The 115,343-nt window shown below is 39.2% G+C and carries 84 protein-coding genes and 1 tRNA gene (2 of these 85 running past the window's edge); 41 read left to right on the top strand and 44 right to left on the bottom strand.

Annotated features, from left to right (window positions below):
- From R3E32_11135 to R3E32_11125, 3 genes are all read left to right on the top strand, one after another.
- Positions 1-217 carry the 3' portion of a DUF4832 domain-containing protein gene (locus R3E32_11135; protein ID MEZ4885271.1) on the top strand. Its footprint begins 1,955 nt before the window's first position, so 217 of the gene's 2,172 nt are visible here — the last part of the coding sequence; its start codon lies off the left edge, out of view; the stop codon is at positions 215-217.
- A gap of 64 nt (positions 218-281) precedes the next feature.
- Positions 282-2,126, top strand: a complete 1,845-nt coding sequence (locus R3E32_11130) for an acyl-CoA dehydrogenase family protein (GenBank protein ID MEZ4885270.1) — start codon at positions 282-284, stop codon at positions 2,124-2,126.
- A gap of 274 nt (positions 2,127-2,400) precedes the next feature.
- Positions 2,401-2,934, top strand: a complete 534-nt coding sequence (locus R3E32_11125; GenBank protein MEZ4885269.1) for a hypothetical protein — start codon at positions 2,401-2,403, stop codon at positions 2,932-2,934.
- Positions 2,935-2,960: 26 nt separating this feature from the next.
- On the opposite strand, the gene R3E32_11120 is transcribed toward R3E32_11125, so the two are convergent.
- On the bottom strand, positions 2,961-3,602 hold the full coding sequence (locus R3E32_11120) for a YiiX family permuted papain-like enzyme (GenBank protein ID MEZ4885268.1): 642 nt from the start codon (positions 3,600-3,602) through the stop codon (positions 2,961-2,963).
- A gap of 119 nt (positions 3,603-3,721) precedes the next feature.
- Positions 3,722-3,961, bottom strand: coding sequence for a nitroreductase family protein (locus tag R3E32_11115; GenBank protein MEZ4885267.1), 240 nt, complete (start codon positions 3,959-3,961; stop codon positions 3,722-3,724).
- Between the two features lie 62 nt (positions 3,962-4,023).
- Between R3E32_11115 and R3E32_11110 the strand changes: the two genes are divergently transcribed.
- Together R3E32_11110 and R3E32_11105 are read left to right on the top strand one after the other, a co-directional pair.
- On the top strand, positions 4,024-4,152 hold the full coding sequence (locus R3E32_11110) for a hypothetical protein (protein ID MEZ4885266.1): 129 nt from the start codon (positions 4,024-4,026) through the stop codon (positions 4,150-4,152).
- Between the two features lie 191 nt (positions 4,153-4,343).
- Positions 4,344-7,244, top strand: a complete 2,901-nt coding sequence (locus tag R3E32_11105; GenBank protein ID MEZ4885265.1) for a TonB-dependent receptor — start codon at positions 4,344-4,346, stop codon at positions 7,242-7,244.
- Positions 7,245-7,311: 67 nt separating this feature from the next.
- On the opposite strand, the gene R3E32_11100 is transcribed toward R3E32_11105, so the two are convergent.
- Both R3E32_11100 and R3E32_11095 read right to left on the bottom strand, forming a co-directional pair.
- On the bottom strand, positions 7,312-7,929 hold the full coding sequence (locus R3E32_11100; GenBank protein MEZ4885264.1) for a nitroreductase: 618 nt from the start codon (positions 7,927-7,929) through the stop codon (positions 7,312-7,314).
- A gap of 126 nt (positions 7,930-8,055) precedes the next feature.
- Positions 8,056-8,907, bottom strand: coding sequence for a 3-hydroxybutyryl-CoA dehydrogenase (locus R3E32_11095; protein MEZ4885263.1), 852 nt, complete (start codon positions 8,905-8,907; stop codon positions 8,056-8,058).
- A gap of 295 nt (positions 8,908-9,202) precedes the next feature.
- Between R3E32_11095 and R3E32_11090 the strand changes: the two genes are divergently transcribed.
- From R3E32_11090 to R3E32_11065, 6 genes are all read left to right on the top strand, one after another.
- On the top strand, positions 9,203-10,123 hold the full coding sequence (locus tag R3E32_11090; GenBank protein ID MEZ4885262.1) for a DUF368 domain-containing protein: 921 nt from the start codon (positions 9,203-9,205) through the stop codon (positions 10,121-10,123).
- A gap of 149 nt (positions 10,124-10,272) precedes the next feature.
- The gene (locus R3E32_11085) at positions 10,273-11,658 is read left to right on the top strand and encodes a dihydrolipoamide acetyltransferase family protein (protein ID MEZ4885261.1); all 1,386 of its coding nucleotides are present in this window, start codon (positions 10,273-10,275) and stop codon (positions 11,656-11,658) included.
- Between the two features lie 94 nt (positions 11,659-11,752).
- Positions 11,753-12,715, top strand: coding sequence for a MoxR family ATPase (locus tag R3E32_11080; GenBank protein MEZ4885260.1), 963 nt, complete (start codon positions 11,753-11,755; stop codon positions 12,713-12,715).
- Positions 12,716-13,364: 649 nt separating this feature from the next.
- Positions 13,365-14,096, top strand: coding sequence for a hypothetical protein (locus tag R3E32_11075; GenBank protein MEZ4885259.1), 732 nt, complete (start codon positions 13,365-13,367; stop codon positions 14,094-14,096).
- 112 nt (positions 14,097-14,208) lie between these two features.
- Complete coding sequence (locus tag R3E32_11070; GenBank protein ID MEZ4885258.1) at positions 14,209-14,937, top strand: hypothetical protein; 729 nt, start codon at positions 14,209-14,211, stop codon at positions 14,935-14,937.
- A complete protein-coding gene (locus R3E32_11065; GenBank protein MEZ4885257.1) occupies positions 14,891-15,178 on the top strand; it encodes a hypothetical protein in 288 nt (95 codons plus the stop codon). The genes R3E32_11070 and R3E32_11065 overlap by 47 nt, the downstream gene beginning before the upstream one ends.
- A 583-nt stretch (positions 15,179-15,761) precedes the next feature.
- Here R3E32_11065 and R3E32_11060 read toward each other — a convergent pair.
- The gene (locus R3E32_11060) at positions 15,762-18,656 is read right to left on the bottom strand and encodes an amino acid adenylation domain-containing protein (protein ID MEZ4885256.1); all 2,895 of its coding nucleotides are present in this window, start codon (positions 18,654-18,656) and stop codon (positions 15,762-15,764) included.
- Between the two features lie 477 nt (positions 18,657-19,133).
- Here R3E32_11060 and R3E32_11055 point away from each other — a divergent pair, with 477 nt between their 5' ends.
- The 3 genes from R3E32_11055 (at position 19,134) to R3E32_11045 (ending at position 22,811) form a co-directional block, all read left to right on the top strand.
- On the top strand, positions 19,134-19,742 hold the full coding sequence (locus R3E32_11055) for a pseudouridine synthase (protein MEZ4885255.1): 609 nt from the start codon (positions 19,134-19,136) through the stop codon (positions 19,740-19,742).
- A 108-nt stretch (positions 19,743-19,850) separates the two neighbouring features.
- Positions 19,851-22,220, top strand: coding sequence for a hypothetical protein (locus R3E32_11050; protein ID MEZ4885254.1), 2,370 nt, complete (start codon positions 19,851-19,853; stop codon positions 22,218-22,220).
- Positions 22,221-22,337: 117 nt separating this feature from the next.
- Positions 22,338-22,811: a hypothetical protein gene (locus tag R3E32_11045; protein ID MEZ4885253.1), complete on the top strand. Its 474-nt coding sequence runs from the start codon at positions 22,338-22,340 to the stop codon at positions 22,809-22,811.
- Between the two features lie 60 nt (positions 22,812-22,871).
- On the opposite strand, the gene R3E32_11040 is transcribed toward R3E32_11045, so the two are convergent.
- Positions 22,872-23,411, bottom strand: coding sequence for a GNAT family N-acetyltransferase (locus tag R3E32_11040; GenBank protein MEZ4885252.1), 540 nt, complete (start codon positions 23,409-23,411; stop codon positions 22,872-22,874).
- Positions 23,412-23,557: 146 nt separating this feature from the next.
- On the opposite strand from R3E32_11040, the gene R3E32_11035 reads away from it, so the two are divergent.
- Positions 23,558-24,208, top strand: a complete 651-nt coding sequence (locus tag R3E32_11035; protein MEZ4885251.1) for a DUF2238 domain-containing protein — start codon at positions 23,558-23,560, stop codon at positions 24,206-24,208.
- A gap of 640 nt (positions 24,209-24,848) precedes the next feature.
- Here R3E32_11035 and R3E32_11030 read toward each other — a convergent pair.
- From R3E32_11030 to R3E32_11020, 3 genes are all read right to left on the bottom strand, one after another.
- The gene (locus R3E32_11030; GenBank protein ID MEZ4885250.1) at positions 24,849-25,019 is read right to left on the bottom strand and encodes a hypothetical protein; all 171 of its coding nucleotides are present in this window, start codon (positions 25,017-25,019) and stop codon (positions 24,849-24,851) included.
- 76 nt (positions 25,020-25,095) lie between these two features.
- Entirely contained in the window at positions 25,096-25,614 is a 519-nt protein-coding gene (locus R3E32_11025; GenBank protein MEZ4885249.1) for a class IV adenylate cyclase, read from the bottom strand.
- Positions 25,615-25,626: 12 nt separating this feature from the next.
- Complete coding sequence (locus R3E32_11020; protein MEZ4885248.1) at positions 25,627-27,606, bottom strand: glycoside hydrolase family 97 protein; 1,980 nt, start codon at positions 27,604-27,606, stop codon at positions 25,627-25,629.
- Positions 27,607-28,181: 575 nt separating this feature from the next.
- On the opposite strand from R3E32_11020, the gene R3E32_11015 reads away from it, so the two are divergent.
- A complete protein-coding gene (locus R3E32_11015) occupies positions 28,182-33,533 on the top strand; it encodes an Ig-like domain-containing protein (protein ID MEZ4885247.1) in 5,352 nt (1,783 codons plus the stop codon).
- 195 nt (positions 33,534-33,728) lie between these two features.
- Here R3E32_11015 and R3E32_11010 read toward each other — a convergent pair whose 3' ends face one another.
- The 3 genes from R3E32_11010 to menC all read right to left on the bottom strand — a co-directional run bounded on the left by R3E32_11010 (position 33,729) and on the right by menC (position 37,395).
- Positions 33,729-34,469: a cysteine dioxygenase family protein gene (locus tag R3E32_11010; protein ID MEZ4885246.1), complete on the bottom strand. Its 741-nt coding sequence runs from the start codon at positions 34,467-34,469 to the stop codon at positions 33,729-33,731.
- A gap of 126 nt (positions 34,470-34,595) precedes the next feature.
- A complete protein-coding gene (locus R3E32_11005) occupies positions 34,596-36,170 on the bottom strand; it encodes an amidohydrolase family protein (GenBank protein MEZ4885245.1) in 1,575 nt (524 codons plus the stop codon).
- An 85-nt stretch (positions 36,171-36,255) separates the two neighbouring features.
- Entirely contained in the window at positions 36,256-37,395 is a 1,140-nt protein-coding gene (gene menC, locus R3E32_11000; protein ID MEZ4885244.1) for an o-succinylbenzoate synthase, read from the bottom strand.
- Between the two features lie 263 nt (positions 37,396-37,658).
- Between menC and R3E32_10995 the strand changes: the two genes are divergently transcribed.
- The 4 genes from R3E32_10995 to R3E32_10980 all read left to right on the top strand — a co-directional run bounded on the left by R3E32_10995 (position 37,659) and on the right by R3E32_10980 (position 43,113).
- A complete protein-coding gene (locus tag R3E32_10995) occupies positions 37,659-39,335 on the top strand; it encodes a DUF4139 domain-containing protein (GenBank protein ID MEZ4885243.1) in 1,677 nt (558 codons plus the stop codon).
- 122 nt (positions 39,336-39,457) lie between these two features.
- Entirely contained in the window at positions 39,458-40,024 is a 567-nt protein-coding gene (locus tag R3E32_10990; protein ID MEZ4885242.1) for a hypothetical protein, read from the top strand.
- Between the two features lie 364 nt (positions 40,025-40,388).
- The gene (locus R3E32_10985; GenBank protein ID MEZ4885241.1) at positions 40,389-41,513 is read left to right on the top strand and encodes an alpha/beta hydrolase-fold protein; all 1,125 of its coding nucleotides are present in this window, start codon (positions 40,389-40,391) and stop codon (positions 41,511-41,513) included.
- 145 nt (positions 41,514-41,658) lie between these two features.
- Complete coding sequence (locus R3E32_10980) at positions 41,659-43,113, top strand: leucyl aminopeptidase (GenBank protein MEZ4885240.1); 1,455 nt, start codon at positions 41,659-41,661, stop codon at positions 43,111-43,113.
- Here R3E32_10980 and R3E32_10975 read toward each other — a convergent pair.
- From R3E32_10975 to R3E32_10950, 6 genes are all read right to left on the bottom strand, one after another.
- Complete coding sequence (locus R3E32_10975) at positions 43,108-44,187, bottom strand: acyltransferase (GenBank protein MEZ4885239.1); 1,080 nt, start codon at positions 44,185-44,187, stop codon at positions 43,108-43,110. The two genes, R3E32_10980 and R3E32_10975, sit on opposite strands and share 6 nt — an antisense overlap.
- Before the next feature lie 101 nt (positions 44,188-44,288).
- Positions 44,289-47,498 carry a T9SS type A sorting domain-containing protein gene (locus R3E32_10970; GenBank protein MEZ4885238.1) on the bottom strand — a complete coding sequence of 1,070 codons (3,210 nt, stop codon included), beginning with the start codon at positions 47,496-47,498 and terminating at the stop codon, positions 44,289-44,291.
- Between the two features lie 121 nt (positions 47,499-47,619).
- Positions 47,620-51,681, bottom strand: a complete 4,062-nt coding sequence (locus R3E32_10965; protein MEZ4885237.1) for a T9SS type A sorting domain-containing protein — start codon at positions 51,679-51,681, stop codon at positions 47,620-47,622.
- A gap of 126 nt (positions 51,682-51,807) precedes the next feature.
- Positions 51,808-57,855, bottom strand: coding sequence for a tandem-95 repeat protein (locus tag R3E32_10960; protein MEZ4885236.1), 6,048 nt, complete (start codon positions 57,853-57,855; stop codon positions 51,808-51,810).
- 473 nt (positions 57,856-58,328) lie between these two features.
- Complete coding sequence (locus R3E32_10955) at positions 58,329-58,847, bottom strand: SPOR domain-containing protein (protein ID MEZ4885235.1); 519 nt, start codon at positions 58,845-58,847, stop codon at positions 58,329-58,331.
- A gap of 259 nt (positions 58,848-59,106) precedes the next feature.
- Positions 59,107-59,385 carry a GIY-YIG nuclease family protein gene (locus R3E32_10950; GenBank protein MEZ4885234.1) on the bottom strand — a complete coding sequence of 93 codons (279 nt, stop codon included), beginning with the start codon at positions 59,383-59,385 and terminating at the stop codon, positions 59,107-59,109.
- A 285-nt stretch (positions 59,386-59,670) separates the two neighbouring features.
- Between R3E32_10950 and R3E32_10945 the strand changes: the two genes are divergently transcribed.
- The 7 genes from R3E32_10945 (at position 59,671) to R3E32_10915 (ending at position 65,934) form a co-directional block, all read left to right on the top strand.
- Positions 59,671-60,900, top strand: coding sequence for a site-specific integrase (locus R3E32_10945; protein ID MEZ4885233.1), 1,230 nt, complete (start codon positions 59,671-59,673; stop codon positions 60,898-60,900).
- A gap of 73 nt (positions 60,901-60,973) precedes the next feature.
- The gene (locus R3E32_10940; GenBank protein MEZ4885232.1) at positions 60,974-62,134 is read left to right on the top strand and encodes a hypothetical protein; all 1,161 of its coding nucleotides are present in this window, start codon (positions 60,974-60,976) and stop codon (positions 62,132-62,134) included.
- 162 nt (positions 62,135-62,296) lie between these two features.
- Entirely contained in the window at positions 62,297-62,638 is a 342-nt protein-coding gene (locus tag R3E32_10935; protein ID MEZ4885231.1) for a helix-turn-helix domain-containing protein, read from the top strand.
- Complete coding sequence (locus R3E32_10930; GenBank protein MEZ4885230.1) at positions 62,635-63,000, top strand: hypothetical protein; 366 nt, start codon at positions 62,635-62,637, stop codon at positions 62,998-63,000. Before R3E32_10935 ends, R3E32_10930 begins: the two co-directional genes overlap by 4 nt.
- Positions 63,001-63,131: 131 nt before the next feature.
- Positions 63,132-64,205 carry a hypothetical protein gene (locus R3E32_10925; GenBank protein ID MEZ4885229.1) on the top strand — a complete coding sequence of 358 codons (1,074 nt, stop codon included), beginning with the start codon at positions 63,132-63,134 and terminating at the stop codon, positions 64,203-64,205.
- Positions 64,206-64,282: 77 nt separating this feature from the next.
- Positions 64,283-65,764: a RimK family alpha-L-glutamate ligase gene (locus R3E32_10920; protein ID MEZ4885228.1), complete on the top strand. Its 1,482-nt coding sequence runs from the start codon at positions 64,283-64,285 to the stop codon at positions 65,762-65,764.
- Entirely contained in the window at positions 65,761-65,934 is a 174-nt protein-coding gene (locus tag R3E32_10915) for a hypothetical protein (protein ID MEZ4885227.1), read from the top strand. Before R3E32_10920 ends, R3E32_10915 begins: the two co-directional genes overlap by 4 nt.
- Positions 65,935-66,163: 229 nt before the next feature.
- Here R3E32_10915 and R3E32_10910 read toward each other — a convergent pair whose 3' ends face one another.
- The 15 genes from R3E32_10910 to R3E32_10840 all read right to left on the bottom strand — a co-directional run bounded on the left by R3E32_10910 (position 66,164) and on the right by R3E32_10840 (position 82,733).
- On the bottom strand, positions 66,164-68,209 hold the full coding sequence (locus R3E32_10910; GenBank protein MEZ4885226.1) for a heavy metal translocating P-type ATPase: 2,046 nt from the start codon (positions 68,207-68,209) through the stop codon (positions 66,164-66,166).
- An 11-nt stretch (positions 68,210-68,220) separates the two neighbouring features.
- The gene (locus R3E32_10905; GenBank protein ID MEZ4885225.1) at positions 68,221-68,856 is read right to left on the bottom strand and encodes a methyltransferase domain-containing protein; all 636 of its coding nucleotides are present in this window, start codon (positions 68,854-68,856) and stop codon (positions 68,221-68,223) included.
- 14 nt (positions 68,857-68,870) lie between these two features.
- Entirely contained in the window at positions 68,871-69,086 is a 216-nt protein-coding gene (locus tag R3E32_10900; protein MEZ4885224.1) for a GDCCVxC domain-containing (seleno)protein, read from the bottom strand.
- A 333-nt stretch (positions 69,087-69,419) separates the two neighbouring features.
- The gene (locus R3E32_10895) at positions 69,420-70,127 is read right to left on the bottom strand and encodes a T9SS type A sorting domain-containing protein (protein MEZ4885223.1); all 708 of its coding nucleotides are present in this window, start codon (positions 70,125-70,127) and stop codon (positions 69,420-69,422) included.
- A gap of 67 nt (positions 70,128-70,194) precedes the next feature.
- Entirely contained in the window at positions 70,195-70,791 is a 597-nt protein-coding gene (locus R3E32_10890; protein MEZ4885222.1) for an isoprenylcysteine carboxylmethyltransferase family protein, read from the bottom strand.
- A gap of 51 nt (positions 70,792-70,842) precedes the next feature.
- The gene (locus R3E32_10885) at positions 70,843-71,256 is read right to left on the bottom strand and encodes a transcriptional repressor (GenBank protein ID MEZ4885221.1); all 414 of its coding nucleotides are present in this window, start codon (positions 71,254-71,256) and stop codon (positions 70,843-70,845) included.
- Complete coding sequence (locus tag R3E32_10880; GenBank protein MEZ4885220.1) at positions 71,253-72,044, bottom strand: cation transporter; 792 nt, start codon at positions 72,042-72,044, stop codon at positions 71,253-71,255. The genes R3E32_10885 and R3E32_10880 overlap by 4 nt, the downstream gene beginning before the upstream one ends.
- A 71-nt stretch (positions 72,045-72,115) precedes the next feature.
- A complete protein-coding gene (locus R3E32_10875; GenBank protein ID MEZ4885219.1) occupies positions 72,116-74,299 on the bottom strand; it encodes a TonB-dependent receptor in 2,184 nt (727 codons plus the stop codon).
- A gap of 64 nt (positions 74,300-74,363) precedes the next feature.
- Positions 74,364-74,708 carry a hypothetical protein gene (locus tag R3E32_10870; protein ID MEZ4885218.1) on the bottom strand — a complete coding sequence of 115 codons (345 nt, stop codon included), beginning with the start codon at positions 74,706-74,708 and terminating at the stop codon, positions 74,364-74,366.
- A 72-nt stretch (positions 74,709-74,780) separates the two neighbouring features.
- Positions 74,781-76,103, bottom strand: coding sequence for an efflux RND transporter periplasmic adaptor subunit (locus R3E32_10865; protein MEZ4885217.1), 1,323 nt, complete (start codon positions 76,101-76,103; stop codon positions 74,781-74,783).
- A gap of 12 nt (positions 76,104-76,115) precedes the next feature.
- Positions 76,116-80,426: a CusA/CzcA family heavy metal efflux RND transporter gene (locus R3E32_10860; protein ID MEZ4885216.1), complete on the bottom strand. Its 4,311-nt coding sequence runs from the start codon at positions 80,424-80,426 to the stop codon at positions 76,116-76,118.
- A 69-nt stretch (positions 80,427-80,495) separates the two neighbouring features.
- Positions 80,496-80,939, bottom strand: a complete 444-nt coding sequence (locus R3E32_10855; protein ID MEZ4885215.1) for a DUF6660 family protein — start codon at positions 80,937-80,939, stop codon at positions 80,496-80,498.
- On the bottom strand, positions 80,932-81,564 hold the full coding sequence (locus R3E32_10850; protein ID MEZ4885214.1) for a hypothetical protein: 633 nt from the start codon (positions 81,562-81,564) through the stop codon (positions 80,932-80,934). The genes R3E32_10855 and R3E32_10850 overlap by 8 nt, the downstream gene beginning before the upstream one ends.
- 72 nt (positions 81,565-81,636) lie before the next feature.
- Complete coding sequence (locus R3E32_10845; GenBank protein ID MEZ4885213.1) at positions 81,637-82,233, bottom strand: hypothetical protein; 597 nt, start codon at positions 82,231-82,233, stop codon at positions 81,637-81,639.
- Positions 82,234-82,658: 425 nt separating this feature from the next.
- Positions 82,659-82,733, bottom strand: a tRNA-Val gene (locus R3E32_10840).
- A 172-nt stretch (positions 82,734-82,905) separates the two neighbouring features.
- On the opposite strand from R3E32_10840, the gene R3E32_10835 reads away from it, so the two are divergent.
- Positions 82,906-84,714: an acyl-CoA dehydrogenase gene (locus R3E32_10835; GenBank protein MEZ4885212.1), complete on the top strand. Its 1,809-nt coding sequence runs from the start codon at positions 82,906-82,908 to the stop codon at positions 84,712-84,714.
- Between the two features lie 76 nt (positions 84,715-84,790).
- Here R3E32_10835 and R3E32_10830 read toward each other — a convergent pair whose 3' ends face one another.
- Complete coding sequence (locus R3E32_10830; protein ID MEZ4885211.1) at positions 84,791-86,041, bottom strand: VWA domain-containing protein; 1,251 nt, start codon at positions 86,039-86,041, stop codon at positions 84,791-84,793.
- Between the two features lie 555 nt (positions 86,042-86,596).
- On the opposite strand from R3E32_10830, the gene R3E32_10825 reads away from it, so the two are divergent.
- The 5 genes from R3E32_10825 (at position 86,597) to R3E32_10805 (ending at position 92,417) form a co-directional block, all read left to right on the top strand.
- Positions 86,597-87,955, top strand: coding sequence for a protein phosphatase 2C domain-containing protein (locus tag R3E32_10825; protein ID MEZ4885210.1), 1,359 nt, complete (start codon positions 86,597-86,599; stop codon positions 87,953-87,955).
- Positions 87,956-88,028: 73 nt separating this feature from the next.
- Positions 88,029-89,264 carry a diaminopimelate decarboxylase gene (lysA, locus tag R3E32_10820; protein ID MEZ4885209.1) on the top strand — a complete coding sequence of 412 codons (1,236 nt, stop codon included), beginning with the start codon at positions 88,029-88,031 and terminating at the stop codon, positions 89,262-89,264.
- Positions 89,265-89,322: 58 nt separating this feature from the next.
- Complete coding sequence (locus R3E32_10815; GenBank protein ID MEZ4885208.1) at positions 89,323-90,600, top strand: hypothetical protein; 1,278 nt, start codon at positions 89,323-89,325, stop codon at positions 90,598-90,600.
- Positions 90,601-90,785: 185 nt separating this feature from the next.
- A complete protein-coding gene (locus tag R3E32_10810; protein ID MEZ4885207.1) occupies positions 90,786-91,820 on the top strand; it encodes an aminotransferase class V-fold PLP-dependent enzyme in 1,035 nt (344 codons plus the stop codon).
- Positions 91,821-91,829: 9 nt separating this feature from the next.
- Positions 91,830-92,417 (top strand): WG repeat-containing protein, encoded by a 588-nt coding sequence (locus R3E32_10805; protein MEZ4885206.1) that lies wholly within the window; start codon positions 91,830-91,832, stop codon positions 92,415-92,417.
- A 3-nt stretch (positions 92,418-92,420) separates the two neighbouring features.
- Here the strand turns inward: R3E32_10805 and R3E32_10800 are convergent, their stop codons facing one another.
- Positions 92,421-93,599 (bottom strand): glycosyltransferase family 2 protein, encoded by a 1,179-nt coding sequence (locus R3E32_10800; protein ID MEZ4885205.1) that lies wholly within the window; start codon positions 93,597-93,599, stop codon positions 92,421-92,423.
- Positions 93,600-93,731: 132 nt separating this feature from the next.
- On the bottom strand, positions 93,732-95,063 hold the full coding sequence (locus tag R3E32_10795) for a flippase (protein ID MEZ4885204.1): 1,332 nt from the start codon (positions 95,061-95,063) through the stop codon (positions 93,732-93,734).
- A gap of 238 nt (positions 95,064-95,301) precedes the next feature.
- On the opposite strand from R3E32_10795, the gene R3E32_10790 reads away from it, so the two are divergent.
- Entirely contained in the window at positions 95,302-95,619 is a 318-nt protein-coding gene (locus R3E32_10790) for a hypothetical protein (GenBank protein MEZ4885203.1), read from the top strand.
- A gap of 94 nt (positions 95,620-95,713) precedes the next feature.
- Here the strand turns inward: R3E32_10790 and gpmI are convergent, their stop codons facing one another.
- Complete coding sequence (gene gpmI / locus R3E32_10785; protein MEZ4885202.1) at positions 95,714-97,246, bottom strand: 2,3-bisphosphoglycerate-independent phosphoglycerate mutase; 1,533 nt, start codon at positions 97,244-97,246, stop codon at positions 95,714-95,716.
- Positions 97,247-97,539: 293 nt separating this feature from the next.
- Between gpmI and R3E32_10780 the strand changes: the two genes are divergently transcribed.
- Together R3E32_10780 and hemH are read left to right on the top strand one after the other, a co-directional pair.
- Positions 97,540-97,923: a DUF4783 domain-containing protein gene (locus R3E32_10780; GenBank protein ID MEZ4885201.1), complete on the top strand. Its 384-nt coding sequence runs from the start codon at positions 97,540-97,542 to the stop codon at positions 97,921-97,923.
- A 321-nt stretch (positions 97,924-98,244) separates the two neighbouring features.
- Complete coding sequence (gene hemH / locus R3E32_10775) at positions 98,245-99,291, top strand: ferrochelatase (protein ID MEZ4885200.1); 1,047 nt, start codon at positions 98,245-98,247, stop codon at positions 99,289-99,291.
- Positions 99,292-99,305: 14 nt separating this feature from the next.
- Here hemH and R3E32_10770 read toward each other — a convergent pair whose 3' ends face one another.
- The 7 genes from R3E32_10770 to R3E32_10740 all read right to left on the bottom strand — a co-directional run bounded on the left by R3E32_10770 (position 99,306) and on the right by R3E32_10740 (position 107,726).
- The gene (locus tag R3E32_10770; protein MEZ4885199.1) at positions 99,306-100,085 is read right to left on the bottom strand and encodes an HNH endonuclease; all 780 of its coding nucleotides are present in this window, start codon (positions 100,083-100,085) and stop codon (positions 99,306-99,308) included.
- 23 nt (positions 100,086-100,108) lie between these two features.
- The gene (locus R3E32_10765; protein ID MEZ4885198.1) at positions 100,109-101,920 is read right to left on the bottom strand and encodes an AAA family ATPase; all 1,812 of its coding nucleotides are present in this window, start codon (positions 101,918-101,920) and stop codon (positions 100,109-100,111) included.
- Positions 101,921-102,049: 129 nt separating this feature from the next.
- On the bottom strand, positions 102,050-103,855 hold the full coding sequence (locus R3E32_10760) for a PDZ domain-containing protein (protein ID MEZ4885197.1): 1,806 nt from the start codon (positions 103,853-103,855) through the stop codon (positions 102,050-102,052).
- A gap of 169 nt (positions 103,856-104,024) precedes the next feature.
- The gene (locus R3E32_10755; GenBank protein MEZ4885196.1) at positions 104,025-105,515 is read right to left on the bottom strand and encodes a carboxypeptidase M32; all 1,491 of its coding nucleotides are present in this window, start codon (positions 105,513-105,515) and stop codon (positions 104,025-104,027) included.
- Positions 105,516-105,533: 18 nt separating this feature from the next.
- Entirely contained in the window at positions 105,534-106,634 is a 1,101-nt protein-coding gene (locus tag R3E32_10750) for a hypothetical protein (GenBank protein ID MEZ4885195.1), read from the bottom strand.
- Between the two features lie 77 nt (positions 106,635-106,711).
- Positions 106,712-107,287 carry a hypothetical protein gene (locus tag R3E32_10745; protein MEZ4885194.1) on the bottom strand — a complete coding sequence of 192 codons (576 nt, stop codon included), beginning with the start codon at positions 107,285-107,287 and terminating at the stop codon, positions 106,712-106,714.
- Positions 107,288-107,339: 52 nt separating this feature from the next.
- Positions 107,340-107,726 carry a DUF423 domain-containing protein gene (locus tag R3E32_10740; GenBank protein MEZ4885193.1) on the bottom strand — a complete coding sequence of 129 codons (387 nt, stop codon included), beginning with the start codon at positions 107,724-107,726 and terminating at the stop codon, positions 107,340-107,342.
- 54 nt (positions 107,727-107,780) lie between these two features.
- Here R3E32_10740 and R3E32_10735 point away from each other — a divergent pair, with 54 nt between their 5' ends.
- From R3E32_10735 to R3E32_10715, 5 genes are all read left to right on the top strand, one after another.
- Positions 107,781-110,411: a hypothetical protein gene (locus tag R3E32_10735; protein MEZ4885192.1), complete on the top strand. Its 2,631-nt coding sequence runs from the start codon at positions 107,781-107,783 to the stop codon at positions 110,409-110,411.
- Between the two features lie 2 nt (positions 110,412-110,413).
- The gene (locus R3E32_10730; GenBank protein MEZ4885191.1) at positions 110,414-111,346 is read left to right on the top strand and encodes an Rpn family recombination-promoting nuclease/putative transposase; all 933 of its coding nucleotides are present in this window, start codon (positions 110,414-110,416) and stop codon (positions 111,344-111,346) included.
- 7 nt (positions 111,347-111,353) lie between these two features.
- The gene (locus R3E32_10725; protein MEZ4885190.1) at positions 111,354-111,575 is read left to right on the top strand and encodes a hypothetical protein; all 222 of its coding nucleotides are present in this window, start codon (positions 111,354-111,356) and stop codon (positions 111,573-111,575) included.
- A gap of 108 nt (positions 111,576-111,683) precedes the next feature.
- Entirely contained in the window at positions 111,684-114,593 is a 2,910-nt protein-coding gene (gene gcvP, locus R3E32_10720; GenBank protein ID MEZ4885189.1) for an aminomethyl-transferring glycine dehydrogenase, read from the top strand.
- Positions 114,594-114,805: 212 nt separating this feature from the next.
- Positions 114,806-115,343 carry the start of a T9SS type A sorting domain-containing protein gene (locus tag R3E32_10715; protein ID MEZ4885188.1) on the top strand. 2,804 nt of this gene lie beyond the right edge of the window, so 538 of the gene's 3,342 nt are visible here — the first part of the coding sequence; its start codon is at positions 114,806-114,808; its stop codon lies off the right edge, out of view.

Here is a 115,343-nt window from a genome sequence, read left to right as displayed (position 1 = left end):
GGATTTGGGTAATGGAGAGTACGGCATGTCGGCGGGTGATGTGGACGGAAATGGTGTAATCACGGTAGCAGATTACAATCTTTATGTGAGCCAAATCAGTTTCATCAATCAATACCTTCAAGGGGATTTGAATTTGGACGGCAGCGTGACGGTAATGGATTTTAACTTGTTGAAGGACAATGTGAGTAAAATTGGGGTTCTGTGGGTGCGGTATTGAAGCTAAAATAATAAGCTATCTTTACAAAAATAAATTTGACAAATAATTTTTATTATATAAAACCATGATATCAAAGACAAATTCTTCAAAAACATTCCTATCTTCTACTTCAAAACTCAAAGGTGGGCATTTTCTCATAGAAGAAACGAGTCCAGAAGATATATTCATTGCAGAAGAATGGAGTGAAGAGCAGCGAATGATTGCAGAAATGGTTACTGATTTTTGTATCAAAGAAGTACAAGAACCTTTTTTTAAACGAGGTAGAGAGTTGGAAATCAGTCGTGAGGAAGACAGAAGCGAAATTTTGGAAGTACTCAGAAAAGCGGGAGAATTGGGTTTGTGTGGTATCAGTATTCCCGAAGAATACGGCGGAATGGGTTTGGATTTTACCTCCAATACCATTTTCTCCGAAAGAATATCGGCAGGTTTTTCATTTGCTACTACCATTGGCGCACAGACTTCTATCGGTTCCTTACCCATTGTGTACTACGGCAATGAAACCCAAAAGAACAAATATTTGCCCAAGATAGCAACGGGTGAGTGGGTAGCAGCTTATGCTTTAACCGAACCTGAAGCAGGGTCAGATGCCAATTCGGGAAAAAGTAAGGCGGTGCTTTCGGAAGACAAGAAAACGTATCTTTTGAATGGGCAGAAAGTATGGATTACCAACGGAGGCATTGCAGATGTATTTATTGTTTTTGCCAAAATTGACCAAGATAAAACTTTGTCTGCCTTTATTGTAGAACGAAATTTTGAAGGTTTGACGATTGGCCCAGAAGAAAAGAAAATGGGCATCAAAGGTTCTTCAACCGTTCAACTGTACTTCGATAACTGCAAAATTCCTGTCGAAAATCTCTTGGGAGAAAGAGAAGGAGGCTTCAAAATGGCATTGAATATTTTGAACTCGGGGCGTATGAAAGCAGGTTCGGGAGGTGTTGGAGGCTGCAAATTTTCGTTGACCAAAGCTGTAGAATATGCGATAAACCGCAAACAGTTTGGTAAATCCATCACCGAATTTGGAGCGATTCAATACAAAATCGGTGACATCGCTATGCAAACTTTTGCGATGGATGCGGCAATGTATCGCAACTCACACAACATTGATCTCAAAACTCAAGAGTTTGAAACAGCAGGGATGCCTTCTTCTGAAGCTAAAATTCAAGCAGTTAGAGAATTTGCCATTGAATGTTCGATTATCAAGGTGAAAGGCTCGGTATTGGCTTGTTATACAACGGATGAGGTGCTGCAAATTCACGGTGGAATGGGTTATGCTGTGGAAACGGGTATCGAAATGGCTTATAGGGATGCTCGTATTACCAAAATTTATGAAGGCACGAATGAGGTAAACCGTTTGCTGACGATTGCAGAACTTTCCAAAAGAAGCTTACAAACCAAGGAAATAGACCTAATGGTGGCGGGTAAAAAGATTCCTAAATACTTGTTGAAGCAATTAATTCCGATGAAATCCAAATCTGATTTTGCAGTAGAAGAGCGTACTGTGAAAGGAATAAAAAATGCTTTTTTGTTGGTTTTGGGTGCGGCGGGTAAAAAATTGCGGAAGAAAATGGTGGATGAACAGGAAATCATTTTGAACCTGTCCGATATGTTGGCAGAAGCTTATATTTGTGAGTCTGTGTTGTTGAAGGTCAAGAAATTGCAGCAAAAAACCAGTACTGACAAAACCAAATTGCTTATCCAAGAACAAATGATGCAATTGTACCTTTACGAAGCTTTGGCACATGTTCAAAAGGCTGCAAAAGAGGCTGTAGCAAGTTTTACGACTGGCTTGGAAAAGGGAAATTTGAACCGAATGTTGCGCTTGTTGCTACCTGATTATGATATGAATCCCAAAGAATTACGCCGAAATATTGCAGCTTTTGTGGTCGAGAAAGGAGGATATTGTTTTTAGTTTTACGAAAAATGTAAGTGCAGTAAATCAAATTGACTAATTTTGCGATTAACTAAATGGCAGTAAATCCGTAAGCTATTAGAACAATAGTTCCTATTCTCGGTTCTTTGATAATTTCTGTGGAGTCGATAAAGACTTCGGTAGTTTCGTCTTGTAAAAAATAATCTTCCATAAAATGCCTAAACAGTCTTTTTGAAAGATGAACTACCGACGTCTCATTTCACAAATCTTGTCAAATAACCTTATTTTCTAAAATAAATCCTTTTGTGTTCTCATGCAGAAAGTGAAATATGATCTGAATCAGCCGAATATAGACATCCTCATTATTGAAAATGCGCTGCGAAAAAACCGAAATTTGAAGGTAATGGTAGGAGCTATTTTAATTTGTACGGCAATAAGTATCATATTGAGTGTATTGGATACCCTTCACCCCAAATTTGCCTTTACCTTAGCTTTGGTATGTATGTTTTTCGGTTTTACAGGTGTATATTTTTTGCTGAGTGCCTTGCTGCGATACGATACTCAAAAAAACTATGTGCTTAAAATAATGTCTCAACGCCCTGATATGGTGGCTTGGATTTATTACTACAAAGTAGAATCTCTACCTTTCGGCATCAAAGTATTTGAGTACTCCACTTTCTTTATTCACCTCCTTAATAGAGAAAAAATCAACATCCTAATGCCTGAATGGGAAATCAAGTTTTTGATGAACTTGCTTCAAGAACGCTTGGAACACACCACTTTTGGATACAGCAAATACAAACAACAACTTTTCGATATTGCTCCTGATTTGCTTAAAAAAGGTTGAAGAAAACTAAACAAAAAGCTTTTGCTTCAATTTTCAACAGTTATCAATAGCGGCGATTGAAAAATGGCATCTGGCGAAATCACCAATTCCTCCATCGGTATGTAGTTTCCATACCGTTCTCTCATTTTGGTTTGTACAATCGGAGAACTGAGGTCAAAACTTTCCAAAGTTGCTAAATGTCCCAACTCAATGCCTAATGCTTCTTTGTAAATTTTCCAGACCAATTCGGAACAATAGATGCGTTTATCTGACCATTCAAAATACAAATCGTAGTCTTTACCGAGAAAACGCTCACCGATTTTTTGCATCTGCTGCAATGTTTTTGATGTAAGTACCTCCTCCGCATTTTTCAAACGTTTGACCACATATTGCCCGTTTTCACCCCGCTTGATCCATTTTTTCAAAGGCGTAAGTTTGACAGGTTGTATGGCTTCAAAGACCCAATACTTGTCATTTTCTTGGTAAATGATACCTATATGACTGTATCTGGAATGTGTTGCCAATTGAATTGCCTTGCTTTGCGAAGAAGTTGATGTTTGAAAAATGATGTCACCGTTTTGGAAAGCCCCATTTTGAAGGGCTGTTTGGTAGTCCACTCCTTTGTCTGCAAAATCACATTGCAGCAAGAAAATTGGCAACAGAAACAACATCATTGTTTTACAACTCATTGATCAAAGTTTTCTAAAGAACGCCCAAAGGTAAACGGATATTTTATTGCTCCGATTTTGTGTTTAAATCCATTCAACCTTACTTTGGTAATCGGTTCGCTTCAAAAGGATTGCCTTGCTTACTTTTTCATACGCTCCTTCTTTGGAGCGATGATGTGAGATGCTTGGGATGGACGGGTGAGCAATTGTTGGTGTTTGGCGGGATTGAAGTTGTCACCAATTATGTTCTCCTTGTACCAATTGGATTGAAATTCACCCAGTTTTTGGCGGGCTTCTCCTGCAAAAATTTTGAAACGCCACGGTTCATTCATACTATGTGTTGGTGCCCAATTCGCATTTTCGAGAAGGTTTTCTATGATGGCAGCATCTATAACCCGAACAGGTTGTTCACCTCCTTAATAGAGAAAAAATCAACATCCTAATGCCTGAATGGGAAATCAAGTTTTTGATGAACTTGCTTCAAGAACGCTTGGAACACACCACTTTTGGATACAGCAAATACAAACAACAACTTTTTGATATTGCTCCTGATTTGCTTAAAAAAGATTAAGTGTAATGAATACACTTCATTTGAATTGTGTGTAGATGAAATGAGATTAAAGTAATTTATACAAAAAAATGATAGTCAAGATTTTAAGTAGTAGTAAAACCGATACCCTGTTTAGGTTCGTATATACTTAGAAGATTGTAAGAAAACACTCTCCACCCTATTGTTATTTTCCCAGATTAGAAACCTTAGACATGAAAAAGACTTTATACTATTCCCTTCTATGGGCGTTTTTTGTAGTATATTCATCCACTGTTTTTGCTCAAAATACCTACATTCGAGGTACAATTACAGATAATGAAACCAATGAACCTCTACCTCGAGTACAAGTGTTTATCAAAACTTGGCCGTCCATCAATACGATGAGTGATGCAAAAGGGCAGTATAAAATTGCGATGCCTCCTGAACACCGAACACTTGAATTTAAACGAGATGGATATGAAAACCATGAAGTAACCATAGGTGTATTTGGTGAAATTGATGTTCAATTAACTTCTACCGAAAATCCAATGGATTTGTTGAGTATCACATCTGGTAGAAGTTTGGAGCGAACTTTAGATGTACCTGCTGATATTAGTGTTGTCAAATCAAATGTACTCAAAGATATTGTCGCTGCCAGTCCAACTGATTACCTTACAGGCATTTCAGGTGTTGATGTCATGCGTACCAATCTCACTACTTCTAATGTGGTGGTACGAGGTTTCAACAATGTTTTTTCTGGAACAACCCTCACGATGGTTGATAATAGAATAGCTCGAATACCCTCTCTTTATTTGAATGCCAACCAATTACTTACCTTCAATTTGTTTGACTTAGATCACATTGAAGTGCTCAAAGGACCTGCTTCCGCACTATATGGCCCCAATAGTTCAAATGGAGTGATTCACTTTATTACAAGTTCGCCATTGGATAACAAGTCAAAAAGCAGCACAATGGTCAGTGTAGGTTTGGGCACTCGATCCCAAACAGCGAATCCTATACAAGAAGTAAGTCCTCAGAATCAATTAATTGACAATGAAAGCAGGGTTGTTTCTATTGCTGGATTTCGACATTCGGGCAAGATTGAAATGAACCCATCTAGCTCTTTAGAAATTGGCTACAAGATTTCGGGGCAGTATTTTGGCGGCAATGGATGGTTGTATTATGACCCCACGGAACCCAAGACAATAACCAAAAACCGCTACAATCTTAACGGAAAACAGATTGAAGGTGAGGTAATTGACAATACTCGAAACAATGAAGAAGAAAATATGTTTTTGGACGGGCGTTTAGATTTTCGATTCAATAGAGATGCCCAACTTACCTTAGCAGGTGGATTGAGCCGTTTTTCGGGTGTCGAAATGACTACCGTAGGAGCAACTCAAGTAAAGGACTGGACTGCTGGTTATGCTCAAGCAAAACTAAACTGGAAAGATTTATTTGCCCAAATATATCTCAATACCAGCAATGCAGGTGATACCTACCTTTTCAGAAATGGGAGTATCATTTCCAGTCAATCTACCCAATATGCGCTGCAACTTCAACACAGTAGCACCCTTTCACAAAACCTACAATTGCTCTATGGTATGGATGCCTTGTTGACACGCTCCAATACCGACTATACCATTCATGGTCAAAACGAAGACAGCGATGCCATCAATGAGTTTGGAGGTTTTCTACAAGCCGACCTTCAATTGAGTCAGCAGTTGAAATTCATTGGAACACTTCGAACAGACAAACACAACTTCATTGACAATTGGTTTTTATCGCCTCGTGCTGCTTTGCTTTTCAAACCGATTGAAAATCACACATTTAGAGCCACCTACAACAAGGCATTTGATTCTCCTTCTCCACTTACCCTCTCTTTGGACATCACCGAGTTTGATGATGTTTACAATTTTACCAGTTCACTCGGATTGCCTTCTGGAACTCCTCTAAAAGCATTGGGTAACAGGGGATTGAATTTTTCTTATGGCAACAATGGCTTGCCGCAATTTAGAACCCCTTTTGCGAGCATTTTGGGGCAGGATGTGGCCACCTATTTCGATTTGAATGACCCAACTATTTCCAATGTCATATACGGCATTGCCTTAGAAGGGTTGTTACAAGGATTTCAACAGGGAGGTTTAGACCCCTCTTTGATTGCTCTTTTGCGAAATCAAATCATTCCAAGTCAAGTTGCAAACATTGACCACCAAATACAAACACTTACTTTTGAAGAAAATTTTCCATTTCAGCCAGTAGAAACTAGCCAAATAACAGACATACAATCGTTGAAAAATTCAGTTTACCAAACGTTTGAAGTAGGATACAAAGGCATTGTTTCCGATAAACTGAGCGTTTTTGGCAATGTGTATTTGACGCACATCACCGACATCATTAGCCCATTGGAGTTATTGACTCCTAATGTGTTCTTAGAACCCAATTCCTTGAGCGAATATTTAGGTTCTCAAATATTTCAAAAGTTGCAATCTCCTCAATATGTGTCCGTTGCAACACTTTTGACTCAATTGTTGGACCAAACCGATGGAAGCACATTTCCCATTGTAGGCAATCAGGATGGGAGTGGTATTGACGAATTGGTAACACTTTTGACCAGTTCAGCAGCCAGTATTCCGTTTGGCACCATTAGCCCAATTTTTGAAAACACACCTTCCATGTTGTTTTCATATACCAACTTTGGCGATGTGCAGTTGTGGGGAACAGAACTGGGTTTTTTGTATAAACTCAATGACCAATGGACAGCGGAAGGCAACTATGCGTATGTGAGCAAAGGAGAATTTGACGCAGACAGAGGAATTCCTTTGGCTTTGAATGCACCTCAACACAAGGCAAATTTTGGCCTACAATATGCGTCAAATTTTGGATTAGATGTAGCAATGAAATACCGATGGCAAAATGCCTTTTCAGTCAATTCAGGGATTTACATTGGTGAAGTGCCTTCTTTTGGTGCGGTTGATATACATTTGGGCTATGCTTTCGCACCCAGTCGTGTTACCCGTTTGTCTTTGAGTATTCAAAACTTGTTGGACAACAGCCATCAAGAAGTAGTAGGTGCACCTACCATAGGGCGTTTCGTAGCCTTGCGGTTGTCCCATGCTTTTGAGGAGAAATGAAAATAAAAATGAAAATAGCCTGCACCGAGGACTCAGAGCAGGCTATTTTATTTCTTACTAAGTGAATTCAAATCCATTCAACCTTACTTTGGTAATCGGTTCGCTTCAAAAGGATTGCCTTGCTTACTTTTTCATATTCGCCTTCTTTGGGATAACCCAAATAAAAGAATCCCAAACACTTATCTTCTACACCAAGCCCTAAGGCCTCCTTCAATTCATCGGTATAAGTAGGCCCTCCCGAACTCCAATAAGCACCCAATCCATAAGCCGTTGCAGTCAAATGTAGGTTTTGAACCGCACAGGCTACAGCTTCAATATCTTCTATTTCAGGAATTTTGGTGTTCGTTTTTCGTTCCACACAGATAGCGATGATGTGAGATGCTTGGGATGGACGGGTGAGCAATTGTTGGTGTTTGGCGGGATTGAAGTTGTCACCAATTATGTTCTCTTTGTACCAATTGGATTGAAATTCACCCAATTTTTGGCGGGCTTCTCCTGCAAAAATTTTGAAACGCCACGGCTCGTTCATACCATGCGTTGGTGCCCAATTTGCATTTTCGAGCATGTTTTCGATAATGGCAGCGTCAATCACCCGAACAGGCTGCACAAAATTTTCAGGTTTGATGGTTCTCCGACTGCGAATGAGGTGATTGATATCGTTTATATTGAAGAAGTTGTCGTTCATTGTATTTTTAGAATTTAAGGCTATAAGGCGACTTTTGAAGTTTATATTCTAAAAAGTGATTGAAATCAGAAAATCACTGTATTGTCCAAACGAAACTTCAAAAGTCTTGGTTTGTATTGTTATTGCTTAGTCATATTTATAAAACCCTTCACCAGATTTTCTTCCCAATTTTCCAGCCATTACCATATTCACCAACAGCGGGCAGGGAGCATATTTTGAATTGCCAAAACCTTCGTACAGCACATTCAAAATAGACAAGCAAATGTCCAATCCAATGAAATCAGCCAACTGTAAAGGTCCCATTGGGTGCGCCATGCCCAGTTTCATCACCGCATCAATCGCATCCACTTCTGCGACCCCTTCGTAGAGGGTATAAATGGCTTCGTTGATCATGGGCATCAAAACCCTATTCGACACAAAACCAGGATAATCGTGTACTTCAACGGGTGTTTTGCCCAGTGCTTCTGCCAAACCTACAATTCTCAGCATGGTGGCCTTTGAAGTGCCGTAACCTCGCACGATTTCAACTAGTTGCATCACAGGAACAGGGTTGAAGAAGTGCATCCCAATGACCTTATCTTGGCGTTTGGTAGCCGCCCCAATTTTGGTGATAGAAATGGAGGAAGTATTGCTAGCTAAAATGGCTTCCTCTTTGCACAATTCATCCAACTGTTTGAAAATCTTCAATTTGATGTCCGCATTTTCGGTGGCTGCTTCAATAATCAAATCGGCATGTTCGATTCCCGAAGTCTCCAAAGAGGTAAATGTTTGAATATTGTCTAAAGTATTTTCTTTGTCTTGTTCACTGATGGTTTCCTTGCGAATCATTCGGTCGAGGTTTTTGCTGATGGTCTCCATACCTTTCTGCAATCCTTCCTCATTGATGTCCACCAATTTGACCTTAAAACCATTCATGGCAAACACGTGTGCGATGCCATTGCCCATTGTGCCTGCTCCAATAACTGTGATGTTTTGCATATTCTTTTTTTAATGTTTTGTTAATTGTACAATTAGGTGCGTAGCTTTGACGCAGTTAAATGACTGGGTGCTTTTGGTGTCGAGGCTATGCCCCTCAAAGTAAGGGATTTATATTTTCTCTACAAATAGAGTCGCAGCGATGCTGCTGAAATATCAAATGATTTCTAATTACACTGTAATATAGGAAGACCTGAAGGGATATTCCTTGTTTAGGACACAAAGTTAAGGATATATTCTCCTTTTCACTTTCATTTTAATTTCCATTTTCATTTTTTTAGTCCTTACCTTTGCAGATATGAAACAACACATTCTACTTTTTCTGAAAGGCATGGCTATGGGAGCCGCTGACATCGTACCAGGCGTTTCTGGCGGTACGATTGCTTTTATTACAGGCATTTACGAAAAATTACTCAATTCGCTAAAGTCTATCAACCCAACACTCCTCAAGGTTTTGCAGCAAAAAGGGGTGAAAGGAGCGTGGGAACACATCAACGGCACTTTTTTGGTAGTGCTATTTGCAGGTATTGGAGTGAGTATCATTACCCTTGCCCGCATCATCAGTCATTTGTTGGCGACCTATCCGATGCTGTTGTGGGCTTTCTTTTTTGGCTTGATCGTCGCTTCCGCCATTTTTGTCGGTAAACAAATCAAACAGTGGCGCATCCAAGAAATCGTTGCATTATTGATTGGGGCGGTCATTGCGTTTACGATTACGGTACTTGCCCCCGTTGAAGCTCCAACCGATTTGTGGTTCATCTTTTTGGCAGGAACGATTGCGATATGTGCCATGATTTTGCCGGGCATATCGGGTAGCTTCATTTTATTGTTGATGGGCTTGTATCCCTACATTACAGGGGCGGTCAAGGATTTTAATCTGCCTGTTCTCGTTGTTTTTGCAGCAGGATGTTTGGCAGGTTTGCTGAGTTTTTCACATGTATTGTCGTGGATGTTTGAGAAGTTTAGAAGCATTACCTTGGCTTTGCTCACTGGGTTTATGGTCGGTTCTTTGAACAAGGTTTGGCCGTGGAAACAAACGCTTCAATACCGTACGAATAGTCATGGTGAGGAAATTCCTTTTCTACAAAAAAATGTGTTGCCTGCAAACTATACGGACGGTGACGCATTTATAGTAGGGGTAATTGCATTGGTGATTTTGGGATTTGCGGTTGTGTTTTTGTTGGAGCGCATTGCAGATAGTGATGAAGAAACTATTTAGTTTTTGGGGACTTTGGACAAAAGAAAAATAGGCTTCAAAACAATCTTAAATTTACACCAAGCTGCAATAGATTCCTTTTTTAGTGCAAACGATATGGTTAATTTTGTGACTTCAAAAAAAGATAAAACTTCCCTAAAAACAAAGAAATTATGGCACAGGTTGAATTGATAATGCCCAAAATGGGCGAGAGTATAATGGAAGCTACAATTTTGAAGTGGCTCAAACAAGAGGGCGACCCAATTGAAGCTGAAGAATCGGTATTGGAGATTGCAACGGATAAAGTGGACTCAGAAGTTCCTTCACCTGTTGATGGCATCTTGTCCAAAATTTTGTTTGAAGAGGGTGATACCGTTGAAGTAGGGAAAGTGATTGCGATGATAGAAACGGCTGCAAGCGCAGAAGCGGGAACCAATAGCCCCTCTAATTCGCAAGAAACAAGCCCTGCAACGGACTTGCCACAAGCCAGCGTTTCACAAATTGTTGAAGAAGAACCACAAGTGCAAGAAAGTGTTGCCAAAACACGTTTTTACTCTCCTTTGGTGATGAATATGGCACGCCAAGAAAACATTGGCATGGACGAATTGGAGAAAATTGAAGGAACAGGCAAAGATGAGCGGGTGACCAAACGGGATATGCTTCAATACATTGAAAGCCGCAAAACTGCAAAAACTTCAAAACCAATTGAACAGCAGCCCCAAACAATCGCTACTCCTCAAACTCCGCAGCCACCACATACCAAACCCATTGAAGTACCGCAAGTGCAACCTCCAACACCCAAAACTCCCGTTCCTCCACGCATTACCCCGCCAAAAGTGGACACAGGCGGCAATGTCGAAATCGTGGAAATGGATCGTATGCGCCGTTTGATTGCCGACCACATGGTGATGTCGAAGCAGGTTTCGCCACATGTTACTTCTTTTTCGGAGATAGACATGACTGATATTGTGAATTGGCGCAACAAAACAAAAGATGCTTTCCAAAAAAGAGAAGGCGAAAAACTCACCTTCACGCCCATTTTTATTGAAGCGGTTACAATGGCCCTCAAAGATTATCCATTGGTAAATGCTTCTGTGGATGGCTACAAGATGATTGTCCGCAAAGACCTCAATATCGGAATGGCAACGGCTACTCCAAGCGGTAATTTGATTGTGCCTGTGATTCACAATGCCGACCACAAAAGTCTCGTAGGACTTGCCAAATCGGTCAATGACCTAGCCAATCGTGCGAGAACTAATCAACTGAAACCCCAAGAGGTTCAAGGCGGTACGTTCACACTCACCAATGTGGGAACGTTTGGCAGTATCATGGGAACACCGATCATCAATCAACCTCAAGTAGCGATTTTGGCAGTAGGGGCTATCCGCAAAAAACCTGCGGTGATGGAAACCAAATATGGAGACGTGATTGCGATTCGACATTTGATGATTGCCTCGCTCTCTTACGATCACCGAATTGTTGACGGCGCATTGGGTAGCACTTTCTTGAATCGTGTGAAATACTATTTGGAGCATTTTGATGTGAATAGAGTTATTTGATAAAATCTTATGTGAAGAAGGAATTTTATTGAATCTTAAATCGTTATAAAGGTATAATGTGTTATAGCTTCAATGAAAACAATAAATTCCTTCTATGTACAATTTCGATATCTATCAAGGAAATGGGCGACAAAGCCGTTTTGAACTTCCTACCTACCAACATCTCGGTAAACTCGACGAACCCAGTGGCTACATTGCTAGTGATTATTTGCGAGATGCGGTCAATGTCGCTTTGGCATTGGGGCAACCTCTGTTGTTGACAGGTGAACCAGGAACAGGCAAAACGCACTTGGCGAAAAGTATTGCATGGGAATTGGGATTGGGTGAACCCTTGGTTTTCAATGCTAAAACCGATTCTGCTGCAAAAGACCTTTTTTACCGCTACGATTCACTCGGTCATTTTCACCATACCCAAATCAAAAAAACGGATATTGAGGTAAACGACTACATTCATTTTGAAGCACTTGGAAAAGCGATTTTGTCGTCTTATGATGATGCGAATGTACGTGCTTTACTGCCCCAAGAATTGCAGCACATTGGAGCGCAAAAATCAGTGGTGCTGATTGACGAAATTGACAAAGCAACCCGTGATTTCCCGAACAACATCTTGCACGAGATTGAGAACATGAGTTTTATGGTGTCGGAAACGGGTAAAAAATACAGCATACAAGACCAACGTTTTCGCCCGATTGTGATTTTGACGAGCAATTCAGAGAAAAACTTACCCGATGCTTTTTTGCGGCGATGTGTGTATTACCACATTCCTTTTCCTGAAAAAGATATGCTGCGAGAGATTGTAAACAAACGGCTGCAATTGAGTGAAGGATTTCGGCAGCGTATGTTGGAGGCTGCAATTGACCATTTCACCGAAATCAGAGCCAAAAAACTACGCAAACGACCTGCAACAGCGGAACTTTTGGCGTGGATCCACATTCTCGACAAACTAGAGGTGAACCTCGAAGTGCCTACTCCCGAACAGTTGCAAAAATTGGCGAGTACCTACAGTATTTTGGCGAAAAACCCAGAAGATTTGAAGCGGTTGCGGGAGGACCTTTGATAATAATCATACAATCACATCAAACTTCAAAAGTGTACTTGTTGGGTAAAACCTTATAGGTTTAAAACTTGAAACGCTATACGAAAATATTAATCAAGTGAATTCTTATAAAGAAAAACCTATAAGGTAAGGTTTAGATTCCCAGTCAATAAAGCGTTTTGTCCAGTATTTAGCAATAGTTCGTGCAGAAATCACAACAATTTAATTATCAACAGTTTAGAAGATAATTTTTATTTTGCTAATTATTTGATAATCAAAACTCTGTGCCTCCGTGCTTCTGTGTTCATTAAAAATTGCACGAACTATTGTTTAGGCAATAAAACCACATCAAACTTCAAAACGGGCTTGCATGTCTCAAAAAAATAGTGTATATTAGCAGTACCACAAATTTATAGTAAAAAAGACTTGAAAATAAGCAAACTATAAACTTTATTGATTCACCTATAACCTTCAATTTATGCCTAAATAATACACCAAAACAATTCCCGACCGACCCCCGTATTAACTTACTTTATCGCACAAACGTTCACTGATTGATGTAACATGAAGCTTATCAGCGAGTTTTTGAACAATGGTCGAGCAGTGGAGTTTTTGCAGTTTGAGAACAATACCCAAACTTTCCGTTTTACTAAATTATAAATACAATAAAATGAAACCTCAATACACAATTTCACTTTTTTTCATATTCTTCTACTTACAAACATCCGCTCAATCGCCTTCACCCTTATACTTATCCATGGGAGCAGGTTTGGGAGGTACTTATACGCAGGTATTAGAAGATATTGAAAATGTACAGCAGGTTGGTTTGGCGATTCCTATACAGATGGCACTGGGCTTCCGATTTAGTGACAGGATAGGTATAGAGTTGAGTTTTGCCCATCATTTAAAGCAGTATCAAGTCAATCTTGACAGATTTTCACGAGTCGGAAACCCAATAAGAGTAACAAGAGGTCTGACTACAATGAGTGGCAACTTTACGGTCGGTCTTAATGCGTATCTCAAATTACCTATTCAACAAGGCAGACGGTCTATTGGTGCATTGGTGGGCTATAACCAAGCCTTTTATCCTGCAACAGGTGTTGGAACTGCTACCTGTGGTGGTGAACGTAATTTTGATTGTGATTTAGGAATGCTGTATGCTGGATACGATATATCTGGTATTAGCTACCGTTTTCTAAACTTTGGACTATTTTCCGAGCAAAAAATCGGATTAAAAAATCATATTCGCTATGGTATTCACTATAGGACAGGTGGTGGTGAGCCACGCCCAATGACAGGCGAGATGATTGTATATTTGGGAGAAGATGAAGTGGAGAATATCCCCTTCTACAACAATGGCTCTTTTTGGTCACTTGATTTTGCTTATATTATTAACTTGTGAACTATCCACAAGCACTGACCGATCACGGAGTCGTTGTATTGACCATTTCACCGAAATCAGAGCCAAAAAACTACGCAAACGACCTGTTTTACTAAACTATAAATACAATAAAATGAAACTTCAATACACAATTTTACTTTCATTCATCTTTTTCTGCTTACAAGTATCTGCTCAATCTCCTTCACCCTTATACCTATCTATAGGAGCAGGTTTGGGAGGTACTTATACGCAGGTATTAGAAGATATTGAAAATGTACAGCAGGTTGGTTTGGCGATTCCTGTGCAGGTGGCACTAGGTCTTCAATTTAGCGATAGAATAGGTATAGAGTTGAGTCTTGCCCATCATTTAAAGCAGTATGTAGTTAATCCTGAAAGATTTTCACGAGTCGGAAACCTAAAAGATATTCCTCCAATATCTTCAATGAATGGCAACTTTACAGTCGGTCTCAATACGTATTTTAAAGTACCTATTCAACAAGGCAGACGATCTATTGGTGCATTGATAGGCTACAATCAAACTTGGTATCCAACGACAGGACTTATAGCAGCTAATTGTGGTGGCGTGTTTAATTTTCCTTGTGATGTGGGGAGTCTGTATGCTGAATACTATATAACTGGTATTAGCTACCGTTTTCTAAACTTTGGACTATTTTCCGAGCAAAAGATTGGTTCTAAAAACCATATTCGCTATGGTATTCACTATAGGACAGGTGGTGGTGAGCCACGCCCAATGACGGGTGAGATGATTGTATATTTGGGAGAAGACGATGTGGAGACTACGGCATTCTATAATAATGGCTCTTTTTGGTCACTTGATTTTTCTTACATTATTAACTTGTGAACTATCCACAAGCACTGACCGATCACGGAGTCGTTGTATTGACCATTTCACCGAAATCAGAGCCAAAAAACTACGCAAACGACCTGCAACGGCAGAACTGTTGACGTGGATCCACATTTTCGACAAACTAGAGGTGAACCTCGAAGTGCCTACTCCCGAACAGTTGCAGAAATTGGCGAGTACCTACAGTATTTTGGCGAAAAACCCAGAAGATTTGAAGCGGTTGAGAGAGAATTTATAGTGCGTTGTTTTTTATTGAACGCAGAGGTACAGAGGTACAGAGGTATGTGGATTTTTTCTTTTGTCATTCAGAAGGAATCTTGTTGGCCGAATGTTCGAAACTTGGAAAATTGACGAACTTGTATTAGATTGATTTTGAACGAAGAGGCGCAGAGATATGGAGATTTTGTTATAAAATGCGCTCTTGTTTTTGTCATTTTGCAAGAATCTTGTTGAAATTTACTGCTAAAATCATTGACAACTGTATGTAGAAGCATTGGACAGCATCTTTGTCATCTTCAACCGATACATCTGGATGGTCAAAATCGGTATATAGATCAAATAATCTGTTTTGGTGAGTTGAATTTCTCACTTAAAGTGTTCAGTCAAATTTAAATTGATGGGTAAATTTTGCACGTTTAAGTCTTCAGGCTCCATGCAAGAATAACTCAAAAAAAAATCTCCAATAGTCAAACTATTGGAGATGATTAAACCAATTACTAAAAAAAATGCCGCTTTTAATCTTAATTTCCTTTTTATTATTGTTACTTAATATATCAATAGACGTTTTGGGAACTCCGAATTGAAAGTTTTTTTTCATTTTTTTACAAAAAATCTTCAAACTGCCGATATACTTCCCATGTGGTCGCACTCAAAAAATCATTTTTCAAGACTCCTCGCCAACTATCCGCCAATTTTGGATTGATGGATTTTTGCTGTAATAACTTTGGGTCGCCCATTGCCTTGCTATCCGAATAAATACCATCCACCATTTTGGATTCAATATTTTGATAAGGGTTCGCCATATTTTTGTGGAATTGCAGTCCAATTTGTTCACACATTGCCTGAAGGTGTTGCTCAGGATTTTGTGCGAGTTGTTCAAAATGAAGGCGGTATTGGCGGTTTGCAGGAATGTTTTTGAGGAAACGATAGATATTTTGGTGGCTGTGGGTCCATGTCAATTCACCAATTTCACGGGCATTGTAGGAATGGGGTAGGAGATAGGCTACTTGGTTCATTCGCATTTTGGCAAAAGACTGAATCATGGCATAAGGATGTCGAACCAAGTGTATGAAAATCGCTTTTTCACCAAATTGTTGCGCCGCTTGCTGCAAGATGTTGGAGTCCATCGAATAGGAAGGGGATTTATCTACAAGGATTTTATCACCCAACCAATGCTGTAATAAACGGTACATTTCAAAGGTTTTACGTCCTTGTTGCTCGCACTGAAAAATCGAAAATTTAGCATGGTCGGCATCACATCCCTGCAATTCCATCACCGTCCGAATCAATCCCTCTTTCCACAAACCAAACTTGCCACTGTAGGCTGTATTTCGTTCTCGCATGGTGTCAAACCCCAACAATTGCAGTTCATTGGCTGCAAAAAGTTGTGGATGCCCTGCCAGCATGACCCTCAAAAGTGTTGTACCAGAACGAGGAGGTGCAAGGATGAAGATAATCGGTTTGGTAGCGGTTGTTTCTTCGAAATTTCGATTTTGTAGGATGGCAGTAGTCGGAATGTATTGATGGAAATTATTGAAGTCAGCTTCCTTTAAGGTGGGTAGAGAAGTTTTACTAAAATGTCTGTATGTGTTTGTGTCTTTAGGTGTTTGTGTAGATAAGGGTGTTTCGGTATTCAATGTCCCTATATGGTTAAAAACAGGATGTCTGTCCAAAGCCTCCTTATAATCCCGCCGAAGCATAGCCGCATATTCTGCAATGGTTGGATTGTCGAAAATGGTGACAATAAAAATGGATTCTTGCAACTCTTTTTGCACTTGATTGATAAACTGTGCCGCTTGTAGAGAATTGCCGCCCAATTCAAAAAACTTGTCCTTCAATCCCACACTTTCTACCTCCAATATTTCACACCACAATTGCAGCATAAAATTTTCTAAAGCATCGTTTTGCCTTTGCAGCAAATGATTGGACTTCAATGTGCGATTGGTATTTTCAAAAGGCAGTTGCAGTTCCGACAAAGATTTTCGGTTGATTTTACCATTTGGAGTGCGGGGTATCTCCTTCAAAAAAACAATATTTGTAGGAATCATGTATTCAGGCAAATGCTGTTTCAAATTTGCCTTGATTTCTACTTCCTTCAATGGGTAGCCAGGCTGCAAGGTGGCATAAGCAACCAGTTTTCTGGAATTTGCAGCATTGCCTTTCACCACCACAACAGCTTCTTGAACACCTGCTTGTTGACAAATGACCTCTTCAATTTCCCCCAACTCAATACGGTAGCCTCGCAACTTGATTTGGTGGTCGGTGCGTCCCAAAAACTCAATGTTGCCATCTGATAGCCAAGAACCCAAATCACCTGTGCGGTAAACTTTTGCAGGTTTTTCATTGGAAATCTGAAGCTCCAAAAACTTCTCATCAGTCAGCTTAGTTTGATGCAAATAACCTTTCGCAACACCTTTACCGCCAATGTAGATTTCACCTTGTTCACCAAGTTTGACAGGTTGTTGGTTTTCATCTAAAATATAGATTTTGGCATGGGCTATTCCTTTGCCGATTGGTACACTTTGGGCTTCAATCATTTGTTTGGGGCAGTAGTAAACGGTTGACCATACACTGCCTTCAGTTGGACCATATTCATTGTATAAGTTGATGCTCGGGAGTACTTGGTAGTGTTTGTTAACCAAAGATTTAGGGCAGGCTTCACCTGCGACAATGACTGTTTGGAGGGAAACCAATTTTGAAGTAGGGTAATCCAATAATAAGTTATGCAAAGAAGGCAAACAAAGCAGGTGAGATATGTGGTGTTCTTCAATGAGATTCACCAAACACAGCGGGTCTTTTTCGGTATTTTGAGGCGGCAAAACCAAAGTACCCCCATCTGCCAATGTCCAAAATATACCTGCCACCGAACTGTCAAAAGCAAAAGAAGATAGCAACAAAAAACTGCGAACTTTGTCGGGATAATATTGCAGTCGAGCTGTGGTCGAATACCACAAGTTTTCGTGCGTCACCATCACACCTTTGGGTTTTCCAGTCGAGCCAGAGGTGTAAATAATGTAGGCCAAATCGTGGTTTTGGAGTTCCACAAAGGGGGCTTCGGTTGGATAGTTGAGGATATTGAGCCAATCGGTTTCAAAGCTTATGACTTGCTCAACTTCGCCAAATTTGGTTATTAAGTGCTGTTGTGTCAGAAGGATTTTGGTAGATGTATCTTCCAAAATATACTGTATTCTTTCATCAGGGTAAGAAGGGTCAATTGGTACATATATGCCTCCTGCTTTCATTATTCCCAAAATACCCACCACCATCTCCAATGAACGTTCTACACTGATGGCTACCATTGTGCCTTTTTGAACACCCTTATCTTGGAGGTAGTGGGCCAATTGATTGGTACTGTTGTTCAAGGCTTGATAGGTAAGATATTGTTGGTTGAATCTAATAGCAGTCGTTTTAGGATTTTGTTTGGTTTGTTGGTCTATAAAATCGGCGAATAGGTGTTTGTCGGACACTACCACAGAAGTTACGCTATTGGTTTTCATGGAGAATAATTTAGTCAGTTTGTGTATTGATTTGAGTCTTTTGTGTACTGGTATAAGTGGGTTTGTTGGTAAGGAATTATGGGAATGTAACTTTGTGGTAATTGATAAATAGCGAATTTAATGCCAAAACTATGACAATTCGTTTTGAAGCAAAGGATTATTGAAATTGGATATTTAACGGAAGATATGAGTGGTAACTATGCTCATAATGCGCTGTAATGGAAATTTCCATATGGGGCGTAGTGTCGATACCACAGATAATTAATAATTTAGTTGTGCAGAAGATTTTTTTGAGGGTCAAATAACTTTCGTTGTGCGGTAATAACTGCCCTTTTCACGTCATTTTGTAAAAATCTTGCGAATTCGTACGGTTAAATTTATTGGTATCCAGTAGTTTTGAAGAAAATATTCGCTATTTTGAAATATTATATACTTAAATAGCATAACGAAAGAAAACGAAGATATTTCCCTTGATTTATGAGCAAAAATAAACCCCAACTCCAATACTTCCTACTCTACAAACCCTTCAATGTCCTTTGCCAATTCACTGATTCCTCCAATACCAAACGCACATTGGCAGAAGTATATCCTTTCCCCAAAAACGTCTATCCCGTAGGGCGATTGGATACCGACAGTGAAGGTTTGCTGATTTTGACCAACGATAAAACGCTCAATCACCGCCTCTTGAATCCACAGTTTGCCCACAAACGCACGTATTGGGTACAAGTAGAAGGCATCCCAACAGCAGAAGCATTGAAGCAGTTGAAGCAAGGCGTAGAAATAAAAGTGGGTACAAAGATGTACCGCACAAAAACTGCTCAGGTGACGCTACTAAAAAAAGAACCCAATGTGCCTGACCGTGACCCGCCCATCCGTTTTCGGCAAAACCAACCTACTTCTTGGCTTGAACTGACCCTGACCGAAGGCAAAAACCGTCAAGTCCGCAAAATGACCGCCAAAGTAGGTTTTCCTACCTTGCGCTTGATTCGGGCATCCATTGAAGGTTTGACCATTGAAGGAATGGAAGCTGGGCAAGTATTGAAGGTGTCGAAGAATACATTGGAGCGAAAGGTTTTTCTTTTATAAGCCAATTACACGACAATAGCGTTTTTGTTGGTTCTAAATCATCTTTTTATCAGAAGGACGTGTTATTTTTGAGGCAAACACATTTGAACAAAAACAAACGTCCTATATATGAACCGTTCATTCTACCATCTTATTCTTTCCATTTTCCTTGCTATCATCACAGTTGATTTGCCAGCACAAACTCAAGTTTCGACCATTCCTGAGCCTTGTGGTACAGAACTTTCTGCCAAACAATTGCAGTGGCTCAAAGCGTTTCGGCAACAGCCAACGAGTTACCACAAATCGGCAGATGCCCCATTGTATGTGCCGATGCAGATCCATATTTTGGGTTCGGGTGATGCCGACAAACCATACGGCTTTTATCCTGCACAAGAAGCTTATCGGGTTTTGTGTGAATTGAACGATGATTTTACGGATACAGGCATACAGTTTTACAGCGCAAGTGATTTTCATTACATTGTCAAGCCTGGCTATTATTCGCAGTTTGAAGTATCGCAGGGTTTAGAAATGATGAGTATTCACAATTTCCCCGATGTCATCAATGTCTATATCGTTGGCAAAGCAGCTGGGTTGTGTGGGTATTATGCCCCTGGATATGATGGTATTGTGGTCATCAAAAGCTGCATTGAATCGGGCGATAATACTTTGGCGCATGAAGTAGGACACTATTTTTCGCTGCCACATCCTTTCCTCGGTTGGGAAAATGGCAAAACGCCTCCTCCTCACCAACAAGAATTGGTAGATGGCTCTAACTGCGCTACAACAGGAGATTATTTCTGTGATACAAGAGCCGACTATGCCTCGAATCGCTGGAACTGCCCCTACAGCGGCAAGCCAAAATATGACCCAAATGGTGAATTGATGGATCCTGACGAAACCCTCTTTATGTCATACAGTTACGACCATTGTTCGACTCGGTTCAGTGCCGAACAAGCAGAAGCAATGGTTGGAAACATCTTTCAAAATCGGTCTTATTTGCTGCAAAATTCACCTCCAGAAATCGTGCGAATGGATCAAAATTTGCTACTCTATCCCGTAAGTCCTGCAACACCTGTGCCTTTTGAACATGTATTGTTGAGCTGGTCGGCAGTTGAAGGGGCGAGCGAATACTACGTCGAAGTTCGCAATGAAAATTTGATTGTAAACATTGCTCCTGCCGATGCGTCTTTTTACACCACTGAAACAAGTGCAATGTTGGAATTGGATCCTTACATCACCTACAATTGGAGTGTGCAACCGTTGGCGGACAATATCGCTTGTACGAAAGCTTCAAAAGGGCAGTTTTCAACGATTCGGGCAAGAACGATTTACGCCGAAAGTTTCACGATGGATGTGCCGCAATGTCATGGTGAATCGGGGGGCAAATTGCAGATTGAAGTGGCAGGCGGAACTGAGCCTTTTATCTATTTGTGGAATACAGGTAGCACCGAATCTTTTATCGAAGACATTACGAGCGGTACATATAGCGTGGTGGTAAAGGATGCAAAAGACAAAAAAAATACCCTGCAATTTGATGTGCCTCAGCCCAATCCCATTGCGATTCGTCTCACACAAACTGCAAATGGTGAAGCCGTTGCAAGAGTATCGGGCGGTGTTGCACCTTATGAAATGCAATGGTCGAATGGCATGACAACGGACATCATTGAAGGTCTGGAAGCAGGTGTTTATGTATTGACGGTGACGGATGCCAATGGATGTGAGCAAACCAATCGTATTCAAATAGTTGATTTTGAAGTAATCAAACGAAACTTGTCCTGCTACGGAACGAAAGATGGTTCGATAACTTATTCCTTCAATGATAATTCACTTGATTTGCAATTTGACTGGAACATTGGCGAAACGACTGCTTCTATTGAAGGTTTGAAACCTGCACTTTACAGCGTTGAAATCACGGATGGCAACTTGATACACATCGAACAAAATTTCACCATTTCTAACCCTGAACCACTTCATGCCGTAATCAGTATTGATGCAGAGGGAACAGTTTGTGCGGAAGTGACAGGGGGAACGCCTCCTTATACCTACATGTGGCCCATCGGTATCACCGATCAACCTTGTCAAGCTGGACTGCCTGATGCTTCTTTGATTCCCGATCCGTGGAAACTGAATGTGGTGATAACAGATGCTTCCGACTGCTTTTTAGAATTTTATCCTTTTGAAATTCCGCCTCCTATCAATAGCGATAAACGTGCTTCTACCAATGTATTGGCAGATTTGTCATTGGGCGATTTTCAGTTGTTTCCTAATCCTGTTATGCGTGACCAAAAGCCCCAATTGAAGTTTGAGCTAAATCGTGCTTCCATGGTATCTGTGCGTATTTTTAGCAGCGTTGGGCAATTGATGTATCAAGCAAATAGTCCGTATGAGGCAGGAGCTTATGAGCAATATTTGGATATTCATAGTTGGCAAAGTGGCTTGTATTTGGTGAGGATGGAAGTGAATGGAGTGAGCTTGGTAGAACGTTTGTTGGTGTATTAAAATATGTGTTGAATTGCTACAATTTTCATTTTTTTTGTTTGCAGTGCAAGGTTTATGTGATTTATCTTTGGAGTACAATCCTCACTTTATTTTAAACTATTAAACATTTTATCTTAGATGAAACCATTAAAATTATTGTTCCTCAACCTTTTGATTGTGTCGTTTGCCTTCAATGGGAGTTACGCCCAAAATGAGTCGCATGCTCAAGAAATGTTGTCGGATTTTAGCAAAAGCAAAACTGCCTTGGAAACACTGGAAAAAGGCTTAGTAGATGCAGCTCAGTCACGAATGAACGGATTCACTGTGACCGAAGTACAAATAGACCCCAAAACAGGCATGATTACGGTCATGGGCAAAAATGAAAAGGGAGGTATAGAAACCCTTGCAGATGTGAAATCTACCTCTTATTACGACAATAGCTACCGTGACAATGGCAACGATAATGCTAAAGCAAGTAGAGGGTACTTTCGGAGTTGGTGGGATTGGTTGATTGGAACAGAACCCGTAGCAGCACCTGAACATGAAGGAGATCCACTCCCTCCTAATTATGGCAAGAAGCCAGACCCAGGGGTGATTATGGGGAATGAATAATATAAATATTTGTTTTTGAGTTCTATATTAAAAAAACCTCCTAACCAATGAAATTATTGGTTAGGAGGTTTTCTTTTTTAGACTTTCTTCCACATTCAGCCAATATCTATTTTCCTTTACAATTGTATCAGGTCTTTCTATGGCATCTATGAGGTTTCCGCCCCAATGTTCAATGATTTTTTGAGAACCCAAATTATCTGCTTTGCAGGTGATAAGCAGTTGATGCAAGCCCATTTCTTTGGCTTTGACGAGGGCCAAACCCAGTTGTTTTTTGCCGTAACCCATTTTCCGTTTTGTGGGACGAATTTGGTAGCTGATGTGTCCGCCAATTCGCTCCAAATAGACATTGAGTTGTGAGCGAATGTCTATCCTTCCGATATATTCTTTTTTGTCGATGAGCCAATATTGAGTAGTGGCAACATAACCAAAAGGTAGGTTGATTCCCTTCGCAAAGTTTTCATAATAAGTGATTAAACCGTTGAAATTCTTCACTGTTGCTTGGTAATCTATATCGAGATTTAGCCTTTCTTTGTGGAATTCTGCAAGGGCTTTGAGGTAAGATTTGCGGTATTTGAGATGGGGTAAAACGAGTTCACACATGATTTTCTTGATTTTTAGGCCTTTCAAAAATAGAAAATTATTTGAACTTGCTACGATTTATTGACTTCAATAGTGTTTTAATCTTTATATTTGAAAGTACTCTCCCTTCAAAAAGCTTCCTCACTTCAAACCTAAAACGCACCAATATGGATTTTACTGTTGCCATTTCCAAACACAGAACCCCTTTTTTGAAGAATAATTGGTTGAAGTTGTATGCACTACTTTTCTTGGGGTTTTGGATTTATACCTTTATAAGTACACCTAACTTCAACAATTGGCTTTTAGAAAATGGATTGACTTTCAACTTTTTAGGTGTGTTGATTTATGCCTATCGCCGTTATCAGTTCAGCGATTTGAGTTATACCTTGATGTTCGTTTATCTCAGTTTGCATGTTTATGGAGCGATGTACACCTACGCTGAAAATCCATTTGGTTATTGGCTGCAAGAAGTCACTGGTACAGAGCGCAATAACTACGACCGCATTGTGCATTTTAGTTTCGGTTTAATGTTGGCTTACCCTTTGCGAGAACTGTTTTTGAAGTGGATACAATTCCCGAAATGGGTGTCGTGGGCTTTGCCGATTGAATTAACTCTCTCTATGAGTGCTGCTTATGAATTGATTGAATGGGCAGTAGCAGACATCTTCTTTAAGGAACAAGGTGCTGCTTATTTGGGTACGCAAGGAGATATTTGGGATGCCCAAAAGGACATATTTATGGCGGTTTTGGGCGCAGTTATAGCTACTGCAATTGTGTCGTCGGTGAAGCGGATTTTTGATATTTATGAGGAGGATTGATTGATTGATTAAATTTCCAAGGTCAGTTATGGCGTGTTCGAATAACCGAACTTCGTTTTGTTGCTATCACTATCTTCTAATACATTCCACATTCATGTATTCACGTTGAAGATGGTTGAAATCAGCATCTGTCGTCAATAGAGTAGCGTTCAATACAGAAGTTGTGGCTGCAATTCATAAATCATTTTTCCCCATATTTCGAGAAGATAATCCGAGAGGCCTGTCTATTAATTTCCCTTGACTAAAGGCATCTATTTCAGCATATCGTTCAATTAAATCCTCGGAATTTATGTCGGTAATGAGCAATTCCTCACACAACAATTCTATTTTATCAAGTCACCTTTGCCCCCAATAGTTGATTTTTGCAAGTGATTTATTTCTCCAATACTTACTACACATAAAATGGCCTCATTGATAGTCGAATCCAAAGGATTGAACTGATTGTCAACCCAAACTGATAAGTCAGTTTCCCGTAGATAATGAAGCAATATATTGATATCTAAACCGTATCTCATCGGCTTAATTGTGATAGTAATACGTCAATCGGCTCAACAATATTGATGTCTTTTACCAGTTTATTAAAACGTCCTCTATTGACTCCTTTGTAGTTTTTCTCTTTTTTCAAATCCTCAATATCTAACTATTTTTTTAGTGGCCGATTAATTGTAGTCAATAAATCTGTTATTGCATCTGTTTTTCTATTAACATTTCTATCTACAACAACATGGATACTTTCTAAATTTAAGGTTTTGAAAACCCGAAGCAACTGTTCTACTTCTGCTGGATTAGCTATTTCAATTGTTAATTTCATTGTTCCTTTTTTTATCTAATCTACAATCAAAAAGCAATTTTAGTTCTCCGAATGATTTCTTTAGCTGCAAATTACCTTACATCAAATCACTATAACTCACACTTACCAAATCCCCCTCTTCAATTCCAAACAATTCCATGTAAAAAGCACATTGTTGCTGCAATTGAGTCTCACCAATCGTTCCGTTCACATCAATTGCTTCAATCTCCACAAAACTCCCCAAACCCACTACTTCATCCACATGAAACTTCACATTGTCAATAAAGTAAATTGCTCGGTGTTTGTCGACCACGATTTTGATACCCAAAGCATTGGTTAAAACAGCTTTGATATTGGTGTCTTTGGTCAGTTGCTCCAAGGTCACCATTGAAGCTTTCGGCAATTTACCATCTAAGCGGTTGTAGTGAATCAAACTGTGTTCGATGTTTCCTTCCCGCAATTTGAGCCGTCCGTTCGTGCAATTGAAGTAGGTATCAATTTGGTGGTCAATGCCTTTGAAATCAGCTTGATATTGTTGAAGTATAGATTTGACTTTTTTAGGGTTGTGACAACGAGCTTTGATTTCGATATTGAGGTGTGTTGTATTATTTTCCATATCATTCATTACTTACTTCACCTCCTTCAAAATCCCAACCCATCCTCCGCCAGATGCCAGTTGAACCTTCAAAGAAGTATTTGTTTGTCTATCAATTGTTAGAGAAGTGCGTTTATAATCCTCAGCAAAACGTTCTGCATTGATGCCATCTTGCATCACCTCCAATTGATATGTATCAGCAGGCAAAAAAGACCAATCAATCTCCAATTCACGAGCCGTCCAATCTGTCATTGCAGCCACATACCAATTCGTTCCCTTTCGTCGAGCCAACAGCACATAGTCACCTACCTCAGCCTCCAAAACCTTCGTTTCGTCCCAAGTCGTTGGGATTTGTGTGATGAAATCCACCGTTTCTTGCTCCTTTCGGTAAGCAGACGGCACTTCACACATCATCTGTAGCGGACTTTCAAAAACCACATACATAGCCACTTGATGGCAGCGAGTACCTTGACTCATAGGACGTTCAAAACTGATGTGGAAATTTTTTGCTTGAGCATTTCGCATTGCACCGGGCGTATAATCCATCGGTCCCGCCGCCATCCGAATAAACGGAATCGTCACATTGTGTTCAGGGGTGATATCCGCACTCCATTTGTTCCATTCCGAACCCTTCACCCCTTCATAACTCAGCAGATTTGGATATACTCGCCGCAAACCCGCAGGTTTAAACGCTCCATGAAAATCCACAAGTAGCTTGTATTTTGCAGTCATCCGAGCGATTTCCTCATACGAACTGACCATATATTGATCCGCTCGCTGCATAAAATCTACCTTCACACCCACTGCTCCCCAATCACTATAGGTTTTTAGAATCTCCTCCATGTTGTCATTCAAAGGCTTCCACAAGACCCACAAAATAATTCCTACATTCTTAGCTTTTCCATATCGAATCAATTCCGCCACATCCATATCTGGATTGAATCCCAAAATTTCGGTCGTTGACTTCGTCCATCCTTCATCCAAAATCACATATTCGATGCCATTTTCCGATGCAAAATCAATATAGTATTTGTAGGTCGCAGTATTCAAGCCCGACTTGAAATCTACGCCATAAATGTTGTTGGCGTTGTACCAATCCCAAGCTACTTTACCAGGGCGAATCCAGTCTGTTTCCTTCAATGCAAGTGGTCTTGATAACTGAAAAACCAAATTGTTTTCAATCAAAGTACGGTCATCCTCACTGATCACAAACACCCTCCACGGAAAGGCTCTTTTGCCGCTTGTTTTTGCGATATAATCGGCTTCTTTGGTGATGATTACATTTCTATCAGGGTCACTTTTTTCGTTGGGAATGGTTTCCAAAACATATTTCGGAAAAATCGCCTTCAATGAATTACTTCCCTCTTTTCCCTCCAAAAACAATGCAGGATAATCGTGCAAAGCCGCTTCAGTAATCAATATTCTCGCCTTATTTTCAGTACTTACCAAAACGGGAAGCGAACAAAAGTCGCTGTCTTTTAATGTGTCCAAACGACTGTGAATATATGTTCGCTCATAATGCGAATACATGGTTTCCTCCTTCGGGAAAAAGGAAACCGTATTTTTGGGAAAAATTATCTCCAACTGTTCGTCATATACTTCAATCTCTCCACGCATTTCTCCTTCAAAGTGATAGGCCACACCTTCGTTGTACACCCGAAATACTATTTGATAATCTCCCTGAAATTGGAGCCGCAACTCTTGATACGCTTCTTCAATCACCGCATCTTTATTCGGAACAACAGGCTTTATCACCCCTTCCTTTTTAGAAACCGTTTTTCCCTTCAATGAAGGATTTATTCCCCACGACCGATTTTTTTGAAGGGTCATAGATATTTTTGCAGCTTCAATAACCGTTTTGTCTTTGTGGACAACTGACCATGAAAGTTGGCCTTCCGTTTCTACCTTCAAGACCGTATTGCTATCCAAAGAGGTTACTTCAATGGGTTCTGCTGCTGAGAGGCACACATAGCAGAACAGTAAAAAACAGGTGAAGGGTAATTTTCTTTGCATTTTGTTGTTGGTTTGCGTTGAACAATATTTAAGGTAAAGATGCCAAAAAATTGTCAGATTGCAGCCTTGAAGTGATTAAGTTCCACATCATTTCGTCAACGGTCTTGAAAGCAAGCCTTCAAATTTTTAGAAGATGATTATTTTTTATTTGTCACAACAGTGTAATTTTATACTGCTACGTACCTACTGTCTTTCCCCTTACACTACTCCATATATTGATATATTCAATAAAAAAACAAATTGTTTTTCAGAAGCTGTATTTACAATTAGATTTTCATTAAGTTGCTCTGTTTTATATGTAAATGAGAAAAAAATAAAATTAATGTAATTAAAAAATAATTGGTAAATATAGCTTTTGGATCATTTTGAATTCTTTCCAACATGCCATGGGTATATTTTTTGTGGCAAGATTTTTGGATAATCACAGATTGAAAGACTATGCAAGTTTTATCCACAGAATATAATTGGCACAGCGATTCCCCACGAACCACTTCACCAGCAGACCAATACCTTATTAATAACCTAATTCCAATGAATTTGCCGCTTTGTAGCGACCCTCAAAAATTCCACCAAACATGAAAACAAAATACCCACTAAGGTATATAATCGAAAGTTTTAGAGTCGTTTATTCTCTATTTTTATATGTGAGCCTATTTGTTTTGGCAAGTGCATGGACCAACAATCTATCAGCGCAATCTCCCCCACTTATTGAAGAAATTTCTACTTGTACACAGCCCATTACACCTGTCATTATTTGCTTAGACGGTGTAGATCCCGATGGCGATAATGTAGTGATTAGCGAGGAAGGAACGCATACCTTGTTCCATTGCAGTTTGACTTTTTTGAGTGATTCTTGTTTTCAATACATTCCATTGCCAGGTTTGACAGGTACAGATACGGTATATGTGGAGCAATGCGATGACAGTATGCCTTCTCTTTGCAGTATTTCAGAGGTGTATGTGACGATTGGCTGCGAAGCACCTATTCCTGAAAATGACAACGTACAAATCACTTCTACTTCCATCACCGTCAATGGTGTGACGACCCCAACCAATACGGCTTTGGAAGGTGTAATTATTGGAGTGACTGCCAATGATAGTGACCCCTGCAATGATGATTTGTTGGTAACTGAAATCAGCAGTCCGCCCAGCAATGGCACATCGACTGTGGTGTTGGGGCAGGTAAGTTATGTGCCTAATGAAGGATTCACTGGACAAGATGTATTGGAATATACGGTCTGCAACGACTGCCCAAAATGTGCAACGGCAACGGTTGTCATCAACGTAACCGCCGCTACTTCCTGCAATGAAGATTTTTCGGTTTGTTTGCCGATGTCCGATACCGTAGAGTTATGCCCTGAATATTGTGAGATTCCTTTGGCAGAAGTCGTAAGTATTGATGCAAGTGTACCAATGGGTATTTTGAATGACAACAATTCTAACTGTTTCGTTTATACACCTGATGCCACTTCTACTTATTCTACAGTAGCTACTTTTATTGCTTGCAATGGTGTAGGATTGTGTGATACCACTTTTGTGAATATTAAAGTTGAACCCGATTGCGGCACAAAACCACCTACTGCAATGGACGATTTTGCGACAGTTACAGCAGGTGAAACAGTGACGGTCAATGTACTGAACAATGATAACGAACCTGATGGCCAAACTTTGACTGTTACCAACATTATTACCCCTCCCAACTGCGGAACAGCTACTATCAATAACAACAACATCGTTTATACAGCAGGAAACAACTGCGGCACAAACCAAACCATTGTCTATGAAGTATGCGACCCTACGGGTTTGTGTGCAACGGCTACTGTATTTGTCACCGTTGACGAAATAGTTGATTGCAGTTTTCAAGACGAATATTGTGTGAAGCCTTTGCAGAAAATCGAAATCTGTGTGACGTTTTGCGACTTAGAAGGAGCAGGTATTGTATCAGTTAAGCCTATTTTTCAGTGTAGCATAGACATTCTCAGCGACTCCTGTTTTACCTACATCCCACTTCCTGGCTTTTTTGGGTCAGATAACCTCGAAATCATTGGTTGCAATTCAGAAGGAGTTTGTGACACGATTTACGTCAAAGCAAACATTGGCTGTGTGCAGCCTATTGCAGAAGACGATGCAGGTCAAGTGTTGAGTGGAGAAATGGTGAACATTGATATTTTAGACAATGATTACGATCCTTGTGGAAGTGAACTGAACCCAGCCATCATTACACAAGCTGCAAATGGTACTGCAACAATCAACCAGAATGGAACACTAAACTACAACTCCAACTCAGGCTTTGAAGGCACAGAAACGATTACCTACATCGCTTGTAATCAATGTGACGATGGCCCGCTTTGCGATACCGCAAAGGTGGTCATTACCGTCACACCCAACGGCAATGAGACTTTTCCGCCCATTGCAGTAGATGACAATGTGACGACCAATATTGGTGAATCAGTGTTGGTTTCTGTGTTGGATAACGACAGTGATGCAGACAACGATATTGTAGAATTAACCTTGACCTTGACGAACCAACCTTCTAATGGTACGGTGACGATGACAGATCAAAATGCGTTTACCTATACTCCAAATGAAGGGTTTACGGGAACGGATACATTTACCTATCAAATCTGTGATCCTGATGGACAGTGTGACGAAGCTACTGTAATAATTGCAGTGACCGATGGTACAACGCTTTTCCCGCCCGTTGCAGTAGATGACAATGTAACGACCAATGAAGGTGAAACGGTATTGGTTTTTGTGTTGGACAACGACAGCGATGCGGACAATGACTTGACAGAATTGACCCTGACATTGACAGGAAATCCCTCCAATGGCACAATCTTAATGGCGGGTAGCAATGCTTTTACTTATACTCCCAATGCAGGATTTACGGGTACAGATACTTTTACTTATCAAATCTGTGATCCTGATGGTCAATGTGATGAGGCTACGGTGACTGTTACCGTCAATGGTGATATCAACCCAAATGATATAGTAGATGCTGAGCCCGATTTGGCTTATACGATGGTCAATGAAAATGTGGTTATTCCTGTTTTGGCAAATGATTTGGGCAGCAATATCGAAATTACCCAATTGGTTACTTCTCCTACTTCGGGTATGATTGTCAATATCAATCCTGCAAATGGTACGGTGACATATATGCCGAACCCCAATTTTGTCGGTACAGATTATTTCACCTATCAAATCTGCAACAATGTAGGTGTGTGTGATATCACGCTCGTAACCATTGTGGTACAAGGAAACAGTACACCCAATTTGCCGCCCAATGCCAACAACGATGTGGCGACAACGGACTTGAATACGCCTATCAACATAGATGCAGTTAGCAATGATACCGACCCCAACAACGATCCTTTGACAATTACCGACATCATCCAAGATCCGAGCAACGGAACAGTCACCATTGAAGAAAATGGAACATTGACTTATACGCCCAATACGGATTTTGTAGGCTGTGATGCTTTTGCCTACAATGTTTGCGATGGTAATGGATTGTGTGATATCGGTTTGGTATCGGTGACAGTGGGAACAGAAGCCTGTGTGCATTCACCTATTGCAGCAGACGACGAAGCAGTCACTTTTGAAAGTACGCCGATTGAAATTAGTGTTTTGGGCAATGATACCGATCCCGAAAACGAAGACGCTGACCCCAACAACAACCAAATTTTGACGGCAAGTTTGTTGTCCAATCCTGCAAATGGAATCATTGTGCCGATTGGTTCAACAGGTTTTACCTACATTCCCGACAATGGTTTTGTGGGCTTGGACTACTTTATGTATGCGGTGTGTGACGATGGTATTCCGATGCTTTGTGATACGGCTTATGTCACCATTACCGTTCTGCCTTCGGGCTTGAATGCTGAACCCGACATCGTTTATACTGCCCTCAATACGCCCATCAACATTTCTGTTTTGGACAACGACAGTGGCACTGAAATCCACGTCACCGACATCGTTACGAATCCTTCAAATGGTACAATCACAGTGACTCCTGGAACAGACATCATTACCTATACACCTGCAAATGGTTTTGTAGGTACAGATTATTTTGAATACCAAATTTGTGACGATAAGGGCGATTGTGATGTGACCATTGTAACCATTATTGTATTGGAGGATGGTATAACCAATTTGCCTCCCAATGCGGTAAACGACATTGCAAACACGACCTTGAACACGCCCATAGTGATAGATGTATTGGAGAATGATAACGACCCTTTTGGTGGAAATACCATTTCTTTGGTAAGCACTCATTCATTTACAGGGGGAATGTTGGAAGCTAATTTTTTAAATGGTACAGTGATTTATACCCCTTTTGAAACCAATGAAGCCTACATTGATAGTTTTATCTACGTAATTTGTGACAACGGTGTGCCTGTTTTGTGTGATACAGGTTTGGTTATTGTGACTGTAAGCGATATTTCGGTGATCCCTATCAACCAAACTCCTATTGCAGTAGATGACGAAGCGACAACTGATTTGGGCAAACCGATTGAGATTCCTGTTTTGAACAATGATTTTGACCCCGATGGAGAAAACGGTGACTTGGTGATTGTCTTAATCACCGAACCAATAGGAGGCACTGCAGATGACAGCAACAATGATGGAATTGTAACATATAGACCCGACCCAGGTTTTACAGAAACAGATTTCTTCACTTACATTATTTGTGACCAAGGCACACCGCCGCTTTGTGATACGGCTTATGTGACCATCACAGTGACAGGTGATGTGGCTGAGATTGATACAATTACGCAAGAAGAAACGCCTGTTGAAATTTGTTTGGAGGACTATATTGATGCTTTCGAGATTGGAACGGTTCTCATCGTATCACAGCCCGATAATGGTACGGCAGGAATGTCTGAAAATGCCAATTGTGTGGTCTATGACCCTGATGTAGATTTTACGGGCAATGATTCTTTCACCGTAGATGTTTGTGACCCGAATAGCACTTGTATTCCTGTAAACATCAACATTGCAGTAACGCCTGTTCCCGATCCGCCGATTGCAGTGAATGATACGGTCAGTACCTTGATTAACACACCGATTGTCATTGAAGTATTGGAAAACGACAGCGATCCTGATGGCGATGTCATTACGGGAGTGGTGATTATAGACGGACCTTTTGTGAATGGGGCGACTGCAACGGTTGATTTTGGTTTGTTGAATGTAAACTATACTCCTTCAACGGATTTTGTCGGAACGGATTCTTTCCAATACTTGATTACCGATCCAACAGGACGCACCGATACAGCATGGGTATTCATCACCATTGATTCTACAAGTACAAACCCACCGATTGAAGGGGAAGTGGTGGCAATGGACGATGCTACAACGACTACGGAAAGTGTGGATGTGGTTATCCCTGTTTTGGAGAATGACTTTTTGCCTGCCGATTCTTTGGTAACGAGCATTGACATTCGCATTGTTCAGCCTGCTTTGTCGGGTACGGCATTGGAGGGAGATACAAGTGTTCTCTACATGCCAGACCTTGATTTTGTGGGTATTGACAGTTTCCGCTACGAATTGTGCGTTACTTTTATCAATGATTCGGTAGCTTGTGATACGGCTTTGGTGGTTGTAAATGTGGAGAGCAACAATTGTTTGCCCAAATTCGCCAATGCGTTTTCACCCAACAATGACGGTATAAACGACCTCTTTTTGATTGAAGGGTCAGAGGCTTGCTTCAATGAAGAATTTCCATCGAGTTTGATGATTTTCAACCGTTGGGGAGATGTGGTCTATCAAGTGGACAACTACGACAATACGGCGGCATGGGATGGTACTTGGCAAGAAAGCAGCAAAGATGTTCCTGATGGGACTTACTTCTATGTGTTTAGCTATCAATTATTTGAAACAGAAACGGTTGTTCCTCGTAATAAGACGGGTTTTGTGGAGGTTTGTAGGTAGCGAAGAATTCTGTGGCATATTTAGGGTTCGCCGACATTTGAAGCGGGGGTGTCGAAGGGTTTTGAATAAGGACTGTGCGGATGAAGGGAGCTGGGGGATTGATTAGAAAATTAATAAAACAGAGAAGCATGACTTGTTACTTATAAAACGAGTCATGCTTTTTTGTTTTAAAAATCAATCGTAAGCGTCTGATTATTAATTGCTAATCACTACTGTTTCCATCTTCTTCAATAAATCCCGCTTCAATCCTGCAATTTCGTCTGTCAATTCTTGGCGATTGTAGTAATCCATCAACAAGTAGGCATATTGCATAAACACCTCACGAGTTGGTTCAACTCCTTCTTCGATATCATATATTTTTTCATCGGGCAAATTGAAGAATGCACCACCTGAAGTATGGGCAATTCTATCCAATTCCAAATCAAAATTTTTGGCATCCGCCGTAATCGCTTTTTGTGCGTGATTAGAACCATACACATGTAGCGTTAAGTAGGGTTCAGTCGTAGCATTGCCCATTTGATGGATAAAAGCATTGTTCACCTTTATCGCTGCTCCTTTCGGTAAAATCTCCTTTTTCGCAAATGATAACTCATTGCCTTTTAATTGATATACCAAATGGTGGGTATTTCCAAATACTTGAACTACACCCCATTCGGTGTGACCGTGATTGTGGATAGAAGAATAATCACGAGGATTCCAAGACATTACCATCACTTCAAAATGGTCGTCCTCATAGACCAACTTTCGTCCATAACAATCAACTGTTGGGTGGTCAAAAGCCGCATAACGCATCATGTCTTTGACTTGCACATTGGCTTTGACAACCAATTTTTTAGCGAGTTTTGGGGTGATTTTTCCGTACAGATTGAGTGCATCTGTAAGGATGTTTACTAAGTTTTCTAAAGATTTTGGTAGTACATTTTTTTCTAAAAGCATTTTGATTTGTGTTTAAATTTTGATGTGTTAATGTGTTGAGCGATAGCGAAATCCCGATTTTTCATCGGGGATGTATGAGAGTTTATAAAAACCTGTGTAATCTGCGCTATCCAAAAAATCTGCGATTCAAACCCGATGCTTCAACACCTCTCCCGCATAAGTGTCCAAAATTTTCCCTTGGTGAATCGTCAATTGACCATTCACCCAAAGATGCTCTACCCCCGAAGACAACTGACGAGGATTCAAATAAGTCGCATTGGCTTTCAAGGTTTTGGGATTCAATAGCACCAAATCTGCATGAAAACCCTCCTTGACTTGCCCCCGTTTTTCGAGTTTGAAAAACTGAGCAGGCAAATAGGTAATCTTGTGAATCGCCTCCTCCCACGAAAGCGTTTTTTGCTGCAAAACATACCGTTCGAGATAGGTCGTGAAAGCTCCATAAGAACGGGGGTGAGGCTGCCCGATAGACTTGGGAGCATTGATAGGATAACTCCATGAGTCGGTGCAAATCATGGCTTTGTGCCAGTTGATAGCCGTGTCAATGTCCTCTTGATGGATGCAATGATAGACAATCCAAGTTTCGGTACTTTTGGTCAAAATCTGTGCAATCGTTTCGGCAAGACTGAGATTTTGTTCGGCTGCAATTTGAGCAACCGTTTTGCCGTAGTATTGTTCAAACTCATCTGAAATAATCAGCATTTGGGTCAAATCGTAATCCTTCAATCGAATCCAAGCCGCAATGTCCGCTACTACGCTTGGCTGTTGCACTTTTTGGGCAACGGCTGCAATGCCATCCTGCAAAATATACTTAGGTACAAAAGCTCTAAGTTTGGTCGAAACAGCTGTGTAGGGATATACATCTACTGTTGCTTGTAAAATATTTTCAGCATTGTAGGCTTCAATTTGCTGCAAAACCTTCGGTATTTTACCCCAATTTTCTCGTTCCGCTGCCTTCAAATGGCTAATCAATACAGGAATATTAGCCTGTTTACCAATTGTCAAAGCCTCCGTTATTGCATCCTCCAATTTGTCCCGTTCATTGCGGATGTGTGAAGCATATACACCACCTTTCTCTGCCACGATTCGCACCAATTCTATGATTTCATCCATTGCAGCAAAACAGCCAGGTGCATAAATCAGTCCCGTAGAAAGCCCCAAAGCTCCTTCATCCATTGCAGTCGTCAAAGCTGTTTTCATTGCAGTCAATTGATGCGGTTTCAATTCGTTCCAGTCATCCATATTGCCCGCCCGCAAAGTGCTATGTCCAACCAAAGTGCCGATATTGAATTGCAGTTTGTTTTGAATCCTATTGAAGTATTCAGTGGTAGATTGCCAGTCAAAAGGAAAACCAATGTCCTCTGACAAACTGTTCATGGTGGACATTAGATGTTTGCCGATAGGTGCAGGAGAAGTGCCGCAATTGCCGAATATTTCGGTGGTGATGCCTTGAAAAAGTTTGTGGTCGGCAGCATTGGGAAAAAAATATCCAAAACCCGTTGAAGCATGTGGGTCTATGAAACCTGGAGTCAATATCAAATCCTTTCCGTCAATGACTTGTTTTGCAGTTAATTTTCCAAAACCTTCACTGCTTTCTTCAAGGATTACTTCAATTTTTCCGTTTTGGATACCAACATCCGCTTTTTTTGCTTTGTTTAATAAACCTGTGCAAACGGTAGTGTTGGTGATTAAAAAGTCGAACATTTTTATATGTATTATTATTTAATTGATTAAGAAAGCTTTGTAAAAAGAAGAATCAGGGAAAATAAAGTGTGATCAGTTTACTCTCCTACCATTTATATTCTTGCTGATATATAGTAAATTTTTGTAACAATTCGGGTATGATTTCACATTTTTTTGCTTCAACTATATCAATATAACCCTTTTGCATCACAACAGGAGGGTCAATGATGTCTTCAATAAAATAGCGAGCCGAAGGACTCAAATCGTGGGCAACAGCATCGGGCAGATAAGAGGCAAATTGAAGGTTGAGCAAACGACCGATACCCGTTTCAAACATTCCGCCAATCCAACAGGGAATCTGATGTTGGTGGCAATATTGCAGTATTTCGATGCTGTTGGTGATGCCTCCGACTCTTCCTACCTTCAAATTGAGTTCGGCCAATACGCCCAGTTGATGCAGTTTTATCACATCACCCATGCTTTTCACTTCTTCATCAAAACACACCTGTAAGTTTGGAAATCTCTCTTTTGCAGCTAAATAGATATCAAAGCGACTGGGTGAAAAAGGTTGTTCAATAACTGTATTATAAGTGTCGGCGAAGTATGCAAATTTGTCCAAATCCTTGTGAGAAAAGCTACCATTGGCATCAAAACTAATGACCGACCCAGAGTCAAACAGCAAAGGATTGACAAAATCAAAAAGATCTGTGTCGGTATTCGGTGAAATTTTGAATTTGAGGCGGCGATAGCCTGCTGCAATGTTTTTTTCGACCGCTTCTTTCATTTCGTGCTTATCGGTGTAAATGCCCATAGAAATACCCGAAGGAATTTTGGAGATGGGTTTTGTGTGCAATGTATCAAACAAAGAATGGTTTGTTTGTTGCTGCAATACCTGATAGGCAGCCGCTTCAATGGCTGATTTGGCAAAGTTCCAGCCTCTGATTTTTTGAAGTAGGGTCAAGACATTGTTGTAGGTTTGCGTGGATTGAAGTTGAGGGATGATAAACTTTTGAATCATCAAAACCACTCCATCCAAAAATTCGGAAGAGTAGTAGGGGTCGGGGCGGCAAGAACATTCTCCATATCCAATTCGCCCTTCTTTGTCTTGCCATTTGACGATGAGTGTTTTTCGAGAAGTGCGCTTGCCTATCCCTGATACGAATTGTTCTTTTTGTGGCAAATCCAGCAGTATAAGTTCAAGACATTGAAGTGTAAATGAAGTATTGTAAGGGAAAGCACAGGTCATTTTTTAATTTATATATTTAGTTATTAAATTTAAACATATCTTATAATATATTTATTAGAAATTATTTTTAATTAAAAATTCTTCAATGGGATTAAATTTTTTGTATAAAAAAATTATGAAAATCGAAGGCAGTGCTAATTTTACTTAGTCATGTTTGTCACAAAATTGTCAATTTATTTATGATTCGGCTTTATTTTTGCTTAATTTAGCAGCAACCACCAGTTTTTTTAAAAAAATTCCACGAAATAATAAAACCTAAAGTCATGAACAAAGTACTACTTCTTGTAAGTTTAGTATGGCTATGTGGGGAAGTATATGCCAAAAATCCCCAAAAGAATCTTTTCCCGCCTATCGACTCCGTTGTCGTACACCTAAATTCTGCCGAAATTTTTCGGTCTATCAATGTCCAGCTTAAGGAAGGCACTAACCGCATTGTGGTTCAGGATTTGTCTGCAAAAATGGATCAAGAAAGCTTGCAGTTGAAAATAGAAGGTGAAGGTATCAAAATTATTGGTACGAATGCTGAGGTAAACAATGCTATCAGAAGTTATGATCGAAAACAAATTGAAGCCTTGGAGGATTCTCTAGCGGTTTTCAAAGATCAGCAGATAGAATTAGAGAATGACCATGATGCCTATGTTCAAGAAAAAGAACTGCTCAAAAAAGCGAGCAATGCGACAGGTAGTATCAAAGAACTGCTACAAACAGCAAGCATTTACCGTCACCGCATCCACATGACCAACCGCAAGCTTTCGCAAACCGAAAAGTTGGTGGATGAACAAAAAAACCTCATCTATACTTTGCAAGCACGCTTGCAGGCAATGAAGGAACAATCGACTGCTCCTCAAACTGAATTGATTGTCACTATTCAATCACCAAAAGCCGTTCAACAAACCTTGAGTATTTCTTATTTGGTGGCAGATGCTGGATGGCTTCCTGTCTATACGCTTCATGCCGCAGACATATTGAAGCCCATTGACATGAAATTTCAAGCACAACTCATCAACGATACAGGCATTGCTTGGGAAGATGTCAATTTGATTTTTTCAACAGCCCGCCCCAAAGTGAAAAGGTGGGTTCCAGATGAGGAAGAAATGATTCAGGCGAGTATTAGTAATGAGCCGTATAGCGAAGCGAAAGGAAAAGTAGTGTCTGTTGAAGATACAATGGAAGATGATTATGACAACTATGATATGGAAGAATTGTATGTGCAACTTTCTGACAATCTTCCTATTGACGGACAACCTACCATCAATATGCGAAAATTTTACACTTCTGTTGAGTATTATATTCCTGCTGACGGCGAAACTTATCTGATAGATGTATCTGATTTTGAATTAAAAACGAATTATGAATACTACGGAATGCCGATTTTGGAAGAAGAGGCTTTTTTGATGGCAAAAGTAGAGGATCTTTCAGAATTGGGAATCATTGAAGGAGTCGGAAAGTTGTACTTCAAAGATACTTACCTCGGACAGATAGAGATTGACCGAACAGGTATCAATGGTACGTTGAATCTTAACCTCGGCAAAGATAGTCGTGTGTTGGTTAGCCGCAATTTGGTGAAAAGTGACAAGGAAAGTAAATTTATGGGTAATGGAATAAAGGAAACACAGATGTATGAAATTGTGGTAAACAATACAATGAGTGTGCCTATCAAAATTAAGATACAAGATCAATTGCCCAATATATTGAATCCCGATGCTAAGATTGATATGATTGACCTGTCGCTTGCCCAAATGGACTATGTAGAAGGCACAATGAGTTGGAGGTGTGATTTGGATAGGGGCGAAAACCGCATCATTCCTTTTAGCTACGCCTTGGAGTATTCAAAAAGGAAAGAGTCAAAGGATAAATCGAAAGACAAAGATGACAAAAACGACAAGACTGCTCCTGCTGGTTCACCTTTGGTTTGGCGGTATTGGAACAATGTAAATTAAAGATGTCTATTGACATTCTGCTCAAAATATACTATCTTTAGGTGCTTAATTTTGGAATTTCTTGAAGGCTATCCTACAATGGGCATAGCCTTTTTTTACTTTAAACAAAACCTTCAATCACTATGAATCCAATCTTCAGAAATACTCTTTTTAGCGGAACCTTGATGGTAGTCGCATTTCTCCTTCTGCTGTTATTAAGACCCGAAGAAGGGAGTCGAAATATCAACAATATCAGCAGCCCCGGCACGACTATGCTTTTTATCTTGGGAATGATCGTACCTGGTTTCTTATTTGGTTTGGCTCTAAGTTTGGCATTGCCCTCGGTTGTAGTGGTTAAAAAAACTATCTTCATCCTCCTCAGTGGATTTCTCTACATGGGATTGGTATTTGGAGCCATCTCAAGAGGCTCAACTTTTACGCTTCCGATAGTGATAGCAAGTGGTATCGGAGGTTTTGTGATGATGTTGTTGGTTCACTTCCTCTTACATCCCATCCCTTTGACTCAAAGCCTTGTAGCAGGTGCAATCATTGGATTGATTGCAGCCATTCCTTTTTTCATGCTATTTCAATCTCCCGAAGAAGCCAAATCCATTGGCAAAATTGCAGGCATCGTAGGACTGGGAATCTACCTCTATTGGCAAGCAGGCATAGGGTTTTATCTATCAAAAGTTATGGATAATGTAAGCTAGTACAGTGATTTGTGAATTAGTGACTGGTTATTAGTTTCTAAAAACATTAGTTATCAGTTCTTTGTGCAAAAAACAAGTTGTCTCTTATTTGGCTTATGCTGTACTATAACCCAACTTTACCCCATCTTTGAAGCAATCAAAAGATAGGAAGTTTATGTAATTTTCATGGTTTATAAAAGTTGTTTTTTGTTAAGTAAAAAATTGATAATCAGAATTTTATTATGTTTTCATTGTCGTTCTAATTTTTATTTAACAAGGGCTTTCTTCAAAACTATGTTATCTTTGCACCCTTTATCAAAAAAAAAGTGCTGTTATTCACCAGAATTGATAGTATATTTCTTTGATTCACCAATTGCAGCAGATAATGAATTGGAAAGAAGAATACGATTCTCTCAAATTTCAGGAAGCCAATATGAATACTTTAACTTTTGAACTGACAACTGCACAAGACGATGACCGTGCAGTATATCTCACTGGAAACTTCAATGATTGGAGGGTAGGGGAGGCCACTTATCAAATGACAAAAATAGGGTATGGAGCGTATCACTATGTTTTTGAAGAAAATACCACATTGCCCAAACCTTTGCAGTATAAGTATGTGAAAGGTACATGGAAAGATGTGGAAGCAGATGAATTTGGATGCGATACGCATCATCGAACGGTGGAGGCAAACAAAGGAGTAGTGAAAGACAAGGTGCCACGCTGGAAAAAAGAAGGCATCGCTTACAATCCTCAATACCTCCCTCAAATAGAGTTGGTGACAGAAGGAGAGGACATTCCTCAATTGCGAAGAAAACGCAAAATATGGATTGTTTTACCGCACAACTACCACCAAACCAAACAATATTACCCCGTTATTTATCTTCACGATGCTCAAAATTTGTTTGACGAACATGCCCCTTTTGGAAACTGGGCAATTGACAAAACTCTCTCCGTATTGTCCGAAAAAGGTAAGGGAGGAGTCATTGTTGTAGCTATTGAACATGCGGGGCAGCACCGATTGATAGACTTCAATCCTATTGTGAATAAAGAAAAACAACAAGAAGGAATCAAGTACATCAAGTTCGTAGCTAATTACCTAAAACCCTACATTGATGAGCGTTACCGCACCTTGCCTTCGAGAGAAAATACAGGTATAGGAGGGAGTTCTCTGGGTGGTTTGGTAAGTTTGTATGGCATACTGAATCGTCCAGAAGTATTCGGAAAAGCACTGGTTTTTTCGCCTTCACTTTGGATTGCTCCTGCTGCCTACCTTGATGCAACTACTTTTTTGCCACAAACTGACTCCAAAATTTACCTGTACGGCGGAGGCAAGGAAAGTGATTACATGCTCAACAATATTCACCGATTGAAGGAATCTTTTGACTGGAACCGTGAAAATGTGAAAAACCTGCAAGTTCTGCTCGCAACAGATATGGAGGGCCATCACAACGAAGAACGCTGGGGCAAAGAGTTCCCAAAAGCAATTGAATGGTTGTTTGGAAATTAAAATAGTATAGTGATTAGTAAATTAGTGACTGGCGATTAATTTTTCAAATCATTGATTATCATTTATTCGTGCGAAAAAAATAAATTGCCACTTATCTGGTTTATGCTGTAATAGCTAAAAATATCAACACCCTAATACAAAAAAAATGCAAGATCAAACTCAAGCAGTTATTGTACCGATAAGCAAAGAAAATAGAGAGATCTGTTTAGCAGAAATAGCCCGCATCACACATATTGAAGTAGAGATGCTGCAAAACGATTTTACTGCCAATGCAAAAGAAACATTGCCTTTGTACATTGCAGGACAAGCAGATGTTAAAAGACTGTATTTGTTAGGTTTGGGTGAAAAACCTACTTTTTCGACTATTGTAAATGCCTTTCAAAGTTTTACCCATCGCTTCAAAAGCAAACTCCCCAAAGACATTGGAATCAGCTTCAAATACGGCAATGAAAGCGCAGAACCTGCAATGGCAATCGAAGCAGGTCTCAATGGAATTAAACTGGGAACGTATGATATTGGCTTGTACCGAACGGATGAACAGAAGGACTATCCGATAGTGGCAGAAGATGCAAGTATCACCATTTATACCGATTATGAGTACAGCCCAAGTATAGGTAATCGAGCGGAAGCCATTGCAGATACACAGTTGGAAATCATGGATTTGGTGAATGGTGTGGCGAGCAGAATCACCCCCGAATATTTGGCAAATTGGGCTATTGCATCGGGTAGAAAATACGGTTTTGAAGTGACGGTATTCGACAAAGAACAATGTCAGATGGTTGGTTTACATGCTTTGATGGCCGTCAATAGAGGGAGTGAATTGCCGCCTCGATTCATCATCATGGAATACAAACCGAAACACAGTGAAGGTGAATTGAAGAAAATTGGTCTGGTCGGAAAAGGTGTGACCTATGATACGGGAGGTCTTTCTATCAAAAATTCACAATCCATGCCTTATATGAAAAGCGACATGGGCGGGTCTTCGGTTGTATTCGGTGTCATGGAGGTGGCTGCAAAACTGCAATTACCCATTCACCTGATTGGTATTGTGCCGAGTACGGACAACTGTGTGGATGCATTATCTATTCAACCTGGCGATGTTATTGGTTCTTATAGTGGCAAAACGATTGAGGTCATGGATACCGATGCAGAAGGGCGTTTGATACTGGCGGATGGTTTGGCATATATGCAAAAAAACTACGCACCTGAAATCATGATTGACCTTGCTACTTTGACGGGTAATAGCATCTTGGCTTTGGGTTTTGAAACGGGCGCAATGTTTACCAACAACGATGAATTGGCTGCCAATCTGTCTAAAGCAGGTGAAAAAGTAGGAGAACGTGTTTGGAGAATGCCGCTTTGGGATGGCTATAAAAAAGATCTCAAATCGGATGTGGCTGACACTAAAAACTTTTCAGAAAAACCCACTGCTGGTGCCATTACTGCCGCCAAATTTCTCGAAATATTTACAGACAATCACCCTGCTTGGGCGCATTTGGATATTGCAGGGATGATCATCCAACATTCCGAATTTTCGAGCCAACGGAGCGCAACAGCTTATGGAATCAGACTGTTATTGGAGTATTTGGAGTCTTTATGAAAACTTACTGGAGACCCGCTTTGAGTAAGCAATACAGGGTTTTTCAACGAAGTAATACATGAAAGTTGCAGAAGCTATGGTTGCTATAATGGTAAAAGGTAGCATGGTAGCAAAAGCCAACTCTGTAGAACCCCAAAAGGCTACGACTCTTTCCCATCTTTCCATAATAATGACGACTATTAGCCAGTGCATCAGGTAGATAGAGTAGGAAACCTTGCCGATAAAGTGCAGTATTTTTCCATTCAAAAAATCTTGTACTTTTTGATTGTTGATGACAAACAATAGGATTACAAAAGAGGCGAATCCTGTAAAGTGAAAAAGGTCTAATTTCAAAAACTCTGCAATTTTTTGGTAAACTTTTCCGAAGCTGCCCAACATTCGCTCTATGTGTCTAATGGAGAACAATAGGAATACGACAAGGGCTATCAACCACCGATAAGAATAATATTTGCTTTCTTTGAAGGTGTAGTCTTTTATTTGTGGATAATAGTAAGCCAAGATGATTCCAAAGCAAAAGTGCATGGTGAAAGGGCTGATATATTGAGGACCCATGAACATCGAAACGGGAATAAACCACCATATCAATCGGATATTTTTAACAGCGGCAATGATAAGAAAGGGCATCAGTAAAGACAAAGCCATTTCAATTCCCAAAGTCCATCCAGGAATATAATACATGTGCTGTCCTCTGACCATCATGAGTTCTGTCCACAGAGGGCGGTGCAGGTTCAAAAATACTTCCTTCAAAATGTCGATTCCCGAATTGAAGCGGCTCCAATAGAGGTAGTTCAGTAGGATAGTAACAATAAAGGCTGGGTAAAGTCGCCATACCCTATTGTAGGTGTATTTCTTGATGTTTAGCTCTTCATCAAAATGTAAGTATTTGTAAGACAGGACAAAACCACTCAATACAAAAAAGAAGGAAACGGCATCTGCACCATTGAATACAAGGGATGCAAGATGGAAAGTTTGAGTTTCTCCCCAATGCCAACCAATAAAATGGTAAAATACAACCATCATTGCTGCAATTCCTCTAATGGAATCAAGGTATTCTATTCTATTAGATTTTACCATATTTTGTGAGGGGTTTGTGGTCATTGAATAAATTGGTCAAAAGTGGAAACGTAGTCTGCCTTTAATTGGATGTGTAAATATAGCAGAACATCCTAAAATTTTCAATTTACCACCACCTTCTCCGTCCAAATCCAATCCTTGCCGCTTAGTCGGATGAAGTAGAGTCCGCTTGGTAAGCCCTGTTGCTCAAATGTATGCCGTTCAACTGTTGGCAAAGTTTGCAACTGTTGCCAAAGTTTCACTCGTCCTGTAATATCCAATATCTCAATATCCACTTCCTCCGCTTGCTTCAATTCGAGGGAAAGGGTGAAATTGCCGTTGTTGGGGTTGGGGTAGAGGTGGATTTTGGGTATTGAAGAATGGGGGTTTGGGTTTTCTATTGAAGTGAAATTACAGGCGATGGTGTCGGAAACCATTGCAGTGCAGCCATTTCCGTCGGTGACTTCAATTTGGTAAATGTCGCCATTTTGAAGAAAATTGGATGGATTGTGACCATTGAAGGTATAATTGCCGTGACCACCTATGGCTTCATACGTAAGGAAAGCAATTGTATCGTGGTTTTGGGCTATGAAACAATCGTAAGAGGGGGTAATTTGGAGGGTTGCACAGATTTCGTCATAGAAACAGGGGTTTTCGTTGGAGGCCACAAAAGCATTGCCAATGGCATCGGTTATTGCGATTGAATAGGGAGTGCCTGCCGAAATAGTTGTGTTAATGAGTCCTTTGCTATCTACGGTAATATTCATGCTTCCCTGAAAAACAAAGGGAGCAATGCCATTTTGGATGTTGATATTGAGTATGTAATAACCCAATTCTATAACTTGAGTACAATCTTCTTCTACTTCAACAGACAAATGTGTAGTGTTTGAACTTGAGAAAATATAAACGTTGGCAACAGCCGAATTTCCACAGTTGTCTTCTACTTCGTATTTAAAAATATCTTCCGAGCATAATGAATTGGGCTGGTAGCTGATGATTCCTTCTGGATTGAAGATGGTAACTTCGCCGCAAGTGGGCTGCTCAATGATTTGGGTGATGCGTAAATTTGCACCTGTATCATTTTGGAGTACGGGAATCAAAATGGGACTTGGGTCGCCTAAAAATCTGGTTGCAACATCGTTTGCAGCTTCAATATTAGGAACAAAAGTGCAAACCTCATTTACCCAACCAAATAGGTTTGAGCCATCTGTTTTTTTGAAATCGTAACATTCATTTGCAGTAAAAAAGCCGTTTATTTCATAATAAGCATCGCTTGGAATGGTATCCCCCAAAGCAATTTCACCATTTTGACTTTCATTGTACCAAGTTCCTTCAATGCCCAAAACTTCTTCTTCTGTGATTAAATAGGGAAGTGTGAAAGCCATTTCTTGATTACAGATACACTGAGCTACTTCGGCGATTCCTTGGACGTAGAAGGATTGACAAGTGGAGTTACAAGATGCTCCTTGTTCATGAAATATTCTTCCCAATGCATCCTCGACACGAACTTCGTAAGGGGTATTGACATCGAGTGAGGTGGAAATACTGTCGAATTCATTCAGTGTTTCGTTGATGCTTCCTGTGATGGTGAAAGGTGGATATCCATCTAAAATCGTTGCAGATAGGGTGTAAAAATCGTTATTGTCATCAGAGCAATCTTTTTCGATTTGTACGGTGAGTTCTCCTGGACTTTCAATGTTTATATAGACCCTACCATATTCTGTATCACCGCAAATATCTTCTACTTTGTACTGAAAAGAGTCTGAATTACAAGAATTGTCGTCTGGTAAGTATGTGATGATTCCTGTTTCTTCGTTGAATTCAATAAGTTCACCACAGTCAAGAGTTCCATAAAGTCCCTCTACTTTCAAATCTTTTCCTCCATCGTTTGCCAATACATCTATCAAAACTGGAAAGCCTTTTATTGCCGAGATATAATCATCGTTTGCCTCAAAACCATACGCAGAGTAAGGACAAAAATTCTTTGCTAAACCTGATAAAAGTCCATGATAATCATCAAAGGTATAACAATTCAGATTGGTAGATACTCGAAAAATCATGATATGGGCATTGGCGGGAATTGTATCTCCAATAGAAAGATATCCATATTCATTTTGGTAATTCCAAATCCCGTCAATGTGGGTTACTTCTTCTCCTTCTTCAAATAAATCGTTGAAATGTAGGATGAGGTCTTTCTCACAAGTACAGTCTGCCCAATTGTTGTATTCATAGGAATAAACGATAGGACATTCACTGTGACAATTAAGATATTCGGAAACGAAAAAAATGTTCTCCAAAGCATCTGTCACGGTTATTTCATAAGGATGGCCATTTTCAATCTCGATACTCACACTTCCCAACTCCTCCAATGTGGTATAGATGCTTCCCGAAATATAGAAGGGAGGAATGCCACTAAAGATTTCAACGGTCACAATATAATTGAGATACTCACTTGCTGACCAACAATCTCTGCTTACTTCAACAACCAAATCTTGCTGAGGTAAAGAAATGACTACTTTTGCCTGTGCTGTATTACCATGAGCATCTATCACTTCATACACAAAGCCATCCTCCGTACAGTGACTACCTATGTCGACTTGATAAGAAACAATCCCTGTTATTTGGTCGAAGGCTACAATTGTTCCGCAAGTAGGAGAAACGAGAATATCTGATAAGGTCAGACAATCTCCTTTGTCGTTTGACAATACATCAATGTGTATTGCTTCAAAATTAGTCGTTCCTACCCAATCATTTTTTGGTTGCAATATGGCAGAATATGCTCCATTTTCGGTTTTCGTGCAGCCCTGTTCGTCCACAACTTCAACCCAATAAGTTTCCCCAATCTGCAAAGTGTCACCATCTTGATTCCCATAAACCGAATACCCACCATTTGCTCCTTCTACTTCAAAATGCAAAATCTTTGTGCCATCGTCTTGACATTCTATATCCACCTCAAAAGACAAATCTTCACACAAACTACCACAGGAAGGGATGTCTATTTTGGGGATGAACAACTCATTGGGAATCGTGTCGCTATCTTTGACAAACAGGCTGAATTCTTCTCCAACTGTTGCTAGAAAACTATAAGGTTCATTGCTTACAGCAACTTCAAAAAAAGTTTGTGGATTGATGTAAACATAATAGGGCGGAACGCCTCCCGAAACAGTTAGAATGAATTCATAAAAAGTGCTGTCATTAGCGTTTGCTTCAAAGCAGTTATGATCGTAGGTAATGCTAAGTTCTTCTGCTATGTTGGTTGCAGCCAATAAGTTTCCCTGCAAATGTAGAATACAGAGAAAAATGAAAATCAGGGATAGTTGTAGGTTTTTCATTTTGTTTTTTAGTTGTTTGCATATAGTTGAACAAAAATTTATGGATTCGGAGGAATTTGCTTTTAGAGCATGAACCCACATCGAGTGTGTATTCCTCCGAAACCCCAAATTCTTGTTGCCATTACTCCACCACCACCTTCTCCGTCCAAGTCCAATCCTTGCCGCTGACTCGGATGAAGTAGAGTCCGCTTGGTAAGTCGTGTCGCTCAAACGTCGCCGTGTTTTTCAAACGACGGCGAGTTTTCACTTGTACTCGACCCATGATATCCAGTATCTCAATATCTACTTCCTCCGCTTGCTTCAATTCGAGGGAAAGGGTGAAATTGCCGTTGTTGGGGTTGGGGAATAGGCTGATGTTGGGAATTGAAGAATGGGGGTTTGGGTTTTCTATTGAAGTGAAATTACAGGCGATGGTGTCGGAAACCATTGCAGTGCAGCCGTTTCCATCGGTGACTTCAATTTGGTAAATGTCGCCATTTTGAAGGGTGTCGTTTTGGGGGGTGCCATTGAAGGTGTAGTTTCCGTCGCCTCCTGTGGTTTGATAAGTTAGGAGAGCGATGGAGTCTTGGGTTTGGGTGATGAGGCAGTCGTAAGTTGGGGTGATTTGGAGATTGGCGCAGATTTGGGCGCAAGAGGTGTAATCGTTGAAAGTGATGGTAGTATTCAAAAGAATGGAACTTAGTTCGAGTTCTAAAGATGAATTATCGGCTAAGGTAAAACTGAATGAACCTGCTTCTTCAAAGACCTCATTGAAAACGCCTGTTACCTGATAAGGCGCTGCCCCGCCATTGAAGGTGACTTGAATATTCACCAAGCCCGTGCTGTCTGCTTGACTGCAATCTATTTCGTAGCTTGCCATAAATTGAGGCAATATTTGGACAAAAATTTGGGCGGTGTCTTGTTGGCTGAATAGGTCGGTGGTGACGTATTGAAGTAAGGTAGTAGAGGTGTCGTTTTGGGCTTCAAATTGAATGGTTCCGTCTGGTTGCCAAGTGAAAGAAAGGTTTTCGTTTGCTGCAAAAATGGTATCTAATTGCAGTCCTTCTCCGATATCGTTTGCTAAGATATTGAAGGAGGAAGATGTGTTGGTTTGGAGGTAGAGCGTATCGTTTTGGAGAGTGGGAAGGCAGCCTTCAAAAGGATTTACAAATACTTCGGCTGAACAATTGTTTCCATCTAAAACGACTATGTTGTAATCAATTTCTATGATGTCATTTATATCCAATATTGCACCTGACTCATAACCACATTCTATTTTGTAATTACCGTCTCCACCTGTAATATCATATTCTAAATCAACTGTTCCATCTCCATTGCAAACATATCGGACATTTTCAATGGCTAAATTTGTGTCGAAACAGTCTTCATTGCAGGTGTAATAGGCACATCCAAAAGAAGAGCAAATAGAGGGTATATGTTCTAAAATTTCAGTTCCCAATGCATCTGTTGCAGTTAAATAAATATCAATGCTTCTATAAAGTATGTAATCTGTATAAAAACTAAATGGGTCTTCAAAAATTCCTGTGAATAAAACACTGTCATTGGCTGCATCAAACACTTTTAACTCATAAGGAGGAACACCATTGAACATAATAGCATTTAGCGTATAACGACAAAACTCATTGGGAATAATACTGCTGCAATCTTTTTCTGCCTCAAGCCTAAATAGCTTATAAGTCCTCACCCAAACCTCTGCAGTATCTTTCTGCCCATATTTATCACTGACGACATATTGCAGCACCGTAGTATCGGCTTCACTGCCTGCTTCAAAATATATGCTTCCATTGGCGACCCAAGTAAAGTTAGCGGTTTCGTTTGTGGAGAAAACGTCAATCATTTTCAAATCATTGCCGATGTCGTTTCCAAATACATTGAAGATTTTGAAGGTGTCGGCTTTGGCGAAAATGGTGTCATTCATCGCAGTGAGTTCGGGCAGTATTTGACAGTCATTGATGCCGTGCAAATGCCATATCGTATCTAATTCGTAGGCTTCAACTGCATAGACATCAAACGTTTCCCAAACATCCAATGTGTCGCCATTTTGATTGCCCAACAAATAGTAATCGTAGTAATATTTGAGTTCCTCCACACATTCTGTTTGGTATTCCAAAATAGCTCGGTTATCGTCTTGACAAATCAAATGGTAAGTTTCGGTGAAATAGCCATCGTTTGCACAGTTGGCTTGACAGAGTTTTTCGTCGATTTCGGTGAAATAGTGCATGGCATCTCTCACCAAAAAATAGTAGCCTTCTGTGTCGGAATAATCAAAAGGTCCAAATATTCCTGCTGTGTCTATTACCAAACTGGTGTCGCCTGTGAGTGTGTAAGGAGGATAACCGCCTTCAATGTGCAGATAGACTTGGTACAATCCTGTAGCTTCAAAATCGCTGCAATCTCGCTGGTCATTGACCTTCAATAGTGGAGGTTTGGTTGAAATACCATCTACTGCGGTGACTTCAATGGTCAAAATAGAGGTGTCGGTTGTGCCTTCTGCATTTTGAAGGGTATAAATCAATCGCTCCAAACCCAAAAAACCTTCATTGGGTGTATAAAACACATTTCCGTTTGTTTCCCATTGCAATGTGCCGTTTTGCGGTTCGTCTATGTCTGCCAATTGTGGCGTGAGTGAAATATCGTTGCAGAGGACATTGATGGCAGCGGTTTTGGTGTGGAAACGGGTTTTGAGGTAATCGGGGTGGGCCTTGAAACAGGAGATGGTGCCATAAGAACCTGAACCATAATAGACTCCCCAATAGTCTTGAAAATAACTGAAATAATAATCACCATTGTATAAGATGCTGTTGTTGGGCATACCAAAAATGTCTTCTTCATCAAAGCCATGATACTGGAGCGTATAATCACTAAAACCATAGCTGGCAGAATTGTCTGTGATGCACTCAATGTCGGGTGTGATAGGAGTATAGTAATGGTGGCAATATACACCATATTCTTCAAAATAAGTTTCGTGTCCTAATGTGTCCACGATAGAAAGAGAAATAGGAAATCCATAGCCATCTGGAACAAGTAGTTCGAGTGTATCGGGTTGGTAAAGTATTAGGTTTGTTGTGCCTGAAATGTATTTTGGAAACAAACCGCCTGATATAAAAACATACACACTAATAGGGTCTTCTTGGACATAAGTGCAATCCCAATCATAGTCTATTTCTATTTTGTCTTCCCGAAAAACATAAACCGTGACAATAGCTTCACTTTCGTTCCCATGATTGTCTTTGATGCGGTAGGTGATTTCTTCTGCATAGTTTTCGGGACAGAAGTTAGTGGTAGCGGTGAGCGAAATATCTCCATTTAGTTTCCAACTCACCTTTAAGTCGTTGGGTACATTGGAAAGACCACTTAGGTAAAAGTCATCTCCAATGTCGTTGTCCAAGACATTGAAGGTGAAGGTGTCTTGGTAATTGGAGTAGATGACCGTTTGGTCGGGAATGGCTTTTAGAAAAATCTCGCAGGTGTCGGTTTCTTCAATTATTACCGTTTTTTCTACAAAACAGTCATAAAATCCATCACCGTCTTTTGCCGAAAGGTTTACTGTACTATTGATGTCAAAAGGAGTGGCTTCTTCGTTCATTATCCTAACGGTAGCGGCATGTAGTTCTTCGTCCCATTTAGCTCGATAATTCAGCGTTCGGCTATTTTGAAAATTGAGTGTGTAACTGGTATTGATACCCGATGCTCCTCTATAAGCTGTTTGTCCTCCTGTAATTGTGAGGTCTATCATGTAGCCAAATCCTTCTATACAAACAGGTACGGCTGTTATTTCAATGGAAGGGCTGACTTCAAATAGTCCATTTTTTCGGAGACGGTAACAGCCATCTAATAGGCTCAAATGTTCGCCAACTGTGGGAATCGTGGCATCTTCTAAGGAGTAGTTGAGCGAATAGGAAGTATATTTGGTAAGCTCCAAATCCGAGAAAAGTCCTTCTGCGTTCATGGCTATCACCGTTGAATCATTTTCTAAGGTGAGGAGGTAGGTTTGGGCATAGAGGCTGTCTTTGTTGTAGGAATTGGTGTGAAGGTCGATTTCATGGTCTTGACAGTAGGAATTACGTGGCGTTTTGTTTGAAGTATAGGCATTACATTCTTGTGTGCAGTTTTGGTTTTCTGCCATGAGAAGGATTGAAGAATGGGTAAGCAGGATTATAATATAAAGTAGTAATTTTTTCATTGTTTGTTGTTTTTTAGTTGTTTGCATATAGTTGAACAGGGATTTATGGTTTCGGAGGAATTTGCTTTTAGAGCATGAATCAACATCGAGTGTGTATTCCTCCGAAACCCCAAATTCTTGTTGCCATTAATCCACCACCACTTTCTCCGTCCAAGTCCAATCCTTGCCGCTTAGTCGGATAAAGTAGAGTCCGCTATTAAGGTTTGGGTTTATGCTGAATTCCTGTCGTTCAACTGTTGGCAAAGTTTGCAACTGTTGCCAAAGTTTCACTTTTCCGATGACATCCAATATCTCAATATCCACTTCCTCCGCTTGCTTCAATTCGAGGGAAAGGGTGAAATTGCCGTTGTTGGGGTTGGGGAATAGGCTGATGTTGGGAATTGAAGAATGGGGGTTTGGGTTTTCTATTGAAGTGAAATTACAGGCGATGGTGTCGGAAACCATTGCAGTGCAGCCGTTTCCATCGGTGACTTCAATTTGGTAAATGTCGCCATTTTGAAGGGTGTCGTTTTGGGGGTTGCCATTGAAGGAGTAGTTTCCGTCGCCTCCTGTGGTTTGGTAAGTTAGGAGGGCGATTGAGTCTTGGGTTTGGGTGATGAGGCAGTCGTAGGATGGGGTGATTTGGAGATTGGCGCAGAGTTCTTCATTGAAGCAAGGCGTATCATTGGATGCTGTGAATTCTTGTCCGTCACTATCTATTACCTGAATTTCGTAAGAAGTTGCTGCTGATAATAAAATAAATGTTTGCCCGTAATTCTCTAAAACTTTGTTGATACTGCCTGAAATAGCAAAAGGAGGGACGCCGCTTGAAATAGTAGCATACAGAACTAAAAAGCCTGTTTCTTCAACAGCAGAACAATCTTCTGTTATTTCTACAACCAATTCACCATTTTCTTTGGGAATGAAGATGGTCACACTGGCTTGTGTGACATTTCCCCAAAAATCGGTGATTTCATACATAAAATAGTCGGTATTACATTCTGTGTCACTGTCTGCTTGATAGGTGATGATGCCCGTTTCTGTGTCAATATTGATAATCGTTCCGCAAGTGGGTTCTTGAAGAATGGCGGATACCGTTAATTCATATCCATCGTCGTTTTGCAAAACATCTATTTCCACCGTTTCACCTGCCATTGCAGTAACAAAGTCTCCTGTTGCGGACAAAAAACAATCTCCATCTGGTGCGTCACCTTCAATCAGAATGGAAGGGCAAGAAAAGATTTGATTGTTGTCGTCTATTTCAAAACTGTAATCCTCCGAACTTGTCGCCAGCCAATCGCTACTAAATTCTGCTGGTACTGGAATTCCATTGGAGGTATATTCCCCATTACCGCCCGAAATGTCAAAAACTATTTGGTATTCTAAGCAACTTTCAGATAAAATCGTTTCTATATTCTCCACTCTCAATTCCTCATACCTCGTTGTCTCAATCCCCAAAGCCTCAGATTGACAACCATTTGCATCTTCTGCAATGACATAAACCGTTCCTGTTCCCACCAATTCATCGTTTGTCCAAACTTGCCCTGTTGAAGGGTTTGCGGGAACTGTACCGTCTGAGTCTAAATACCAATTATAAGTTGTTCCTTCTCCGCCTCCTTCAAGGCTTAGGATGATGTCACCTTCTCCACAAAGGATGGTTTGGGATTGGGATTCGTTGAGGGTGGGAATTGAAGGAGGAGTTTGGGGAGCGCAGAAGTCGGAGGTGAAGCCACCTAAAAAATTGTTTTCTTGCGTGTAAACTATGTAATTGGTAAAATCGGTTTGTACTTCAAATATCTCGAAATAGGTATTTGCAGGAATTGTATCTCCCAACTCTATTGGAATTGCTTGATTGTTTTCATACCAAAATCCCTCAATGCTTTGAATTTCTTCCACTTCGGCTAATGGTGTAAAACTTATTATCAGTGAACCGTCACATATACATTCTAAAAAACTCTCTTGAACAGCATCATTAGTATCAATAGGGAATTCTGAGCATATTGGGGGGCAAGTTCCTAAACTTGATACCTTCTCTTGATTGCCTAGCGAATCTATCACTGTAATCTCACAAGGAATACATACATTGACGTTTAATTGAATTATCCCCTCTTCTTCTAACGTTTCATTGATACAGCCTGAAATGTTGTAAGGAGGTAGTCCACCAGACACGCTGATGTTGAAAACGTAATATCCAAGTTCAACTGCATTGGAACAGTCTTTTTCCGATTGAACATCTAAATCTTCTATCGGTTGTAAAATATTAATATACACCGTAGCCTGCGCCAAGTTCCCACATTCATCCACTGCTTGATACACAAAAGTATCTTCCGTACAAGTCGTATTGGCATCAGCAACATACACGATATCACCAGTCGTCACATTCGCATCCACAATTTCACCACAACTTGGAGAAACAAGAATTTGATTGATTTGAAGGTTAGTACCTGTATCGTTTTGAAGGACATTGACGGTGACAGGTTCGCCTGGGCTTGTTACTGCAAAATCGTCTATGGCTTCAATGGTGTAGGTTTCGGGAGTGCAGAAGTCGGAAACATTGCCAAAGATGTAAGGGCTACCATTTAAATAAATTCCATAACAATGATTTTCAGTAAAAGCAATGTACATATCGAAATAAGCATCATTGGGAATTGTATCTCCTATCCCAAAAGTTCCTTCTATTGAGATAACCTCATCTGAAATTGGAGTATTTTCAAAATGCACAACCATATTCCCCTCACAAGTACAGTCGGCTATTTGTTCTATACTTTCCAATGCTAAAGGGTTTGAAAGGCAATGACCACATGAAGTTTCCCCTCCTGCTTCAAATAATTCTGCTCCAGTATTATCTGTAACAGTGATTTCATAAGGATTTCCGTCTGTTATAGTAGTAGATATTTCACCCTCTTCCTCTAATGTCGCATTTATGCTTCCAGAGATAGTATAGGGAGGAATACCCGAAGAAATGGTAACAGTAAGTTCATAAGTTCCTGTTTCAGCAACATTAAAGCAATTTCTCTCCACCTGAACAATCAAATCACTTCCTTGCTCAATAAAAACCGTCACCGTAGCCTCCACCAAATTCTCACATTCATCCTCCGCTTCGTACACAAAAGTATCTTCTGTACAAGTCGTATTGGCATCAACAACATAGACAATAGCACCAGTCGTTACATTCGCATCCAAAATTTCACCACAACTTGGAGCAACAAGAATTTGACTGATTTGAAGACCTGTACCTGTATCGTTTTGAAGGACATTGACGGTGACAGGTTCGCCTGGGCTTGTTACTGCAAAATCGTCTATGGCTTCAAGGGTGTAGGTTTCGGGGGAGCAGAAGTCGGATGTATATCCTAAAATACCATATTCTCCTTCGAAAAATAAATCATAGCATTTATTTTCCGTTTCTATTACAGCACTTATATCTATGAAAGAGTTAGCAGGAATTGTATCTCCTAATTCAGGTTCTTTTGCAAAGTTATCATCACCCCAAACTCCAAAAATAGAAAGAGCTGTTTCTGGATTGATTATATTTTCAAAGGTAAGAACCATATCACCGTTACATAAGCACTCTGCAATATCTCCTATGTTTTCAATATATAGGTTATAGCACCCTACTATGCAGAGAATTTCACCTCCCGATTCGTAAAATTCACTTCCTGCTGCATCAACTACTGTTATTTCATATAACTCTCCGTCTTCAATCTCAGTACTTACAATTCCATAGTCATCTAAGGTTTCATTGATACTACCTGAAATAGTAAAAGGGGGAATTCCTCCAATAATAGCAACCTCAAGCTTATAAATACCAGTCTCTTCTGCATTCGAGCAATCTCGATTAATCATTACAATTAAATCCTCAGTTGAGCATTGCCCTGTTTCTGATGTGTGACACCCTTGTTCATCAACTATTTCTATAAAATAGTGTTCTCCTATTTCCAAAATATCTCCATCTTCATTTCCTTCCAACACAAATCCTCCATTTGCTCCTATCACTTCATAATTCAAACGTCCTTTTCCTGACCCAAAAAAGCACTCCAAATCCACTTCTATAGCCAAATCCTCACACAAACTACTACAAGCCTCCATCTCCAATTCCTCCACCGTTGCCGTATGAGTCACCGCCCCATTGTCCTCCGCATATATCTGAAAGCCTTCTCCATTCGCTACTTCAAAGCTAAAATCTCCACCGTTTTCGGTCACTTCAAAAAACGCTTCTTCATTGACTTGTACCTGATACGGAGGTTTGCCTCCCGATACAAAAGCGTTAATCGTATAATTTTCAGCCCCATTGTTGTTCACCTCATAGCAATCACGCTTGTAGGTAATGTGGAGTTCGGTGGGATGAGCCATCACGATTTTGATGGTAGCCGAAGTGCGGTTGCCGCCAATGTCTTCGAGCGTATAGTCAAAAGTTTCGACCCCTTGAAAATCGGCATTTGGGTGGTAGTTCACCGTACCATCTGCTTTCCACCATTCGAGAGTGCCATAGTTGGGGGTTTCGATGCCCACCAACTTCAAACCATGCCCATTGTCGTTGAGTAGCGGATTGAAGGTAAGCGGAAATTGAAGGAAATTGGGGTGATTGAAGTAGAGGTCGTCTTCTGCTATTGGAGGACAAAAAACGGTTCCTTCAAAGGTATTTCCATATTCAAATTCAACCAAATAATTTGTTCCATGCAGAAGAGTATCTCCATTTTGTGTTTCACTTACAATAAGTTCGGTTGGCTCATCATTGGAGGGAAGTGCGGTTAAAATTCCAAAACTTTCTCCTGCTACACACGAAATGTAAACTGTGTAATCGCTTGAAGGATAGCCCAAAAAAGTACAAGCTGATAAAGATGGCTGTACTATTGCTGCTGTATTGTCTTTGTCTATTGCAGTAATCGTAAAATCATCTCCATCTGCTTTGACAAAACTCAAGATTTCATCTCCTCGATAATCATTCGCAAGAAAGTCACCATCAATGACATAAGGAGGTTTTCCACCTGCAACGGTGAAATTAATTTCATAAACTCCCTCTTCTTCGGCTCTCGAACAATCCCTTTCCCAAAAAATCGCTACTGCATCATTTTCAGGCACAACCGCCAAAATTTTCGCCCTTGAAGTATTGCCTGCAATGTCGGTGATTTCGTACTCCAAAGTATCTATCCCTGCAAAACCTTCGTTGGGGTAATAAGCCAAAAAGTAATCGTCTTTCCATTGAATCGTACCGTGTTTCAAGCCGCTGATATCCGAAATATACAAGCTATCACCTGTATCGTTCAGCAAAGGTTTGAGGTGAAAAGGCGCATTGTAAGCACCGTTGACCACATCATCTACCGCTATTGGGCAAGTGTAGGCAGGGACTTCGTCGTAAAACAAAATATTTTGGCAGCCCTCGCTGTCCTCCACAGTAACAGCATCACCACTGTATTCCAAAAAATGTCCCGAATAGGAATATTCACCGCTTCCTCCCGATGCCACTACTTCAATGGTTTTTTCGCCCTCATTGCAGCTTATGATAGGAGTCAATTCTAAGTGCGTTTCTGCTACACAGGCATTGACCACATCTTCGTGACATAAGATTTCAAGTAAGTGGTTTTCTAAAACGGTATTGTTCTCCGCATCCCTCACAAAAACCATGAAACCCATAGAGCTAGGTATCTCAGATAAATATAAGTCGCTGAAATAGAGGCGATTTTGGTAAGCAGGATGCACCAAGTCATCGCCATACTGAACCAAAGTTTCATAAGGCGGAGTTCCTCCTACAATGTATATCCACAAATCATAGGTGCTATCGTGCATACATTCATATTCGATATTGACTTGAAGCGGCAAGACTTCCATTCCTTCAACGGTGATAAACACATTGGCACTTGCTGTATTGCCCTCCGCATCTCGGATTTGATAGACCAATATATCGGGGCCCGTATAGTTGTTATTGGGCGTATAAGTAAAATCACCATTCAACTTCCAAACGAGTGAACCATTAGAGGGTTGAAGCGAAAAATTGACATAAATGCCTTCTCCTGAATCGTTTGTCAATACATTGAAGCTGATAGGTTCATTTATCAAAGTTTCTACGGTATCGGATAGGGCTTCAAGTTCAAGAATGGAATTAGAAGGATTCGAAACATTGCCTGTATAGGCTAAAGCGCAAGTATGGATGGTAATGAATCCAATTGCAGTAAATAATAGTTTGGTAAAGGTTTGCATAGTGCGGTATTTTTTGCTGTTTTTTGATAAAAAAGGCATGAACCGCAAGCAAAAAAGAATTGGTCAATTCTCGACTGTAACCCAATTTTTCCATTCTTTTCCACAAAAGTTTTTTTGTACAAATCTTATCAATAGACTTTTAGCCCATGCCTCTATACTATAAACGGAAAGGCAAAAAAAGGTAAATCGAAAAAGGCAATTACGTGAGGAATAAAAACTAAAATAGCTTGCTTTGAGAACTCGGAGAGAATAAAAATGAAAAAGGCACTTCAATATTATAGATTTTCTGCAAGGGGCGTAGACTCGACACCATAGATAATCAGTCATTTAGTTGTGCCGAAGCTACGCTCCTAATCGCTTCAATGCTATCTTTTTTTTCTACAAGTAGGGTCAGGGCTAACGCCCTTTTTATTTAAACACTCCAAAACTCCAAAATTTCAACACTTCAAAACATCAATACCCCCAACACGCTTTTAAATAGGCACTTGCACATAGGCTTCAATGTGATGGGTTTGTAGCAGTGACATCACCAAATCATTGGCCTGAGCAGGTTCTTGAAATTTTCCTGCACATACGATATGAAGGCGAGAATTTTTAAAGCGTACAATTTCGGCATCATAACCCAATTGCTTCAATTGCAGTCGGTGGCTTTGTGCATTGATTTCATCCTGAAAGCCACCTGCAATGACCAAATACAGTTTTTGTTGGTCTATTCTCGCTTGTGGGTCAATAGAAGGTTTGGGTTTGGACTTCAATGTTTTTGAAGAATCGGAAGGAAGATTTTGAGTGTCTGTATTCAAATGAGTTTCGGGTGGAGATTCAACGGGTTGGTGCACAACGACTTTGTTGGTGTTTGGTTCGATTGTGTCAATAGAAAGTGTGTCTTTATCCGTGATTTTTAGATCATTGTAGGCTTTGAAGCCAATCAATGCGGAAACGCTTAAAATGACACAACTCATTAACAAAACGAACAGATTGATTCCTCTGTTCATGGTTTTTTGATGGTTTGGTGAATAGTGGGTAAATCTCGGCTACAATATTGCTGAAATAGGGCTTGTCTTTTAGACGGTGGTATGTGTGAAAAGTGACAGATTTAGAGGAGAATGTAGGTGAAATAGGGCATTTGTTTTAACTAAGTTTAAACCAATAAAAAAAGCAGCTACGATTTTTATTCGTAACTGCTTGATTATTAGTGGTGGGAAATGTTCCGATTTGAATCGGAACGACCCTGCCGATAGTAAATAGGGATGTTCAGAACCAGATGAACCAATCTTGTAAATTGTTTTGTTTATCAATCCATTGAAGGATATAATCTTTATTTTTGTAAGACTTCAATTTTCTTTCTAACCGCATAGCCTCTGAGCGAGTTTCAAATTCTTTGGAGAAGATTACATTACAAGGTCCTTTTCCTTTAGTGGCTTTGTTTCGATTGCCATTGTGCCTTTTGAGTCTGTCTTCTAAATTATTGGTCTGACCTATATAAAGTTGTGATGTGGTTTGAGATTGGAGGATATAGGTGTAGAAAGTCATTTTTTCGATTTTTTAAAATAAAAAAAGCAGCTACAAATTTTGATTGTAACTGCTTGATTATTAGTGGTGGGAAATGTTGGATTCGAACCAACGACCCTCTGCTTGTAAGGCGCAAGCATTTACTTTTGAGTATCTTATTTTTGTTTGCAAGTTATTGTTTATCAGTATTATTTTGAATTTTGTCCTTAGATTTATTTGTATATTATTGTATCTTTTTGCTAAATTTGTTTAAACTATGTTTAAACCAGTTTAATCATTATTTTACTAAAATATCATTGATACAATATGAGCAATGCCCACGTAAAAATTGTCCATTATACTTCAAAGACAAACAAAGATGGAACAAATCCAGTTCTTTTAAGAATTTCATTTCAAAGAAAGCTAAAATACAAATCTTTAGGCTACAATTGTATGAAAAATGAATGGGATAAGAATAAAAACAGATTCAAGAGTAAATATCCCAACTACAAGGCAAAAAACGAGGTGCTAAAGATAAAACTTCGTCAAGCAGAAGAAGTTATTGAAGATTTGAGTACAAAAAGCGAATCATTTACGTTTGAAAAATTTTTCAATCAATTTCTCAATAAAAGCAATATTGGACTTTTTGACTTCTTCAAAACCCGAATACAAGAATTTGAAAAATCGGGAAATTATGGGAATAGAGAGGTTTACAAAAATACTTACTCTGCTCTATCAAAATTTGCAAATAACGATAATTTGCAGTTTTCAGACATCAGCTATGACTTTCTACACAAATGGGAAATAGACCTTCGTGTAAATGGATGTACGGACGGAGGTGTATCTAATCACATGAGAACTTTCCGAGCATTAATCAACTTGGCTATCAAAAGAGAGATAGCCCGACCAGACCACTATCCTTTTTCCTCGATGTATAATAAGAAAGGTTATTCCTTAGCTCACCTCAATAAAAAGAAACCTTCTACTGCTCTTTCAATTAAAGATATGACCAAAATCAAAAACTTCGATATGGAGGCATACCCCGATTTAGCAAATACTGTTCGCTACTTTCTCTTTTCCTATTATGCAAGAGGAATAAACTTTTCTGATATGGCAGATTTAAAATGGACGCAATTCTATGACAACCGATTTCAATACAGAAGGAATAAGGTGGGTAAATTATTGAGTATTCCAGTGAGCGAACCCATTGAAGAAATTTTGTCCTATTTCAGAGTAGAGAGAGAAGAAAATGAAAGCCAGTATGTTTTTCCTATACTATCTGATTTCCACAAAACAGATACTCAAAAAAGAGATAGAAGAAAAAAGTGTTTGAAGAACTATAACAAAAAGTTGAAAAAGGTCGCTGAAATATTAGAGATACAGGCAAACCTAACATCGAATGTAGCAAGACATACCTATGCAACTACATTATTGAGAAAAGGTATTTCAATTGCACAAATTAGTCAAGGATTGGCTCATGCCGATAAGAAAACAACAGAAACCTACCTTGCTCAATTTGATACTGCGGTGATTGATGCTACTGACGAATTACTTTAGTTGTATTTGTTTGTTAATTTTTGGATATTTACCAATATTTGACATTATATTGGTTATAAAATAAGATTACAACATGGATAATAATATTAATATCAAAGATATTTGGGAATCTGATATTTGGGAAACTTTTGTTATTAATACTGGTGAAATTTGGTTGGAAGAAAAAAGAGATTGGAAATTTAATAAGAATGAACAACTTAGAGAAATGATTGACGATTTAGAAGGGTCAATAGCTTTTTTATTAAAATCCAATGATAAGTATTCATCAGTATATGATGAGTTCAGCGAAGAAGTAGAGAAAATACTTGATGATATTGATAAGTTAAGATTAGATTCAATAGATGGAGGTTCTCCATTTACAAAAGGAAGCTATATAAGCGAAAATCCTAATAATCCAAGACCTTTCTTTAATGTTATTACTGAAGAAAATCAAGAAGAAATGAGTGAGAAACTTATTGACAGTTTAATCAATAAATCTTACGTACCAAGATATAAAATCTTTCTATTTGACGAAGATTTTATTGTTGAAAGAACGAATATTCCTAATACATTTTTTCTAATACTATTTGCTTTTAAAGTAAGACAAACAGATATTGAATATTTATATGATTTTTTAGTTTTCCACTTACTTACTAACTTCAATGGAAATCTACCTCAATACATAAGTTTTCTTAAAACATTGGTTCACAAGTATAAAAAACCGCTTTTTGATAGTGGAAAAGTAGCAATTATTTATGATTGGATAGCCAACCCCCAAAAAGTTATATATCCTGTAATGGACTTTCCAAATTCAGAAGAAAACTCCAAAGTTGAAATTCCCGATAATTATACAAAAATAGAGGGAGAGTTATCTGATGAAGAAATAGCTAATTTTTTCTCATTTTTATATGATGAAAACATTGATTCGGGTAATATTTTTCTATCAAAAGAAGATACTTTGGAATTATTAAAGTATGGATTTTGTATTCCAGATATTCCAAGTGGTAAGTATTTCAATTTAATGTTAAAAAGCAAAGGTAGGTCTAAAAATGTAATTCTTTATTGTATGTTTGAATTGTTTACTGCTCATTGCATCAACCCAACTGGTAAACATGATTATGCCAAGTTCTTAAAATATAACTTTGAAAATTTTAAAGAACAGACAGAGTTTAATATTAGAAGTAACATGAAAGCTAAAAAACCTGCTTCAATGAAATTCGATATTAAAGACTATTTACCCAAAAGAATGAACTAAATCTTCAATTTTATCGTGCTATCCTACTAAATTTCTTGCTCTACCTTACTAAATTTCTTGATTTGCCTTACTAAATTTTTCCTTAGCTTACTAACATTTTTGCCAAAAAGCAAGACTAAGCCATATTTGTACCATTATTAACAATCAAAAACAAGTTTAATAATGGTACAAAATTTCATAATGACTACCCCCGAACAACTAGAGGAGCTTATCCTCAAAAGTATTAAAACAGCCTTACTACAACACAAGCCTTTAGAAACTGCTATCTCTATCAAGCATATTCTTAATGCTAATGAAGCAGCTCGATTCCTCCAAATTTCTAAGCATACGCTTTATCGTATGACAAGTAACAATGAAGTTCCATTCTTCAAAAGAGGTAAAAAACTCTACTTCAAACGTTCCGAACTCCTAAAGTGGATAGAAGCAGGGAAGCAAAAAACAGTTGAAGAAGTATTAGCTGATACAGATGATTATTTAATGAACCGAAAAAAGAAAAAGCAATGATACGCCAATCACTTGACTTGTATCACCTTCCATTTTCTGAAATCTTATCTGATGTAGAAACGCTCTTAAAAACCGATTTAGATATTCTACAAAAACAGAGTTATGCCTATCAGAAAATGCTCAAAGAAGGTAAAAAGAACGAACAGTATCTACTAAACTATGCAAATAGGTTACATCATGCTCAAACAAGATTTGAGTTCTTCAATGAATTGATGTGTCGTTTACAGACCTACGATTATCGCTTTGTGATAGAATCCGTTACAGAAGCCAAATATCGAGCGAGTAAACGAGAGCGAAAAGATAGATATGGTTTTAGTATAGACTTTGCTGGAACACTCAAACCATTAGTATTCATTTGGTAAACAACAAAATTATGTTATCAGAAAATTATAATGCAACAACAATATTAAAACAGAACAAGGCAAAAGAATCTGATAAACTCAAAAAGGTATTTCAGAAAGTTTTACAAAGTAGAAATCAAATAGAAGAAAAAGTGAAGACAAGAGTAGATTTTTCACCACCTATTTTTTTAAGGAATGGGATGGAAATTATTCACCCATTTACGATAAATGTGGTTCAAGGGAAAACAGGCTCTCACAAAAGTCGCTTAGTGTCTCATTTTTGCAGCCTATTGATAGGGCAATCTATACATGAAATAGCAGGGGTAGAAAAATCTCCAAAATTTATTAAAAAAGTAAAGCTACTCTATGTAGATACAGAGCGAAATCAAAAAGACCAATTTCCCCATGCACTGCAAGAAATCAAGAAAAAAGCAGGGTACAAAATAAACGATGATGTAGAGACTTTGGATTTTATCTCACTTATTGAAGTGTCCAGAACAAATCGGTTAAGCATACTGAAACAATACTTGGAAAAGGTGAGAAAGGAAAGTGAGGGTATGCACATTTTCGTAATACTTGATGTGGTATCAGATTGTATATCCAACTTCAACAATGTAGGTGAAAGTTTAGAACTCATTGATATGCTCAATATTATGATAAATCAATTTGACATTACTTTTGTCTGCATCATACATGAAAACCCAGGCTTTAACAGTGAAAAAGCACGAGGACATCTTGGAACAGAATTGATGAATAAAGCAAGCTGTCAGCTTCAAATTGGATATGAACTAAATGGACAAAATAAGCCTACTGATTTAATCAAGGTACGACCATTGAAAGTGAGAGTTGGCAAAGCCCCCGAACCCTTCTATTTGACTTATTGCGATGATTTTAATGGATTGATTGAAGCCAATGAAGATATGATTGACAATGTAAAACAATCCAAAAAACAAAAGGCAGATATTGAAGCAGTCAAAGACTTTGTTTACAAGCATCTTCCTCCAAAAAAGAAAATGCCTTTATCCGAATTGAGCAACTTATTAAAAGACCATTTTAAGTGTTCGCACAATACCATTCGAGAGCGTATAAAACGCTTGATAGAAACCAAAGAAATTGTAGGCTACCAAGATGGATTACCTTACTTCTTATCGGAAAGTAAGGAAGGTAGAGAGAAATATTATAGCCTAAAAATATTAATAGAAGATAATCAAAAATCAATGTTTTAAAATACCAACAACACCAAACCCCTATATAGGACTTTGGTGTTGTTGGTATTTTTTTTCACAAAAAAACAATAAACAATATGAACATTTTAATCTTAGCTTCAACCACGAAGCGAGGCACATCTACCAAAAAAATGGAAGAAGAAGCCAAACAAAGAGGACATACCGTAACCGTTTTAAGTTACTTGGATATGTACCTTTGGTTCAACAACAAAGGTGGACATCATCGAGTGTACCACAACGGAAAACGAATACATCGAGGCGACTTTGATGTAATCATTCCACGAATCGGAAAGGATTTGAGGAAAGGAGTAGAAATACTCATTATGTTGGTGTACTATCTCGGAATGAAAAGCATCATTACTCCCGAAGCACTAAGCCTTGTCACAAACAAATGGCATACCTTTTCGAGATTGGCACAGTATGGTATAATGATGCCTAAAACCATCAAGATAGACAAAGCACCTTATGACCTATCCGAAATGGTCAAATGGTTGGGAGGTTATCCGATTATCCTCAAAGGTGAAACAGGCTCACAGGGTAAAGGAGTGGTGATAATGGAAACCGAAACAACGGCTAAAATGGTCGTTGAAGATAAAGTAAACAGTGGCATATCGTTCACTTTGCAGCAATTTGTAAACACTTCCAAAACGAACCGTAAACGTGATATTCGAGTATGGGTAATTGATGGAAAAGTAATTGGAGCATACACCCGATTCAGTGGAGAGGATGGCGACCCACGTACCAACTATTCCATCAACAAATTGGGCGAACCCACAGAACTGACCGAAGAAGAAAAAAACATTGCTATCAAAACTGCCCAAGCAGTCGGTTTACAAGTAGCTGCAATAGATTTGGCAAGGTGTGTAGATACCGCTAAAACTTATGTTTTTGAAGTAAACGGCAATGGCTCACTCAAAGGCTTCTCGAAAGTGACTGAAATTCCCCTTGCAGAACACATCATTGACTATACGGAGAAAGTAGCACAAGGTATCGTAACCCAACCGCTTGAACTACCTACCTTCACTGAAAGTATGGAGGCATATTTTGAAGATTTGGGAGAAGGAAATACCGAAACCGTAGCTTGTAGGATAACACCCACTGCAAAGGAGTATCTACACGCCTTTGCAGAACAACATGGCTACGAAAACATATCTGCTTGTATGAAATCGCTGCTCTACAATGGTAGTCGCTATTTTGCACAAAATCAACTCCTACAAAAGCAGAGAGAGGACTTGACTTCAACCATCGAAAAACAGGCTGTCACAATTCAAGAACAAAAGGCAGAAATTCAACGATTGAAGGATAGCCTTAACTCCTACAAAACGGCTCACAGTAAGCAGAAAAGAGAGGTACAGCGATTGACCACACGCCAAGAACAAAGTTTTTACATGGGCGACCATTATTCACAGTTTGAGGAATTGATTGCAGAACTTCAATGGGAGTATAGAGAAACCTTGCCTTTGGTCTTAGCTGCCTATGTTTTGGAAGTGGAGTCGGACTATCTATGGCAGCCAAATATCAACAAAATTGTTAAACGCTTAAAATTAATAGAAGCATGAAAAAGAGTATTTTTATTGCAGTAGTCATAGGCTTTGCCTTATTAGGTGGAAGTATCGGTTTTCTGATACATTCCAACAACCAACTAAAGGCAGAAAATGACGACCTAAAAGCCAATGCAGCGAATAAAGATGGATTGCAGCGAACTGATAGAGTGAATAGCTATTATTAGCCGTATCACTTCTAAACTCACAAAGTATTGTTATTGCAGCGTTTACACGTCCGAATATAGACTGTAAACGCTGCATTTTTTTTGTCCGAACCGTAAGACGGAGAGCAGACCACTTTTTGCACACTTTTTCATGTGCAATTTCGGACTGTTTACATCTGGAAATTGCACTGTAAACAGATTGTAAACCAATGTTTACAGCATTTTTTCTTCCCATTCAAAACCCTTCCCTTCAATCCCACTCCTTCCGCTGCAATCGCACTGCATTCAAAATAGCCAATAATGCCACGCCCACATCTGCAAAAACTGCTTCCCACATCGTAGCCAATCCACCTGCTCCAAGTATCAAAACAATAATTTTCACTCCAAAAGCCAATGCTATATTTTGCCAAATTATTCGTTGAGTCGCATTGCCAATTTTGATGCCTGTTACGATTTTTGAAGGTTGGTCGGTTTGAATGATGATGTCTGCGGTTTCAATCGCAACATCACTTCCCATTGCACCCATCGCAATGCCAATATCACTTGCCGCCAATACAGGCGCATCATTAATACCATCACCCACAAAGGCAACTATTTTGGTTGGGTCTTTTTTAATCGTTTCTACTTCATTCAGTTTATCTTCGGGCAGCAATCCACCTTTTGCATTGGTGATGCCCAATTCCTTCGCTACTTTTTGAGTAATAGAATCCTTATCTCCCGACAACATAACCAATCGCTCTATCCCATTCGCTTTCAATTGCTGAATGGTGTCTTTTGCATCTTCCTTCAATTCGTCTGCAATGGTCACATATCCAGCAAACTGCCCCTCAATACCGACCATTACAATACTTTCCACAATACCATCGGTAGAAGAAGGAACACCAATCCCAAATTGCTCCATCAACTTTTTATTTCCCACAAAAATAGATTGTCCATTGACCTTGCCCTTCAATCCTTTCCCTGCAATTTCTTGAATTTCGGTTGCTTCGGGAAGGGTAGTATCTGTTGAATATTCCATAATGGCTTTGGCAATCGGGTGAGTAGATTTTGCTTCAATTGCCATCAGCAATTTCATAAACTCACCTTCGCTGAAATTGCCTCTTATCTCAATGTCTTTGATTTTGAAAACGCCTTTGGTGACTGTTCCCGTTTTGTCCATCACCAAAGTATTCACCTTCGTCAATTGGTCAAGAAAAGTTGCTCCTTTAAATAGCAAACCTTTTCGGGAAGCTGCTCCCAATCCTCCAAAATAACCCAATGGTATAGAAATCACCAAAGCACAAGGACAGGAAATGACCAAGAAAATCAAAGCCCGATACAACCACTCCGTAAACACATAATCTGCCACAAAAAAGTAAGGAATAATGCAAATGGCAATCGCCAAATAAACCACAATGGGCGTATAGATTTTTGCCAAACGCCTGATTAACAATTCCGTTTTAGACTTGCGAGAAGTAGCGTTCTGTACCAGTTCCAAAATACGAGCAATGGAACTATCATTGAATAACTTTTCAACTTTCAGCTCAATCACACCATCCAAATTAATAGAGCCTGCCATCACCTTTTCGCCTTCTACCACATTTTGCGGTTTACTTTCGCCTGTCAGTGCTGCTGTATTTAAAACTGCTTTTTTGGAAAGTAAAATGCCATCCAAAGGTATTTTTTCACCCACTTTGACTTGTATGATTTCACCGATTACAACCGTTTCGGGATTAACCGTTTGGTAAGAACTATTCCTTAAAACATTTGCAGTCTTTGGGCGCACATCCAACAAGGCTTTGATGTTGTTTTTTGCACGTTTAACAGCCGCCGTTTGAAACAACTCGCCAATGGCATAAAAAAGCATCACCGCCACTCCTTCGGGATATTCTCCAATAGCAAAAGCTCCAATTGTAGCGATACCCATTAAGAAAAACTCGGTAAAAATTTCGCCTTTTCGTAGGGCTACCCATGCTTCCTTCAATACAGGCAAACCAACAGGCAAATAGGCAAACGTGTACCATACAATTTTAATCCAACCTCGAAAAAAGGAGGCTTCCAATAAGTGTTCGACTGCTAAACCCGACAACAAAAGCACCAAACTAATAATTGAAGGGAGATATGCTTTCCAACCCAATTCTCCATTATGGTCGTGGTCGTGTGAATGGTCGTGTCCGTCTCCTTCATGGTGTTCCTCTTTTCTCGGAGCGATGGGCGGAGGTGTTTTGCTGTCTATCTTTTCCTCTAAAGTACAGCAAATTAGATTGCCGTTTTTGTCGTATTCGGGAGGATGTGGATGCGTAATATGCTTGTTCATTTTTTTATAATTTATTTAATTCCAGTTGCTACGAATACACCACCTCTATTAAATGAAGTATTTACTTCAAAGTTCACCCCTTTCGATTCTAAATATTGATAGATAGGGCGATTGACCTCACCTTTCCCTATCCATTTGATGAAAGTTCCTCTCAATGTTGGCTTTGAAATATACCAGTCCATGATAACCAACCTACCATTAGGTTTTAATAAGTCGAGCATATTGTCAATGACCAACTTCCAATTAGGAAACCCCGACAAGCCCAAATCACAAAGAATAGCATCTATTTTTAAAGAGTTATTGAAGTGAGTTGCTATCCACTCCTTATTGATTTGTGTAGCATCTTCTTTGAATATTTTGATGTTGTTCCAATGATTATCGGATTTTTTTGCTTTCGCTTTTTCTAACATTCCTTCCGAAAGGTCAATACCGATAATTAACCCTATTCCATTGAGAAATTTTTGAAAATATTCAAAGTTTTGTCCTGTACCACAAGGCAGATTCAAAACAGTATCTCCTTCCTTCAATTGTAATTGCTCAATGGCATAGTTTCTCGCATTATGGTAATACCATTTTGGCGAAAACCAGTCATAGACTTTTGAAAAGTTATCGTAATATTTGATAGCCTCTTTCAATTTTTTATCCATAATCGAAAATTCATTTAGCAACAGTCTTTATTCATTTGAATAGGAGGACAAGCCACTGTTCCATAACTACAATAAACACAACAATCACCCTGTTGAGGCTTTAATACTTTTTTGCAATTTTCACATTCATAAAAAAACTGACAAGCATTCGTAGGCATGGTTTCTTCTTTCTGATGTCCACATTCAGGGCAAGTAATAGTAGATTGTAATTGAACTTCGTTTGATTGCATAATTGAATTTCTTTTTTTATAAAATTGATAGCCTCCGTAGCTTAGAAAGCCAACACCAATTGCCATAAAGACACCACTAAATTGCTCCAAACCATTGGCAAATGCCAACAAACTACTTGCTCCACCAATCCCGATAATGAGAGCAGGCAGCCAACAGCAGCTTGTGGCAATAATGAAGGCGATTATACCACCAATAATAGACTGATTTGCTTTTAATTGCATTTTTTGCTTAAAGCTTTTAGTTAAATGAAATTTTGTTTCTGAATTGGGTTTGAATTTCAAAAAATAGGTTTCAAAACAAGGTTAAGAAAGACAATCAAAAAAACCACATCATCAATCTTTGGTGAATGTACGAGTAGCATTTTGCCCATAATCAGCACCAAACATTTTCACGAAATACATACCTTCGGGCAAAGCAGAAGCATTGATTTGATATTTATCCGTTCTATGTGGAATAGAGTAATGAGCCATTTTGCGACCAACCAAATTGTATATCTCTATATAGCGAACATTGGTTTCCGTTCCAATATCTATCGTTAGATTATCTCGAACAGGATTGGGGTAAACCTTGATTTGTTCCAAAGCATTATCTTCTATATTAACAGTGAAGGCATCTGCTATATAAGTCATTTTGACATTTACATTTGCGCTATCTGCAATTGCCCAAACACAAATTTCTACGATGCCAGAACCTTCAATTTCATTTGGTTGAAAGTATGAGTTGAGAAGCATAGTTCCATTTGCAGGAATGACCAAAGGCTGAGGATTTCCACTTACAAACGGTGCCCAACAATTAACAGGGTCGCAAATAAGATTATTCCAACCTTCGGGAATGTCATTTTTAGTCCTCTGCCAATTTACTTCAATATCTTCGTTGGTATTATTTTGAATAAAAGAATATCCAATAATATCAAACTCAGTAAGGTAGTTTCCTACTTCAATAAAAGTAGAGGGAGAACCTGAAAGAGCTTGTGCTTTTAGAGAAACAGGGTTAATTGCTAAAGACAATAAAAATAAAATAATGTAGATTTTCGTGTTCATTTTTTTAAAATTTTGATATGGTTATAAATAAATTTCACTTAATAAATGATTATAATTGATTTTGAGGTTAAAACCACCGTCCAACCCGACTCAAATAGTTTTGATAATCTTTCCCATGACTATTTTTCAAAAATGCTTCCTCCAATCTAACTTGCGTATTGATACTAACAACTGATAGAGAAACGATAAGCAAGGTAAAAGCATTTGGAATTATCAAAAACAGCCCGAAATTTGCAATCATTACACCCAAAAAAATTGGGTTTCTTGATATAGAGAATAAGCCGTTTGTAACCAATTCCGTTTTGTTCTTTTCATCAATTCCAATCCGCCAAGAGTTTGCCATTTGCGATTGAGCCACCCAAACCAAAATAAGCGAAAGTGGTAGCAATCCCCATCCGATATACTGCAAATAGCTATGTTCTAAATACCAAAATGGCAAAAGGTATTGATACCATTCGCTTTTGAAAGCATAGATGAATACCACTACAAATTCCAATAAGGAAATAAAGGTAAATACCTTTCCATTGTATCCATGTGCATCATCGGATTTATTGAAGGTCAATGGATTCACTCCTGTTCTTTTCCAAAGCAGATAAGAACGAAGGAAAAAGACAAAGAAGAAATAAACAAGCAAAAAGATGAATAAATACACTTTTGTTCCCATTGTTTTTTTCTACAAAGTTAAGCTGATATTCCCTGCAATGCAATTGCAAACTTATCTCTGACAATTCGGGCAGATGCCTTTTATCATCATGTTGACTTCTTTCTGAACATATCCATCGGGCAATTCCATTGTAGGAATTAATTGACTATCAATACAAGTAATCTGTTTGCACTTTTGACATTGGAAGTGCGGATGTTGGTCAATATGATGTTCTGTTGAACAATGCTCCTTACAAAGTGCATATTTCGCTTCCATTCCTTCTTCTTTGATACTGTGTAGAATACCCTTTTCTTCAAAGGTTTTAAGGGTTCGATAGATGGTGATTCTATCAGATTTTGGAAAGGCATTTTCCAATTCTATCAAACCAAACGTTCCATCATTTTGTAAGAAATATTCTAAAATAAGCTGCCGCATCGGAGTGATACGGATAGCCTTTTGTTCTAAGATTTTATTTACGTTTTTCATTTCGCTACATTTAATATCCTTATTGCTCCTTGAACAACTATTATGAAAACTATTGTTCCAATTATCAAGTCAGGTTTACTCGAAGCTAAACAGTTCACCAAAACACCTGCGGTTATTACTCCTAAATTGATAACGATGTCGTTCGAGGTGAAAATCATACTTGCCTTCATGTGCGCTTCTTCGGTCTTTGTTTTTTGCAACAAATACAAACAAATTCCATTTGCGATTAAGGCAAAAATCGAAACAACTATCATCGTCGAAAAATCGGGCATTTTTTCTACACCAAAGAATCTTCTTAACACCTCTATAAATCCGATTACAGCCAATGTAATTTGAAAATAACCTGCGATTTTAGCAATTTTTTTCTTGCGATTTAAAGTGCCACCAACTGCAAATAAGCTAATACCATAAACAAAAGCATCTGCTAACATATCCAAACTATCCGCCACCAATCCCATTGATTTTGAAATCAATCCTGTTGTCATTTCGATTAGAAAGAAAGCAAAATTGATAGAGAGTACTGCCCAAAGTAGTTTCTTTTGATTTGCATTTTCGCTAAATTCGGTTTCGTCTGTTTCAACGGTTTTTATTTTCTTTCCTCCTAAGTTTAAGGCAATAATCGACTTCTCGATTTCGTCGGTTTCTCCATTATGGTAAATCGTCAATGTCCTGTTTGGAATATCAAAATCCAAATGTTTTATTTCTGAAATTCCGTCCAACTTCATCCGAATTAGATTTTCTTCCGAAGGACAATCCATTTGGGTGACTTTATATATTGTTTTTTGCATGGTTCGTCATTTTTTAAAAAAGTTAGAGCGTAATAGATTGGATTACGCTCTAACAAATAGTGGTGATATTTCTATTCTTCCTCTATTTCTCCGAATATCGTCCACTTCAATCCTGCGGTGAAAATAAATCCATCAGTCGGTGCCCAAATTTCAGGGAAAGATGGATTTGTATGTGGTGGTAGAACAGTATCTTGAAATTTAGATAATCGAGTGTCCGTGAAGTTTTCAAAATTCACAAATATATTGAGCTTCTCGATTTGACGAGATATTAATAGTCCCATAGTCCAATAATCTTCTACTGCCGAACCGTCAAAAAGTGTCTGACCACCTGTAAAGTACACTTCATAACCCAATCGCCATTTTCCACTTTCATACATCAATATTCCCCCTGCATTATGTCGTGGTGTAATTGGTTTTTGCCGAGTGATACCGTCATAATCTAATTGAGCATCAATAAAGGCATATTGCAAATACAGTTTAAAATCATCATACCCCAATTTAATATTGGTTTCTAACCCTTTACTCTCGGTTTTACCATCAGCGTTTACATAAAGAAATTGGTTATCAGTATCTTGGGTCAGAACCAAAGGGTCAAACAATTGGGTGTAGAAAAATAGATTATTGATAGAAAAGCTGATTTCATCAAATAAAATTGTTTTGTAATTCACATCCCAATTCACTCCTAATGACGTTTCTGCTTTCGTATTATTTATTCCGATTGGGAGGATACTTTGAAAAGTACGGTTTTCCGCTTCCTCACTAAAAATGGTAGGTAATTTATAACCCATTCCACCGCCTATTCGAGTTGTCCAATGCTCGTTTAAGTCCAATAAAAGATTGATGCGAGGCAGCACAAACCAATCATAATCGGTATTGTAATCAACCCTTAATCCTGATTCTAATGCTGCTTTTTCGGTAATTGACCAAACATTCTGACCAAAAACACCAAAAGTATTATTGCTGTAATCTCTTACAGGGTTTTGATTAAAAGGTGTTTCGGTAAATTCCTCTGTCCACATATTTGCACCAAAAACCCAATCAGTTTTTTCGTTTGCTGTGGAATAAGAAACCTCTGAAAAACTCGCTATTTGTTGACCGTCAAAAATAAAATCAGGAATTTCTATACTTCTGTCAAAGAAGCTGACGCTGTTTCTAATCATTAAATTGGCATCTTCTGAAAACGATTTTTGATAACTGATTTGAGAAGCCAATCGAGTAGATTTATTTTCCTCCGTAAAAGGATGTTCGGTATTTGGTGAGTTTTCGATAGCAGTTACATCGCCTCCCAATCGGTTTTCAAAAGAACTATTGATGCCAATTCTCAAACTACTACTTTCATCAAAGTTGTAAAAGAAGGTTGGGTTAATAGCAATGTTTTTCACTTCGGGAAGTTCCGAAAAATCATCATCATTGACATCATAAACCTGTTGAAGATTCCCGACTGTATAAAGTGAAAAACCAGCCTTTCCATACTCTTGAGCGTAAAATCCATTCAGTGTAGAACCACCTGCCTGCGTTTGAGTAAACATCAATTCCAATTGTGGTTCTTCTTCGGGGCGTTTGCTAATCAAATTGACCAATCCTGCAATTGCTCCGCCACCATATAGTGTAGAAGCACTCCCCTTAATAATTTCCACTTGTTTCAAATCCAAAGGAGGTATTTGCATGATACTCAATCCACCAGCAAAGCCTCCGAAAATAGGAAATCCGTCTTTGAGTAATTGAGTGTAGCGACCATCTAAGCCTTGAATACGAATACTTTGATTGGCTGAATTAGCGGATGTTTGTTGCATTTGAATACCTGTACTTTCCCGCAACAACATAGAGATATTGGTGGAATTCATAAAGGCTTTTTCGCCCAATTCTTCTGAACTGATTGCTTCCAATCGAGTCGGTAAATCTTGAATTAAACGACTACTTCGAGTGGTACTTACAGTAATGGCTTCCAGTTCTTCACTTCCCGATTCCATTAAAACGGTCAAAGGTTCTTGTTGAGGTAAAGACACCTCCAATTCTATAGTTTCATAGCTGATATAACTAACTCGAACTTCATAATTACCATCAGGTAAATCTTTTATTTCAACTATACCATCTACATTTGTTACACTGCCTTTTTCAAGGCTTTCAATAAATACATTTACACCTACTAATGATTCTTTCGTTTCACCATCTAAAATAGTGGCTTTAAAAGTATTTTGACAATAGACTGTATTCACCACAGCTATTGCTAATAATAACAATATTAATTTTTTCATTTTTTAAATATTAGATTAACCAAATAAATTTGTAAAAAGGGCATACCTGTCTATGCCCGAATGGTTAAACTAATTTTGGAGGTTGCCAGATAGATTTACAAAAGGAAGAAGAATAAAAATGAGATGTGAATGAGGAAATTGTTTTTGGAAATAAAGTAAGTGCTTTTTCTATAAGAGGAATTTCTTTAGATGTCTCAAGAGGAGTAAAACAACTGCTACAAATACAAAAAGGAGAACAAGGCGAATCTTCACAAGGGTCAGAGTTTTGTTCTATCTCTAAATTATTATGAATTTCTAAGCCCAATAATTGATTAACTACTGCCACAATTCCACCGCCACCATCACCACAAGGTGATAGCAATAGAACAAAAATATAAATTGTGAATATTTTAATAAAAACCTTCATCATTACAAAAATAACAAATTTTTATCGGTATAGAACAATTGCCCTACACCGATAAAACATTCCATAATCTCCTTCCTAATGCTCATGCTTCAATTCCCCTGCCTTCGATTGAGCAAATACATAGTAAGCTCCATACGTTACAATCTTCATATCATCGGGAATTTCATCAATCAATTTTACCGAAGTAAAACCATTATCCCTTGTACCTTCTATCACCTTTACTGCCTCAAACTTTAATTCATTTCCTTCAACTTGGTCATTCGCCACATAGATGTAAGAAGAAGCTCCGTCCTTAATAATAGCACTTTCAGGCAAGGCTTGAACTGTCTGGTCATTCAGCCAAATTTTTGCTTCTACGAATAAGTCTTTAATAAACTTAGGACGTTCTTTTTCCAAATGTCCATGAATACGGACGGTCTTGTTTTCGGTATTAAATTCTTTGCCGATTATATGCACTTCACCCTCATAAACTTTATTTCCCAATGCAGGCACTGAATAGCTTATTTTTTGCCCTTTCTCTACACTCGAAATATCCTTTTCAAATACATCTAACTCCAAATGAAGATGATTTTCATTAACAATCTCCATCAGTTCTATTTGAGGTGTAACATACATCCCATTGTGCATTTGAATAGAAGTGATATATCCAGAAGCAGGAGAATAAATAGGAACACGTTGGATTATATTTTCCGTTGTCAAATTATCTACATTAATGCCGAGATAAGCAAGGCGTTTGGAGATACCTTTTAAGATGGCTACTTTTCGATTGACCTCTGCTTGAAATTTTTGGACGTTTTTTTCAACACCAGCATTTTCTGCAACCAAAGTTCCATGCCTTGCCAATTCCTGTCGGTCATAGACCAATTCAGCAGCAACTTCAAGATATTCCCGTTGATGTTCAATAAAATCAGGATTTTCCAAATATGCCATGATAGCCCCTTGTTTCACATAACTCCCTTCGACATACTTTTTGCTGTTTTTTATAAAACCATCCGATTTTGCACTTACCGAGGTCAAGGCATTTGGAGGCAAGCCCAAAGTTCCTGTTGCTTTTACAAAATCATTGATTTTGATTTGAGAGAAATCACCAAACGTGATATTCATGGTTGCAATCTGTTCTTTGGTCAGATGAATTTCTCCTTCTTCATGTTCCTCACCATGCCCATGTCCATCATTTTCCGAATGTTCTTCCTGTTCTGCACCATGATTGTGTCCATCATCTTCCGAATGACCTTCCTGTTCTGCACCATGATTGTGTCCGTCATGCTCCGAATGTTCTTCCTGTTCTGTACCGTGATTATGTCCATCTCCTTCGGTGTGTTCATGACCACATGAGAAAAAAAACAGCATTGCAGCTATCGAGACTATTAATAAGATTGATTTATTTATAATTTTCATTTTATTTGTATTTTATTGATTTGACAAGAATTGATACAACACTACTGCTTTGTTGTAGGACAAGATTTGTTCCCAGTATTGTTGATTATTTTTGGAAAGCAGATTGAGGGTATTGAGCAGTTCGAGATAAGAAATTTCACCCGCCTGATAATTGAGCCTTGCAATACGCTCTATTTCGGGATTGATGATTGCCAATTGCTCTTTGTAGTAATCCACCCCTGCTTTATACAATTGTATGGCGTTTTCAACGGATAACAATTCTTGATTGATTCGCTGCTTTTGTGCGTCCACATTGGCTTTGACGACTTCGACCTGCAATTTTTGTGCTTCCACTTTTCGCTTAGTCGATTTTTTGAAAAGCGGAATCTGAATCCCTGCCTGTAAACCATGCAGCCAACCACCTTCAAAGTAATTTTGCGCTGCATAGCCTAAGTTAAAATCGGGCTTTGTAGTCGCTTCAATTAAGCCAACATTTGCCTGTTCTATCTGAATGTTTTGATTCGCCAACTGTATCTGCAAACTATTCAAACTATCCATTGAAGTGAACGGCAACATAACCAAACTGTCTGTTGCAGTAATGGCTTCAGTGGTGTTCAACAAATTCGCCAACTGTTTTTCCAAGCTGTCAATTTCTAAATCAACCTGTGTAAGCAAAAGCCGATATTCATTCAAAGCAGATTGAAGGGTCAGCTTTTCAATGGGATTATTTTCACCCAAGTCCACTCTTATTTTTGCCACTTGAAAATATCGCTCATGAGTCTGTATAAGTTGCTCATACAATTCCTTCAATTCCTTTTTTTGCTGCAATTCAAAGTAGGTCTGTTGCACTTGCAAAGTCAATTCTTTTTCGGTCAATTGCTTCTGCAATAATTGGCTTTTGACCCATTCGTTTTGAAAAGCATTTTGAGCCTTGACCGAAGCAGGGTGTGGAATATTTTGCACCACTCCAATCTGATTCACCCTTTGCCCATTTTCTCTAAACAAACCATCACCTTGATAATTAAATTCCGTTTTGCCAAGTGTATAAGGTAAGTTTTGCAGACTCTGCCCCTGCTGAATTTGCAGATTAGAAGCCTGAATAGAAGGATGATTTTGGATAGCCGTTTCAACCGCTTCTTCCATCGTGATAGGCTGCTGTTGTGCATTTGCAGAGATACCGAAAAACAGTAAAGGCAACAACATCATTGCAGTATATGAACCCAAAGAAGGTTTGTTCTTTCGTTCTTGCCACTGCGCCAACCAACTGTACAAAATCGGTAAAACAACCAGTGTCAAAAAGGTTGCCGTTATCAAACCTCCAATTACCACTGTTGCCAAAGGTCGCTGTACTTCTGCACCGCCAGAGTTAGAAAGAGCCATCGGCAAAAATCCCAACGAAGCGACCGAAGCTGTCAGCAAAACAGGACGCAAACGCACTTTTGTTCCTTCGAGGATGCGTTCTCTAATGTTGGTCATACCTTCTTTTTTCAATTGATTGAAGTAGCCAATCAAGACAATCCCATTCAATACCGCCACTCCAAAAAGGGCAATAAAACCAATCCCTGCCGAAATACTAAACGGCATTCCTCGAAGCTCCAAAGCCCAAATCCCTCCAATTGCAGAAAGTGGAATAGCCGTAAAAATCAAGGCAGCTTGGGCGATACTTCCAAAGGTGAAATAAAGGAGGATAAAAATCAAAGCGAGCGCAAGCGGTACAGCTACCATCAAACGAGCATTGGCAGCTTTTAGATTTTCAAATTGACCGCCATAGGTGAAATAATACCCAACAGGCAAATCAACTTTTGCATCCAATTCTCCTTGAATTTTGCCCACCAAAGTTTCCACATCTGTATCGCCTACATTCACCCCAATCACTATTCTGCGATTGGTGTTCTCTCTCGAAATCTGCATGGGTGCATCTGTCAGATTTACATCAGCAACTGCCTGTAAAGGTACTTGTGTGCCATTGTCCAAAGTGATGTATAAATTTTGCACATCTTCAATACCATTGCGGTATTTTTCATCCATTCTCACCACCAAATCAAAGCGTTTCTCTCCTTCATAAATCACCCCTGCCTTTTCCCCTGCAAAAGCACTTCTGACCACTTGATTCACCTCTTTTACTTGCAAACCATACTGCGCCATTCTGTCGTATTTGAAGTTGATGATGATTTGAGGCATCCCTATTGTTTGCTCTACATTGACCGTTCCCACACCACCAAGTTTTGTGATAACGCTCTCTGCTTCTTTCGCTTTGCTGTAAAGCAAATCCAAATCTTCACCATATAGTTTTATAGCAATATCCGCTTTTGAACCAGTCATTAATTCATTGAAGCGCAATTGTATAGGCTGCGAAAACTCATAACCTACTCCAGGAATAACACTCAATGATTCTTCGATTTTCTCAAACATTTCCTTACGATTGCTTGCCGAAGTCCATTCCGATTTGGGTTTCATCACCAAAACATAATCCCCAATTTCAACAGGCATTGGGTCAGTAGGAATTTCGGCTGCTCCAATATTCACTACCACATCTTCTATTTCGGGAAAATCTTGGAGTAGTTTCTTTTGAATAATAGAAGCCATTTCGATACTCTGCGAAAGCGAAGTGCCAGCAGGTAAAATTTGCTGCATGGCTAAATCCCCTTCCTCCAATGTGGGGATAAATTCGCCCCCCATTCTTGTGAAAACGAAAAAACTATAAGCAAATAGAATGATTGTAGCCAATACGAAAAGAGTCTTTAAGCGCAAGGCTATATTCAAAACAGGCGTATAAAGTTTTTGGAAAAAAGCGATAATTCGGTCAGCAATCGTTTTCTTATCAGTGATTTTTTTGTTGAGAAACAATGCCGACATCATCGGTACATAAGTCAAAGAAAGAATCAAAGCTCCTCCAATTGCCAACATAACCGTCTGCGCCATTGGCTTAAACATTTTTCCTTCAATGCCCACCAAAGCCAAAATAGGAATGTAAACCATCAAAATGATGATTTCGCCAAAAGCTGCGGAACTTCTGATTTTTTGAGAAGCCGTTTTAACCTCATGGTTCATTTGTGAAGTCGTCAATTTTTGCCCTGCAAAATTGACCTGTAAGCGGTGAACAATGGATTCGACAATGATAACCGCACCATCCACAATCAACCCAAAATCAATTGCTCCCAAACTCATTAAATTGGCAGAAATTCCCAATAAGTTCATCATAGAAATGGCAAACAACATCGCCAAAGGGATAACAGAGGCAACTATTAGCCCTGCCCTCCAATTTCCAAGCATCAAAACCAAAATAAAAATAACAATTAACCCACCTTCCAAGAGGTTGGTTTTGACTGTTCCGATAGCAGTAGAAACCAATTTATCCCGAACCAAATAGGATTCAATTACGACACCTTCGGGCAATGATTTTTCGATTTGTATGACCCGTTCTTTTACCCGTTCCGTCACAGCTGCCGAGTTTGCGCCTTTCAGCATCATCACCCGACCACCAACGGCTTCCTCTCCATCCCGAACCAATGCCCCATATCGAGGAGCTTTACCAAACTGAACCGTTGCCACATCTTTTATCAAAATAGGTCTGCCATTGCGAACATCTACCACAATGTTTTCTAAATCAGACAAAGAACGAGCAATACCATCGGTACGGATATAGTAAGTGTTGGGATTTTTCTCGATGTATGCACCTCCTGTATTTTCATTGCTGTTTTCCAATGCCTCAAAAATATCGGTAATACTCACGCCCACCGATTTAAGTAAATTGGGATTGACTGCCACCTCATATTGTTTGAGGAAACCACCCATCGTATTGACTTCTACCACACCTTCAATTCCCGACAATTGGCGTTTTACAATCCAATCTTGAATACTTCGCAATTCTGTTGGAGGATATTTATCTTCAAAACCCTCTTTCGGTCGGACTACATACTGATAAATCTCTCCCAAACCCGTAGAAATCGGTGCCATTTCAGGCGTTCCCAAACCTTCGGGAATATTGCCTTCTGCTTCTTTTAGGTATTCACTCACCAACTGACGAGATAAATATACGTCCATATCTTCCTCAAAAACCACCGTCACAACAGATAGCCCAAAACGAGATATAGAGCGTATTTCAACAAGCTGCTGAATATTCTGCAAAGCCAATTCGACAGGCGTGGTAATAAACTGTTCTACTTCTTGGGTTGCCAAAGTTGGAGAAATGGTAATCACTTGCACCTGATTGTTGGTGATGTCAGGCACAGCATCAACAGGTAGCTGTTTTAAGGAGAATAAACCCCACACAATTAGGGCAGCTACCAATAGCCCTATTACAAACTTATTCTCAATTGAATAAGCGATAATCTTATCAAACATAAGTTATTTGAAATTTAGTTAAACCAATAAGTACGAGTTGTGTGGACATAGTTATCCCACGAAAATTGGTCAACTAAATTTCGGCGGTTGCCAAATAGAAGTATGAAAAGAGGAAGGAATAAAATCGGAAAATGAGGTCTGTAATTTAGAAAGCATTGGAGGTAGATATTCAACCCTAAAAAATAGCTTTGGAGGAACATCTAAAGCTATCGAACAACAACTGCAAACACAAAAAGGCGTACAAGCATCATCCCCACAATCTTTTGAATGTTGCTCATGGTCTGATACATGATGGTGTTCTACCCCAAAAAAATGCTTAACTATCTCTACCATACCACCGCCACCATCGCTACAAGGTACGAGTGATAACGCAAGTATGTAAATGGTGAATATGTAGGTAGTTATTTTCATCAACTGCAAAAATACCACAATGTTAGTGCAATTGAATTGCAAAGTGGGTTGAGTAAAACTCGTTGTATGGTATTGAAGTGGGAAGAATCTTGAATTAAGCAAAGAGTTCGGGTATCAATTCCCGATATTCTATCTCCAATTTCTCACAATACACTTTTATCCACCCCAAAGCTGCCTTGTCAATATCCGTTTCTATCAAATGAACAATCGCTTCCTCCAATCCTGTTATTTTCGCTTTTTCGGAGAGCGATAAATTGGAAATTGAAATCGCTGATTCTGCCTCAACCAACCATCCTTTTTCAGCAAAAGCAGATTGAACATCCGTATAAAAACGCTTTGAGTCAAAACCTTCAATAGTAGGATATTGCCGAATATACGCCAAAAAAGCCTTTGCCATTCGTTGCAATGTTTCCGCTTTGCTTGCGTCCTTCAATTGCCGTATATCCACCTTGAACGCCATTTCCAAAATCTGTTCCTCTGTATCGTAGTCCACAAATTCATCGTGAAACTCATTGTTGGCTTGAATCACCAAAAAAGTACCGTACAGATTTTTGACCGTTTCGCCATAATCGGCTAAAGTCAATTGCTCATTCAATACATCTTCAAACGCTTGAAAATTCACTTTGTCGGTGACATCCTTCCAAGTGATTGCCGTAAAATTGAAGTCTTTTGGAGTAGGTTCAGCGTTTGTTGTGTTTGGGTTTATATTTTGATTATTAGTATTCATGTTGTTGATTTTTTAAGATTGTTTTAAAACTATGTCTGACTTCTCGCTTCTCACATCTTGCGTCCTTTCACTTCAAGAATCTTGTTTATTGCCGGGAGGTCGCCCCAATTTCTTAGCACGTTTCAGATTTTCGGGCAAAAGCGGATAGTGGTAAATCTTTCGCTTTTCCTCCTTCAAGCAATCGTGTAAAAGTCCTTTGTATTGAATTTCGTACTGCAAACCCATGTTTATCAGAAAACGCCCATATCGCCTATTTTGCCCTTTGGTCGTAATCCCATACTTCCAAACTTCACCGCTATACAGAAAAATGGAATCTGACGTAAAACAACTAAAGCAAGGGTACATTCCGCTACGAATCGCCCGAAGTGCATACTGTTCCGCTTCCTCCAAATCTGCCAATTCGTTGAGTAGTTTTCCTTTTCGTTTGTCGGTCAGTTCATACGTACCATCATCTTTCAATAGCACATACTCGTCAAAATCTGACGTAGCTAAGATAAAGAAAAATGCAGCGAAAAGCAGCAAGAATAATAAATGTAATGGGTTTCCGCTTGGGAGTGGGTCACTTGGCGAGAAAATAGGAGTATCATAACCCACCTTTGAAGAAGTCGTTTTTGGGGATTTTGGATTGGAGACAAAGGAAAGTCTGCCTTGTGGTCTGTGTTTGTTCATGCTGATTGGATTTTAAAAGTGATGAAATGGAAATACATCTACCAACAGCAAAAAAAGAGCGTGAGTCGTTACCAACTTCGATTCAAGGTATCGCCAAACACCCTAGGGAAAAGTCGGTACGCCCACGCATAACGTGACCGCATCGCTTATGTTTTTTCCCTAATTCATTATTTGGCGATTTTTGAATCGAAAAAAACAGCAAACGCTAATTGATTGCTTGATATGTTAGATTAGAATATTGTCTATACAGATTGTTTTGGTGAAAAAATGAAAGGCTAATCTAAGAAAAGTATGGGGAAAGAAAAAAAAATGGAGAGGAATTTTGGTTTAAACTCAGCAAAAAAAATGAAGCAAATGTTTAAACTATGTTTAAACCAACAAAAAAAGCAGCTACAAAATTTATTGTAACTGCTTGATTTATAAGGTGGGAAATGTTGGATTCGAACCAACGACCCCCTGCTTGTAAGGCAGATGCTCTGAACCAACTGAGCTAATCTCCCGTTTTTGCACCTAAAAAATGAATAGAAATTTATTTATCAATCTCCCTTATTTCATAAGGCGGTGCAAATATAGAACCCTTATTTGAAATTGACAACAATTTTTGAAAAAAATGGTTATTTTTGGTGAAATATTTTTTCCCATTTAGACAAACAGTTTAAAACAATCTGACCTATGGCAAGCAAGTATATAGACATGAACACACTTCGGTATTTGCTCTATGAAGTACACAATACGAATGATTTGTTTCAGCATGAATATTTCCAAGACTATGATAAAGAGAGCGTAGATATGTTTTTGGATGCGGTGAAGGACTATTCTGATCAAGAATTGTATCCTTGTTTTAGAGAAATGGATGAAGATCCTTCCCGTTACGATGATGGCGGCATTTACGTCATTCCTCAGTTGAAGAACATTCTCGAAAAAGGGGCAGAAATGGGTTTTGTGGGTTCTCACTTTGACTACGACGAAGGAGGTGTTCGTCAGCCAGGGATACTTTATACGGCGGTTCACTATATCATGGACTGCGCCAACAACAATATCACCGCCTATTTTTCGCTTCCTGCAGGTGCTGCCAATCTGATTCGTGCATTTGGAACACAAGAATTGAAAGACCGATTTATGCCCAATATGATGGAGGGCAAATGGGGCGGTACGATGTGTCTGACCGAACCGCAGGCGGGTAGTTCCCTTTCCGATGTCACAACTACCGCTTACCCCAATGAAGATGGTAGCTATCAAATCAAGGGACAAAAAATCTTCATTACGGCAGGCGATCATCCCTATTTCGAAAATTTTGTGCATTTGGTCTTGGCACGCATTGAAGGTGCACCTCTCGGCACAAAAGGAATTTCCCTTTTTGCAGTACCCAAATTTAGAGTGGGCGAAAACGGTGAACTGGAGTCCAATGATGTCATTACGGCAGGTGATTTTCAGAAAGTAGGTCAGCGAGGATTGTGTACGACTCATTTAGTGTTTGGGGAAAAAAACAACAGCAAGGGTTGGCTGGTCGGCAATGCCAATCAAGGTTTGAAGCACATGTTTCAGATGATGAATGAGGCGAGAATCGGAGTAGGTAGGGGAGCGGCTGCCATTGCAAATGCGGCTTATTATGCCTCGCTTCAATATGCCAATGAGCGTCCACAAGGTCGTCGTTTGCAGCGAGGAGGGGTAAAAGATGTTCAACAAGAACAAACGCTAATTATCAATCACCCCGATGTACGTCGTATGTTGTTGCTCCAAAAAGCGATTGCAGAAGGTAGTTTGAGTTTGGTTTTGGAAGCTTCAATTTACCAAGATTGGGAACACGTCAAACCCGAAGAAGCCGAAAAATACCATCTGTTGTTGGAATTGCTTACGCCAATTGTCAAAACTTATCCTGCCGAAAAAGGGCAAGAAGCGACCAAGAATGGACTGCAAATTTTGGGAGGATATGGCTTCTGCTCCGAATTTGTGCTCCAACAATATGCTCGTGACATCCGTATTTATTCCTTGTATGAAGGTACTACGGGTATTCAATCACAGGATTTGTTGGGTAGAAAAATGATGATGAAAGGTGGACAAGCCCTTCAATTGTTGGCGCAAGAAATGATGCAAACCATTGAAGCAGCAAACACATACGATGAATTGAAACCCTATGCGTCTATTCTGGGAAAAAAACTGGCATTGACGCAAAAGGTACTTCAATTTTTAGGTGGTTTTGCTCAAAAAGGTGATTTTGAACGCTTTTTGTCGGATGCTACACTTTTCATGGATTTCTTTGGTACGATTACTATTGGTTGGCAATGGCTCAAAATGGCTGCTGCTGCAAAACAGGCTTTGGTGACAGGTAGTATGGAGCAGACGATGGAATTTTATGAGAGTAAAATCCACACCATGAAGTTTTTCTATAAATACGAAATGTCTAAAACATCGGCACTTGCAGATATTTTGATGGATGAAGAAGTATTGACGATTGTAGGGGAGAAGGAGTTGATTGCTTAGTAAGTCCAAACTTAAGTTCAACAAAAAAGGGCATTTCATATTTGAAATGCCCTTTTTTGTTGTTTTGAAGTGAATGTTAGAAACCAATATAGAATCCATTATTTTTCTTCGCCAAATTTTGCATGAACTTCACTTTCAAATCATTGCTATTTCGCTGACGAAAATCTGAACCCACTCCAATACAGTTAATGACTTTAGAACCACCATTTTTACTGGTAATATAGTTTTCAATCTCGCTGGTATTTGTCAATTCATCACAAGTTGTTGCAGTAGTACGAACAGTTGGCAAACCATCCGACATCAAGATGATGGTATTGGCATTTTTATAGTTGGGAGAATCAAACACAAAATCCATAACCTCTCTAGTAGGTGTACAACCATAGGCACGAAGTGTGGCTAAATAGCGGTAAATGTCGTATTTGGTATCTTCCGTTACGGGCTGCAAACGACCATATTTGTAGCCATATCGTTCGTCGGCACTTTTGGGGTAAATCACGATGTCAACGCTTGTCGTTTCGTCCATTGTAGCCACCATCATTTTGATACCCGCCTTCACTTCATCGAGTTTTTGAGGTTCAGGATCATCGTCCATACTACCCGAAATATCGACTACAAACACCACATTGTCACCCACATCCAAACCCAATTTTGCTTGACATTCCTTCAATTGTTGTTTTTGTTTGTCCACTTCCGCTTTTGCAGATTGGGCTTCATTTTTGGCTTTTTCGAGTTCCTTTTTCAAGGCTTCATTGTTCTCAGTAAGGTCGTCAACGGTAGTTTGTTGTGTTTTGATAACCCCATCTTTTTCAGAAACCGTACCCTCCAATGTTGTCACTTGCTGCTCCAATGCCTGTTTTTCTTTTTTTACCTGCTCCAACTGTTTCCGCAATTCTTCAATTTCACTTTGAAGTTGCTGCACAATTTTGTCATTGTTTTTGAGCCGATCCTCCAAATTGACAACCTGTTCCTTCAATGTTTTCACCTGATCTCGCAGTTTGGTACGTTGGGCATCACACTCTGCCAATTTACTCTGCACACTTTTGATTTCTGCTTCAAGTGCCACGATGGTTTTCCCCAGTTTATCCATTCTGCTTTCCAATTCCTTGAAGGTATCTTCTGGCACAGATTCTTTGAGTTGAATCATCATATTTTCTATTTTCTGAATATCAACTTTTAGTTCTTGAATTTGCTCTAGTTCCTGCAATTTTATTTTAATATCCCCAGTAAGTTTTGGAATAACAATAAACAAAATCAAAACTGCGCCCAAAGCTCCAGAGAGTAGGTCTAAAAAAGAAACATTAAAAACATTGATTTCTCGCTTCGCCATAAATTATTGTGGATTGTGAGATGTTATTTTTTTTTCAAAATATTTGGTCATCTATGAAGATGACGGTATCAAAATTGGGAAGGCTAATTTGTCTTAGACACTTCAATTCACAAAAGGTTTTGAAACCACTTGAAAATAGGTGTATAATGATTGACAACCTTTCTGCAAAGGTTAGAATTCCCAAAAAGGCTGCATGATACGAAAAAAGCACATTTTCAGATAAAAAATGGCTAAATATTTTCATATTACCTTTCTTTTACGAAAAAGTCACCAAGCTAATTGCCCTAAAGGAATATAATAATGAAAATTTAACCTATTTTTAAGCGAACAATCAGCAATGGCATAATTTTTACGTTGTATATAGCCATTTGAAAGATTGTTTCATGGAATTTTTACATTCTTTTCGACATCAGAAAAATGGTGTAACTAAAAATTATAGCGTTACTTTGCACAATTGGCTACTACATACTATTTAGACCTTTGTTTTCGTATTAGTAGGACAAAATAATAAAGGCACTAAGATAAAAGTAAGCAATCAATAATCAATAATTTAGCATGGCATTTCGGATATACGAACCCGTTTTTTTACATGAAGTTGGCAAGCGAGGCAATAATGAGGATATGATTTATCCCTTTAGTGGCTCGGCTACCAAAGAAGACCGCCTGTTTATTGTATGTGATGGAGTAGGGGGTGCAAACAAAGGGGAAATCGCTTCTTTGATGATTTGTGAGTTATTTCAGGCTTATTTTCAAGAACATGATTTGCAACACGTATCAAAAAGCGACTTGGAAGATGCCTTGCGGTTTGTGGAAGGGAAATTGTGGGAATATACACAAGTACATACCGAATGTGCAGGTATGGCAAGTACTTTGACCTTGGTTCACTTCAATGATGCCCAAAATATTGTCACGATTGCATGGGTAGGAGATAGCCGAATTTATCACATTAGAGCAGGGAATATTTTGTACGAAACCGAAGATCATTCGCTTGTCAACGAACTGATCAAACGGGGGGAAATAACAACCGAAGAAGCCAAAGTGCATCCACAGCGTAATGTGATTTTGCGTGCTATTTCTGGAAGCGACAATCCTTCACAGATTTCGGTGCATCAAATTGAAGAAGTAGAAGCAGGAGATTTCTTTATGCTTTGCAGTGATGGTATTTTGGAGAGTGTGGATGAACGTATTTTGGTGACGCTTTTGCCCAAAAAAGAAGTCAATCTGGAAAAAGTTTGTGGCAAAATAAAAGAACTTTGTACCCAATATTCAAATGACAATTATTCTATGTACTTGCTTCAAATAGAAGAAGTCACACAAGAAGAAAGTCAAACTGGTAAGGTGAAAAAAACAACTCCATTGACACTCAATGAAGTATTGGAGCCATTGCCAGAAGATCCTGAAATATTGGCCAACCACAGCAACAAAAAGTTAATCATTGCAGCCGTTACCGTTGCCTTGGTGATATTGCTGGCTTTGAGCGTTTATAAATGGTTGGAAATTCGTGAACAAAATCAGCTCAATCAAGCGGTTACACAAGCCGAACACCTTGCCGAAGTCGACAGTATCGATGCTGCCATCAATGAATACGCTAAGATATCCAATGCTTTCCCACAATTTGAAGACAAAGCTAAGTCGAGAATTTCTGATTTAATTGAACTTCGCAAGTTTCGACTGCTCGAACAACAAAATACAGTGAGAGATTCCTTGAGATTAATCGTATCACATTTGATGGATCAATTGACCGATTCCATTCGCAGAAGTGGCTTCGATAGTCTTACACAAGTTCAAATCAATCAGATTGATTCTTTGAAAATCCCAACCTTGGAGAGTCTTATTTTCAAACTTCAACCTTTAGTTCCCGCTGCAATAGATACAACCGCAACGGAGAAAGAAACGTTGGAAGATGAGCAATGATGGGTTTACGATGATAACTTAAATGCCCGAACTATAAATTGCCCTAAAACAATACAAACAAAATCCCATTAGAATGGAATTGATAGAATCGGCTACCATGCCAAAAACTGAGTTGTTATTGAACTTGGCAGAGAAATATGATACACCTTTGTATGTGTATGATACAGATATTATGAGACATCAATATGAAAGTCTCACCAGTGCTTTTTCCAGTGTTAATTTGAAGGTCAAATATGCTTGTAAGGCGCTGACCAATATCAATATACTCCAATTTTTTAAACGTATAGGCTCTGGATTAGATACGGTTTCTATCAATGAATTGCGTATAGGTTTGAAGGCTGGTTTTGAAGCCGAAGACATTATTTTTACGCCAAATGGAGTATCCATTGAAGAAATTACCGAAGCAGCAACCTACGGCGTACACATCAATATTGACAATATTTCGATATTGGAGCAGTTTGGTAATACCTTTGGCGATACTTACCCTGTTTGCATTCGCATCAATCCGCACATTTATGCAGGCGGCAATCACCACATTTCAACAGGTCACATAGATTCTAAATTTGGTATTTCTATTTATCAAATGCGTCACGTAGAGCGTATTGTCAAAAAAACAGGTTTGGTGGTCAATGGTTTGCACATGCACACAGGCTCTGAAATTTTGGATCCAGGTGTATTTTTGCAGGGAGCAGAAATTTTGTTTCAAAATGCAAGCTATTTTCCTGATTTGCAGTTTGTTGACTTTGGAAGTGGCTTCAAAGTTCCCTACAAACCAAACGACATTTATACAGACATTGAAGAACTAGGACAAAAGTTATCACAACGCTTCAATGAGTTCTGCAAAGAGTACGGGCGTGACTTAGAATTGTGGTTTGAACCTGGTAAATATTTGGTCAGCGAAGCGGGCGTATTTTTGGCAAAGGTGAATGTGGTCAAACAAACGACTGCTACCGTTTTTGCAGGCGTTGACTCAGGCTTCAATCACTTGATTCGCCCTATGTTGTACGATTCTTACCACCGAATCGAAAACATCTCAAACATGGAAGGACGTGAGCGTATTTACACTGTTTCGGGCTATATCTGCGAAACGGATACCTTCGCATGGGATCGAAAAATCACCGAAATCAAAGAAGGCGATATTTTGGCTTTCTTCAATGCAGGAGCCTATGGCTTTGAGATGTCTTCCAACTACAATTCTCGTTTTCGCCCTGCGGAAGTAATGATAGTGGAAGGCAAAGACTACTTGATTCGTCAACGTGAAACGCTTGAAGATTTGCTGAGAAATCAGATTATAGTGGATTTTGATTGAGCAACGGTTTTTTTGGGTGTTTCGTCTATTAAAATAGAAACAACAAACACCCCTTGCTATGAAACATCAACTTCAATTCCTTGTAATTCTTACCTTTGCAGCCATTAGTAGCTGTTTTCTGCAAAGTTGCACCAACGACAAAGCCGATTGTGTTTACACTTATATGTCCTATGAACCTGTTTACATGGACTTAGAAACGCTGCGTGGCTCTATCCAAACAACGGCTGCTCGTCCGATTAAAAATCCCGGTAAAATTTACTACAAATTCCCCTATATTTTTATAAATGAACGGGAAGAAGGGCTACACGTGATTTACAATCGACACCCCGAAAGCCCTCAAAACATAGCCTTTATCGAAATTCCTGGCAACGTCGACATTGCAGTGGCTAACAACACAATGTACGCTGATAACTACATGGATTTAGTGGTGTTGGACATCTCTGATCCCGAAAATGTGCAATTGGTCAAACGCATCGAAAATGTATTCGAGAGTTATTATTACTTAGATGGCGAAAACGGGTTGATTGTAGATTGGGCAGCTACCGAAAAGACAGAAGTGTATGACTGTGATGGTTATCCACAAGGAGGAGGTTGGTTAGAAGGTTGGCTGTATGCTGTTGATAGTGCTTCACCGATTACAGCCAATAGTGGGGGAACAACTGGCGCACCGAGTGTGGGCGTAGGTGGCTCGATGGCACGTTTTACGATTGCGTCCAATCACCTTTATACTTTGACAACGAGTGATGTGAACATTTTTGATATCAACGATTTAGCAAATCCTGTGAAACAAGAACCTGTTCACATTGGTTGGAATATCGAAACCATTTACCCCTTCAAAGACATGCTGCTCATTGGTTCACAAAGCGGTATGTATATTTACAATATCAAGCAACCCAATGCACCATTTTTGGTGTCGGAATACACACACGTCAGAAGCTGCGATCCTGTAGTAGCAGAGGGCAATACTGCGTATGTCACTTTGCGTTCAGGTTCAGAATGTCAGGGATTTACCAATCAATTGGAGGTATTGGATATTTCGGATGTCACCGAGCCTGATTTACTGAAAGTCTATCCAATGCAAAATCCTCATGGTTTGGGAATTGACAAGGGAACGCTTTTTATCTGTGACGGTGAAGCAGGGCTGAAAGTCTATAATGCCGAAGATCCAATGACAATTGACCAACACCAATTGGCACACTACGACAATATTCACGCATTTGATGTGATTCCTTTGGGTGAAACGCTGTTGTTGATTGGAGAAGATGGTTTTCACCAATACGATTACAGCAATCCACAAAATATTACTTGGCTGAGTACCATTGAAGTAGAGAAGTAGATGTACTTGATCTCATTTGCTGAGGTGAAGACGATGAAAAACAAGAAATATTAGGTACTTGTGAATTGACGAAAGGAAATTAATGAAAAAAATGAATTATTCTTACCTTTATTTAGTGTTCAAATGAAGTTGGCTGACTTATATTTGAACCCCATATAGTTCCAACATATAATTTCATTTTTTTCATGTCCAAATACAGTTTCAAATACGACTTCAGCGAAGGCTGTCATCCACGGATTTTGGAAGCACTCACCCGCTCCAATAGCGAACAACAGGGAGGTTATGGTACAGACGAATATAGCCGTCAAGCCAAAGAATTGCTACGAGCGAAGATGAACAGACCCAATGCCGACATTTACTTTGTATCGGGTGGTACACAGGCAAATCTCATCGTTATTTCGGCAATCTTGCATACCTTTGAAGCCGTTGTTTCTGCCAAAACAGGGCATATTCAACAGCATGAGGCAGGAGCCATTGAAGCCACAGGACATCGCATCGAAACCATCGAAAAAGCAGATGGTAAGTTAACTACTGCTGATATTCAACCTGTTTTGGATCGTTATTTTCCCCCACATACCATCAAACCCAAAATGGTCTATCTCACCCATTCTACCGAATTGGGAACGATTTACACCAAAAGTGAATTGCAGGCAATTTGGGAACTCTGTCAGAAAAACGATTTGTATCTCTACATTGACGGTGCTCGAATTGGTGCGGCATTGTGTGCAGAAAACAGCGACCTTTCGTTGGAGGACTTAGCTGCAATGTGTGATGTTTTTTACATTGGCGGCACAAAAAATGGTGCTTTGTTGGGAGAAGCCATCGTTATCAACAACGAAAAACTGAAAGTGGGTTTTGAGTCCAACATCAAACAGCGAGGAGGTTTATTGGCAAAAGGCAGATTATTGGGCATCCAATTTTTGGAGTTGTTTCGGGATGATTTGTTTTTTGAATTGGCACGACACGCCAATCGAATGGCGCAAAAAATACGGATTGCACTGAAGGCCCACAACATTCTTTTAATTTCAGAATCTCCTACCAATCAGCTTTTTGCTGCAATGCCAAATCCTCTGATTGAAAAACTCTCCGAAAAATACGATTTCTACACCTTCTACAAATATGATGCAGAAAGGTCGGTCGTTCGGTTGGTGACATCTTGGACAACAGAGGAAGCTGTTGTAGAGCAGTTTATTGAAGATTTGACAAAAATGATTTCTTAAATGATACAAATGAAACACCTAACAGCTTTATTTTTCTTGGTATTCATAGTTGCTTGTTCTTCAAATGAAGAGAAAGGTCAAAAAGTGGAGAAAGAACAAAAAATATACAAAGATTTGGTAATCAACGAAAATGAGGATTACCTCATTGCAGTGAGCCGTGAAGGTTCCTTAGAGTTGGGTTCAGATTTTGCATTTGTCAATACCAAAGGTGACACCATCATTCCCTACAAAAAATACAGCCATAATTGGACAGACACACTCAAAACGTTTGCCATAGTGTTTGATGAAAAAAGCACTGACTCAGAGGTAGTTGCCATTGATAGACACGAAAATGTGCTTTTTGATGTGTATATGTTTGACAATGCTCCCGATGAAGCAAGCGAAGGGCTGTTCAGGGTGAAAAGAAATGACAAGGTAGGGTATGCCAATACGAGAGGGGAAATAAAAATCCCTTGCCAATATAAATGTGCTTTTCCTTTTGAAAACGGAAAGGCAAAGGTTGCGTATCACTGTACACTTCATCAGGATGGTGAATATACTATGCCAGAAAGTGAGGAGTGGGTTTTTATTGATAGAGAAGGAAATAAGGTGGAGTAGAAACTACGCCCTTTTCGCCTTCTCCCACATAACTGATTGCGAACCTGCCCAGTTTCGCATAAAACCACGATATACCGCATAGTTCATGATGCAGAAATAGTAAGGCACAAAAAATGCCTTGATCTTGATTTTCTTTTGTTCAAACACATAACCCATTGCAGCAAAAGCATAGAACAAAATTTGAAGGAAAAGAATTGCCGAATACATTCCGCCCAAATTCACTGCCAAAGCAATATTCGAAGCCAAAATCAAAGGCAAAACCAAAGGTGCTAAAGTCCAACGCAATACCCGATGCGAAACGTATTGAAAAGTCAGCATACCATATTTGAAGATGTTCAGCAAAGACGCAAGCCGTACAATCGCTTGAATACCGCCTGCTGCAATGCGAATTTTTCGCTTCAATTCCTCCTTGACCGAAGCCGAAGGGCCTTCAACAGCGTAGGCATTCGGTTCATAGCGAACCTTATAGCCCTTTTGAGCAATGCGTAGGGTCATATAAAAATCTTCAATAATCGTATCTTTCGGCACTGCTTCATACATTTCCGTCCGCAAAGAAAACAACTCACCTGCTGCGCCAACAACCGAATACAACTCAGAGTCCCAACGCTTCAAACTTGATTCATATTTCCAATAAATTCCTTCACCCGCTGCATTTGCAGCATCTTCCGAACCCATCGAAATGCGTTTTTCACCTGCCACAGCACCCACTTTCGGGTCTTCATAGTGTCGCACGATGTTGTGAATCGCTTCTTTGTTCACCATTGTATTGGCATCCGTATAAATCACAATCGGAGTCGTCACATATTCCATAATACGCTCAACTGCTGCAATTTTGCCTGCTCTTTCGGGGCGGTGAAACAGCTTGATTTGAGGATATTGTTGAATGATTTCAGGGGTGCGGTCATTCGAGCCATCGGTCACAAAAAAATATTTGATTTTGCTCTTTGGATACTCCAAATCCAAGGTATTGTTGATTTTATCCACAATCCAATCCTGCTCATTGTAGGCAGCAACTACAAAGGTGACTTCTGGAAATTCGGTAGGTTTCTCGGGAATAACATCACTCTTACCCAATAATCGTTTTAATTTGACCATCAAATACAAAATAAAACCATAGCCAACGTAGGTGTAAACAACGAGAAAAATGCTTATCCAAAAAACGATTTGCAGTGCAGTTATCATGATGCTCAGTTTGTTAAAGAGTTATTGTATTATTTATAGTATTTGGAGGGGAGGGAAATGAACAAAAAAGAATTCCTATAAAACCTAAATTCCTATTCACTGTATGTACCAAATAACAAGAAAAAACTATGCCTATTTTTTCAATCCCAACACTGAAGCATCAATGCCCAATTTTCGCCACACCAAAACCATCAAAATCACATTCCATACCACCACACCCATAACAGTTGCAATTGCAGCTCCATTCATACCCATTGAAGGAATCAACAGCACATTGAAGGAAATATTCACCACCGTACTCAGCAGTAAACCTCCAAAAGTTGCCCGTTCGTATCCAGTCATCATCAATAGGTTCGCTCCAATTCCACACGCCAAATTGAACAATTGCCCCACACACAAAATCAACAAAGCATGGTAGCCTGCCACAAATTCAAGTCCAAAAAGCCCCAAAATCCATTCTCCAAAAAACCAAAAAACTGCCACCATAGGCAAAGACAACAACAAAACACCCCTTGCGCTTTGTGTTGCCAGCTTCTGCAATTCCTGCAATTTACCCGCCGCATACAAATCTGCAATCATCGGACTCACAACCAAATATACAATTGCCAGAAAAAACCGAAGCAATTCCGAAAATTTGGAGGCAATGCTGTAAATTCCCACCGATTCTGCCCCTGCAATTGTTCCCAACATTACCAAATCCGCTTTGATATACACCAAATTTAGCGTATTCACCAAAGCAAAAGCTATTGCTGCTGACCACCAAATTTTTTGTTGATACCTTGCTTTTTCGTTTTGGTAAGGCAAAAGTAGTTTTTGACGAAAGAAAAAATACGCCAACAAACATGCTGCAATAATAATCGCCACATTTGCAGTAATTATTTCAATAGCAGTGATTTGTTTGTCGCAATAAAAATAAATTGCCAAAACTGATAATAGAAAAGCAATTGGTTTGAACAGTTTTTCTGCAATTTGTCCCCATACAATTTCCTTTGCGCCAACTAAAGCAAATTGAAGTACAAGCATCAAGGTCATGGGAAGTATTGCCACAAAGGCAATTAACAAAGCTTGTTTTTTGGAGGAATCGGAGAGAAACGAAATATCAAATAGGGAGTTTGTAGAAGTTTGAAGGTAGGAGAGTGCTTCAAGACTACCGTAGGCAAATAGGGTGAGGACAATGGCAGCTATTGCAGTGGAAATCAAAGCCGTTTGGAGTAAGCCTTTCAGTAAACCGAGCTTTTTTTTGCTTCTATAAACTGCTACATCTCGAATCAATAAGTCATCAAATCCCAGCCAAGCAATTCCACTCAAAAGCGTCACCCACGAAAAAACATAGGTATATACTCCATAACCTTCTGCTCCAATGAGTTTTGCCAACAACCAACTACTCCCAAATCCAATCACCAAAGCGGCAATTTGAATCAAAAAGGAGGCACTGATACCTTTGCGGAGGTAGGATTTTGGCAAGGAGTTTACTGAATTTTAATTTGAAAGAATAAGTAACGAATAAGAATTAAAATGAAAACCACTTCTGAATCAGATTGTTGGAAATTTCGAATGCACAACTTATTTTTTGATTGTTACTAAGAAATAAAGCCAAGTTTTGAAATTTTTTCTAAATCATTGACCTTTTTAGCGATTTGGTTGTTTAGTCCAGACAAACAATAAAAATGGTGAATGATTCTTAATTAAAAGTAAATAGCTTATGATTTTATTACATGTTATTTCGGATAATTTAGACCAAGTTATTGAAATTGCAGATTACTTGACCAAGAAAAAACTGATTCTCAATCCAATTATTCAAGAGAAGGTAAAAGGAAGAAAACTGTCGAAAAATGGTAAGTTTGAAACAATTGATCAATTCCTTTTAATGGGAAAGACAAAATCTTTGTTATTTACGATGATTGATAAGAAATTAAGAAAGAAATATCCCAAGAATATGCCTGTACTGTATTCTCTACCCATTGTATATATGGATTGGAAACAGGCAGACGAATTAATTGAAGAAACTTTAAAGATTTAGGGTTCGGATATTAAATGAATCAGTAATAGTGACTTCTCTACTTTTAAGATAAGAATAGAGAAGTCACTGTATCAATCATTGAGTAAACCTCCGATTATTTCAATAACACCTCCCCTGTCATTTCTGTAGGAATCTCCAAACCCATGATAGACAATATCGTAGGTGCAACATCTCCCAATTTTCCATTCTTTAATTTCACCCCTTTTACATCTTTTCCCACCAAAAAGATGGGTACAAGATTGGTCGTATGAGCCGTATTGGGTGAACCATCCTCATTTACCATCATATCCGCATTGCCGTGGTCTGCAATGATAATGAAGGAATATCCATGCTTTAAACCTACTGGCACAATTTGACTCACACAATTGTCCACTGTTTCGGCAGCTTTCACACCCGCTTCAAAAACGCCTGTATGCCCTACCATATCGGTATTCGCAAAATTCAAGCAAATAAAATCAGGCACTTCAGATTCCAATTTGGCGAGAATTGCAGTGGTCAAACCCGCCGCACTCATTTCAGGCTGCAAATCGTAAGTAGCTACTTTGGGAGAAGGCACGACAATGCGCTCTTCACCTTCAAAAACTTCCTCTCGTCCTCCCGAAAAGAAAAAGGTGACATGAGGATATTTCTCCGTTTCTGCCATACGAATTTGGCGTTTCCCATTTTTCGCCAACACTTCACCAAGCGTATTTTTCAGGTTGTCTTTCTCAAAAATTACCTTGACTCCTTCAAAGCTACTGTCGTATCGTGTCATGGTCACATAATGCAAAGAAATGGTTTTCATACCTGCCTCGGGCATATTCTGTTGCGTCAAAACCGTAGTAATTTGGCGGCAACGGTCGGTTCTATAATTGAAGCAAATCACTACATCTCCTTCTTCAATTATTGCAGTAGGCACACCCTTTTCATTCAAAACAACGATGGGTTGCAAAAATTCATCCGTCACACCATCATCATAGGAAGCCTGAATAGTAGCTTCAAAATCAGACGTTTTAGCTCCTTTTCCTTCAATCAATAGGTCATACGCCAACTTGATGCGTTCCCAACGTTTGTCCCTATCCATTGCATAGTAGCGCCCAATGATTGAAGCGATTTTACCAGTTGAATGTTGCAGATGGTATTGCAGTTCTTTCAAATAATTCAAGCCACTATTGGGGTCGGTATCACGTCCATCGGTGAAAGCGTGAATATATACTTCCTTCAATTCATTGTGGTGCAAAATATCACACAGACCCTTGATGTGGTCAATATGGGAGTGAACACCACCATCTGAAACCAATCCTATCAGGTGAATTGGTTTGTTGTTTGCTTTGGCATAAGCCATTGCTTCCTTCAATATTTGATTGTTGTCCAGTGTCTTATCTTTGATAGCATTGTTGATTCTTAGCAATTCTTGATAGACAATCCGTCCAGCCCCAATGTTTAGATGACCGACTTCCGAATTACCCATCTGACCGGCAGGTAAACCTACCAATTCACCATGCGTAGTAAGCTCGGCATTGGGATAGTGGTCGTACAAACTATCTACAAAAGGAGTATTGGCTTGAGCAATAGCGCTTACCGCAGGATTTAGACCGTGTCCCCAGCCATCCAAAATAAGCAATGCAACTTTTTCGTTGAAGTACATATCTTTATGTTAAGTGTGATAAATTAGATTCTATCATTCCTATCACTCACTATTCAAATCAATAGTGAGTGAAATGACAATTTACAAAGGTAAGAGAAAATTGAGTACATCCATATCAAATGACCAATTCCATTTTTTGCGTCTGAATATAAAGAATAGATGAATAGACTTCAATGCAACTTATTGAGGTTTTGATGTCTTTTACATTGTACCCTAATTCAATTTTAAACGTTTCATCAAACTAGGTATCTAAAAAGTAGATTCTTAGAGAACCCAAACCCAACTATAAGAAAATGAAAAATCAAAAAAAATATATTTCAGCCGCTTTGTTTGCTTTGTCTATTTGCTTCTACGCATTTACACAGCATCCAGGCATCAATAACATTGCAGCAAAAATGCGGGCGGGAGATGCTGCGGGAGTAGCTGCTTATTTCGATGGCAATATTGAAATGAGTATTTTAGGCAAGGATGCCTACAACAAAGCTACTGCTACTACTGCCATCAAAACCTTTTTTGGTGCCAATCAACCAAGTGGTTTTACCATCAAACACGAAGGTACAGCACCCAATGGTTCACAATATGTCATCGGTAATTTGACTACATCAAGTGGAGATTACCGAGCTTACATCGTTGTCAATGGCGATACAATTCAAGAATTGACGATAGAGAATTGGTAAGTGAAGTAATCGAAAACAATACAACTGTCTTTCTTCGTAAAGGCAAGCCATAGTTTTGTGAATAGTTTTGGTTAACCCTCAGAGCGAACAGTTCTGGGGGTTTTTTGTTTCTATCCTCCGATGACTTAACTTTGCATGATATATTAAAAAGACAATAGTAACGAATAAGAATAAAAATGAAAAAACCACCTATAAATTAAGATTGTTGGAAATTTCAAATGCACAACTTATTTTTTGACCGTTACTATCAAAAAAAATAGTGTGCATATCACACTTCATCATTTGTCTAACGTCTTTTATCTTTTGTCTAATAAATAAAACATGAACCAGAAAATTGGAGTCTTGTTGGTTAATTTGGGTACTCCTGATAGCCCAAAAACTAGCGATGTGCGTAAATATTTGAATGAATTCCTGACCGATGGTAGGGTAATCGACATACCGTGGATACCTAGACAATTATTGGTTAGAGGTATCATCAGCCCATTTAGAGCAGGAAATTCCGCTAAATCTTATAAGGAAATTTGGGATGAAAAAGGTTCGCCTCTGAAATATATCAGCGAAGAACTAACCGAAAAAGTACAAGAATCACTCGACAATATGGCTCATCGAGCGTCTGAAGGCGGCAATGAATACTATGTCGAATTGGCGATGCGCTACCAATCTCCCGATATCGAATCAGCATTGATGCGTCTGCGAAAGAAAAATGTACACCGATATATTGTTTTGCCTCTTTTTCCTCAATATGCCTCTTCCTCAACGGGTTCAGCTCATCAAAAGGTAATGGAGATTGTCAGCAAATGGCAGGTGATTCCAAGTATCAATTTTATCAACAGTTACTATGACCATCCCGCTTTCATCAAGGCTTTCACCGAAATCGGCAAAACCTACGAACCCGAAAATTACGACCACATTTTGTTCAGTTTCCACGGTCTGCCGCAGCGTCACATGAGGAAGGCAAATGATTATGGTCACTGCCTCAGCAATGCCTACTGCTGTCAAACCATCTCCGAAAAAAACCAGTTTTGCTACTCGGCTCAATGTCATGCAACGGCTCAATTACTGGCTAAAGAGTTGAATATTTCAGAGGATAATTATACAATCAGTTATCAATCTCGATTGGGTCGAGATCCCTGGATGCAGCCCTATACCGACAAAACATTGGAGGCATTGGCAAAAAAAGGCATCAAAAATGTGTTGGTTTTTTGTCCTGCTTTTGTAGCAGATTGTTTGGAGACTATTTTTGAGATTGGTGTGGAATATCAAGAGGAATTTGAAGAATATGGTGGTGAGAAAGTGCAACTGGTCGAGAGTTTGAATACACATCCGCTTTGGGTGGAGGCAGTGAAGGAGATGATTTTGGAGAATTGAGTTTTACATTGTATTCAGATTAGATTGTCGACAATAAACCTCCAATTCTGAACGATAAACTTTCTCCAAGCTACAAAAGAAATTTCGGGTGATATTTCTTGTTTGAATTTAATAATCGTACTGCCAATTGCTTGCGCCCTTTGGGCTTTTTGATGTTCTCCTTTCCAAGAATTTAAGTCTTGTCTGAGGTGATTTCTCAGCCGAGTGAGTTCATACGCACGAAGCTCCACTAATTCTTTTCGATTCAATTGACACACTTCAATCGTCACTTCCATTTGTTTTGACTTGGGAATCAACTTTGCTTGGTTCTTTTTATTTGTCAAATCAAAGGTAAAATGTCCTTTTAAGCTCGTTTCTGTTTCTTGTTCTGGATTGAGGATTAAGGGCTTTTCAGTAAGGTTGTAGGCTTCAATTTGAGATTGAGCCGTTTGTAGGGTTTCATTGTTGTATTGCAGTTGATTGCCTTCGAGAAAATCGGTGAATTGATTGGATTTTAGTTCGTTGCATTTTTTGCAGGCAATCAGCAAATTATCCCAACTAAACGCCAACCAAAAATAAGGTGCTTTTGGACGGTAATGCTCTACATGTCGGTCGGTATCCTTTAGGCTTTTTTCACAATACGCACATTTTCGGTGGTAAATCGCATCCAAAGCAATTTTGACTTTATTCGGCTTATACAAATTGTCAGAGGAACAATATTTACCTGCGGTTTTGTTTTTTTCAAAGGCATCAAGGCGAGGTTTGTAGTAGATAATTTTGGGAATCGCCTCAAAATCTTTCTCTATCGGAATCATTCAATTAAGTTTTTGGTGTGGGCTTACATTTTTTCCAATTCAGCTTCAATCATTTTCATGACATCCTCATCTACCAAATTGGGCATGGTTTGTAGCTTCTCCTGTATTAATTGGTGGATTCGGCGGTAAACATAATCATCGCTACTCAAATCATTGCTTTCATCAAAACCTTTTGGTCTTGCAGTTGGTAGGTTGAATAAGGGTGATGTGACCAAACTATTGAGCATCAAGTCCGAAATATCTTCAACGGGCTCAGATACTTTTGTTTTACCATCTTCTTTATATACTTTGTAAAACGCAGCATCTTCCGAAGCTCCTAAAATAACAATGGGATTATGGGTCGTAAAAATAAATTGAAGGTTGGGAAACCATTCTCTCAATTTTTTGACGATTTCATACGCCCATTTTGGATGCAAATAAGCACCAATTTCATCCAAAATCACCACACCAGAATAATCGTGCGTACTCGAAACATTGGGCTGCAAAGCCGATAAACGAGCAATCAAATCACACACCCAAATAATCACCGATTGATAGCCATCCGAAAGTTGACTAAAATTTAGGGCGCTGCCTTTTTCAGTGAAAGTCACCTTGTCGGGTGTCACATCAATGGTGACATCTCGCTCCAAAATATCTATCAAAATCTCTTTGGCTTGTGACAAACTAATTTCCGAAGTATCTCCTTTTGTTTCTTTGTAGTCTAAATGTTGCAGCCATTTTTCAGGATTTTCCAAGTAAGTTTCCTTGTCAAACAAAGACAGATAACCCACTTTGTCTATTTTGTCGGAATCGTTGCGGAAGCGGTCAATGCCATAGCCAAAAACAGGGCTGAAGCTATTTTTTTGATTTTTAGGGTTTTCGCTGTAAATGTATTTTTTGCCATCACTTGTCTCGGCAAGCAATGACATTTTTTTGTGTGTATTCTGCTTGACGACATCCGTAACTGTACCCACATTCTGATTGCCTCTCAATGCCAAAACAATCGCTTGCAGCAAAATCGTTTTGCCATCCCCGTTTTCTCCCATTAAGTAAATCTCCTTTTTGTTTCCCAAGTCTTGAATGGAGATGTTTTCTATAGAGAAATAGTTTTTGATGTTGATTTCGTTAAGGTAGGTTTTGGGTTGATGGATAGGTTTTGTTTGGGTTTCATTGTTGAGGTCACGAATGATGAAATCTAAGAGTTGGTGGATGTCTTCGTCTTTTTTTAGGATGATGGGGTGGAGGTTTTTTAGCGATTTTATTTCGTTTAATTGAGTTGTATTTTTTTCATTACAGAAAAAAACAGAAACTCTATCGGTAGATAAATTTGGAATTAAATGAAATATAAAACCGCTTGATATTGTAAATATGCAATTTCTTTGTGCTTCTACTATACGAGATTTTTGTGTAATTGCTCTTTGAAACTTTGAAGAAAAATTATCAATTTGCTCTGTCATTAAATATTGATGTGATGCAAATGTATATGTATGGTTTATATTATGAGCCTTGGTCTCTAAGTTCCACGCAAAATGATTAAATAATCGTGTGTATCGAGATTTTCTTACTTCGTCTGCCTTATTTTTTATCTTTTCTATATACTTATTTCTTGAATAATTTTTAATATAAATACTGTATTTTTTATTGCCTGCTAAATCTGAAAAATCACTTGGAATATCATCCCATAATTCATCAATCATATCCTGTGTCCAAATCTCCTTTTTAAACAATTCATTGAAGTAATACATATCAGTGATTAATAAAGTGTTATTATCTTTAAATATATTCTTCAACAATTTATATGCCTTGAAGTCTTTTGGATTTTTTGGGTCGAATATGTATTTACTCCAATCTTCCATATCACATCTATCTATTTTACTCAAAAATAGGCAATAAAAAGGAATCAGCCTTTTTATTCCATGAAAATTCTTTTCTTTTAATATGGACTTAAATTTAAGTAAGATTTTGTTTTATAAGCATTCGAATCTTCAAAACTCCTTCATATCCAACCATCTCATATACACTGCTTGCTGTTCTTTAGTCGCATCAGGTAATTGTTCCAAAAAGTTGTGAACCTTGTGATTGCTGTCCAATTCTACTTCAATATCTTTCAAAACACCCCCTCGATTCACCGTAAACGTCACTCGATCACCTGCCTTTCGATGCGAAATCACCTTTTGCAGAGCCAACTCAGAATCCGTTCGGAAACCATCAATTGCCACAATCTCATCCCTCGCATTCAAGCCATACAGATAAGCAGGTGTGCCACGATTGACGGATACAATTGTAAGTTTGCCCTCATCCGATTTTAACCTTGCGCCCAGGTCAATACTCTCATCAAACTCGTCCACATTGACGAGTTGTAGTCCCGCATAATTGAAGTATTTATTGTAATCAATCGCTTCGGTATCAAATACATAATCCTCGAAAAAAGCATCCATTTCCTTGCCGATGACCATTTCCACTGCTGCTTCAAACTCCTCATCCGTAAAACCACGCTGCAATTCTTTGAAGTAGCGTTGGTACATATATTGCAATACATCATCCAAACCTTTCTCTCCTTTAGTATGGTGAATGATTTCCAAATCCAGCAAAGTTCCCAAAACCGCACCTTTTGTATAATAAGAAACCGTTGTATTATTCGAGTTTTCGTTTCGATTGTAGTATTTAATCCAAGCATCAAAACTTGCATGTGCAACACACTGTACCTCATTGCCAGCCACATTTTCGGTGTTGTCAATATTGTGCGTTACCACCTGCAAATAATCATCCACATCCATCAAATCCGATCGTCGCAACAACATATCATCGTAATAACTCGTCACACCTTCCATCACCCAAAGTAAATGCGTATAATTTTCATTCTCATAGTCAAACGGCCCCAGTTCTATTGGACGCAATCGTTTGACCAACCAAAGATGAACGTACTCGTGTGCAGTAATACCTGCCCAACTCAAAAATCGACTTTCAGGCTCATAATCCCAACGAGGATAGGTAATCATCGTTGAACTCAAATGCTCCAAGCCATTGCGTCCGCCATCCCAATTGTACATCATATACAAATAATCTTCACATGGATGTTCGCCAAACAATTTTACTGCCTCTGCCCCAATCTTTTGCATCGCATCCACCATTTTTGCTGTTTCATAATTGCCCTTTCCTTCAATCATCACACGATGTGGCACGCCAGCCGCCTGAAAATCAATTACTTCTTGATTACCAAGAGCAATAGGTGAATCCACCAAAATGTCATAATTCGGGGCTTTCAAAATAAGCGGATCCTCTGCTTTCACAGGCTTCAATGGAGTCGAAACCTTTTGCCAATTTTTGTGTGGGTACAAATGAACCGTTGAAGGAAGTTGCTGCATATCAGCTGGATAGAGAAAAATACTCGCCCCATTCAAAGCAGCAAAATCAGCATCAATAAAACTTGTTCGGACAGTCAATTCAAACGCATATACATTGTATTGAATCGAAATGTTTTTAGCTATACCATTGTAAACACGCCAAGTATTTTTATTGATTTTCTTTACCTTCAATGGTTTCCCTTCCAATCCAATCGCCTGTACTGCGTCAATATGTCTCGAATATTCCCGCACCAAATAAGATCCAGGAGTCCACACCGCCATTTTCACATCCACCGAATCCTCCTCCAAGTCCATTATGCGCATATCTACATCTACATAATGCGTATGTGGTTCTGGAAAAGATAAATGGTATTCGATTTTGGGTTCGGCAAACAAAACCGTTTGCAGTAAGAAAAGAAGGGCGAAAGTAGGTAAAGTTAGTTGCATAGATTATTTTTTTTGATGCTATTGTTTTTTACTGTTATTTCTGGCCAATATATTTCATAAAGTATTGTCATTCTGTAAGTAATTTTTACTGACGAGGAATATAGAAGTGCAAAAAGAAGAAAAAACTCTGTGTCTCTCCGTCTCAGCGTTCAAAATCCCATAAACAATCTTAGCCATAAATTCCTCCATACTTCACTTTCGCATAGTCCATAAAATGCTTGAAATTCAGTTTTTCGCCCGTAATGTTCACACACAATTCCTCTGCCGTATAAAGTCGTCCATGTTGATGCACATTCGTCCGAAGCCACTCCAACATCGGCATCAAATTTCCCGCTTCAATTTCCGCCTCCAAATTTGGCACATCTTTGTTTGCCTGAGCATAAAACTGTGCGGCATAAAAACTGCCCAAAGAATAGGTCGGAAAATAACCCAAACTGCCATGCGACCAGTGAATATCCTGCAAAATCCCCTCACGGTCAGAAGGCACTTCAATGCCCAAATACTCCTTGTACTTTTCAACCCACACCTCATCCAAGTTTTTCGCTTCAATGTTGCCTTCAATCAAGGCTTTTTCGATTTCGAAGCGCACCAAAATATGGAAATGATAGGTCAATTCGTCCGCATTTGTGCGAATCAACGAAGGCTTCACCAGATTCATAGATTTGTAAAAGTCCTGCAAAGATACATTCCCCAAGTTTTCAGGAAAAGTCTGCTGCAATGCCGAATAGTTGGCTTTCCAAAACGGTAATCCACGCCCCACATTGTTTTCCCAAAGCCTCGACTGCGATTCGTGAATACCCAGCGAAATCGTCTCACCAGTCGGTAAACCGTAATCCTCCACAGGCAAACCCTGCTCATATAAGGCATGACCGCCTTCGTGAATACAGCTCCACAACATTTCGTGGAAATTGTTTTCCGTAATCCGAGTTGTTACCCTTACATCCAATGGACTGAAACTGATAGTAAAAGGGTGATGCGAAATATCTTGTCGTCCCGCTTCAAAATCGTAGCCCATTTGCTTCAAGACATCTATACCGAATTTCCACTGCTTGTCTTTGTCATAATGCTTGTACATCCATGAATCTTCAACTTGTGGCTTCTCACTGATTTCCTTCACAAAATCAACCAATTGCTGCCGCACATCTGCAAAAAGCACATTGAGGTCAGCCGTTTTTTCTTTGGGTTCATATTGGTCCAAAAGCGCATCATAAGGATGGTCTTGATAACCAATGATTTCACATTGTTCTCGCTTCAAATCAATCATCTGCTCCAATGCTGGGCGAAAAACCGCATAATCGTTTGCCTCTCTTGCTTTTGCCCATGCCTGAAACGCATTGGAAGTTGCCTCCGACATTTTCATTACAAAATCGGTCGAAAATTTCTGATTTTTTTTGTAGCCTTCCAAACTCAATTCGATGTTCTTCAATTGTTTGGCAGACAAAGTGCTGTCTTCCGACAACTCATGTAGCAAGTCGCCCAGTTCTTGCGATACCTTGATTTCATGCCCCAAACCGCTCAAAGTAGCGATTTGCTGCGCTCGGTGTTTTGCTCCTTTTGCAGGAAGTTGCGTTTCTTGATCCCAGCTCAATACAGCAATCGAACTGTCAATGTCAGCCGCTTTTTGAAGGGTTTTGAGGTATTTTTGGTATTTGGTTTTCATTTTGTAATTGTATGAATTTTATTTTTTATCAAGTTTATTTAATTGTTCAATAATAGTTCTGTAAGCAACTATTCCTTTATTGCTGTTTTCATACATCTTTTGGAGGTCTGGATAAGACTCGATTAGAGCTTCAATGGTTTTTGTATTTACTATGGAAGTTAGACCCGTTTGGGTGTCCAATACGATTCCAGTATGCTTGGTAGAAGCTGCTGCTCCAATCAAACCAAAGGCAATAGCAGCCCCTGGTGAATAAATCTGATCTTCAAAGTAAATAAATCTTCCTATGAATTGCGATTTAATAAAATGGTAAGAAGTCGTATATTCCATTGCACTCAAGTAAAAATGCTCACCGTCCGAAAAGCCAAAAAGGTTCTTTATTCTGTTTTCTTCTTCATTGTCATATACTTGATACCTCTCAAAGCGTTGTTTCTTTTTGATTGGCTGAAAGAAATAGGCAGAAGTATCAAAAGGAGCATTTTTTAGAAAAGCATTAAAGCTTCTGTAGAGCCCTTTTTTGGGTTTTACGATATAGTCATAAGTATAGTTTGCTTGAATAGCGTCGTTTTCCGCAATAGTGGTAGGAATTGTATTTTTCCAGTCAGTTTTTGAAAAATCATTTATGCAGGTGGTGAGGGCTTCAATGATTCTTTCATCATGTCTGGCGGTAACATCTGAAGTACCCTTGTTTTCAACGACTGCTGTGAATTCTCCAAAGGATATAAGTTGACCGTTCTCTTCTTTCGAGAATTCCAATCTAACCTCACAGCCTCCCATTTCTGTAAAAGCAGAGGTTCTTTCGTAGATAGATAGTTGGTTTACTTGAAGAGCAAGAGGAGTCTTATCCTCCGATGATTGTACCAATTTCTTTAGAAAATCCAACAAATGAATAGATAAGTCTTCTTCAAAATTGGCAGGCACTTTTTTATTTCCCAAGCCTTTTTGTATGACTCCAATGTTTTCTTTATTAGTTCTGTTGTCAATGATTTTTGAAATGTAGAAGTCTGTTTCTATGGCTTTAACGAAAGGAGGGTCTAATTTAACAATGTGAGCTTTTTTTTGGGCATAAACATTGCTTATTGTGAAAAGTAGTAGGGTAATAAATAAGGTTTTTACATTCATAATGTTAATTCATATTTTATTGGTTAGAAATATTAAGACAATTGCAAATCAAATTGTGTCTTAACAATAGAGTGATTTTACCCATTGAAGTAGGGTTTTTCAATAAAATTATAATGACAAAAAATGAGAATTCCAACTGCAAAAATAGGAAGCAATTCGATGAAAATTTTGCGATAATCTGCTTTATTTAGTCTGTATTTGATATTGCAGAAAGTAGATAGTGAAATTATCAAACCAAGAACTCCAAGTAGAGGCTGAAAGTAATAACAGTATTCCCACCCTAAGTCTCCCAACTCTGAACTATTAAAACCCCACAAACCATTTTGAAGACCACTTTCAGGATAACCAAGATGAGAGAATGTGTATACCCATAAATAAGAAGATAAAGCAAGGTTCAAGAAAAAGAATAGAGTCAAATTTCGACTCCAAATAGTCTTTGCTTCAAATTTTTTATTTCTAAAATCAAGTGTTGAAACCATAACTAATACAAGAACTACAGCAAGGATTCCTATATCTAATCTCAATATCCTCACAGCTCCTGGAATAGGGTTAGTGTATTGAGAAAGCAAGAAAATCATGTAGGTCATTGCTATAAATAAAGCAAGGTAGAGAGAAATGTTAATCAGGGTTTGAAAGGTTTTATTTTGAGACATAAAGATTTACATTTACTTTAAGAAGCCATAAAGCAGTTCATCAATCATACATTCAACTCCTAAAAACACCCACCGCCAACAAAACCCACCCCACAATAAAAAACAATCCTCCAATTGGCGTAATCGGCCCAATCCATGTCCAACTTTCAATCCCCAGCAAGGTTCTATTTGCCAACAAATAAAGCGAACCCGAAAAAAGCACAATTCCTGCAATGAAAGAAAAAGCTGCATAATTTGTGAAGGCATGATTGAACTTTTCCAACAATAAAGCTGTCATTATAATAGCAAAAGTGTGATAAAACTGGTATTTTACGCCCGTTTCAAAGACCCTAAGTTGATCGGGGGTAATGCTCGCCTTCAATCCGTGCGCTCCAAAAGCACCTAGTGCAACTGCAAGGGCCCCAGAAATACACCCAATGATGATTAAATTTCTTTGCATTTTAAATCACGTTTATTAACCTATAAAGTCATAAAATTAAGCAAATCTTCACTAATGAAGCGAAAATTATTCATAGCACTTATCGTTATAGTTGGTTTATGGTTTCTATTGAAGCAATTAGGGATTATTAGTTCTAAGCAGATGTATTTCGATGCCATTCCTCAAAGTGCCATTATGGTATTGGAAATAAATGATATTCAGCAAACCCATAAGAAGTTGATGGATACGAACTATTGGCTCGATATGCAAAATATCGAACTGGTGAGTAAGATAGAATCAACTTATAAGATGTTGGATACCTTGTTTTTGTATAAAACACCAGATATGGAAAAGCGATTGGTTGCGTCCTTGCATCTTTCCAGAGCAGATGAGTATGACTACATACTTTACTTACATCGTTCTGCTTTGGGAACAAGTATGGAAAAACTCATTGCAGCTTTGGAGCAGAAAGGTGTAAAGGCATCTCAGCGAAATTTTAGAGGCACACAGATTTATGACTTAAAGCTTCCCAATTCTAACCAAAAATTTACCATTGCCAATGATGGCAAACTTGTTATATGTAGTTTTGAACCCATTTTAGTCGAAGAATCCTTGAGTCAATACAGTACGTATTGGGGGGGCTTGTCACGTCCTTCAGGGGAAAACGATGCAAGTCATGATGCACTGATGCACATCAATTACCAAAATATCCCCTTTTTGGAAACGGTTTTTTTGAAGGAAACTATCCAAAATTCTGTTTTCGATCAGTTGCAGGACTTATTGAAGTGGTCGCAAGTAGGTTTTGATTTTCAGAAAAGGCAAATGATTTTGGATGGTAAAACACAATTCAACGATGACCATGAATTGATTGCAGCATTGACGGGACAAGGAGCGGCTTCAAAAGCAGATTTGCCTGTGGTATTGCCCTTCAATACGGCGTTTTTGATCCATGAACGGGTGAATAAATTCAGTAGCTTCAACCGCAAATTAGGTGGTGAGATGAAGTCTATCTTTAATCAATATTTTTTGGATTGGATGGGGAATGAATGGGCTTATGGTTTTACCGAACCTTTGGGAGAAGACCATCATAAGGAGAGCTTTATTGTAGCTGAGGTGACAGATAAAGAGTTGGCACGCAGTCAAATGAGCAAATTATTTGAAGGAAATCCTCGTGAAAATGCAGCCCCATTTTTGTTTCAAGGATATAGTATCGTACCTGCAAATGCAAAACCTATTGCAGCACACCTTTTTGGTGATAGAATTGCAGAACATTTTGAAGATGCTTGGTTTTCGGTCATTGACAACTATGCTGTTTTTGCGCCAAATGTGGAGCAGGTGAAAGTATTTGTCCAAAAATACATTGCCGAACAGACCTTGAATAGGGAAGAAGGGTACATTCAGTTTTCGCAAACACTGGACAAAAGCAGCAATATGGTGGTGTATTTACATCCGCTTCGCCTCAAACAATTGCTGAGTGTCAATGCTTCTAAAAGTTTCTCGAAATTGTTGGAAACCAAATACAATTATTACAAACGACTCGGTCCTGTGGCAGTTCAAATGGATAAATCGGGCGGAAAAGTGACGACAAACGGCATCATTGGCTACGACAAACAGGCTGTTGACCAAACGACTTTGATTTGGAATGTGCAATTGGAAGCACCTGCAATCATCACTCCACAAGTGATGACGAATCATTTGACAAAGGGGAAAGAAGTGATTGTTCAAGATGAAAACTACAATTTGTATCTGATTTCGGATAGAGGGTCTATTTTGTGGAAGCGGCCATTGGATCGAGAAATTTTGGGAGAAATTTATCAGGTAGATTTTTTGAACAATGGGGAACTGCAATACATGTTCAATACCAAAAGCGAGATTTTTTTGGTGGATCGAGAGGGTAAAGACATTTACGAATATCCCAAACGCCTGAGTACCGCAGCTAATACGGGAATGGGTGTGGCTAAATTTGACCGCCAAAAAGAGTACCATTTTTTCATTCCTTGTGGAAACAACAAGGTCTATGGCTATGAGTACAGCGGTCGTCCTATGACGCATTGGGATCCAAGGGATTATCTGGCATTGGTTATTTTCCCTTTGCAGCATTTTATTGAAGCAGAGAAAGATTATATTTTGGCTGTTAATGAGAATGGCAATGTGTACATGCTTAACTTTGAAGGTGAATTGATACACAAAATCAGTCTGGGAAGCCGCCCGATTAGTGCGCCTGAAATTGACATAACCGAAGAAGGTACAACGGTTGTTGTGACAACGGCAGACGACCGCACCCATTTTATTGATATGGAAGGTAAGAAATGGAGCAAGGATTTTGTTCAGTTGAGTCGAACGAGTGATTTTTTGACCGCCAATGTATTGGGTAGTTCAGTAGAAGAGAATGTATTTTTGACTCAAAACAAGGTGTATGTGTTCAACAACAAGGAAAAACTGTTTGACTACGATTTTTCGGATGAAGTGCGGATGTCTGATATTTTTACTGTGCAATTAACGGGTAAAGACACCAAAAGTATTGGCGCATTTAGTCAAAGTGGAAATGAGATTTACCTTCTCAAAAACTATGGTCAAATTCACCCTGACTTTCCAATTCAAGCCCGAACACCTTTTGTAATTGCCGATTTGTTTGGCATTGGAGATGATATTTTGATTGCAGGGGGGATTGCGAACAATGTGTTTGCGTATAAGGTGAATGATTGATTATGTCCGTAGAAAAACCACATGACAAATTCTTTAAATCCACTTTTTCTATCAAGGAAGTAGCGGAGGATTATATTCAGCAGTTTCTTCCAAAAGAAATTTCCAGCAATCTGGATTTGAAGACCTTAGAACATTCTGATGGTTCTTATGTAGATGATGTCCTGAGTGAGCATTTTTCAGATATTGTTTACTACTGCGAGTCAAAAGGCAACGAAGCGATTCGTATCAGTCTGTTATTTGAACATAAAAGTTATGTGCCACAATATCCACACTTACAGTTGCTTCGATACTTGGTCAATGCTTGGGAAAATGACTTGAAGGATAAAAAATCATTGACGGTTACTATCCCTATTATCCTGTATCACGGACAGCGAAAATGGCATTACAAACCTTTCAATGAGTACTTCAAATTGCCTAATAATGAGCTAACAAAATATATACCCAATTTTGATTACCATCTAAGCGATTTGCGTGATTATTCTGATGAAGCACTGCTTCAATTGAAGGCTGGTTTCCTAATTAACACCTTGCTTATTTTTAAGTATATTTGGAATGTGGAATATCTTCAAGCGAATTCTGCTAAAATATTTGTTTATTCAGAAGACTACATCGAAAGTGAACGAGGGAAGAACTTTCTCAAAGCATTGTTTGTTTATATAGGTAATGCAACGAAGCTAAAGCCCAAGACTGTTAGTGAATTGTATAAAAATTTACCTAAAAAAATAAGTGATTTGGCTATGACAACTTTTGAAGCAATCAAAGAAGAGGGAAAAAAGGAAGGAAAAAAAGAGGGAATACTTCTTGAAAAACGGAATACCATTGTAAAGTTGAAAGAGGAGTTTCCAAATTGGTCAACTGCAAAAATTGCAGAATTTACCAACTCCACCGAAAAATTTGTAGCTCGGGTGCTAAAAGAACACAATCAAAATAAGTGATTTAGCTATGACAACTTTTGAAGCAATCAAAGAAGAGGGAAAAATAGAGGGAAAAATAGAGGGGAAAAAGGAAGGAAAGAAAGAGGGAATACTTCTTGAAAAACGAAATACCATTGTAAAGTTGAAAGAGGAGTTTCCGAATTGGTCAACTGCAAAAATTGCAGAATTCACCAACTCCACCGAAAAATTTGTAGTTCAGGTTCTCAAAGAACACAATCAAAATAAGTGAACTATTTCGTTTTACCAAAACTCACTTGAACCTAAATTCGTTTTGGAAGTTTAGAAGGTAAATAAAAGGAAAAACTTTACCTTTGCAGCATCCAAAATGAATACCCCTATGACTCAATTTGATCGTTTTGCCCTTCGACACCTTGGCCCCAATGATGAAGATGTGAAAGAAATGCTTCAAGCCATTCAAACAGAATCTCTTGACCAGTTGATAAGCGAAACTATTCCCGATGGTATCCGACTAAAAGAACCCTTGAATTTGGGTGAACCGTTGAGCGAATATCAGTTTTTGCAGCAAATTCGTGCAATTGCCTCTAAGAACAAACAGTGGAAAACCTATATCGGGTTGGGCTACTACGGAACCGTTACTCCCCCTGCTATTCAGCGCAATATATTTGAAAATCCAGGTTGGTACACACAATACACCCCTTACCAAGCCGAAATTGCACAAGGACGCTTGGAAGCCTTGTTGAATTTCCAAACAATGGTGTCGGATTTGACGGGCATGGAACTTGCCAATGCTTCTCTGCTAGATGAAGGAACGGCTGCTGCTGAGGCGATGTTGATGGCTTACCGCATCAAAAACAAACGTGCGAAAGCGAGCGATGCTGCAAATGTTGTATTTGTAGATGAAGGCTGTCTGCAAACTACCATTGAAGTAGTAAAAACAAGAGCAGAACCTTTGAGGGTTGAAGTAGTAGTGGCCGACTTCAAAACCTACGAATTTCACGACAAAGTATTTGCTTGTTTGCTGCAATATCCTACACAAAATGGAGCAGTTTGTGATTATGCTGCAATTGTTGGCAAAGCAAAAGCGGTGGATGCAATGGTTCTCGTAGCGGCTGATTTGTTGAGTTTGTGTTTGCTGTCGCCTCCTGGAGAATGGGGCGCAGATGTGGTAGTCGGCAATACACAGCGATTTGGTGTGCCGATGGGTTATGGTGGTCCTCATGCAGCCTATTTTGCTACAAAAGAAGAACATGCTCGACAACTTCCTGGGCGGATTATTGGTGTTTCGGTCGACAACAATGGCAATCCTGCTTACCGAATGGCGTTGCAGACCCGTGAACAACACATCAAACGAGATAAAGCAACCTCTAATATTTGTACTGCTCAAGCATTGTTGGCGATTATGGCTGGAATGTATGCGGTATATCATGGTGAGTATGGACTGAAAAGTATTGCAGGGAAAATACACCAACTCACTTGTTTGTTGGATGCCAAATTGCAGCAACTCGGCTACAAACAACTAAACGAATACTATTTTGATACCTTATTGATAGACCTCCGAAACCATCCTTCTACTTCTGGTTTACGGGTGAGGAGGGTGACAGAGTTGGAGGAAATCAATTTTCACTATTTAGACGAATCTGGTGATTTGATAGGCATTTCGTTAGATGAAACGTGCAGCATGGAAGATGTGCAGCGCATTGTGCGTGTTTTTGCAGAAGCCAACGATATTGCTTTTTCTGAAAATGGTCAAAAATACGATACAACATCTTCAAAAATTCCCGATACACTACAAAGACAAAGTGCATTTTTGACCCACCCTATCTTCAAAATGCACCAATCAGAGAGCAAATTGATGCGTTACATCAAAAGCCTCGAAAACAAAGATTTGTCCCTGACCCATTCCATGATTCCTTTGGGTTCGTGTACGATGAAACTGAACGCTGCGGTACAACTGATGCCTGTCAGTTTTCCTGAGTTTTCGCAGTTACACCCTTTCGTACCAATAGATCAAGCTGCTGGTTATCAGCAAATTTTTGAAGAACTGGAGCGTGATTTATCCATCATTACAGGTTTTGCTGCTTGTTCACTTCAACCCAACTCTGGCGCACAAGGCGAATATGCGGGTTTGATGGTGATTCGGGCGTATCACCAAGATAGGGGAGAAGCACATCGAAACATTGCATTGATTCCTTCTTCGGCTCATGGAACCAATCCTGCAAGTGCGGTCATGGCAGGTATGGAGGTAGTTATCGTGAAGTGTGATGTCAATGGAAATATTGATGTGGCAGATTTGAAGGCTAAAGCTGAAAAATACAACGAAAATTTATCGGCATTGTTGGTAACATATCCTTCAACACATGGAGTGTTTGAGACTGCCATTCAAGAAATTTGTAAAACGATTCACGAGCATGGTGGTCAAGTATATATGGATGGAGCGAATATGAATGCTCAGGTAGGATTGACCAATCCTGCAATGATTGGAGCGGATGTTTGTCACCTCAATTTGCACAAGACCTTTAGCATCCCGCATGGTGGAGGTGGTCCTGGAATGGGGCCTATCTGTGTTGCGGGGCATCTGAAAGAATTTTTACCTGCTCATCCTTTCAAACCTAAAAGTGCTGCAAAGGGAATTTCTGCGATTGCTTCTGCACCTTGGAGCAGTGCCAGTATTTTGTTGATTTCCTATGCCTATATCAAATTACTGGGTATGGAAGGTGTCGTTCAGGCTACAAAGTATGCAATTTTAAATGCCAATTATATCAAACAGCGTTTAGCAAAATATTACGATGTATTATATGTTGGAGAACAAGGAAGGGTAGCGCATGAACTGATATTGGATATGCGACCTTTCAAACGAACTCATGGTATTGAAGTGGATGATATAGCCAAGCGATTGATGGATTATGGCTTTCATGCACCGACTATTTCATTTCCTGTGGTGGGTACAATGATGATAGAACCGACTGAAAGTGAGGCAAAAGAAGAGTTGGATAGGTTTTGTGAAGCCATGATTGCTATTCGGCAAGAAATGGAAGAAGTGGTTTTGGGAACAGCAGATGAAAATGACAATGTGTTGAAAAACGCACCACATACTTTGCAAGAATTGACTGCGAACGATTGGTCACATCCTTACAGTCGTCAAAAAGCTGCTTACCCCTTGCCTTATTTGCATCAACACAAGTTTTGGGTGAAAACAGCAAGAATTAGCAACTCTTATGGCGATAGAAACTTGGTGTGCAGTTGTCCGCCAATAGAAGTATATGAAACTCAGGAAACAATTTTGTAAAGATAAGGTGCTTCAATTGAGGCAATTAACTTATTTTATATGTTGTGGAAAAGTAAAAAAAGTCATTTGGTTTAGTTTATTGATCAAATTTTAATATTTTTGGCTCGTCTTTTTTTAAATCTTGGTGGTAAATAACTAACTTTACCCAAATGCTTTAATTCCGAAAAAAATATTTTAAATTCCAATTAAACTTTTAAATAAAATAGCACATTATGAAGAAAAATTTATTGACCCTTATTCTTCTTATTCTTACAGTTTGTTGGAGCAATAGTGTTTTTGCTCAACCTGCAAACAATGAGTGTTCTGGCGCAATTACAATTGCTGCTGTACCTGGTTTTCCTTTGACATATGGACCGTATGACAACACAGATGCTACTTCTGAGGCATCTGATCCTGTAAATCCAGGATTTCCTGATGGTGCTGCACTGGAGAACACTACGTGGTACACCTTAACGGGTGACGGAAATACTTACTTTATTTACACAAGTGCAGCATGTTCTGGTTTCAATATCCCCGGTGGTGATTACATTACTGATGGTGATAGCCAAATTGCTGTTTACACAGGTGAATGTGGCGCGCTTGAGTTGGTAACATTTGATGAAGACAATATTCATGTTCCTGAATACGACTTGAATGGTGTTTACCCTGCTGGTGCAATTATCCCAACTGAAATGGGAGTTACTTACCACATCATGATTGATGGTTACTTAGGTTCTGCTGGACAATTCTGTATTGTTGTGACTGACTGGG

This window comes from Chitinophagales bacterium, from assembly GCA_041392475.1.
Lineage (GTDB): Bacteria > Bacteroidota > Bacteroidia > Chitinophagales > UBA2359 > JAUHXA01.
This window is presented reverse-complemented; position numbering and strand designations above follow the sequence as displayed.

Excerpts from the sequence above, each read along its gene's own strand:
- R3E32_11085 (MEZ4885261.1), top strand. The coding sequence starts at position 10,273 with ATGGCACAGGTTGAATTGATAATGCCCAAAATGGGCGAGAGTATAATG.
- R3E32_10800 (MEZ4885205.1), bottom strand. The coding sequence starts at position 93,599 with ATGATAACTGCACTGCAAATCGTTTTTTGGATAAGCATTTTTCTCGTT.
- R3E32_10910 (MEZ4885226.1), bottom strand. The coding sequence starts at position 68,209 with ATGAACAAGCATATTACGCATCCACATCCTCCCGAATACGACAAAAAC.
- gcvP (MEZ4885189.1), top strand. The coding sequence starts at position 111,684 with ATGACTCAATTTGATCGTTTTGCCCTTCGACACCTTGGCCCCAATGAT.
- R3E32_11070 (MEZ4885258.1), top strand. The coding sequence starts at position 14,209 with ATGAAACTTCAATACACAATTTTACTTTCATTCATCTTTTTCTGCTTA.
- R3E32_11080 (MEZ4885260.1), top strand. The coding sequence starts at position 11,753 with ATGTACAATTTCGATATCTATCAAGGAAATGGGCGACAAAGCCGTTTT.
- R3E32_10920 (MEZ4885228.1), top strand. The coding sequence starts at position 64,283 with ATGAACATTTTAATCTTAGCTTCAACCACGAAGCGAGGCACATCTACC.
- R3E32_10885 (MEZ4885221.1), bottom strand. The coding sequence starts at position 71,256 with ATGAAAAACGTAAATAAAATCTTAGAACAAAAGGCTATCCGTATCACT.
- R3E32_11105 (MEZ4885265.1), top strand. The coding sequence starts at position 4,344 with ATGAAAAAGACTTTATACTATTCCCTTCTATGGGCGTTTTTTGTAGTA.
- R3E32_11100 (MEZ4885264.1), bottom strand. The coding sequence starts at position 7,929 with ATGAACGACAACTTCTTCAATATAAACGATATCAATCACCTCATTCGC.
- R3E32_11090 (MEZ4885262.1), top strand. The coding sequence starts at position 9,203 with ATGAAACAACACATTCTACTTTTTCTGAAAGGCATGGCTATGGGAGCC.
- R3E32_10810 (MEZ4885207.1), top strand. The coding sequence starts at position 90,786 with ATGTCCAAATACAGTTTCAAATACGACTTCAGCGAAGGCTGTCATCCA.
- R3E32_10940 (MEZ4885232.1), top strand. The coding sequence starts at position 60,974 with ATGGATAATAATATTAATATCAAAGATATTTGGGAATCTGATATTTGG.
- R3E32_10890 (MEZ4885222.1), bottom strand. The coding sequence starts at position 70,791 with ATGGGAACAAAAGTGTATTTATTCATCTTTTTGCTTGTTTATTTCTTC.
- R3E32_10760 (MEZ4885197.1), bottom strand. The coding sequence starts at position 103,855 with ATGCAACTAACTTTACCTACTTTCGCCCTTCTTTTCTTACTGCAAACG.
- R3E32_10745 (MEZ4885194.1), bottom strand. The coding sequence starts at position 107,287 with ATGTCTCAAAATAAAACCTTTCAAACCCTGATTAACATTTCTCTCTAC.
- R3E32_10750 (MEZ4885195.1), bottom strand. The coding sequence starts at position 106,634 with ATGAATGTAAAAACCTTATTTATTACCCTACTACTTTTCACAATAAGC.
- gpmI (MEZ4885202.1), bottom strand. The coding sequence starts at position 97,246 with ATGTACTTCAACGAAAAAGTTGCATTGCTTATTTTGGATGGCTGGGGA.
- R3E32_10945 (MEZ4885233.1), top strand. The coding sequence starts at position 59,671 with ATGAGCAATGCCCACGTAAAAATTGTCCATTATACTTCAAAGACAAAC.
- R3E32_10780 (MEZ4885201.1), top strand. The coding sequence starts at position 97,540 with ATGAAAAATCAAAAAAAATATATTTCAGCCGCTTTGTTTGCTTTGTCT.
- R3E32_11020 (MEZ4885248.1), bottom strand. The coding sequence starts at position 27,606 with ATGCAAAGAAAATTACCCTTCACCTGTTTTTTACTGTTCTGCTATGTG.
- R3E32_11055 (MEZ4885255.1), top strand. The coding sequence starts at position 19,134 with ATGAGCAAAAATAAACCCCAACTCCAATACTTCCTACTCTACAAACCC.
- R3E32_10830 (MEZ4885211.1), bottom strand. The coding sequence starts at position 86,041 with ATGGCGAAGCGAGAAATCAATGTTTTTAATGTTTCTTTTTTAGACCTA.
- R3E32_11035 (MEZ4885251.1), top strand. The coding sequence starts at position 23,558 with ATGGATTTTACTGTTGCCATTTCCAAACACAGAACCCCTTTTTTGAAG.
- R3E32_10880 (MEZ4885220.1), bottom strand. The coding sequence starts at position 72,044 with ATGCAAAAAACAATATATAAAGTCACCCAAATGGATTGTCCTTCGGAA.
- R3E32_10915 (MEZ4885227.1), top strand. The coding sequence starts at position 65,761 with ATGAAAAAGAGTATTTTTATTGCAGTAGTCATAGGCTTTGCCTTATTA.
- R3E32_11015 (MEZ4885247.1), top strand. The coding sequence starts at position 28,182 with ATGAAAACAAAATACCCACTAAGGTATATAATCGAAAGTTTTAGAGTC.
- R3E32_10930 (MEZ4885230.1), top strand. The coding sequence starts at position 62,635 with ATGATACGCCAATCACTTGACTTGTATCACCTTCCATTTTCTGAAATC.
- R3E32_10900 (MEZ4885224.1), bottom strand. The coding sequence starts at position 69,086 with ATGCAATCAAACGAAGTTCAATTACAATCTACTATTACTTGCCCTGAA.
- R3E32_10875 (MEZ4885219.1), bottom strand. The coding sequence starts at position 74,299 with ATGAAAAAATTAATATTGTTATTATTAGCAATAGCTGTGGTGAATACA.
- R3E32_10970 (MEZ4885238.1), bottom strand. The coding sequence starts at position 47,498 with ATGAAAAACCTACAACTATCCCTGATTTTCATTTTTCTCTGTATTCTA.
- R3E32_10870 (MEZ4885218.1), bottom strand. The coding sequence starts at position 74,708 with ATGATGAAGGTTTTTATTAAAATATTCACAATTTATATTTTTGTTCTA.
- R3E32_10980 (MEZ4885240.1), top strand. The coding sequence starts at position 41,659 with ATGCAAGATCAAACTCAAGCAGTTATTGTACCGATAAGCAAAGAAAAT.
- lysA (MEZ4885209.1), top strand. The coding sequence starts at position 88,029 with ATGGAATTGATAGAATCGGCTACCATGCCAAAAACTGAGTTGTTATTG.
- R3E32_11045 (MEZ4885253.1), top strand. The coding sequence starts at position 22,338 with ATGAAACCATTAAAATTATTGTTCCTCAACCTTTTGATTGTGTCGTTT.
- R3E32_10845 (MEZ4885213.1), bottom strand. The coding sequence starts at position 82,233 with ATGAACAAACACAGACCACAAGGCAGACTTTCCTTTGTCTCCAATCCA.
- R3E32_10735 (MEZ4885192.1), top strand. The coding sequence starts at position 107,781 with ATGAAGCGAAAATTATTCATAGCACTTATCGTTATAGTTGGTTTATGG.
- R3E32_10905 (MEZ4885225.1), bottom strand. The coding sequence starts at position 68,856 with ATGGATAAAAAATTGAAAGAGGCTATCAAATATTACGATAACTTTTCA.
- R3E32_11130 (MEZ4885270.1), top strand. The coding sequence starts at position 282 with ATGATATCAAAGACAAATTCTTCAAAAACATTCCTATCTTCTACTTCA.
- hemH (MEZ4885200.1), top strand. The coding sequence starts at position 98,245 with ATGAACCAGAAAATTGGAGTCTTGTTGGTTAATTTGGGTACTCCTGAT.
- R3E32_10965 (MEZ4885237.1), bottom strand. The coding sequence starts at position 51,681 with ATGAAAAAATTACTACTTTATATTATAATCCTGCTTACCCATTCTTCA.
- R3E32_11060 (MEZ4885256.1), bottom strand. The coding sequence starts at position 18,656 with ATGAAAACCAATAGCGTAACTTCTGTGGTAGTGTCCGACAAACACCTA.
- R3E32_11025 (MEZ4885249.1), bottom strand. The coding sequence starts at position 25,614 with ATGGAAAATAATACAACACACCTCAATATCGAAATCAAAGCTCGTTGT.
- R3E32_11125 (MEZ4885269.1), top strand. The coding sequence starts at position 2,401 with ATGCAGAAAGTGAAATATGATCTGAATCAGCCGAATATAGACATCCTC.
- R3E32_10860 (MEZ4885216.1), bottom strand. The coding sequence starts at position 80,426 with ATGTTTGATAAGATTATCGCTTATTCAATTGAGAATAAGTTTGTAATA.
- R3E32_11075 (MEZ4885259.1), top strand. The coding sequence starts at position 13,365 with ATGAAACCTCAATACACAATTTCACTTTTTTTCATATTCTTCTACTTA.
- R3E32_10865 (MEZ4885217.1), bottom strand. The coding sequence starts at position 76,103 with ATGAAAATTATAAATAAATCAATCTTATTAATAGTCTCGATAGCTGCA.
- R3E32_10790 (MEZ4885203.1), top strand. The coding sequence starts at position 95,302 with ATGATTTTATTACATGTTATTTCGGATAATTTAGACCAAGTTATTGAA.
- R3E32_10950 (MEZ4885234.1), bottom strand. The coding sequence starts at position 59,385 with ATGACTTTCTACACCTATATCCTCCAATCTCAAACCACATCACAACTT.
- R3E32_10850 (MEZ4885214.1), bottom strand. The coding sequence starts at position 81,564 with ATGAATACTAATAATCAAAATATAAACCCAAACACAACAAACGCTGAA.
- R3E32_10895 (MEZ4885223.1), bottom strand. The coding sequence starts at position 70,127 with ATGAACACGAAAATCTACATTATTTTATTTTTATTGTCTTTAGCAATT.
- R3E32_10990 (MEZ4885242.1), top strand. The coding sequence starts at position 39,458 with ATGAATCCAATCTTCAGAAATACTCTTTTTAGCGGAACCTTGATGGTA.
- R3E32_10805 (MEZ4885206.1), top strand. The coding sequence starts at position 91,830 with ATGAAACACCTAACAGCTTTATTTTTCTTGGTATTCATAGTTGCTTGT.
- R3E32_10975 (MEZ4885239.1), bottom strand. The coding sequence starts at position 44,187 with ATGGTAAAATCTAATAGAATAGAATACCTTGATTCCATTAGAGGAATT.
- R3E32_10730 (MEZ4885191.1), top strand. The coding sequence starts at position 110,414 with ATGTCCGTAGAAAAACCACATGACAAATTCTTTAAATCCACTTTTTCT.
- R3E32_10960 (MEZ4885236.1), bottom strand. The coding sequence starts at position 57,855 with ATGCAAACCTTTACCAAACTATTATTTACTGCAATTGGATTCATTACC.
- R3E32_11005 (MEZ4885245.1), bottom strand. The coding sequence starts at position 36,170 with ATGTTCGACTTTTTAATCACCAACACTACCGTTTGCACAGGTTTATTA.
- R3E32_11110 (MEZ4885266.1), top strand. The coding sequence starts at position 4,024 with ATGCCTGAATGGGAAATCAAGTTTTTGATGAACTTGCTTCAAGAACGC.
- R3E32_10740 (MEZ4885193.1), bottom strand. The coding sequence starts at position 107,726 with ATGCAAAGAAATTTAATCATCATTGGGTGTATTTCTGGGGCCCTTGCA.
- R3E32_11030 (MEZ4885250.1), bottom strand. The coding sequence starts at position 25,019 with ATGAAATTAACAATTGAAATAGCTAATCCAGCAGAAGTAGAACAGTTG.
- R3E32_10825 (MEZ4885210.1), top strand. The coding sequence starts at position 86,597 with ATGGCATTTCGGATATACGAACCCGTTTTTTTACATGAAGTTGGCAAG.
- R3E32_10765 (MEZ4885198.1), bottom strand. The coding sequence starts at position 101,920 with ATGGAAGATTGGAGTAAATACATATTCGACCCAAAAAATCCAAAAGAC.
- R3E32_11050 (MEZ4885254.1), top strand. The coding sequence starts at position 19,851 with ATGAACCGTTCATTCTACCATCTTATTCTTTCCATTTTCCTTGCTATC.
- R3E32_10770 (MEZ4885199.1), bottom strand. The coding sequence starts at position 100,085 with ATGATTCCGATAGAGAAAGATTTTGAGGCGATTCCCAAAATTATCTAC.
- R3E32_10835 (MEZ4885212.1), top strand. The coding sequence starts at position 82,906 with ATGGCAAGCAAGTATATAGACATGAACACACTTCGGTATTTGCTCTAT.
- R3E32_11040 (MEZ4885252.1), bottom strand. The coding sequence starts at position 23,411 with ATGTGTGAACTCGTTTTACCCCATCTCAAATACCGCAAATCTTACCTC.
- R3E32_10935 (MEZ4885231.1), top strand. The coding sequence starts at position 62,297 with ATGGTACAAAATTTCATAATGACTACCCCCGAACAACTAGAGGAGCTT.
- R3E32_10725 (MEZ4885190.1), top strand. The coding sequence starts at position 111,354 with ATGACAACTTTTGAAGCAATCAAAGAAGAGGGAAAAATAGAGGGAAAA.
- R3E32_10995 (MEZ4885243.1), top strand. The coding sequence starts at position 37,659 with ATGAACAAAGTACTACTTCTTGTAAGTTTAGTATGGCTATGTGGGGAA.
- menC (MEZ4885244.1), bottom strand. The coding sequence starts at position 37,395 with ATGACCTGTGCTTTCCCTTACAATACTTCATTTACACTTCAATGTCTT.
- R3E32_10955 (MEZ4885235.1), bottom strand. The coding sequence starts at position 58,847 with ATGAACAGAGGAATCAATCTGTTCGTTTTGTTAATGAGTTGTGTCATT.
- R3E32_10755 (MEZ4885196.1), bottom strand. The coding sequence starts at position 105,515 with ATGAAAACCAAATACCAAAAATACCTCAAAACCCTTCAAAAAGCGGCT.
- R3E32_10815 (MEZ4885208.1), top strand. The coding sequence starts at position 89,323 with ATGAAACATCAACTTCAATTCCTTGTAATTCTTACCTTTGCAGCCATT.
- R3E32_11010 (MEZ4885246.1), bottom strand. The coding sequence starts at position 34,469 with ATGCTTTTAGAAAAAAATGTACTACCAAAATCTTTAGAAAACTTAGTA.
- R3E32_11120 (MEZ4885268.1), bottom strand. The coding sequence starts at position 3,602 with ATGAGTTGTAAAACAATGATGTTGTTTCTGTTGCCAATTTTCTTGCTG.
- R3E32_10985 (MEZ4885241.1), top strand. The coding sequence starts at position 40,389 with ATGAATTGGAAAGAAGAATACGATTCTCTCAAATTTCAGGAAGCCAAT.
- R3E32_11095 (MEZ4885263.1), bottom strand. The coding sequence starts at position 8,907 with ATGCAAAACATCACAGTTATTGGAGCAGGCACAATGGGCAATGGCATC.
- R3E32_11065 (MEZ4885257.1), top strand. The coding sequence starts at position 14,891 with ATGGCTCTTTTTGGTCACTTGATTTTTCTTACATTATTAACTTGTGAA.